The sequence below is a fragment of the Pseudonocardia sp. Ae331_Ps2 genome (genome assembly GCF_001932405.1).
Taxonomy (GTDB): domain Bacteria; phylum Actinomycetota; class Actinomycetes; order Mycobacteriales; family Pseudonocardiaceae; genus Pseudonocardia.
This window is the reverse complement of record NZ_MCIM01000001.1, coordinates 4346680-4462022: the sequence shown is the minus strand read 5'-3', so window position 1 is coordinate 4462022 and position 115343 is coordinate 4346680. Positions and strand designations below refer to the sequence as shown.

Sequence of the window (115343 nt, the reverse complement as noted above, 5' to 3'; positions counted from 1 at the left end):
GGAACGTGCGCCGGGTGCTGTGCCGGCTGATGTCGCGGATCTCCTCGAAGGTCATCCCCGCGGCCCGCAGCAGGTCCGGGTAGTCCCCGGCCCACGACAGCGACATCATCGAGCCCTCCAGCAGCATCCGCAGGGCCGGACGCTGCTCCGGCAGGATCGGCCCCCGCTCGAAGAAGTCGGTGAGGACCAGGCGCCCTCCCGGGCGCAGCACCCGGGCGGCCTCCGCGACCACCTCGGACCGATCCCGCACGTGCATGATCGACTCGAGCGCGACGACGGCGTCGAACGACGCGTCCTCGAACGGGGTCCGGCGCGCGTCGGCCACCCGGAACCGCACGGCGTGGTCGGCGCCCGCGATCCCCGCGGCACGCCGGGCCTCGTCCACCTGGTCCCGGCTCAGCGTCACGCCCTCGACCGCGGCACCGGTCCGTGCGTGCAGCCGCAGGGCCGGGCCGCCGATCCCGCAGCCGAGGTCGAGCACCCGGGAACCGGGCCCGGCCGCCAGCCGCTCGATCACCATGTCGGTCAGCCGCAGCGAGGCCTCGGCGAGACCGAGCTCCTCCTGCGGCGACTCCCAGTACCCGAAGTGGAGCTGGTCGCCGAAGCCGAAGTTGCCGGCGTCGGTGTCGTCGTCGGCGTCGGTGCCGCGCTCGGCGCACTGCTCGCCGAACGCGTCGTAGAGGCGGCCGACCGCCTCGGCGGAATCGTCGTGTCGGCCGGTTCCCGTGTCCGTGTCGGTCATTGTCGCAAAGGTCCTCTCCGGGCGGTCCGGCGACCGGTGACGCTCATCGCACGGATACGTCATTCCATCGGGTGACACTATTCGAGGGGCGTCTAGGGAATTATCCGGAAAATCTCCTCGATACGGTTTCCCGGCGGGTCGGGGCGCAGAATCGGAATATGCGTTCCCCCATCGGCCACATCCATCCCGATCCGGTCGGCTTCGAGGCGGACCGGCTGCGAGGGCGGCGCGCGATCGTGCTCGGCGCCTCCAGCGGCATCGGTGCCGCCGCCGTGCGGCGCTTCGCCCGTGAGGGTGCGTCCGTGGTGGCCGCGGCGCGCCGGCGCGACCGGCTCGAACAGGTTTGCGCCGAGGTCCGCGACGGGCTGCCCGCCTCGGCCGGACCGGTGCTCCCGATGCCCTGCGACGTGCAGGACGAGGAGTCGGTCGCGGCCCTCGTGGACGCCACGGTGGAGCGGCTCGGCGGCCTGGACACGGCGTTCAACGTCCAGGGCGTCGGCAACACCCCCGGCCCGCTGCACGAGGTCCCCACCGAGGAGTTCGACCAGGTCGTGGCGGTCAACCTGCGCGGCACGTTCCTGGCGATGAAGCACGAGATCCGCGCGATGCTGGCGGGCGAGGGCGGCAGCATCGTCAACACCTCCTCGGTCGCCGGCCTGGTCGGCACCCCGCAGCTGCCCGCCTACGGCGCGTCCAAGGCGGGGCTCGACGGGCTGACCCGCACCGCCGCGATCACCTACGCCGACCGGGGCATCCGGGTGAACGGCCTGGCACCCGGGGCGACGATGACCGAGATGCTCACCCCGTGGGTGACCAGCGACGCGATCCGCCAGAAGGTCGCCGAGACCGCGCCGCTGCCGTTCCTCGCCCTGCCCGACGACATGGCCAGGGTCGCGGTGTTCCTGCTGTCGGAGGAGGCGCGCTGGATCACCGGCACGGTGCTGCCGGTGGACGGCGGCGCCTCGGCCGACTGATCCGCGCACGGCCCCGGTGCCGCCGCGGGCCGGGGTGACGCCGGGCAGGGGCGGCACCGGGCAGGTCAGCGGTCGCGGCGCAGGACCGCGTCCAGTGCCGCGGTCACCTCGGCCTCGGGATCGTCCGCGGGACCGGTGGCGCGCCAGGCCACGACCCGGTCCGGGCGGACCAGCACCGCGCCGCCGGGGCCGGTCCCCCGCCGGTCGAGCCAGGCCGTTCCGGGGGCGAGCAGGTCGCCGTCGAGGTGCCCGATCCGGACCGCGTCCAGCCCGACACCCAGCTCGCCGGCCACCTTCGCCGCCGCCTCGGCCCAGGCCTGCCCGTCCTCGCCGGCGATCAGCAGGAACCGACCGGGACGGACCAGGTCCATCACCGGCAGCCGGGCCGTGACGTCGCCGTCGGGGTCGACCCAGGCGTGCGGCAGCAGTGCTCCGGGGCGGGTGCCCGGCCGGTGGATCCGCGGGTCCGGCGGCGGGTCCGCCGGCGAGCCGTCGTCCACCAGCGCGGTCGCCGGGTCGGCCGGGTCCACCTCGTAGCCGTACTCGATGCCGAGCGCGTCGAACTCTCCGGACTGGTCGGCGAAGGCACGGCGCATGCGGCGCCGGAGGTCCTCGTCGGCGGGGTCGTCCCCCCACATCCGGCGCAGCGTCGCCCAGTTCCGGTCCGGGTCGCTGCCCGGGCCGAAGCCGGCCGCCTCCATGCCCCGCAGATGGGTGACGATGTTGGCCACGGCGTGCTGGACGAACTGCACCGTGACCGGTTTGCGCTCGGCCTCGTAGCTGTCGAGCAGGCCGGGTCCGGCCTGGCCCTGCAGCACCGCGGCGACCTTCCAGACCAGGTTGTGCGCGTCCTGGATCGCGGAGTTGAGCCCGAGCCCGCCGGTCGGCGGCAGCCGGCGCACGGCGTCGCCGAGCAGCAGCACCCGGCCGTCGGCGAACCGGTCGGCCACGACGCCCTCCACCAGCCACCGGTTGATCCGGTGGACCTGCATCGGGTGCCGGTCCAGGCCCAGTGCCCGGCGCAGCTCGGCCACGACCGCCTCGTCATCGGGGACGGGGACGTCCATCGGGAAGCTCAGGTGGAACACCCACTCCTCGGAGTCGGTCCCCCAGCGCTGCGGTCCCATCGGCACGATCGCGCAGCTGGTACCGATGTGCGGCAACCAGATCCAGCGGATCAGGACCTCGTCGTCGCGCAGCCAGCGGGTCAGGTCGGTCGTGGCGTGCACCGACACCGACCGGAACAGGTTGCTGACGCCCTCCATGGTCACGCCGCGATCGGGCCCCACGAAGCGGCCGCCGTCGCACCCGAGCACGTACCGCGCCCGGACCCGGGTGACCTCGTCGGTCGCGACGTCGCGCACGGTGGCGGTGACGCCGTCCTCGTCGGGGTCGAGGGCGGTGACCTCCCGGCCGAACCGGACCCGGCCGGGGGCCAGCTCCTCGGCGCGGCGGCGCAGCAGCGGCTCCAGCCGGATCTGCGGGAGGTTGGTGGTGCGGCACGGGCTGGCCGCGACCCAGGCCGGGTCGGTCGCGCCGGCGCCCCAGCACTCGATCCGGGCGATCTCGCGCCCGTAGTCGTCGTGCTCGCCGCGCAGCCCGGCGTACCAGCCGGTGTGGCTCATGTTCGCCGCGGGCGTCCCGGCCGCGTACACCTGCTCGGCCAGGCCCAGCTCGCGCAGGATCTCCATGGTCCGCTGGTTCAGCACGTGCGCCTTGGGCACCGTCGAGGTGTCCGGACGGGCGCTGACCAGCAGCGAGTCGATCCCCAGCCGGGACAGCAGCATGGAGGCGGTCAGGCCGGCCCCGCCGCCGCCGACGACGAGCACGTCGACCTCGCGCACGTCGTCCTCGCGCCGCTCGACCCCGGGCACGTCGACCCCGGGCACGTTGACCCCGAGCACGTCGACATCGGGCAGGCCGCCGGTCATGCGGGCCGCCGCCCGACCACCGCGCCGTTGGCGCCCGCGGCCTCGAACCGGACGACCTCGAGGTCGACGAACCCGGTGTCGGCCAGCCAGCCCAGGTACTCGGTCTCGGAGTAGTTCTCCCCGCCGTCGTGGGCGACGAGCATGTTCATGCCCATCAGCGCCGCGGCGGGAGGCCCGCTGCGCGCGGGGTCGAGCAGGAGCTCGCAGACCACCACCGCACCGCCGGGCGGCAGCGCCTCGAAGCACTTGCGCAGCGTCTCCCGGTTGCGCTCCTCCCCCGCGCAGTGCAGGACCTGGCTGAGCACGATCAGGTCGTGTCCGGACGGCAGGGCGGCGTCGGTGAACAGGTCGCCCGGTGCGGTGCCGATCCGGTCCTCCAGACCGGCCGCGGCGACCTTCTTCGTGGCGACCGGGCAGACGTGCGGCAGGTCGTACACGGTTGCCCTCAGGTGCGGGTGACGCCGGCACAGTTCGATCGGGAACCCGCCGGAGCTGCCGCCGACGTCCAGCAGCGCGGTGTGCCGGCCGACGTCGTAGGCCCCGGCCAGCGCGCCCGCGGTGGTGAGTGCGACGGCGTGCATCGCGTTGCCGAAGAACTCGGTCATCACGAAGTTGTCGACCTCGAAGACGCTGTCGCGCTCCTCCGGCTCGGCGAACACCGGGCTGTCGGTGCGCAGCGCCTCGGTGATGCCCTGCCAGCCGGGGTAGAGCACCCGGTCGTAGAACTGCACGAAGCCGCCGAAGTGGTCCTCGACCCCCTCGACGAGGAACTCCTGGGCGAGCGGGGTGTTGCGGTAGCGGCCGTCGGCGGTGCGCTCGACCAGTTCCAGGGAGGTGAGCGCGGCCAGCAGCACGCGTGCGGGGCGCGGGGCGAGCCCGAGCTCCTCGGCGAGCTCCGCCTCCGTCCGGGCACCTCGGCCGGACAGGGCCGTGAACACGTCCAGCTCGACGGCGGCGGCGAGGGTCTTGAAGGCCATGAACCCGTTCACCAGGTTCAGCAGCGGTATCTGGGACGGCCGTGCGGACTGCTCGGTCACGTCGGTCTCCTCACGGGTCTCGGTCACCAGGTGACGGGAAGGGCGGCGAGCCCGCCGGCCAGGCGGCCGCCCGGGTGCGGCGCGAGCTCGGAGTCGTCGACGGCCAGGCGCAGGGCGGGGAACCGCTCGAACAGGGCCCGGTAGGCCACCCCGAGGATGATCCGCACCAGCGGCGCGCCGGTGCAGTGGCGCAGGCCGTGGCTGAAGGTGAAGTGCGGGTTCGGCACGCGGTCGACGTCGAAGGTGAACGGGTCGTCGAACACGCGCGGGTCGTGGTTGGCCAGCGAGAAGTCCACCATCACCAGGTCGCCGCGGCGGATGGTGACGCCGTCGACCTCGATGTCGGTGTGCGCGTAGCGGGGCAGCACGGGGGCGCCGATCGTCGCGCGGAGCACCTCGTCGACGGCCCGCGACATCACGTCCGGGTCGGCGACGGCGCGTCGGCGCTGCTCGGGGTTGCGCAGCAGCAGCAGCAGGGTGCCGAAGTCGACGTGGCTGGCCAGCCCGGACAGCCCGGTGAACAGCAGCGCGACGATGTGCGTCGCGATCGCGCGGTCGTCCAGCCCGGTCTCGACGAACCGGGACACGACGTTGTCGCCCGGCGCCGCCCGCACCCCGGCGGCCGTCGCGGAGGCCCGCTCGAACAGCGCCTCCATCCCGGCGTGGGAGTCCGCGGCGTCGGTGGTGTCACCGACCCGGTCCATCATGGACAGCAGCGGCTCCCGCTCGTCGTCCGGGATGCCCATCATGTCGCAGAGCGCCTGCTGCGGGAACGGCATCGACCATGCCTCGTGCAGGTCGGCGGGGGCGCCTGCCTCCTCGATCCGGTCCAGGAGCCGCTCGGCGATGGCCTCCACGGAGGCGCGGCGGTCCAGCACCCGGCGGGCGGCGAAGCTCGCGGTGTACATCGCGCGCTTGGTCAGGTGCTCCTGGAGCTCGACCTCCGGGGGTGCGTCGGTGATGAGCATGTCGAGCATCGGGTTGTCGAGGAACTTCGGTGCGTGTGCCGGGTCCTCGTGGGACCGGCCGAGCCGGTTGTCGGTCAGCAGGGTCGCGACCTCGGCGTGCCGGGTGACCAGCCATGCGGGGTCACCGACCGGGGTGCGGATCGGGCACACCCCGGCCTGCTGCTGCAGCCGCAGCCGCAGCGGGCTCAGCGTGAGCACACCGGGCGGGTCGATGCCGACGACCGGCGGCTCGTCGTGTGCCGCGGCGGCACTCGTCGTGGAGGTGGACATGGGTTCTCCCTCGGGTGGACCGGGACGGACGGGTCAGGTGCGTGCCGGCACGCGCTCGGTCAGCCACTCCTCGACGACACCGGCGGTCAGGGCGGAGTCCTCCATCACCATCGCCATGTGCGTGGTGGGGATCTCCCGGACCTCGTCGGCCGGGACGGCGACGCTGATCCCGGACGCGGTGGCCGCGCCGGTGGCCTCGTCGTCGCGCGAGCACCGGACCATGAGCGTCGGCACCGTCGGCTCGTCACCGATGCCGGTCATGCTCACGAACCAGTGCGCCATCGCGGAGAGCCGAGCGCTGTTCATGCTCACCGCGGGCGAGTCCATGGTGGTGAAGTAGTGCTGGGAGGTGGCGTCGAAGTCGATCGCCTCGCCGCCGTCGTAACGCAGGCTCAGCGTGTCGAGCATGATCACCGCCTCCGGGCGGACCCCCCAGGTGCGCTCGAGGATCCCGGCGGCGAAGTAGGCCAACGTGCCCCCCGAGGAGTGTCCGAGCAGGACGAACGGCTCGCCCTCGGAGGCGTGCAGGATGCTCTCCGCGACGACCCGGCCGGCCGCCTCGGTGCTCGCCGGGAGGCTCTCCCCCGGCGCGAAGCCCACCAGCGGCAGCGCCGAGACGTGCCGGCGGCCGCGCAGGTGGGCCGCCATCCGGGCGTAGAGGTGCACGCCGGCGCTCGCTCCGGGCGAGCTGATGCAGATCAGCCGCGGGTCCCGGGACCCCTCGGCCAGGACCACGGGTGCGGGCAGTTCCGCCAGCTCGGCAGGGCTCTCGAAGCTGGGCCGCAGTGCGGCGACCGCGGACAGCATCCGCAGCCCGGCCAGCGACCGCCCGTCCCGGACGGCCTGGCTGAACAGCTCGTGCACGGTCTCCCCGGCGGGCACCGTCCGCGGCCCGGGCCCGCCGGACGTCGCGGCGCCCTCCACCACCTCGGGTGCGGTCGCCAGGTACCGGGCGAGCTCGGCGGGGGTGCGGTGGTCGAACACCACCGAGGTCGGCAGCCGCAGACCGAGCGCCTCGGACAGCGCGTTGCGCATCTCGACCGCGATCAGCGAGTCGAAGCCCAGCTCCAGGAAGTCCCGGTCCGGGTCGATGCCCGCGGGGTCGTCGTGCCCGAGCAGCCGGGCGGCCTGGGCCACGATCTCGGTGCGCAGCAGCTCCACCCGCCCGTCGGCGTCGCGCTCCCGGAGCCGGGTGCCCAGCGTCGCCGGGGCGACACCGGTCCCGGCGACCGGGCGGGTCCGGCGGACCAGGCCGCGCAGCAGCGGCGGCACGGTGCCGGCTGCGGCGCCGCCGCGCCCGGTCCCGAGCTCCAGCACGACCGTGGCCGGGCGGTCCGCGGCGACCGCGGCGTCGAACGCGGCGAGCCCGCGGCGCACGGTCAGCGGCGGGAACCCGGAGCGGGCGATCCGCTCGGCGGCGGCCGGGTCGGCGGTCATGCCGCCGGTCGGCTCCCACGGCCCCCAGGCGATCGACGTCGCGGGCAGGCCGAGCCCGTGCCGGTGTGCGGCGAGCGCGTCGAGGAACGAGTTCGCCGCCGCGTAGACCCCCTGCCCGGCGCCGCCCATGATCCCGGCGACCGAGGAGTAGAGGACGAAGAACCGCAGCGGCAGCGCCCGGGTCGCCTCGTGCAGGTTCCAGGCACCGCCGGCCTTGGGGGCGAGCACCCCGGCCAGCCCGTCGGCGGTGGCCGCCGCGACCAGGCCGTCGTCCAGGACCCCCGCGGCGTGCACGACCCCGGTCAGCGGGTGCGCCTCCGGGACCGACGCGACGAGCGCGGCGACGGCGCCGGGATCGGCGACGTCGCAGGCGGCGAGGGTGACCCGGGCGCCGTGCCCGGCGAGCTCGTCGCGCAGGGCGACCGCACCCGGGGCGTCGGCGCCGCGACGCCCGGCGAGGACGAGGTGGCGCACCCCCGCCTCGGTGACCAGGTGCCGGGCCAGCTCCGCGCCGATCCCGCCGGTGCCGCCGGTGACCAGCACGGTGCCGTCGGGGTCGGGGTCCGGGCTCCCGGACGGCGCGGTGGTGACCGGCGCCAGCCGCGGGACGCGCACGGCGCCGTCGCGGACGACGACCTGCGGCTCGTCCCCGGCGGTCAGGCCGGGCAGCGCCGCCACCGAGTGTTCGGAGACGTCGATGTCGGCGAGCAGGAACCGGCCGGGGTTCTCCGACTGTGCCGAGCGGACCAGCCCGGCGGCGGCGGCCGCGGGCAGGTCGCGCGGCGTCTCCCCCGGCGGTGCCGCGGCACCGCTGGTCACGAACACGACGGTGCAGCCGGCGAGCCGGTCGTCGGACAGCGCCTCCTGCAGCAGTGCCAGCGTGCGTCCGCCCAGCTCGCGGGTCGCGGCCGGGACGTCGTCGGTGTCGGGCGCGGCGAGCGGGACGAGCACGGCGTCCGGGACGCCGGCGGCGGCGTCCGCGACGGCGCCGAGGGTGTCGCCGAACGCGTCGACGGTGTGCCCCGCCGAGTGCACCCCGTAACCCAGGTGCCAGTGGTCGACGCCGACGATCCCCCATCGCAGCCCGCCCGGGTCGGGTGCCTCACCCGCCCGTTCCGGCCAGTCCTGCGTCAGCAGCGGCAGCCGTCCGGTGGCGGGGCCACCGCGCCCCGAGGTGGTGCGCAGCTCCAGCGCCTCCACGGTCAGGACCGGCAGGCCCGCCCGGTCGCTGGCCCGCACGCTCACCGATCCGGGGCCCGCGGCGGTGATCCGCACCCGCAGCGTCGTGGCGCCGGAGGCGTGCAGGACCGCGCCGGACCAGTCGAACGGCAGGCCCGGGGTGTCCTCCTCGAGCAGCACGATCGGGTGCAGCGCGGCGTCGAGCAGAGCCGGGTGCACGCCGTAGCCGCCGGTGTCGCCGGTCGTCCCGGCGGAGATCTCGGCGTACACGGAGCCGTCGTGGCGCCAGGCGCGCGCGACACCGCGGAAGGCCGGGCCGTAGTGCAGCCTGCCGTGCTCGGACAGCCCCTCGTAGAACCCCTCGAGGTCGACCGGTCGGGCCCCGGCGGGTGGCCACTCGGCGTCGTCCGGTGCCGGGACGGCGTCGTCGGCGGTGGTCAGCCGTCCCGACGCGTGCAGGGTCCAGGAACCGTCCGGGTCGCCGGCGGGCCGGGCGTGCACGGTCACCGGGCGGCGGGGGGCCGCCGCCGCGGGGTCCTCGGGGGCGCCGACCCTGACCTGCAGGGCGACGGCGTCGTGCGGGCCGAGCTCGAGCGGCTCGGTCAGGGTCAGACCCTCGACCCGCTCGCAGCCGGTGGCGTCGCCCGCGCGCAGGACGAGCTCGAGGAAGCCGGTGCCGGGGAAGAGCACCCGCTCGCCCACGACGTGGTCGGCCAGCCACGGCTGCTCGGCGAGCGACATCCGTCCGGTCAGTACGGTCTCACCGGACCCGGCGACCGAGACGGTGGCGCCGAGCAACGGGTGGTCCGCCGAGCCGAGACCGAGACCGGACGCGTCGGGGACACCGATCGCGGCGGTGCCCGACGGCCAGTGCCTGCGGTGCTCGAAGGCGTAGGTCGGCAGGTCGACCCGGCGCGCACCGGTCCCGGCGAACCCCGCCGCCCAGTCCACCTGTCCGCCCGCGACGTGCAGCTCGGCCAGCGCACCCAGCACCGAGTCCTGCTCGCTCCGGCCGGTGCGCAGGGCCGGGACCAGCACCGCGCCGTCGGGGGCCGAGGCCGCGGCCAGTGCGGTCAGCGTGGAACCGGGCCCGACCTCGACGAACGCGCCGATGCCCAGCCCGGCCAGGGTGGCGACGCCGTCGCCGAACCGGACGGGGTCGCGCAGCTGGCGGACCCAGTACTCGGGCCGGGCCAGCTCCTCCCGGGTGGCCGGGCGGCCGGTGAGGTCGGAGATCAGCGGGATCGACGGCGCGGCCGCGGTCAGGTCGGCGACGATCTCACGGAAGTCGTCGAGCATCGGGTCGAGCAGGGGCGAGTGGAACGCGTGCGAGACGGCCAGGCGGGTGGTGCGGCGTCCCTCGGCCGACCAGCGGGCCGCCAGCTCCTCGACGACGGCGGTCACCCCGCTGACCACCACCGAGCGGGGCCCGTTGACCGCGGCCAGTGCGACCTCGTCGGTGTGCCCGGCGATCAGCGGCACGACCTCGTCCTCGGTGGCCTCGACGGCGACCATCGCGCCCTCGCCGGCCATGGTCTGCATGAGCCGGGCCCGGCCGGCGACGAGCGCGCAGGCCTCCTCCAGCCCGAACACCCCGGCGACGTGTGCGGCGGCGAGCTCGCCGATGGAGTGGCCGAGCAGCGCGTCCGGGCGCACGCCCCGGGACTCCAGCAGCCGGAACAGCGCGACCTGACCGGCGAACAGTGCGGGCTGGGCCCACCCGGTCTCGGTCAGGGTGTCCGGGTCCTCGCCCCACAGGACCTCGCGCAGCGGGCGCTCCAGCCACGGGTCGAGGTGGCGGAACACCGTCTCGATCGCCTCGGCGAAGACGGGCTCGGTGGCGTACAGCTCGCGGCCGGCCCCGAGACGCTGGCTGCCCTGTCCGGAGAACAGCAGCGCGGTGCTGCGCCGGGTCGCGGTGCCGCGGGCGAGCTCGCGGACACCGTCCGGTCCGGCGGCGAGCACGACGCGGTGTTGATGGGTACCGCGGGTGCTCGCCAGGGACCAGCCGACGTCGAGGGGGCGGGGGGCGTCCGGTCCGGTGGCCAGGGCGGTGATCCGCTCGACCTGGCCGTCCAGCGCACCCGCCGTGCGGGCCGACACCGGCCAAGGCACGGTGCCCGGTGTCGGCGGTGCCGCCGTGGTCCCGCCGGGGGCGGCGCCGGGCTCGGGGGCACCGTCGTCGGGCTCCGGATCCGGGGCCTGTTCCAGGACGAGGTGCGCGTTGGTGCCGCTGATGCCGAACCCGGACACCCCGGCGCGGCGCGGCCGGTCGGTGCGCGGCCACGCCTGCGCGGTGGTGAGCAGCTCGACCTCGCCACCGGACCAGTCGACATGCGTGGTGGGGCGGCTGACGTGCAGGGTGCGCGGGAGGGTGCCGTGCCGCAGCGCCTGCACGGTGGCGATCACCCCGGCGACGCCCGCGGCGGCCTGGGTGTGCCCGAGGCGGGATTTCACCGCGCCGAGGCGCAGCGGGTGCTCGCGGTCGGCTCCGTAGGCCGCGATCAGCGCCTGGGCCTCGATCGGGTCGCCGAGCACGGTGCCGGTGCCGTGCGCCTCGACGGCGTCGACGTCGGCCGGGTCGAGACCGGCGGAGGCGAGTGCGGAGCGGATCACCTGGACCTGCGACGGGCCGTTCGGTGCGGTGAGACCGTTGGAGGCGCCGTCGGAGTTCACCGCGGACCCGCGCAGCACCGCGAGCACCGGGTGCCCGTGCGCGACGGCGTCGGACAGCCGCTCCAGCAGCACCACGCCCGCGCCCTCGGACCAGCCGGTGCCGTCGGCGTCGTCGGAGAACGCCTTGCACCGGCCGTCGGCGGCGAGACCGCCCTGCCGGGTGAACCCGGCGAAGTTGCCGGGGGTGGCCATCACGGTGGCGCCACCGGCGAGCGCGAGACCGCACTCACCGGCCCGCAGCGCCTGCGCCGCCAGGTGCATCGACACCAGCGACGACGAGCACGCGGTGTCCACGGTCACCGCCGGGCCGACGAACCCGAGTGCGTAGGACAGCCTCCCGGAGATGACGCTGGCCGCGGTGCCGGTCCCGGCGTGGCCCTCCACGTCCTCCCCGGACCGCATCAGCACGTGGCCGTAGTCCTGACCGTTGGTCCCGACGAACACACCGGTCCGGCTGCCGCGCAAGGTGTCCGGGTCGATCCCGGCCCGCTCGACCGCCTCCCAGGTGGTCTCCAGCAGCAGCCGCTGCTGCGGGTCGGTCGCGAGTGCCTCGCGCGGAGAGATCCCGAAGAATCCGGCGTCGAAGTCACCGGCGCCGTCGAGGAACCCGCCGCGCAGGGTCGCGCTGTGCCCGCGCTCGCCGCCGGCGAGCAGCGCGAGGTCCCAGCCCCGGTCGGTCGGGAACGGCCCGATCACGTCGTCGTCGGAGCACAGCAGCCGCCAGAGGTCGTCGGGCGAGTCGATCCCGCCGGGGAACCGGCAGGCCATGCCGACCACGGCGATCGGCTCCCGCACACCGGCCTCGGCCTCCTCGAGACGCCGGCGCGTCCGGTGCAGGTCGGCCGTGACCCACTTCAGATAGTCGACGAGCTTCTGGTCGTCCGGCACGGCGGGCACCTTCCTTCTGGGCTGACGGGTCGGCGGTCAGGAGTGGTCGGAGCCGTTGCGGGCCCGGCCCAGCTCGTTGTCGATGAAGGCCAGGACGTCCTCGGCGCTCGCCTCGCGGATCCGGTCCTCCACCCCGGCCCCGCCGGGGCCCCGGTCACGGGCCTCGTGCCGGGCGAGCAGCCGGCGCAGCCGCGTGAGGACGTCGGCGCCGGTGAGGTCGGCCGGATCGGCCGAGGCGAGTGCCGCGTCGAGGCGGTCGAGCTCGGCGGTGAGCGCGGGCACCGGGCCGGTCGCGCCGACCAGCTCGCCGACCAGGTGCCGGGCCACCGCGAGCGGGGTCGGGAAGTCGAACACCAGGGTCGAGGGCAGCGCCAGCCCGGTCGCCGCGGTGAGCCCGTTGCGCAGCTCGACCGCCGCGAGCGAGTCGACGCCGAGCGCCCGGAACTCCTTGTCGACCGTGACCTCGGCGACGTCGTGCCCGAGCACCGCGGCGGCGCTGCGGGTGACGAGGGACAGCACGTGCTCCTCGCGGCGCTCCGGCGCCATCTCCGCCAGGGTCCGGGCCAGGTCCTGCGACGACGTCCGGTCCGATGCGCTGCGTCGGCCGCCGACGACCAGGCCGCGCAGGATCGGCGGTACCGGTCCGGCCGGACGGCCCCCGCCACCGCCGAGGCGGACGGCGACCTGGACCGGGTCGGTGCGGGTCACCGCCTCGTCGAACAGGGCCAGGCCGTCGGCGGTGTCCAGCGGCGGCATCGCGGTGCGGGCGGCCCGTTCCGCGACGGCCTCGCCCATCCCGGCCGCCCAGGGGCCCCAGGCGAGCGACAGCCCGGGCAGGCCGAGGTCGTGCCGGTGTCGGGCCAGGTCGTCGAGGGCGACGTTCGCGGCGGCGTAGTTCGCCTGCCCCGCGGCGCCGAGCACACCGGCGACCGAGGAGTAGAGGACGAACCCGCGCAGCCCGGCGTCGCGGGTGAGGTCGTGCAGGTGCCAGGCGCCGTCGACCTTCGGGGCGAGGACGGTGTCGAGCCGCTCGTCGGTGAGCGAGCCGACGGTGCCGTCGTCGAGCACACCGGCGGTGTGCACCACCGCGGTCAGCGGGTGCTCGGCCGGGACCGCGGCGAGCACGGCGGCCAGGTCGGCCCGCACGGCGGTGTCGGCCGCGGCGACGGTGACCTCCGCGCCGTGCGCGGCGAGCTCGGCCCTCAGCTCCAGGGCGCCGGGGGCGTCCGGGCCGCGGCGCGAGACCAGCAGCAGGTTGCGGTGGCCCCGGCCGGCCAGGTGCCGGGCCAGCTCGGCGCCCAGGCCGCCGGTGCCACCGGTGACGAGCACGGTCCCGTCCGGGTCCCAGCCGGGCACCGGGCCGTCCCCGGTGCCGTCGGTGGGTCCGTCGGCCGGGGCGAGCCGGGGCACCCGGACCGCGCCGTCGCGCAGGACGAACTCGGTCTCCCCCGCCGTGAGCAGGGCGGGGAGGGTGGCGAGCGCGGCGAGCGACCCGGCGTCGGTGTCGGCGACGGCGAAGACGCCGGGGTGCTCGGAACGGGCCGAGCGGGCCAGCCCCCACACGGTGCCGGTGGCCGGGTCGACGAGCCGTTCGTCCGGTGCGGCGGCGACGCCGCCGCGGGTCAGGAACAGCACCGTCAGGTCGGGGCGCTCGGTGGCCAGCCGGTCGGTGACGACGCCGAGCGTGCGGTGGGCCAGCGCGCGGGCCCGGCCGGGGACGGACCCGTCGGTGTTCGCGGGCAGCGGCACCACGAGCATCCCGGTGCCGTCGGGCACCGCGTCGACCGTGGCCACCACGCTGACCTCGCGTCCCGTCCCGGTCAGCGCCTCGGCCACCGTGCGGGCGGCGTCCGGCGCGGCGCCGGCCGGGGTGGGGTCCAGCACCGCCCAGCGCGCCACGTCGACCGGGGCGAGGTCCTCGGCCGGGACCCAGTCGGTGCGCAGCAGCGCCCCGACGCCGCGCGACGGGCGCACGGGTGCCCCGTCGGGGACGGCGAGGGTGGCGGCCACGGTGAGGACCGGGGCGCCCGCGCCGTCGTGGGCCGAGACCCGCACGCCGCCGGTGCCGTCGGGGCGCAGGGCGACCCGCAGCACGGTGGCGCCGGTGGCGTGCAGCCGTGCCCCGTGCCAGGCGGTGGCCCGCAGGGCGGGCTCCCCGGCGTCGGCGGCGGCGATGCGCACGGCCGCGTCGAGCAGCGCGGGGTGCAGTCCCCAGCCGACCGGCCCCCGGCCCGGGGTCTCCACCAGCGCGATCTCGACGAGGACACCGTCGTCGGTCCGCCACACTCTGCGGACCGAGACCGGGCCGTCCGCCGGGAGCGCACCGACCGGGGCGATCTCCTCGGCGGTCCCGGTGGCCTGCGGGAGGACAGCGGGCACCTCCGGACCGTCGGGGCCGGGTCCGGCGAGCACGCCGGTGGCGTGCGCAACCCACGGGGCGTCCCCGGTGCGGGAGTGGACGGTGACCGGGTGGCGCCCGGACCCGTCGTCGTCACCGGCGCGGACCTGCAGCGCGAGCGCACCGGTGGCCGGGACGACGAGCGGGGTGTGCACGGTGAGCTCGGCGACCCGGTCGCAGCCGACCCGGTCGCCGGCCTGCACGGCCAGCTCGACGAGCGTGGCCGACGGCAGCTCGGCCGGGCCGTCGCCGACCGCCCACGGCACTGCGGCCGCGGTGAGCCGCCCGGTGAGGACACAGCCCCCGTCCGCGACGGTGACCGCGGCACCGAGCAGCGGGTGCCCGGCAGGTTCCTGGCCGAGCCCGCCCGCGTCGGCGGGGGCCGCGCCCGTCGCCGGCCAGAACCGGCGGTGCCGGAACGGGTAGGTGGGCAGGTCGACGGTGCGTGCGCCGGTGCCGGCGAGCACCGGGGCCCAGTCGACGTCGACGCCGGCGACGTGCAGCCGGGCGAGCGCGGTGAGCGCGGTCGTCTCCTCGGGCCGGTCGGCGTGCAGCAGCGGGGTGAGCACGGCGCCCTCGCCGGTGAGGTCGGCGGCGAGCGCGGTGAGCACACCGTCCGGGCCGAGCTCCAGGAACGCCGTCGCGCCGCGGTCGGACAGCCGGGCGACGGTGTCGGCGAAGCGGACCGTGTCGCGGACGTGGCGCACCCAGAACCCGGGGTCGGTCACGTCGTCGTCGCCACCGGTGAGCAGGGGGATGCGCGGCGCGTGCAGGGCCAGGCCCTCCACGACCGTCGCGAACTCCGCCAGCACCGGTTCCATCAGGGGTGAGTGGAACGCATGTCCGACCGGCAAACGGCTAGTCCTGTGCCCGGCGCCGGCGAGCGTGGCGGCGATCGCGGTCACCTCGGCGTCGTCGCCGGCGACCACCACCGAGGCCGGGCCGTTCACCGCGGCGATCGCGGTGCGCGGGGTCAGCAACGGTGTGACCGTCTCCTCCGGGGCGGCGACCGCGACCATCGCGCCGCCCGCGGGCAGGGCCTCCATCAGCCGGGCCCGGGCGGCGACGAGGGTGCAGGCGTCGTCGAGGGAGAACACCCCGGCGACGTGTGCGGCCGCGATCTCACCGACCGAGTGCCCGCCGAGCAGGGCGGGGCGGATGCCCCACGACTCGACGAGCCGGTACTGGGCGACCTGCAGCGCGAACAGCGCGGGCTGGGCGATCCCGGTGCGGCGCAGCTCCTCCGGGTCGTCGGGGATGGTGGCGCCGAGCCGGCCCAGCACGTCCTCGAGCGCCTCGGCGAAGACCGGGAAGCGGGCGGACAGCCCGCTCCCCATCCCAGGGCGCTGGGTGCCCTGCCCGGAGAACAGCAGGGCCAGCGTGCGGTGCGTCGCGGTCCCCCGCGCGACCTCGGCGGGGGTCCCGCCCTCGGGCCCGGTGAGCAGGACGGCGCGGTGCTCGAAGCGCGCGCGGCCGCGCACCAGGGAGTACGCGACGTCGACCGGGCGCCGGTCGCGCACCGCGTCCCGCACGTCGTCGAGGGCCGCGTCGAGCACGTCGGGGTGCCGGGTGGGCACCGGCAGCGCCACCACGGCGGGGGTCACCTGCCCGGTCGCGGGCTCCGCGACGGGCGGCGGCTCGGGTGCGGCCTCCAGCACGACGTGGGTGTTGGTGCCGCTGATCCCGAACGAGGACACCGCGGCCCGGCGGGGCCGCCCGGTGTCCGGCCACGGGGTCCGCTCGGTGCGCAGCCGCACCGCCCCGGACGACCAGTCCACGTGGCCGGAGGGCTCGGTGACGTGCAGGGTGCGCGGCAGCTCGCCGTGCCGCAGCGCCTGCACCGTGGCGACCACGCCGACCGCGCCGGCGGCGGCCTGGGTGTGGCCGAGGTTGGACTTGACCGACCCGAGCAGCAGAGGGTGCTCGCGCTCCCCCCGCCCATAGGTCGCCAGCAGCGCCTGGGCCTCGATCGGGTCGCCGAGCACCGTGCCGGTGCCGTGCGCCTCGACCGCGTCCACCTCGGCGGCGGACAGCCCGGCCGCGGCCAGGGCCGCCCGGATGACCCGCTGCTGGGCGGGCCCGTTCGGGGCCGTCAGACCGTTGGAGGCGCCGTCGGAGTTCACCGCGGAGCCGCGCAGCACCGCGAGGACCTCGTGGCCGCGGCGGCGGGCGTCGGACAGCCGCTCCAGCACGATCACGCCGACGCCCTCGGACCAGGCGGTGCCGTCGGCGTCGTCGGAGAAGGGCTTGCACCGGCCGTCCGGGGCGAGGCCGCCCTGCTGGGTGAACTCCATGAAGGCGCCGGGGGTGGACATGAGCTGCACGCCACCGGCGAGGGCGAGCGAGCACTCGCCGGCGCGCAGCGACTGCGCGCCGAGGTGCAGCGCCACCAGCGCCGAGGAGCACGCAGTGTCGACGGTCATCGCGGGGCCCTCCAGGCCCAGGGCGTAGGCCACCCGGCCGGAGGTGACGCTGGCCGAGGTGCCGGTCCCGGAGTAGCCCTCCATGCTCTCCGGCGAGCCGAACAGCAGGTGCGCGTACTCGGCGCCGCCGGTGCCGACGAACACCCCGGTCGGGGTGCCGCGCAGGGCGGTCGGGTCGATCCCGGCGCGCTCGCACGCCTCCCAGGACGCCTCGAGCACCAGCCGCTGCCGCGGGTCCATCGACAGCGCCTCGCGCGGGGAGATCCCGAAGAACTCCGGGTCGAACTCGGCGATCGAGTCGAGGAAGCCGCCGCGGGCCGTCGCACTGGAGCCCGGCCCCTGGCCGGCCAGCGCGGCGAGGTCCCAGCCGCGGTCGGTGGGCAGCGGACCGGTGGCGTCGCGCTCCTCCACGAGGAGCTGCCACAGGTCCTCCGGGGACCGGACACCGCCGGGGAACCGGCAGCTCATCCCGACCACGACGACGGGGTCGTCATCGGTGACGCGGGCCGGTGCGGCGGCCGAGGTGTCCGCGGGGGCGTCCGGGTCGCCGAAGAGCTCGCCGAGCAGGTGCGCGGCGAGCGCGTCGGGTGTCGGGTAGTCGAAGACGAGCGTGGCGGGCAGACTCAGCCCGGTGCCGGCGGTGAGCCGGTTCCGCAGCTCGACCGCGGTCAGCGAGTCGAGTCCGAGCTGGCGGAACTCGGCGGTGCCGTCGAGGCCCTCGGGCGAGGCGTGTCCGAGCACGGCCGCGGTCTCGGCGCGGACCAGGGCGCGGACCGCGTCCGGCCGGTCGTCGGCGGCGAGGCCGGTGAGCCGGTCCCTGGCGCGGCCGTCCCCGCCGCCCGCGGCGGTGCGCCGGGTGCGGACCAGGCCGCGCAGCAGCGGCGGCACGGTCGCGGCGTCCGGTGCCGGTCCGGCACCGCTGCCCGCGGTGACCCGGGCGGGGACGACGACCGGGTCGTCGACCAGGGTGGCCGCGTCGTAGAGGGCGAGGCCCTGCTCGAGCGACAGCGGCGGCATCCCGGACCGTTCCATCCGTTCCAGGGCCGCGGCGTCGAGCGCCGCGGTCATGCCGGTGGTCGGCGCCCAGGCACCCCAGGCCAGGGAGACGGCGGGGAGCCCGAGCCCGCGGCGGTGCTGGGCCAGTGCGTCGAGGTAGCCGTTGGCCGCGGCGTAGTTGCCCTGCCCGGCGCTGCCCATGACCCCCGAGACCGAGGAGTAGAGGACGAACGCGGCGAGGTCGAGCCCGGCGGTCAGCTCGTGCAGGTGCCAGGCGGCGTCGACCTTGGGGGCGAGCACGCGGTCGAGCCGCTCCGGGGTGAGCGAGCCGACGACGCCGTCGTCGAGGATCCCGGCCGCGTGCACCACCGCGGTCAGCGGCCGCTCCAGACCGGCGAGCACCGCGGCGAGAGCGTCGCGGGCGGCGACGTCGCAGGCGTGCACCGCGACCTGCGCCCCGCCCGCCCGCAGGTCGGCGACGAGCTCGGCCGCGCCGGGGGCGTCCGGGCCGCGGCGGCTGACCAGGGTCAGGTGCCGCGCGCCGCCGTCGACGAGGTGCCGGGCCAGCTCGGCGGCCAGCCCGCCGGTGCCGCCGGTGATCAGCACGGTGCCGTCCGGGTCGGGCCCCGCCGGGACGGTGAGGACGATCTTGCCGACGTGCTGGGCCCGGCTCATGAACCGGAACGCCTCGGGAGCCCGGCGCACGTCCCAGGTGCGGGTCGGGAGCGGCTCGATCGCACCGTCGGCGAACAGCACCAGCAGGGCGTCGAGCATCTCCCGGATCCGCTCCGGGTCGACCTGACCGAGGTCGAAGGGCCGGTAGACGATGTCGGCCGGCAGCGAGGCCGGGTCGCGCAGGTCGGTCTTGCCCATCTCCAGGAACCGGCCGCCGGGCCCGAGCAGCCCGAGCGAGGCGTCGACGAACTCGCCGGCGAGCGCGTTGAGGACCACGTCGACGCCGCCGAAGGCGCTCGCGAAGCCGAGGTCGCGGGAGGAGGCGATGTGGTCGTCGGCGACGCCGAGCGAGCGCAGCACGTCCTGCTTGGCCGGGCTCGCGGTGGCGTACACCTCGGCACCCAGGTGGTGGGCCAGCTGGATCGCCGCCATGCCGACGCCACCCGCACCGGCGTGCACCAGGACCCGCTCGCCCGGCCGGACCCCCGCCAGGTCGACCAGGCCGTGGTAGGCGGTGAGGAACACCAGCGGGACCGAGGCGGCACGCTCGAACGACCAGCCGTCCGGGATCCGGGCGAGGTGCCGTTCGTCGGCGGTGCCGAGCGGGCCGAACCCGCCGAACAGCATGCCGGCGACCGCGTCGCCGACCGCCAGCGACGTGACCTCCGGCCCGGTCGCGACGACCACGCCGGCGGCCTCGGCGCCGAACATGCCCGCCTCGCCCGGGTACATGCCCAGCGCGTTGAGGACGTCCCGGAAGTTCAGGCCGGCCGCGCGGACCGCGACCCGGACCTCCCGGGCGCCGAGCGGGCCGTCGGCGTCGGGCGCGGGGGCGAGGGTGAGCGCGGCCAGGCTGCCGCCGCCGGCGGTGTCGAGCCGCCACGGGACGCCCACCGGGGGCAGCAGTCCCGAGGTCTCGGGCCGGGCCCGGTCCAGCCGCGCGGCGAGGATCCCGGTCCCGCGGACGGCGACCTGCTGTTCGTCGGCCCGTGCGAGCGCCGCGGCGAGCACCCGCGGCGCAGCGGCCTCGGCGGCCACGTCGACGGTGTCGGCGGGCAGATCGACGACGAGGAACCGGCCGGGGTTCTCCGCCTGGGCGGACCGGACGAGACCGGTCGCGGCGGCGGCGGCGAGGTCGGTGACCGGATCGCCCGCGCCCGCGGCACCGCGTGTGAGGAAGACCGTGCGCGGTCCGTCCGGGTCGGCGACGGCGCCCTGCAGCACCGCGAGCACGGCGTGGGTGCTCGCGCGGACCGCGTCCGGGGTCGCGCCACCGGCCACACCGGCGACCACGAGCTCCGGCGTCCCCCCGTCGGCGACGGGGGCGCCGAGCGCGGCGGTGAGCGCGTCGGCCACCCCGTGGACGTCCGGGCCGTGCAGGGCCCAGCGCACCGGCTCGGGCATCCCCGGCGGGACGTCCAGCGGTGTCCACCCGGGCCGGAACAGGGACTCGGCGGTGCGCGTGCGTGCCGGGTCGGCCGGGGCGGTGGGCTCGCGCAGGGCCAGCGCGTCGACCGACAGCACGGGGTCCCCTGCCGCGTCGGCTGCCTCGACCCGGACGGCGCCGTCCCCGGCGTGGACGACCCGCACCCGCAGCAGCGGGGCACCGGTGGCGTGCAGGGTCACTCCGGACCAGTCGAACGGCAGCCCGCGGGGTGCGTCCGGGAGCAGTGCCGCGGCGTGCAGCGCGGCGTCGAGCAGCGCCGGGTGCACCCCGTAGAACGCGGCGTCCTCGGTGACGGGGTCGGACTCGATCTCGGCGAGGACGTCCTCGCCGTCCCGCCAGGCGGCGCGGACGCCGCGGAACGCCGGGCCGTAGTCCAGGCCGCCTGCGGCGGCGGTGCCGTCGTAGAACGCGGCGGGGTCGAGCTCCTCGGCCCCGGGCGGCGGCCAGGCCGTGGCGACGGGTGCGGGGACGGTGCCGGTGCGCGGGGTCAGGGTGCCCTCGGCGTGGCCGGTCCAGTCGTCACCGGAGCCCGCCTCGCGGGCCCAGACCGACAGCGGGCGCCGTCCGCCGTCCGGGGCACCGACGCGGACCTGGATCTCGGCCGCCCCGCCGTCCGGGACGACCAGCGGCACGGCGAGGGCCAGCTCACCGACCCGCTCGCAGCCGACGAGGTCCCCGGCCCGCAGCGCCAGCTCGAGGAAGCCGGTGCCGGGGAACAGCACCGACCCACCGACGACGTGGTCGGCCAGCCACGGCAGGGTCGCGGCCGACACCCGTCCGGTGAGCACGACCTCCTCGGAGCCGGCCATCGCGACCGACGCCCCGAGCAGCGGGTGCCCCGGGGACTCCAGACCGAGCCCGGAGACGTCACCGGGCCGGACGGTGGGTGCGGCGGCGGGCCAGTACCGCGCACGGTCGAACGGGTAGGTCGGGAGCTCCACCGGCCGGGTGCCGCACCCGGCGAACCAGGCGGTCCAGTCGACGTCGGCGCCTGCGGTGTGGAGCCGGGCCAGCGCGGTCGCGGCGGTGCGGAGCTCGTCGTGGTCCCGCCGCAGGAGCGGGACGGCGACGGCGTCCGGCACCGTCGCGGGGACCAGCCCGGACAGCGCGGTGTCCGGACCGAGCTCCAGGAACGCGGTGGCTCCCGCGGCGGCCAGCGTGGCCAGTGCGTCGGAGAACCGGACGGTCCCACGGGCGTGCCGGGACCAGTGGTCGGGCGCGCCGAGCTCGTCGGGGCCGGCGGGACCACCGGTCAGGGTGGACACCAGACCGATCTGCGGCTCGGTGAGCTCCAGCCCGGCGGCGACCGCGTCGAGGTCGTCGAGCACCGGGTCCATCCGTGCGGAGTGGAAGGCGTGCCCGACCCGCAGCGGGGTGGTCTCCCCCAGCCCGGCGGCGACCTCCGCCACGGTGTCGGCGTCCCCGGACAGCACTACGGAACCGGGCGCGTTCACCGCGGCCAGCGACACGCCGTCGCGCAGCGCCGCGAGGGCGTCGGCCTCGGTCGCCCGGACGGCGACCATCGTGCCGCCCTCGGGCAGCGCGTCCATCAGCGCGCCGCGGGCGGTGACCAGGCGGGCGGCGTCGGGCAGCGACAGCATCCCGGCGACGTGGGCGGCGGTGATCTCGCCGATCGAGTGCCCCGCGACGTGCCGGGGCCGCACGCCGAGCGCGGTGACCAGCCGGAACGAGGCCACGCCGACGGCGAACAGGGCGGGCTGGGCGTAGCGGGTGCGTTCGAGCAGCGCGGGGTCCTCGCCCCAGAGCACCTCGCGCAGCGGACGGTCGAGGTGGCGGTCCAGTTCGGCGGCACAGGCGTCGAAGGCGTCGGCGAAGACGTCGAAGCGGGCGTGCAGCTCGCGGCCCGCACCGAGCCGGACGCTGCCCTGCCCGGAGAACAGGACCGCGGTGCCCGGCTCCCCGGCGACGCCGCTGGCCAGCTCGGTGAGACCGTCCGGGCCCGCGGCGAACACGGCGCGGTGCTCGTGCACCGCCCGGGTGGCGGCCAGCGCGGCGCCGATGTCGGACCGGGCGCCGGGGCCGGCCGGGTCGAGGGCGTGCAGCTGCGCGACCCGCTCCTGCAGGGAGCGCGCGCTGCGGGCGGAGACCGGCCACGGGACGAGCGCGTCCTCCGGCCCGGGGCGGGCCGGAGCCGGTTCCCCGGGCGGCGGCTCCTCCAGCACCACGTGCGCGTTGGTGCCGCTGATGCCGAACGAGGAGAGCCCGGCGCGGCGGGTGCGTCCGCCGGCTGGCCACGGGAGCGGCTCGGTGAGCAGCGCGATCCGGTCGGCCCAGTCCACCCGGCCGGTGGGTCGCTCGACGTGCAGGGTGCGGGGCAGTTTCCCGTGCCGCATCGCGAGGACGATCTTGAGCAGCCCGGCCATGCCGGCGGCGGCCTGGGTGTGGCCCATGTTCGACTTCACCGAGCCGAGCCGCAACGGCGCGGCGCGGTCGGCGCGGCCGTAGGTGGCCAGCAGTGCCTGCGCCTCGATCGGGTCGCCGAGTGCGGTGCCGGTGCCGTGCGCCTCGACGACGTCGACGTCGGCGGCGTCGAGCCCGGCCGCGGCGAGCGCGGCCCGGATGACCCGCTGCTGGGACGGCCCGTTCGGCGCGGTGAGCCCGTTGGAGGCGCCGTCGGAGTTGACCGCCGAGCCGCGGAGCACCGCGAGCACGGGATGGCCGTGCCGGCGGGCCTCGGAGAGCCGCTCCACGACGACCACGGCCGCGCCCTCGGACCAGGCGGTGCCGTCGGCGTCGTGGGAGAAGGCCTTCACGCGGCCGTCGGCGGCGAGCCCGCCCTGCCGGGAGAACCCGCCGAACGAGGTCGGGGTGGCCATCACGGTGACCCCGCCGACCAGGGCACGGTCGCACTCGCCGGCCCGCAGCGCCTGGGCGGCGAGGTGCAGCGCGACCAGCGCCGAGGAGCACGCGGTGTCGACGGTGACGGCGGGCCCCTCCAGCCCGAGCGCGTAGGACAGGCGCCCGGAGATGACGCTGGCGGCCAGCCCGGTGCCGGCGTGGCCCTCCAGGTCCTCCCGGGAGCCGAGGACGACGCGCTGGTAGTCCTGCCCGTTGGTGCCCACGAACACCCCGGTCCGGGATCCGCGCAGGCTCGTCGGTTCGGTGCCGGAGCGCTCCAGGGACTCCCAGGACGTCTCCAGCAGCAGCCGCTGCTGGGGGTCCATGGCGAGCGCCTCGCGCGGGGAGATGTCGAAGAACGCGGCGTCGAAGTCGGCGACGCCGTCGAGGAACCCGCCCCGGGCGGTCGCGCTGGCGCCGGGACCGTCGCCGGCCAGCGCCGTGAGGTCCCAGCCGCGGTCGGTGGGGAACGGGCCGATCACGTCGCGGCCCTCGGCGAGGACGGTCCAGAGGTCTTCGGGCGAGGCGATGCCGCCGGGGAACCGGCAGGCGGCGCCGACGACGACGACCGGGTCGTTCCGGTCGTCCGGGCCGGCCACGGACGTGGTCGGGGCGGCGGCGTCATCGGCAGCGTCACCGGCCGGGTCGAGCTCGTCGAGCAGGTGCCGGGCCACCGCCCGCGGGGTGGGGTGGTCGAACACCAGCGCGGCGGGCACGGCGAGCCCGGTGACGGCGGCGAGCCGGTCGCGCAGCTCCACCGCGGTGAGCGAGTCGATCCCGAGGTCACGGAACGGGCGCTCGGCGGGGATCCGGTCGGTCCCGGTGTGGCCGAGCACGGCGGCGGCGGTGGCGCGCACCAGGTCCAGGACCGGCTCGATCCGGTCGGTGCCGCGCAGCCCGGACAGCCGGGCGCGCAGCTCCCCGCCGGCCCGCTCGGTGTCCCGGCGGGCCGCGGCGGCCGCGTCCGCGGCGGCCCGGGCGCCGGGCAGCGCCGACAGCAGCGGCGACGGGCGCAGCGACAGCAGCGAGGTGAGCAGCTGGGGGCGGGCCAGCTCGGCGACCACCGGGGCGGCGGCCGGGCCGTCGGCCGAGCGCCACAGCGCGGACAGGGCCAGCGCCGGGTCGAGCGCGGTGGAGCCGGAGCGGCGACGGGCCCGGTCCGCGTCGTCGCCGGCGGCCATGCCGTCGCCGGCCCATGCCCCCCAGGCCACCGACACCGCCGGCAGGCCGTCGGCGCGGCGGGCCGCCGCGAGCGCGTCCAGGGCGGCGTTGGCGGCGGCGTAGTTGCCCTGGCCGGGGTTGCCGACCGCGCCGGCGACCGAGGAGAACAGGACGAACAGCGCGACCGGGTGGTCCCGGGTCAGCTCGTCGAGCAGCCGCGCGGCGGTGACCTTGGTCCGCCACACCGTGTCGAACCGGTCCGGGGTCAGGGAGTCGAGCGCGCCGTCGTCGAGGACACCCGCGGCGTGCACGACGCCGTCGACGGGGTGTGCGTCGAGTACGCGGGCCAGTGCGTCGCGGTCGGTGACGTCGGCGGCGACCAGGACCGGCTCGGCGCCGAGCGCGGTCAGCTCGGCGGACAGCTCGGCCGCTCCGGCGGCGTCGGGGCCGCGGCGGCCAAGCAGCACCAGCCGGCGGGTGCCGCGACGGGCGAGGTCACGGGCCACGTGCGCGCCGAGCGCACCGGTGCCGCCGGTGACCAGGACGCAGCCGGGAGCCGGGGCCTCGGCGGTGGCGCCGACCGGGTAGGTGACCAGCCGCCGCCCCAGCACGCCGTTGTCGCGCACCGCGACCTGGTCCTCTTCACCCGCACCGGTGAGGACGGCGACGAGCCGGCGGGCGGCCCGGCCGTCGAGGTCGGTGGGCAGGTCGGCGAGCCCGGCCCAGCGGGTGGGGTGCTCGAGCGCCGCGACCCGGCCGAGCCCCCAGAGCGCGGCGCGCTCAGGGACCGGAGCGGGGTCGGCGCCACCGGTGCCGACGGCGCCGCGGGTGAGTGTCCACAGCGGCGCGTCGACACCGGCGTCGCCGAGGGCCTGGACGAGGGTGAGGGTGCCGGTGAGCGCGCTGTGGGTGTCGGGGTGCAGTCCGAGCAGGGACACGACGCGGTCCGCGCCGGACCCGGCCGAGCCGACCAGGGCGGCCAGCGCGCCGCGGTCGGCGAGCGCCACGTCGTCGACGGCGACCGGCCCGGCCACCGTCGCACCGGCGTCGCGCAGCGCCGCGGCCACGGCGGCGGTGTCGGGATCGGTGCCGGGGTCGGCGGTCCGGGCGACCAGCAGGACCCGGCCCGGTCGCGCGGGGGCGGCGGGGGTGACCGGCTCCCAGGTCTCGCGGAACCGGACGGCGTCGACGGCGCCCTCGGTGCGGCGGCGCCGCCGCCAGGCCGACAGCGCCGGGACGACCGCGGAGACCGCGTCGTCGTCGAGGTCGAGGGTGGCGGCCAGCGACTCCAGGTCGCCCTGCTCGACGGCGGCCCAGAACGCGGACTCCCCCGGGTCGGCGCCGGTGGCGCGGGCGGCGGGGTCGAGCCAGTACCGGTCCCGGCGGAACGGGTAGACCGGCAGGTCCACCGGCCGGGCCGCGGTCCCGTCGAACCACGGGCCCCACCGCACCGGCACGCCCGCCACGTGGAGCCGGGCGAGCGCGGTGGCGAGCGCGGTCTCCTCGTCCCGGTCGCGGCGCAGCGTCGGGACGATCCCGTCGGCCAACGGTGCCAGCACGGCGTCCGGACCGACCTCCAGCAGCGTGTCCGCCCCGGCGGCGCGCGCGGCGTCGACGACGTCGGCGAACCGCACCGTGGCCCGCACGTGCCTCACCCAGTGGGCGGGGTCGGTGATCTCGTCCCCGGCGAGGGCACCGCCGGTCCCGGACAGCACCGGGATCCGCGGCGCGGACAGGCGCAGCCCGGCGACGACGCCGGCGAACCGCTCCAGCACCGGCTCGACCAGCGGCGAGTGGAACGCGTGCGACACCGGCAGCCGGGTGCCCTCGACGCCGAGCCGGACGCGGACCGCCTCGACGGCGGCGGCCTCGCCGGAGAGCACCACCGAACGGGGTCCGTTCACGGCCGCGACGTCGACGAGTGCGGTGCCCGCGGCCGCCAGCGCGGCCCGGGCGGCGTCCTCGGTGACCCGCAGCGCCACCATCACGCCCCCCGCGGGCAGCTCCGCCATGAGCGTGGCGCGGGCGGTGACCAGGGCGGCGGCGTCGGCGAGCGAGAGCACACCCGCGACGTGGGCCGCGGTGATCTCGCCGACCGAGTGGCCACCGACGGCGACCGGGCGGACCCCGAAGGACTCCAGCAGCCGGTACAGCGCGGTCTCCACCGCGAACAGCGCCGGCTGGGTGACCGCGGTGTCGGCCAGTGCGTCGGCGTCGGTGCCCCACATGACCTCGCGCACCCGTGGGTCGAGGACCGCCAGGGCCTCGTCGAGGGCCGCGGCGAACACCGGGAAGCGGGCGTGGAGCTCGCGACCCATCCCGGGGCGCTGGGCGCCCTGCCCGGAGAACAGCAGCGCCGGGCGCCCGCCGCCCGCGGTGCCGCGGGCGACCTCGACGGGTGCGGCCGCCCCGTCGCGGCCGGCCAGCAGCACGGCGCGCCGGTCCAGGCGGGTGCGGCGGGTGGCGAGGGTCAGGCCGGTGTCCAGCGGGTCGGTGCCCGCGGCGGTCACCCGCGCGGCGAGCGCGTCGAGGGTCTCGTCGTCGGCGGCCGACAGCGGCCACGGCACGACCGCGGGCACCACGTCGGGGGCGGGCGCCGCCTCGGGCGGTGTCTCCGGCAGCGTCTCCGGCGGGGCCTGCTCGACCAGGACGTGCGCGTTGGTCCCGGACAGCCCGAAGGAGGAGACGCCGATCCGGCGCGGACGCCCGGTCGAGGGCCACGGCGTGTGTCCGGTGAGCAGCGACACCGCGCCGTCGGCCCAGTCGACGTGCCCGGTGGGTGCGGCGACGTGCAGGGTGGCGGGCAGCTCGGCGTGCTGCAGCGCCAGCACCGACTTGATCATTCCGGCGACGCCGGCGGCGCCCTGGGTGTGGCCGAGGTTGGACTTCACGGTGCCGAGCAGCAGCGGGTGCTCGCGGTCCCGGCCGTAGGTGGCGATCAGGGCCTGGGCCTCGATCGGGTCGCCGAGCACCGTCCCGGTGCCGTGTGCCTCGACGGCGTCGACCTCGGCCGGGGCGAGCCCGGCGTCGGCCAGGGCGGCGCGGATGACGCGCTGCTGGGCGGGCCCGTTGGGGGCGGTGAGCCCGTTGGAGGCACCGTCGGAGTTGAGGGCGGTCCCGCGCAGCACGGCGAGCACCGGATGTCCGTGCGCGCGGGCGTCGGACAGCCGCTCCAGGACCAGCATGCCCGCCCCCTCGGACCAGCCGGTGCCGGACGCGTCGTCGGAGAAGGCGCGGCAGCGACCGTCCGGGGACAGTCCGCCCTGGGCGTCGAACCCGACGAAGTTCATCGGCGTCGACATCACGGTGACGCCGCCGGCGAGGGCGAGGGAGGTCTCGCCGCTGCGCAGCGACCGGACGGCGAGGTGCAGCGCGACCAGCGCCGACGAGCAGGCCGTGTCGACGGTCAGCGAGGGCCCCTCCAGACCGAAGGTGTACGACAGCCGCCCGGACATGACCGCGGCGGCCAGCCCGGTGCTGGCGTGTCCCTCGACGTCCTGGTCGGACTGCACGACCAGGTGCGTGTAGTCCTGGCCGTTGGTGCCGACCCAGACCCCGGTGGCGCTGCCGCGCAGCGAGGCCGCGTCGATGCCGGCCCGCTCCAGGGACTCCCAGGTGACCTCCAGCAACTGGCGCTGCTGCGGGTCCATCGCGGTCGCCTCGCGCGGGGAGATCCCGAACACCGCCGGGTCGAAGGTGGTGGCGCTGTCGAGGAACCCACCACGGCCCTCGACCCCGGCGAGCGGGCCGTCGGCCCACCCGCGGTCGGTGGGGAACCCGGTGACGACGTCGCGGCCCTGTGCGAGCAGCTCCCACAGCTCCTCGGGCGAACGCACGCCGCCGGGGAAGCGGCAGCCCATCCCGACGACGACGACGGGGTCCGCACCGTCGGCGGTGCGGACGACGGTGGCCGGGGTGGCGGAGGTGGCGCCGAGGATCTCCTCGAGCAGCAGCGCGGCGACCGCACGTGGGGTCGGGTGGTCGAACACCAGCGTCGAGGGCAGGGTCAGCCCGGTCGCGGCGGCGAGGTGGTTGCGCAGCTCCAGCGCGGTGAGCGAGTCGACGCCCAGGCGGCGGAACTCGGCGTCGTCGGTGATCGCGGCGGACGAGTCGTAGCCCAGGACCGCCGCGGCGGCGTCGCGGACCAGCGCGGTGAGCCGGTCGGCCCGGTCCTCGGGATCGAGTCCGGCGAGCCGGTCGGCCCAGTCGTGCGCGGTGCCGCCGCGGCCGTCGGCGGCGCGGCGGCGTCCGGTCCCGGCGAGCACGCGCAGCAGCGCGGGCACCGCCCCGGTCGGTGCCGGCGCGGCGAGGGCGCGCGGCAGGACCGCGAGGACCGGCTCGTCGAGGCGCAGGGCCGCGTCGAACGCGGCGAGGCCCTGCTCGACGCTCAGCATCGGGGCGCCGGCCGCGGTGATCCGGCGGGTGTCGGCGAGGGTGGCGGTCATGCCCGCGTCCTGCGCCCAGGCCCCCCAGGCCAGTGAGACGGCGGGCAGGCCGTGTCCGCGGCGGTGCGCGGCGAGCGCGTCGAGGGCGCTGTTGGCGGCTGCGTAGTTGCCCTGGCCGGGGGCGCCGAGCATGCCCGAGACCGAGGAGTAGAGCACGAACGCGGCCGGGTCGAGGTCGGCGGTGAGCTCGTGCAGGTGCCAGGCGGCGTCGACCTTGGGGGCGAGCACCGCGTCGAGCCGCTCCGGGGTGAGGGCGGCGACGACACCGTCGTCGAGGACGCCCGCGGCGTGCACCACCGCGGTGAGGGGGCGCTCCAGCCCGTCGACGACCGCGGCGAGCGCGGCCCGGTCGGCGACGTCGCACGCGTGCACGACGATCCGCGCGCCCGCCTGCTCCAGCTCGGTGACGAGGTCGGCGGCGCCGGGGGCCCCGTCCCCGCGGCGGCTGAGCAGGGTGAGGTGGCGGGCCCCGCCCGCGACGAGGTGACGGGCGAGTTCGGCGCCGAGCCCGCCGGTGCCGCCGGTGAGCAGGACGGTGCCCTCGGGGTCCCACGGCCGTCCGCTGCCGGAGCCCGCGGGAGCGGGTGCGGGGACCAGCCGCGGGGCGCGGACGGCCCCGTCCCGGACGGCGACGGCCGTCTCCCCCGCCGCGAGCAGCGCGGGCAGCCGGGGCAGCAGCGCGGCGGAGGCGGGGCTGTCGTCGGTGTCGACGAGCAGGATGCGGCCGGGGTTCTCGGTCTGGGCCGAGCGCAGGAGTCCGCAGGCGCCCGCGGCGGCCGGGTCGTCGCCGCCGGTGGCACCGTGGGTGCGGACCAGCAGGGCTCCCCCGCCGGCGCGGGTGTCGTCGCCGTCCGCGGCGAGGTGGGCCTGGACCGCCGCCAGCGCCCGCGCGGTGAGCGCGTGCACCCCGGCGGCGCCGGCAGAGGGGTCGCCGGTGAGGTCGAGCACGGTGGGATCGAGCACCGTGGGATCGGGCACCGTCGGGCCGGCGGCGGGGAGCTCGACCGGCACCCAGTCGGTGCGCAGCAGCAGCCCCGCCTCGTCGTGCGCGGCGGTGGTCGCGGAGTCCGGGCGCGGCGCCGGGCCCAGCGTCACCGGGCCGGTGGTGAGCACCGCCGCGCCGGTGACGTCGGTGGCGGCCAGCAGTACCGCGGTGGCGGCTGTGGCGGTGCCGTCGGTGCCGGCGGTGCGGTCCCGGGTGATGCGGACCCGCAGCACCGACGCGCCCGCGGCGTGCAGCCGCACGTCCCGCCAGGTGACGGGGGCCAGCGCGGTGGGGCCGTCGAGGACGACCGGGTGCAGCGCGGCCTCCAGCAGCGCCGGGTGCAGGCCCCAGGCGTCGCCGTCCTGCTCGGGCAGCGCGATCTCGGCGAACAGGTCGTCGTCGCGGCGCCAGACCGACCGCACACCGGCGAAGACGGGCGCGGCGTGCAGCCCGGCCGCGGCGAGCTCGTCGACGGCCGGGGCGAGGTCGGTGACGACGGCACCGGCCGGAGGCCACGCGGTGTCGGTGGTCGCGGCCGGGCCGGTGGTTCCGGGCGCGGCGAGGGTGCCGGTGGCGTGCCGGGTCCAGGGGCCCTCGGTGCCGTCGTCCGGGCGGGCGTGCAGGTGCAGCGGGCGGTTCCCGTCGGCGTCCGGCGGACCGACGCGCAGCTGCAGCCGCATCGCGGTGCCCGCGGGCAGGTGCAGCGGCGGGTCGACGGTCAGCTCCGCCACGCCGGCGGCCCCGACGGTGTGCGCGGCGTGCAGCGCGAGCTCCAGCACGGCGGTGGCGGGGAGCAGCCCGGGACCGTCGGCCGAGGCCAGCCACGGGTGGGTGGCGGTCGACAGCGACCCGGTGAGCAGCACCTCGTCGGACCCGGCGACGGTGGTGACCGCCCCCAGCAGCGGGTGCCCGGCCGGGGACACGCCGAGGCCGGCGGCGTCGGCGACCCGCACCGACACCTCGGGCCAGAACCGGCTGTGCGCGAACGCGTAGACCGGGAGGTCGACCGGCCGGGCGCCGGTGCCCTCGTGGACCGCCGCCCAGTCGACGGGGACCCCGGCGGTGTGCAGCCGGCCCAGGGCGGCCAGCAGCGCGGGCTCCTCGGCGCCGGTGCGGCGCAGGGTGGGCACCAGCTCGGCGGTGCCCGCGGCGCTCGCGGTGAGCGCACCGCTCGGCCCGGCCTCGACGAACACCCCGGCCCCGGCCGCGGCGAGCGCGGCCAGTCCGTCGGCGAAGCGGACGGTGCCGCGCAGGTGCCGCACCCAGTACTGCGGGTCGCACAGCTCAGCGCCGACGAGGCCACCGGTCAGGTTGGACACCACCGGCAGCGTCGGCCGCCGGTAGGTCAGGCTCTCGGCGACCGACCGGAACCGGTCGAGGACCGGGTCCATCAGGGGCGAGTGGAACGCGTGCGAGACCGGCAGGCGGGTGTGCCGGAACCCGCCCGCGATCGCGACGACCTCGTCCTCCGCGCCGGACAGCACGACCGCGGACGGGCCGTTCACCGCGGCGATCGCCACCCCGGGGGTCAGCAGCGGTCGCACCTGGTCCTCGGTGGCCTCGACCGCGATCATGGCGCCGCCGGGCGGGAGCGCGGCCATCAGCGCGGCGCGGGCGGAGACCAGCCGGCAGGCGTCGGCCAGCGGGAACACCCCCGCGACGTGTGCGGCGGCGATCTCGCCGACCGAGTGCCCACCGACCATGTCCGGGACGACACCGAGCGAGCCCAGCAGCCGGTACAGGGCCACGTGGAAGGCGAACAGCGCGGGCTGCGCCGACCCGGTGTCGTCGGAGACGGTGTCCAGGGCGTCGGCGGGCAGGCCGAGCTCGTCGAGCACCTCGGCGAGGGCGTCGGCGAAGACGGGGAAGCGCCGGGCCAGACCGGAGCCCATTCCGGCACGCTGCGAGCCCTGCCCGGAGAACAGCAGCGCCGTCCTGGGCCTGCCGGTGACCGTGCCGGTGCAGGTCCCGGGGGTGGGGGCGCCGTCCAGCCAGGCGGCGAGGGCGTCGCGGTCGGCGACGGCGAGCCGGTGCTCGAACGCGGTGCGGGTGGTGGCCAGGGCGCAGGCGACGTCGAGCGGGCGGACACCGGGGCGGGCGTCGAGGTGGTCGAGCAGCCGCCGGGCCTGACCGGCCAGCGCCTCGGAGCGGCGCGCGGACAGCAGCCACGGCGGGGTGGCCGCGTCCGGGTGGCGGGGTGCGTCCTGCGCGGGGGGCTCAGGCTCGGGAGCCTGTTCGAGGACGAGGTGGGCGTTGGTGCCGCTCACCCCGAACGAGGAGACGGCGGCGCGCCGGGGCCGCCCGGTCTCCGGCCACGGCCGGGCCCGGTCGAGCAGCTGGATCCCCTCGGTCCACTCCACCCGGGTGCTGGGCCGGGTGACGTGCAGGGTCTGCGGCGCGACGCCGTGCCGGACGGCCTGCACCATCTTGATCACGCCGGCGACCCCGGCCGCGGCCTGGGCGTGGCCGAGGTTCGACTTGACCGAGCCGAGCAGCAGCGGGTGCTCGCGGTCGCGGCCGTAGGTGGCCAACAGCGCGCCGGCCTCGATCGGGTCGCCGAGCACCGTGCCGGTGCCGTGCGCCTCGACGACGTCGACCTCGCCCGGCCCGAGACCGGCCCGCTCCAGCGCCGCGCGGATGACCCGCTGCTGGGCCCGCCCGCTGGGCGCGGTGAAGCCGTTGGAGGCGCCGTCGGAGTTGACCGCGGACCCGCGCAGCACCGCGAGCACCGGGTGCCCGTGCGCGCGTGCGTCGGACAGCCGCTCCAGCAGGACGAGTCCGGCGCCCTCGGCCCAGCCGGTGCCGTCGGCGTCGTCGGAGAAGGAGCGGCAGCGTCCGTCACGGGCCAGCCCGCCCTGGCGGCTGAACTCGACCAGTGAGCCGGGGGTGGCCATCACGTTGACGCCGCCGGCGAGCGCGAGACCGCACTCACCGGCCCGCAGCGCCTGCGCCGCCAGGTGCATCGACACCAGCGACGACGAGCAGGCGGTGTCCACGGTGACCGTGGGGCCCTCAAGGCCGAGCTCGTAGGACAGCCGCCCGGAGACGGCGCCAGCGGCGATGCCGGTACCGATGTCGCCGGTGGCGTCGTCCATCGAGCGGATGAGCAGGTGCGCGTAGTCCTGGCCGTTGGTGCCCACGTAGACGCCGGTGCGGCTGCCGCGCAGCGTGGACGGGTCCAGCCCGGCGCGTTCGAAGGTCTCCCAGGCCAGCTCCAGCAGCAGCCGCTGCTGCGGGTCCATGGTGACCGCCTCGCGCGGGGAGATCCCGAAGAAGCCGGGGTCGAAGTCGGCGACCCCGTCGAGGAACCCGCCCTGCAGGCTGACCTCGGTGCCGCGGTCGTCGACGGTCCCGGCGTGCAGGGCGTCGAGGTCCCAGTTGCGGTCGGTGGGGAACCCGCCCACGGCGTCGCGGCCGGAGTCGACGAGCTGCCAGAGCTCGTCCGGGTCGGTGACACCGCCCGGGAAGCGGCAGCCCATGGCGACGATCGCGACGGGCTCGTTCGACGCCGCCCGCAGGTCCCGGTTCTGCCGGCGGAGCCGCTCGGTCTCCTTGATCGATGCCCGCAGGGCGACGACGACCTTCTCCGAGGGGGTGCTCATCAGGTCAGCTCCATCAGTTCTGCGACGGGTCGGACAGGTCGTCGAGTGCGGCCCGTACCAGGTCGTCCACGGACATCGAGTCGATCTCGGGGTCGGTTCCGGAGCCGTCGGCCCCGGTCGGGGTGTGGCCGTTGCCATCGCCGTTGCCACTGCCGTTGCCATGGCCGTTGCCGTTGCCGTGGCCCCGGGGGTGGCCGTTGCCGTCGCCGTCGCCCCGGGGGTCGGCGTGACCGGGCGTGCCGTCGGCGGCCAGCGCGAGCAGGGCGTCGAGCAGCCCGGCGTCGCGCAACCGCTCCAGCGGGAGCCCGGTGAGGGCGGCCCGCACCGCCGTCTCGGCCACGCCGTCGGCGTCCGGCACCGCGGTGCCGGACGTGTCGCCGGTCAGTCCGGCGAGCACGTGCTCGGCGAGTGCCTGCGGTGTCGGGTGGTCGAACACCAGCGTCGCGGGCAGCGTCAGGCCGGTCGCCGCCGAGAGCCGGTTGCGCATCTCGACGGTGGCCAGCGAGTCGAAGCCGAGGTCCCGGAAGGGCCGGTCGGCGCCGACCCCGTCGGCGTCGTCGCGGCCGAGCACGCCGGCCGCGATCTCGCGGACCGTCCGGAGCACCGTGTCGAGCCGGGCCGCCGCGGGCAGCGCCAGCACCTGCTCGCGCAGCGCGTCCACCGGTGGGGCTCCCGGGTCCGTGCCGCGCCCGGCGGCCGTGTCGGCGCCGGGCATGTCCCGCAGCAGCGCCGTGGCCCGGGGGCCGGGCGCCGCCGGCCCCTCCACCGCGACGACGACCGCGTTGTCGGCGCCCTCGGCGACGAGCTGGCGCAGCACGGTGCAGGCCCGGCCGGGGTCGAGCGCACCGAGCCCGGCCCGGCGGGCGTGCTCGGTCGCGTCGGCGCCCTGCGCCATGCCCCCGCCCGCCCAGGCACCCCAGGCGATCGAGGTGCCCGCGGCGCCGCGGGCCCGCCTGCGGGCGGCGAGCGCGTCGAGCACCGCGTTGGCCGCGGCGTAGTTGGCCTGGCCGGGGTTCCCGACCGCCGAGGACGCCGAGGAGAACAGCACGAAGGCGTCCAGGTCGCCGGTGAGCTCGTCGAGCAGCAGCGCCGGGGCGACCTTGGCGTGGAACACCTCGGTGAACCGGTCGGGGGTGAGCCGGTCGAGGACGCCGTCGTCGAGCACACCGGAGGCGTGGACGACCCCGGTGAGCGGGTGCTCGTCCGGGATCGTGGCGAGCACCGCGGCCAGCCGATCGCGGTCCGCCGCGTCGCCGGCGACGACCTCGGCGTGCGCGCCGAGCCCGGCCAGCTCCGCGGTCAGCTCCGCGGCGCCCGGGGCGTCCGGGCCGCGGCGGCTCAGCAGCACCAGCCGGCGGGCACCGGCCCGGGCCAGGTCGCGGGCCACGTGCCCGCCCAGTGCGCCGGTCCCGCCGGTGACCAGCACGGTCCCCCGCGGCTCCCACGTCGTGGCGGGACGCGGCGCGGGTGCGGGCAGCAGCCGCCGCCCGTACAGGCCGTGCGGGCGGACCGCGAGCTGGTCCTCGCCGTCCCGGCCGGTGAGCGCGGCGGCGAGGCCGCGCACGGTCCGGGCGTCGGTGGCGGGCCCGAGGTCGACCAGGCCGCCCCACCGGTCCGGGTACTCCATGGCCGCGACCCGGCCCAGGCCCCAGACGGCGGCGGCACCGAGGTCGTCCCCGACCGGGTCGTCGGCGGCGACCGAGACCGCGCCGCGGGTCAGCACCCACAGCGGTGCGGTGACCCCGGCGTCGCCCAGCCCCTGCAGCAGCGTCGTGACCCGGGCGGCCGCGGCCGGCCCACCGTGCGGGTCGGCCGGGCCGGGCAGGGCGAGGACACCATGCAGGGTCGCGGCCTCGGTTGCGGCTCCGGTCGCGGCGACCAGACCGGCCACCTCGGTGCGGTCCGCGTCCGCGGTGACCGAGGTCCACACCGGCTCGATCCCGGTGGCCGCGGCCAGGTCCGCGACCAGCCCGGCGTCCGGGCCCGCGGGGTCCCCGACGACGAGCCAGGGCCCGCCGGGGACCGGGTCGCGGCCGGTCACCGGCCGCCAGCCGATCCGGTGCCGAACCGCGTCGAGCGCGTCGGCCTCCCGGCGGCGTTCCCGCCAGCCCAGCAGGCCGGGCAGGACCTCGGCGAGGGCATCGGCGTCGACGTCGAGCTCGTCCGTGGCGTGGTCGCCGGAGAGCAGGTCCCACAGCTCGTCCCCGGCGCCGTCGTCCGGGCCGGGCCGGGCGGCCGATGCGGGGGTCGCCGCGGTGGTGCTCCAGTAGCGCTCGCGCTGGAACGGGTAGGTGGGCAGGTCGACGCGCCGGGCCGGGACCCCGGCGAAGACACCGGCCCAGTCGACGGCGGCGCCGCGCACGTGCAGCCGGGCGAGCGCGCCGAGCAGGGACTCCTCCTCGTCGTGGTCGCGGCGCAGCGCCGGGACCGCGACCGGGTCGGTGGCCGCGCCGGTGCCGAGCTCGCCGATCAGCGACGACAGCGACGCGTCCGGCCCGAGCTCGAGCACGGTGCGGGCACCACGCGCGGCGAGGGTCGCGGCGGCGTCGGCGAACCGGACGGTGTCGCGGACGTGGGCCACCCAGTGGGCGGGGGTGTGCACCGGCCCGGTACCGGTGCCGTCGGCGGTGACGACCGGGATGCGGGGCCGGTTCCAGGTCAGCGACGCGGCGACGGCGCCGAACTCCTCGAGCACCGGGTCCATCAGTGCCGAGTGGAACGCGTGGGACACGACCAGCTCGCGGTGCCGCCAGCGGCCGGCGACGGCGAGGACCGCCTCCCGGGGGCCGGCCAGCACGACCGACTCCGGACCGTTGACCGCGGCGACCGCGACGGTGTCCGCCGGGTCACCGGTGAGGTGCGCGCGCACCTCGTCCTCGCCGGCGCGGACCGCGACCATCGTGCCGCCGCGGGGCAGTGCCTGCATGAGCCGCGCCCGGGCCGAGACCAGGGTGCAGGCGTCGTCGAGGTCGAGCACGCCGGCCACGTGGGCGGCGGCGAGCTCGCCGACCGAGTGCCCGGCCAGCAGGTCCGGGATGACCCCCCAGGACTCGACCAGCCGGTACAGCGCCACCCCGACCGCGAACAGCGCGGGCTGGGCGACGCCGGTCTCGGCGAGCGCGTCCGGGTCGTCGCCCCAGAGGGCGTCGCGGACGCCGTCGGGCATCCGGTCGAGGACCGCGTCGAACGCGTCGGCGAAGACCTCGAACCGGGCGTGCAGCTCGCGTCCGGCGCCGGGGCGCAGCGCGCCCTGGCCGGGGAAGACCATCGCGAGCCGGCCGGTGCGGGTGACCTCGCCGGTCACGACGTGCCGGGCCGGGGACCCGGTGGCCAGCGCGTCGAGGCCGTCGAGCAGTGCCCCGCGGTCGGCGGCGAGCACCACCGCGCGGTGCTCGAACGCGGCCCGCCCGGTCGCGGCGGAGAACGCGATGTCGGCCGGGACGGCGCCGTCGCGGGCGGCGACGGCGCGCAGCGCGGACGCGCGGGCCCGCAGCGCCGCGGGTGTGCGGGCCGAGACCGGCACCGGGAGCAGGGTGCGGGCCACCGGCGCCTCCGGGGCGGGTGCGGGAGGCTGTGGCTCGGCCTGTTCCAGCACGACGTGGGCGTTGGTGCCGCTGGCGCCGAACGAGGAGACCGCGGCCCGGCGGGGGCGGCCGGTCTCCGGCCATGCCTGCGGAGCGGGCACCAGCCGGACCGCGCCGGAGGACCAGTCCACCCGCGAGGTCGGGGTGTCCGCGTGCAGCGAGCCGGGCACGGTGCCGTGCTGCATCGCCATGACCGTCGCGATCACCCCGGCGACGCCGGAGGCCGCCTGGGTGTGGCCCAGGTGGGACTTCACCGCGCCGAGCAGCAGGGGGTGCTCGCGCTCGCGGCCGTAGGTGGCCAGCAGCGCCTGGGCCTCGATCGGGTCACCGAGCCGGGTGCCGGTGCCGTGGGTCTCCACGACGTCGACCTCGTGCGCGGCGAGCCCGGCCGCGGCCAGCGCGCGGGTGATCACGCGCTGCTGGGCGGGTCCGCTGGGGGCGGTGAGCCCGTTCGAGGCGCCGTCGGAGTTGATCGCCGAGCCGCGGACGAGGCCGAGCACACGGTGCCCGAGGCGGCGTGCGTCCGACAGCCGTTCGAGCACCAGCACACCGGCGCCCTCGGCCCAGGCGGTGCCGTCGGCGTCCTCGGCGAAGGGCTTGCAGCGCCCGTCCGGGGACAACGCGCCCTGGGTGCTGAACTCGACGAACCCGACCGGGGTCGACATCACGGTGACACCACCGGCCAGCGCCGCGGTGCACTCGCCGGTCCGCAGGGCCTGTGCCGCGAGGTGCAGCGAGACCAGCGACGACGAGCAGGCGGTGTCCACCGACACCGTCGGACCCTGCAGGCCCAGGGTGTAGGCGACCCGCCCGGACAGCAGGCTCGCCGACTGCGCGGTCTGCCACTCCTGGCCGTAGGTGTCGGCGGAGACGCGGTACTCGCCGCTGCCGCCGCCGATGAACACGCCGGTGTCGGAGCCGCGCAGCACCGACGGGTCGATGCCGGCCCGTTCCAGGGCCTCCCAGCAGGTCTCGAGCACGATCCGCTGCTGCGGGTCCATCACCACGGCCTCGCGCGGGGAGACGGAGAAGAAGTCCGCGTCGAACCCGGCGACGTCGTGCAGGAACCCGCCGCGGCGGGTGACGCTGGCGAGACCGTCCAGGTCCCAGCCGCGGTCGGTGGGCATGTCGCCGGTCGCGTCGACGCCGTCGCGCACGAGCTCCCACAGGTCCTCCGGCGAGGCGACCCCGCCCGGGTACCGGCAGGCCATGCCGACGATCGCGATCGGTTCCCCCGCCGCCGCGGCGGCCGGTGCGGGCGCTGCCACGGCGGCGACGGTCGCACCGCCGAGCTCGGCGAGCAGGTGCCGCGCCAGCTCGGCCGGGGTCGGGTGGTCGAACACGAGCGACGCGGGCAGTGCCAGCCCGGTCGCCGCGCCGAGCCGGTCCCGCAGGTCGACGGCGGTGAGCGAGTCGACGCCCAGGTCCCGGAACGGGACATCACGGTCGACCGCGGCCGGGTCGTCGTGGCCCAGCACGCGGGCGGCGACGGCGCACACCATCTCGGTCAGCTCCGCGGCCCGGGCGCCCTCGGGGAGGTCGGCGAGGCGCGCGCGCAGCGCACCGTCGTCGCCGGTGCCCGGCCGGTCGGCGGGCGCGGCCTCGGGCAGCAGGGCCAGCAGCCCGTCCGGTCCGCCCTGGGCCAGGGTCGGCGCGAGCCGCTCCCAGGCCACGTCGGCGACGACCTCCTCCGGTCCGCCGCCGGCGACGGCGGCCGCCAGCGCGGCGAGCGCGGTGTCCGGCTCCAGCTCGGGCAGCCCGTGCAGCCGCAGGTGCGCGGCCACGTCGGCCGTCGACGAGCCCGTCCACGGCCCGAACGCGACGGCGGTGGCGGGCAGGTCGCGCGCCCGGCGGGCGCGGGCCAGCCCGGCGGCGCGGGCCCCGGCGGCGGCCTCGTCGGCCCGGCCGCGGACGTGCCAGGTGCCGGCGACCGAGCCCAGCATCACGAACGCGGTCAGCTCGTGGTCCGCGACGAGCGCGTCGAGCTCGGCGGGGGTCCAGCGGGCGTCCGGTCCCCCGCCGTGCACGACGGCGGTGACCTCCGCGGGCACACCGTCGCCGTGGCCGAGGACGGCCACCTCGGTCCCGGCGGGGTCGAACCCGGTGTCGGGCGCGTCGGTGAGCAGCAGTGCCCGCGCACCGGCGGCGGCCAGCGCCGTCAGCACCCGGGGGTCGGTCCCGTCGGCGAGGACGGTCGCGCCGGTGACCCACCCGGTGGACCCGCCGGGCGCACCGCCCGGGACGCGGACCAGGCGCCGGGCGTGCACCCGGCCGTCGCGGACCGCGAGCTCGCCGGGGCCCGCCGTGCGCGGCAGGTCCACCGTGGTGGCCGGGTCAGCGCTCCCGGCACTCCCGGCGCTTTCGGCACTCCCGGCGGTCCCGGCGGGGAGGTCGACCCGCACCACGGTGCGTTCCGGGTGCTCCCGGGCCGCGACCGCCGTCCGGGCCCAGCGGTCGGCCTGGTCGGGGTCGCCCTGCTCGCCGTCCAGGGCGACGGCGCCGCGGGTCAGCACCCAGAGCGCGGCCCGGGAGCCGGCCTCGTCCAGCGCGGCGAGCAGCGCGGCGGGGTCCGGGGCGTCCGCCGCGCCGAGGTCGAGGAGGACCCGTCGGGCGGCGGCGAGGGTGTCGGGGTCGGCACCGGCGGGCACCGTCTCCGGCCCGGTGGGTGCCGTCGGGACGTCCACGACCGGCCACTCGACCCGGTAGCGGGTCGCGGCGGCGGCGTCACGGGTCCGGCGGCGGCGTCGCCACGAGCCCAGCGCGGGCAGGACGGCGTCGACGGTGTCGCCGTCGAGGCCCAGCTCCTCGGCCACCCGGTCCCGGTCGGACCGTTCGACGGCCGACCACAGCTCGGTCTCGGCCGGGTCCGCGGCACCGGGTGCCGCGCCGGCGGCGATCGTCGCCGGCCAGTACCGCGTCCGGCGGAACGGGTAGGTCGGCAGGTCGGCGCCGGGACCCTCGCCCAGCGGCCAGCCGCTCCAGTCGACGTCGGTGCCCGCGGTGTGCAGCCGGGCCAGCGCGACCGCGAGGGTGTGCTCCTCGTCGCGGTCGCGGCGCTGCACCGGCACGACGGTGACGTCGTCGGCGACCGCGGCGAGCGCGGCGTCCGGGCCGACCTCGACGAACGTCGTCGTACCCGCGGCGCGCAGCGCGGTGACCGCGTCGGCGAAGCGGACGGTGTCGCGGACGTGGGACACCCAGTACTCGGGGTCGGTGACGTCACCCGCCGCCTCGACCGGGATGAGCGGCGGCGCGAGCTCCAGGCCCGCCACGACGGCCCGGAACTCGTCGAGGACCGGGTCCATGAGCGGGGAGTGGAACGCGTGCGAGACGGTCAGGACACGGTGCCGGAACCCGGCGGCGGCCGCGGTGACGGCGTCGGTGTCCCCGGCCAGCACCACCGAGTCCCGGCCGTTGACCGCGGCGAGCGCGACGACCCGGCCGGGGGTGTCGTCCAGGTGCGGGGCCACCTCGTCCTCCGAGGCGGCGACGGCGACCATGGCGCCCTGCTCGGGCAGGGCGTCCATCAGGCGGGCGCGGGCCGCGACCAGCGCGGCCGCGTGATCGAGGGTCAGCACCCCGGCGACGTGCGCGGCGGTGATCTCGCCGATCGAGTGGCCGGCGACCCGGTCCGGGTGGATCCCGAACGAGCCGAGCAGCCGGTGCAGGGCGACCTCGACCGCGAACAGCGCGGGCTGCGCCCATCCGGTGCGCTGCAGCGTGGCGGCGTCCCCGGACCGGACGACGTCGCCGAGCGGACGGTCGAGGTGGACGTCGAGGTGGGCGCAGACCTCGTCGAACGCGGCGGCGAAGACCGGGAACCGGTCGTACAGCGCGGCGCCCATGCCCGGCCGCTGGCTGCCCTGGCCGGTGAACAGGAACGCGGTGCCACCGCTGCCGCGGGCGACGCCGCGGGCGAGCTCTTCAACGGTCCCGTCGGTCCCGGCGAGCAGCACCGCGCGGTGTGCGAGCGTGGCGCGGCCGTGCACCAGGGTGCGGGCGACGGCGGCCCGTCCGGCGTCGTCGGCGGGTACCGGAGGGAGCCCGGCGAGCTGCTCGTCGAGGGCGTCGGCGGCGGCGGCCGACACCGGCCACGGCACGGCACCGGCCGACGGAGCCGGGGCGGGCACCGGGTCGGGGCCCGCCTCCAGCACGACGTGCGCGTTGGTGCCGGACAGCCCGAAGGCCGAGACCCCGGCCCGCCGCGGGCGACCGGTCTCCGGCCACGCGGTGGTGTCCTGCACCAGCTCCAGCGGCCCGCCCGCCCAGTCCACGTGCGGGGACGGGGTGGCGGCGTGCAGGGTCCGCGGGAGGACGCCGTGCCGCATCGCCAGCACCATCTTGATCACACCGGCCATGCCGGCCGCGGCCTGGGTGTGGCCCAGGTTCGACTTCACCGAGCCGATCAGCAGCGGGTGGTCGCGCCGCCCCGCGAAGGTGCCGGCCAGCGCGCGGGCCTCGATCGGGTCGCCGAGGACGGTGCCGGTGCCGTGCGCCTCGACGGCGTCGACCTCGGCCGGGGCGAGCCCGGCGTCGGCCAGCGCGGCGGCGACGGCCCGCTGCTGCGACGGCCCGTTGGGGGCGGTGAGCCCGTTGGAGGCGCCGTCGGAGTTCACCGCGGAGCCACGGACCAGCCCCCACACGGTGTGCCCGTTGCGGCGGGCGTCGGAGAGCCGCTCCAGCACCAGCATCCCGGCCCCCTCGGACCAGCCGGTGCCGTCGGCGCCGTCGGCGAAGGCCTTGCAGCGCCCGTCCGGTGCCAGCCCGCCCTGCGCGCTGAACTCCACGAAGGCGTCCGGTGTGGACATGACCGAGACGCCGCCGGCGAGTGCGAGCCCGACCTCGCCGGAGCGCAGCGCCCGGGTCGCCCAGTGCAGCGCGACCAGCGACGACGAGCAGGCGGTGTCGACGGTGACGGCCGGTCCCTCGGTGCCGAGCACGTAGGCCAGCCGGCCGGACAGCACCGACGCGGTGGTGCCGGTCGCGGCGTGGCCGAGCACCTCGGCGTCGCCGGCGCGGCGCAGCACCTCCCCGTAGTCCTGGCCGTTGGTGCCGACGAACACACCGGTGCCGGTGCCGCGCAGCGTGGACGGGTCGATGCCGGCCCGCTCCAGCGCGGTCCACGCGGTCTCCAGCACCAGGCGCTGCTGCGGGTCCATCGCCAGCGCCTCGCGCGGGGAGATCCCGAAGAACGCGGCGTCGAAGTCGGCGACCCCGGTCAGGAACCCGGCGCGGGTGGTCGCGGTGTGTCCGGCCAGCGCGTCCAGGTCCCAGCCGCGGTCGGTGGGGAACCCGGTGATGGCGTCGCCGCCGTTCTCCAGCAGCGTCCACAGGTCCTCCGGCGAGGCGACCCCGCCGGGGAAGCGGCAGCCGAGGCCGACGACGGCGATCGGGTCGTCGTCGGCCGCGGCGGTGACGGGCCCGGCCGGGACAGCGCCGTCGGATGCCTCCGGCCCGCCCAGCTCGGCGAGCAGGAACGCGGTGAGCTCACGCGGGGTCGGGAAGTCGAACACCAGCGACGCGGGCAGGGTGAGCCCGGTCGCGGCGGCGAGCCGGTTGCGCAGCTCCAGGGTGGTCAGCGAGTCGAACCCGAGGTCGCGGAACGCGCGGTCGTCGTCCACGGCGGCGGCGTCGGCGTGCCCGAGCACCGCGGCGGCCTCACCGCGGACCAGGGCGGCGAGCGCGGCCCGGTCCCCCGGCCGGGGCCGCACGTCCGGTGCGGGGGCACCCGTCGTGCGGGCCCGGGACTCGGCCAGGTCCGCGAGCAGCGGCAGCGGACGCAGCGCGGTGAAGGCCGGCAGGAACCGGTCCCAGTCGATGTCGGCCAGCACGGTCGTGGTGTCGCCGCGGTCGAGCGCCCGGTCGAGCGCGGCGACCGCGCGTTCCGGTGCCAGCGGGACCAGGCCGCCGCGGCGCACCCGGTCGGCGACCACGCCGCGGTCGGCCATGCCGGCGCCGGCCCACGGTCCCCAGGCGAGTGCGGTCGCGGGGAGACCGGCGGCGCGACGGTGCTCGGCGAGTGCGCCGAGGTAGGCGTTGGCACCGGCGTAGACGCCCTGCCCCGGGGCACCCACGACGCCGGCGGTCGAGGTGAAGAGCACGAAGGCCCGCAGGTCGAGGCCGCGGTCGACGGTGAGCTCGTGCAGGTTGCGGGCCCCGGTGACCTTCGGCCCGAGGACCGCGTCGACCGAGCCGGTGGTCACGGTGTCGAGCACGGCGTCGTCGACGACGCCGGCGGCGTGCACGACGGCGCGCAGCGGGCGGTCGGCGGGCACGGCGTCGAGGACGGCGGCCAGCGCCTCGCGGTCGGTGACGTCGCAGGCGACGGCGTCGGCGCCGGTACCGGCCTCGCGGAGCGCGGCGACCAGCTCGGCGGCCCCGGGCGCGTCCGCGCCGCGACGGCCGAGGAGCAGCACGTGCGCGGCCCCGCGGGCGGCGAGCCAGCGGGCCACGTGCCCTCCGACGCCGCCGGTACCGCCGGTGACCAGCGCGGTCCCGCCGGACAGGTCGACGGGCCCGCCCGCCGAGCCGAGGGCGGCACGGTCGGTGTCGCGCACCAGACGGCGGGCGTACACCCCGGACGCGCGCACGGCGACCTGGTCCTCGTCACCAGCGGCGGCGAGCACGGCGGGCAGCCGGCGCAGTGCCGCCGTGTCGGTGCCCCCCGGGAGGTCGACGAGGCCGCCCCACCGCTGCGGGACCTCCATCGCGGCGACCCGGCCGACGCCCCAGACGACCGCCCCGACCGGGGCGGCGACCGTCTCCGAGCGGCCGATCGCGACGGCGCCGCGGGTCAGGCACCACAGCGGCGCGTCGACGCCGGCGTCACCGAGCGCCCCGACCGCTGCCGCCACCCGGGCGGTCAGGTCGGCGGCGGTGGTGTCGGTGTCGGTGTCGCCGAGCAGCAGGAGGACACCCCGGGGTGGTGTGTCCGTCTCCCCGGTGACCACCCCGGCGACCGCCCCGGCGAGTGCGGCGCGGTCGGCCAGGATGCCGGGGCCGCCCGGTACCGCCGTGGCGGGGGCGCCGAGCGCGTCGAGCACAGCGGTGGTCCAGGTGCCGTCGTCGTGCGGCAGCACCAGCCAGTCCCCGCCCGCCGGGGACGCGTCCGGCACGGGTCCGACCGGCTTCCAGGTGACGGTGTAGCGGCAGCGGTCGACGTCGGCGCGCTCGCGGATGTCGTGGCGGCGGGCGGCCAGCGCCGGGACGAGGTCGGCCACCGCGGCGGGCTCGAGGTCGAGGGCGGCGGCGACGGCGTCGGTGTCGCCGCGCTCGACGGCGTCCCAGAACGCGGCGTCGGCCGGGTCGGCCGAGGCACCGGTGTCGGCGGTCGCGGGGGCGGCCTCCGGCCAGAACCGGGTGCGCCGGAACGGGTAGGTCGGCAGGGCGACCGTGCGCGCACCGGTGCCGTCGAACACCGCGGCGGGGTCCGTCGCGGTGCCGTGCACGGCGAGGGTGGCGAGCGCGACGGCGACGCTCGCGGTCTCCGAGCGGTCCCGGCGCAGCAGCGGGACCAGGACGGAGTCGTCGCCGTCCGGGCCGGGGCAGGCGCGGGCGGCGGCGCACAGCACACCGTCCGGGCCGAGCTCGACGAAGCTGCGGGCGCCGTCGGCGTGCGCCCGGGTCACCGCCGCGGCGAACCGGACCGGCTCGCGGACCTGACGCACCCAGTACTCGGCGGTGAGCGGCTCCGCGGCGGTCAGCGGGGCGCCGGTCAGGGTGGACACGACCGCGATCTCGGGTGCGACGGCCGGGATCCCGGCGGCGACGGCGCGGAACGCCTCGAGCATGCCGTCCATCCGCGGCGAGTGGAAGGCGTGGCTGACCCGCAGCGCGGTGGTGCGGCGCCCCCGCGCGGCCAGTGCCTCGGCGACCGCGCGGACCTCGTCGGCCTCACCGGAGAGCACCAGCGACCGCGGCCCGTTGACGGCGGCGACACCGACCCCGGCGGTGAGCAGCTCGGCGACCTCCTCCTCGGTGGCCTCGACGGCGACCATCGCGCCGCCGTCGGGCAGTGCCTCCATCAGGCCGGCGCGGGCGGCGACCAGGCGGCAGGCGTCGGGCAGGGTCAGCGCGCCGGCGCAGTGCGCTGCGGCGATCTCGCCGACCGAGTGGCCGACGAGCACGTCCGGGCGCAGCCCCCAGGACACGGCGAGCCGGTAGAGGGCGACCTGCAGGGCGAACAGCGCGGGCTGGGCGGCGCCGGTCCGGTCGATCCGCTCGGCGGCGGCCGGTGTCTCGTCGAGCAGCAGCGGACGGACCGGGGCGTCGAGCAGCGTGTCCAGGTGTGCCAGCACCTCGTCGAGGGCCTCGGCGAACACCGGGAAGTGCCGGTAGAGCCCGGCGCCGGCACCCGCCCGCTGGCTGCCCTGGCCACTGAACAGGAACGCCGTCCGTCCGCGGCCACCGGGCCCGGGGCGGACCAGCGCGGGGTCGGGCCGGTCGTCGCGCAGCGCGCCGAGTGCGCGGGTGAGCTCGCCGGTGTCGGCCGCGACGACCGCGGCCCGGTGCTCGAACGACGTGCGGGTCGTGGCGACCGAGTGGGCGAGGTCGGCCGGTCGGACCGACGGCTCGTCGCCGAGCAGCTCCAGCAGCGCGGCGGCCTGGGCGCGCAGCGCACCGGCGTCGCGGGCCGAGAGCACCAGCGGGACCTCGCGCCCGTCGGCCTCGGGTCCGTCGATCTCGGGGCTGTCGGTCTCGGGGGCGCCAGCCTCGGGTCCGTCGAGCGGGGTGGCGGCGAGCAGGCCCGGTCCCTGCTCCAGCACGGTGTGCGCGTTGGTGCCGGACAGCCCGAACGACGAGACCGCGGCCCGGCGCGGGCCGGCGGTCTCCGGCCACTCCTGGGGCCGCTGCGGCAGCGTGATCGTCCCGGACGACCAGTCGACGTGGGTGGTCGGAGTGGCCGCGTGCAGGGTCGGCGGCACGATGCCGTGCTGCATCGCCAGCACCATCTTGATCACGCCGGCGACGCCGGAGGCCATCTGGGTGTGGCCGATGTTGGACTTCACCGAGCCGAGCACCAGCGGGGCCCGCCCGGCGCGCTCGCCGTAGGTGCTCTGCAGGGCCCGCATCTCGATCGGGTCGCCGAGCGCCGTTCCGGTGCCGTGCCCCTCCACGACGTCGACGTCGGCGGGGGTCAGACCCGCCTCGCCCAGCGCGGCGGTGATCACCCGCTGCTGCGCGGGACCGCTGGGGGCGGTGAGCCCGTTGGAGGCACCGTCCTGGTTGATCGCGCTGCCGCGGACCACCGCGAGGATCGGGTGCCCGTGGCGTTCCGCCTCCGAACGGCGGGTCAGCAGCAGCATGCCGACCCCCTCGGCGAGGGTCATGCCGTCGGCGTCGTCGGAGTAGGCCTTGCAGCGGCCGTCGGCGGCGAGTGCGCGCTGCCTGCTGAACCCGACGAACGCGCCGGGGGTGGCCATCACGCTGACACCGCCGGCGAGGGCCATCGTGGACTCGCCGTCGCGCAGCGAGCGGCAGGCCAGGTGCAGCGCCACCAGCGAGGAGGAGCAGGCGGTGTCCAGGGTGACCGCCGGGCCCTCCAGGCCGAGCAGGTAGCTCACCCGCCCGGACAGGATCGACGACAGCGTGCCGGTGACGAGGTGGCCCTCGGCGCCGTCGGACGGGTCGCCGCCGGAGGCACCGGCGCGGACGTTGTCGTAGTCCTGGTAGCTGGCCCCGACGAAGGTGCCGACCCGGGGCCCGCGCAGGCTGGACGGGTCGATCCCGGCGCGTTCGACGGTCTCCCACACGGTCTCCAGGACCAGGCGCTGCTGCGGGTCCATCGCGAGTGCCTCGCGCGGGGAGATCCCGAAGAACGCGGCGTCGAAGTCGGCGACCCCGGAGAGGAACCCGCCCCGCACCGAGTAGGTGCTTCCCGCGGCGTCGGGGTCGTCGTCGAACAGGGCCGCGGCGTCCCAGCCGCGGTCGGCGGGGAAGGTGTCGATGGCGTCGCCGCCGTCCACCATGAGCTGCCAGAGGTCGTCGGGCGAGGTGACCCCGCCCGGATAGCGGCACCCCATCCCGACGACGACGATCGGGTCGTCGGCCAGGTCGGCACGCGCCGCGGGGGGCGGCACGACGGGCCCGGCGGCCCCGGCGCCGCCGCCGAGCTCGCCGTCGAGGAAGCGGGCCAGCGCGACCGGGTCCGGGTGGTCGAACACCATCGTGGTCGGCAGGGTGAGTCCGGTGGCGGCGACGAGCCGGTTGCGCAGGTCGACGGCGGTGAGCGAGTCGAACCCGACGTCGCGGAACGCCCGGCCCTCGGCGAGTTCGTCCGGTCCGCCGAGGCCGAGCACGGCGGCGGCGGTGGTCCGGACCAGGTCCAGCAGGGCGCGGTCGCGGTCGGCGGGGGTGAGCTCGCGCAGCCTGCGGGCCAGCCCGGCGTCGCCGCCCGCGGCGGGGTCGGCGGCGGCCAGCGCGGCGACCTCGGGGACCTCGTCGAACAGCGTCGTCGGCCGCGCCGCGGTGAAGACCGGGTGGTAGCGGCGCCAGTCGATGTCGGCCAGCGTCAGATCGGCCTCGCCGGTCTCGACGGCCCGCTGCATCGCGTCCAACGACAGGCGGGCGTCCATGAACACCAGGCCGCTGCCGGTGATCTGCTCGGGGTCGATCCGGCCGAGTCCGAGGTCGTCGGACCAGATGCCCCAGGACAGCGCCGTCGCGGCGAGGCCGCGGGCCCGGCGGTGGCGGGCGAGCGCGGACAGGTAGGCGTTGGCCCCCACGTAGGCGGCGTGGTGGCCGCTGCCCCAGGCACCGGAGATCGAGGAGAACAGGACCAGCTCGGCGACGTCGTCGCCGAGCAGCCGGTCCAGGTTCACCGCGCCGGTGACCTTGGCGTGCAGCACCCGCTCCACCTGTGCGGGATCGGTCTCGGCGATGCTACCGAGCTCGATGACCGCGGCGGTGTGCAGCACGGTGCGCACGGTGCGCCCGGCCGCGGCCAGGTCGTCGAGGACGGCGGAGAGCGCGTCGAGGTCGGTGATGTCGCAGGACCGGATCTCGACGTCGGCGCCCAGCCCGGTCAGGTCCGCGGCGAGCTCGGCGGCACCGGGGGCGTCGGGTCCGCGCCTGCTGAGCAGCACCAGGTGCTCGGCGCCCTGGTGTGCCGCCCACCGGGCGACGTGCGGGCCGAGCGTGCCGGTGCCGCCGGTGATCACGGTGGTGCCGTCGAACGACCACGGGCGCGGCCGGTCGTCGCGGGCGGCGGCGCGCTCGATCCGGCGGGCCAGCGCCCCGGACGCGCGGATCGCGAGCTGGTCCTCGCCGGTGCCCCCGGCCAGGACCGAGACCAGCCGCTGGGCGGCGCGGCGGTCGAGCTCCGGCGGCAGGTCGACCGTGCCGCCCCAGCTGCGCGGGTGCTCCAGGGCCGCGGTCCAGCCGATCCCGGTCGCGATCGCCCGGACCGGGTGCGAGGGCGGGTCGGCCGGGCCGGTGCCGACCGCGCCCCGGGTGAGGGACCAGACCGGGGCCGTGAGCGGGCCGCCGTCCCGGTCGGGGTCGATCAGCGCCTGGACGAGCGCGAGGGTCCAGGCCGCGCCGAGCGGCAGCGCGGGGTGGCCGGGGGTGGGGGCGTCGACGTCGCCGAGCAGCGACACCACACCCCGGACGCCGGTGCCGTCGGTGGCTTCGGTCGCGTCGGTCGCGGAGTCGTCCCGGATGGGGTCCTGGGCGGACAGGCCGGCCAGCCGGCCGGCGAGCACCCCCCGGTCGGCGCAGGCCGCGTCGAGGGCGATGCGGTGCACCGTGGCGCCGTGCCCGCGCAGCGCGTCGGCGACGGCGTCGGCGTGCGCGGGGTCGGCGTGCTCCGACACCGGGTCCGGTTCGACCAGCACCCAGGTGCCGTGCAGCGCCGCGAGCGGGAGCCGCCCGAGCGGGGTCCAGGTGGTGCGGTAGCGCCAGGAGTCGGTGGTGGAACGGTCCCGGCGCCTGCGCCGCCACTCCCCCAGAGCGGGCAGGACCGGTGCGAGCACGGCCTCGTCGACGCCGAGGTCGGCGGTGAGAGCCGGCAGGTCGGCGGCCTCGACGGCGTCCCAGAACGTGTCGTCGGGTGCCCCGTCCTCCCCGCCCGGGCGGGACGGGAGCACCGGGTCGCTCCAGTACCGCACGTTCTGGAACGGGTAGGTGGGCAGCCCGATGCGGCGGCCCGTGGCGGCACAGCGACCCCAGTCGACCGGCACGCCGCGCACGGCGAGCGCCGCGGCGGAGGTGTAGAGCCGGTCCAGGCCGCCGTCGTCGCGGCGGAGCGTGCCGGTGACCACGGCACGCGCGCCCGCGGCGGCGACGGTGTCCTCCAGCCCGGCGACGAGGACGGGATGCGCACCGACCTCCACCAGGGCCCGGTGGCCCGCGGTGAGCAGGGTCCGGACGGCCTCCTCCAGCCGGACCGTGCCGCGCAGGTTGCGGTACCAGTAGCCGGAGTCGAGCTCGGCGCCGGTGACCCACTCGCCGGTGACGGTGGACAGGAAGGGCACCTGCGGTGCGAGCGGTGTGATCCCGGCCAGCTCGTCGGCGAGCTCGGACCGGATGTCCTCGACGTGCGCCGAGTGCGAGGCGTAGTCCACGGCGATCCGGCGGACCCGGACGCCGTCGGACGCGAGGGCCTCGAGGAGCTCGTCGAGGGCGGCGGAGTCACCGGACACCGCGACCGCGCCGGGCCCATTCACCGCGGCCAGCGAGAGCCGCTCACCCCACGGCTCGATCCGGGCCGCGACCTGCTCGGCGGGCAGCGCGATCGAGGCGATGCCGCCGCGGCCGGACAGCCGCCGCGCGATCGCGAGGCTGCGCCGGGCGACGACCGCGGCGCCGTCGGCCAGGCTCAGCGCCCCGGCCACGCACGCCGCGGCGATCTCGCCCTGGGAGTGTCCGACGACCGCGTCCGGCTCGACGCCGAGGGAGCGCCAGAGGGCCGCCAGCGAGACCATCACCGCCCAGGACGCGGGCTGCACGACGTCGACCCGGTCCAGGGTCGGGGCGCCGTCGACCTCGCGGAGCACGTCGAGCAGCGACCAGTCGACGTGCGGGGCCAGCGCGGCCGCGCACTCGGCGAGGCGCTCGGCGAAGACCGGGGACTGTTCGGCCAGCCGGGCCCCCATGCCGGCCCACTGCGCACCCTGGCCGGGGAAGACGAACGCGACCGGACCCGCCAGGTCCGCGACCCCGGTCACGACGTCCGCGGCCGCCGGGTCCGCCAGGGCCGCGGTCATCGCGGCGGTGTCGCGACCGACCACCACGGCGCGGTGCTCGAAGGCCGTTCGTGTGGTGGCCAGCGAGAACGCGACGTCCGCTGCGGCCGCGGGGACGGCCTCGAGGTGGGCACGCAGCCGCGCCGTCTGGTCGGCGAGCGCCTCCGCGGTCCGCGCCGAGAGGGGCCAGGCGACGACGGGGCCGTCGGCGGCCGGGGGCTCGGTCGCCATGGGTCCGGTCGCGGTGGGCACGGTCGCGGTGGGCCCGGTGGCCGGCTCCTCGGGCGCCTCCTCCAGGACCAGGTGCGCGTTGGTGCCGCTGATGCCGAACGCCGAGACCGCGCAGCGGCGGGGGCGCTCGCCGCGCGGCCAGGGACGCGCCGTGGTGAGCAGCTCCACGGCACCGGCGTCCCAGTCGATGTGCGACGAGGGCGTGCCGGCGTGCAGGGTCCGCGGCAGCAGGCCGGCCCGCAGCGCGAGCACCATCTTCAGCACGCTCGCGACGCCCGCCGCGGACTGGGTGTGCCCGATGTTGGACTTCACCGAGCCCAGCCACAGCGGCCGCTCCGCGTCGCGGTCGCGGCCGTAGGTGGCGAGCAGCGCCTGGGCCTCCACCGGGTCGCCGAGCGCGGTGCTGGTGCCGTGAGCGTCGACCGCGTCGATCTCGTCGGCGGCGAGCCCGGCCGCGGCCAGCGCGGCCCGGATGACCCGCTGCTGCGACGGCCCGTTCGGGGCGGTGAGCCCGTTGGAGGCACCGTCCTGGTTGACCGCGGAGCCACGGACGACCGCGAGCACCTCGTGGCCGTGGCGGCGTGCGTCGGAGAGCCGTTCGACCAGCACGACGCCGACGCCCTCGGACACGGTCATGCCGTCGGCGTCGTCGGAGAACGCCTTGCACCGGCCGTCGCGGGCCAGCGCGCGCTGCCTGCTGAACGCGATCAGCGGCTTCGGGTTCGGCATGACCGTGACACCGGCGGCGACCGCGAGGTCGGACTCGCCCGACCGCAGTGATGCCACGGCCAGGTGCAGCGCGACCAGCGACGACGAGCAGGCCGTGTCCACCGTGACCGCCGGGCCCTCCAGCCCGAGCACGTAGGACAGCCGCCCGGACAGCACGCTGGGCAGGGTGCCGGTGACCTGGTAGCCCTCCGAGCCCTCCTCGCTGCCGCCGTACTCGGCGTAGCTGGCACCGACGAAGGCGCCGGTACGGGTGCCGCGCAACCCGGCCGGGTCGATCCCGGCCCGCTCGATCGACTCCCAGGTCGTCTGCAGCAGCAGCCGCTGCTGCGGGTCCATCCCGAGCGCCTCGCGCGGGCTGATCCCGAAGAATCCGGGATCGAAGTCGCCCGCCTCCGGCAGGAACCCCCCGGCCAGCGAGTAGGTCGCGCCGGGGGCGTCCGGGTCGGCGTCGAGCAGGGCGGCCACGTCCCACCCGCGGTCGGCCGGGAACTCGGTGATGGCGTCGACGCCGTCGTCGAGCAGGGCCCAGAACTCCTCGGGGGTGCCGGCGCCGCCGGGGAACCGGCAGCTCATCCCGACGATCGCGATCGGCTCGTCGGCCGGGCCCGCGGCGTGGACGGGGGTGTGCGGGGGGCCGTCGACCGCGGGGTCGGTCACCCCGCCGAGCTCCCCGTCCAGGAACGCGGCGAGCACGGCCGGGGTGGGGTGGTCGAAGACCAGGGTGGCGGGCAGCTCGAGGCCGGTGGCGTCGCCCACCGCGCGGCGCAGCTCGACCGCGGTCAGCGAGTCGACACCGAGGTCGCGGAACGGCAGGTCGAGGTCGATGCCCTCCGGGGAGTCGTGTCCGAGCACCGCCGCGGCGGCGGCGCGGACCAGCGTGACGATCCTGCGGCGGCGCTCGGCGGGGGCCAGGCCGCGCAGCTCGCCGGCACCGGCACCGGCCGGGGCGGCCGCGGTCACCGGTGCCGTCCGCTCTGCGAGGTCGGCGAGCAGCGGGCTGGGGCGCACCGAGGTGAACACGGGCAGGTAGCGGGCCCAGTCGACGTCGGCGACCGTGACGGTGGTGTCCCCGTCGGCCAGCGCCCGGACGAGCTCGTCGAGGGCCGCGTCCGGCGCGAGCAGGGCCAGCCCGCGACGGGTGAGGTCGTCGGCGGTGTGCTCGGCGGCCATCCCCACCTCGGCCCACGGTCCCCACGCCACCGAGGTGGCGGTCAGGCCGCGGGCCCGGCGGGACTCCGCGAGGGCGTCGAGGTGTGCGTTGGCGGCCGCGTAGGCCGTCTGCCCGCCGCTGCCCCACACTCCGGCGATCGAGCCGACCAGCAGGAACAGGTCGAGGTCGCGGTCATCGAGCAGCTCGTCGAGCAGCTCGGCGCCGGTGGCCTTGGCGGCCAGGACGGCGGCGAGCTCGTCGTCGGAGGTCTCGGCCAGTGCCGTGCGCTGGCCGAGACCGGCGGCGTGCACGACCCCGGTGAGCGGCAGCTCGTCGTCGCCCGCGGAGTCCAGGACGGCGGCGAGCGCATTGCGGTCGGCCGCGTCGCAGGCGGCGAAGCGGACCTCGGCCCCGCGGGCCTCCAGGTCGGCGCGCAGCTCCTCGGCGCCGGGGGCGTCGGGACCGCGGCGCCCGGTGAGCACCAGCCGCCCGGCACCGAGGTCGGCGAGCCGCCCGGCGATGGCGGCACCCAGGCCTCCGGTGCCACCGGTGACCAGGACGGTGCCGTGCACCCGGTACTGCTCGGGCAGCGGACGTCCGGGGCGCCGCGCCAGCCGACGGGCGAGCAGACCGGTGTCGCGGACGGCGAGCTGGTCCTCCCCCAGCCCGGACAGTGCCGACAGCACTCCCGCGGGCACCTCGGTCGGGTCGCCGCCTGCGGGCAGGTCGACGGTGCCGCCCCAGCGGTGCGGCAGTTCCAGGGCGACGGCCCGGCCGAACCCGGCGACGGCCGCCTGGTGCGGCGAGCGGGCCAGGTCCCCGCCGCCGGTGCCCACGGCCCCGCGGGTGATCGCCCACAGCGGTGCGTCGACCGCGCGGACGGCGGCGACGGTGAGTGCGAGCCCGCCCGAGAGCAGCGGGTGCGCCGACCCGTCGGCGGCGAGCAGCGACACCGCGCCGCTCCAGCGGCCCGACGGTGCGGCGCCGACCCGCTCGGCGAGCACGGCGTGGTCGGTGCAGGAGGCGTCGACCTCGACGAGGTGGACCCGGGCGCCGTGCACGCTCATCGCGTCGCGCAGGGCGGCCGGGTCGAGCACGCCGGGGGCCGGCGCGCCGGCGGCCGGGGCGAGCAGCAGCCAGTCGCCGTCGAGCACCGGGCTGTCGGTGACCCGCACCGGGCTCCAGGTGACCCGGTAGCGCCAGCCGTCGAGCTGTGTGCGCCGACGGCTGCCCGAGCGCCACGACGACAGGGCGGGGAGCACCGCGTCGAGCGCGGCGCGGTCGCCGGCGGGCAGCCGCAGCAGGGCGCCGAGGTCCTCGGCGTCGCCGCGGTCGACGGCGTCCCACAGTGCCCCGTCCGCCGCCCCGCCCGCAGTGGTGCCCCGGGCCGGGCCGAGGTCGGCGACCGGCCAGAAGTGGGTGTGCTGGAAGGCGTAGGTGGGCAGTGCGACCCGTCGGGCTCCCGGGTACGGCGCGGCCGGCTCGGTGGCGACGCCGTCGACGTGCAGCCGGGCCAGCGCGGCCAGCGCGCAGAGGTCCTCCTCGCGGCCGGCGCGCAGGACCCCGGTGACGGTGGCCGTGTCGCCGAGCACCGCCCGGACGGCGGGGGCGAGCACGGTGTCCGGTCCCACCTCGACGACGGCGCCGGTGCCGGCGTCGCGCAACGCCGCGACCGCATCGGCGAACCGCACGGTGGAGCGGACGTGGGCGACCCAGTAGTCCGGCGAGGCCAGGTCGCCCGCCACGGCCGGTGCCCCGGTGACGGTGGAGACCATCTCCAGTGCGGGCTCGGCGAACGTCAGACCCTCGACGACCCGGCGGAACCCGTCGAGGACGGGCTCCATCAGGGGCGAGTGGAAGGCGTGGCTGACGTCGAGCCGGGTGGTGCGGCGGCCCTGCGCGGCGAACGTGGCGGCGACCCGCTCGGTGGCGTCGGCGGCACCGGAGAGCACGACCGAGGTCGGCCCGTTGACCGCCGCGACCGCGACGCCGTCGGTGAGCGCGGCGCGTGCCTGCTCCTCCGTGGTCTCGACGGCGATCATGGCCCCGCCGTCGGGCAGGGCGTCCATCAGGCGGCCGCGGGCGGCGACGAGTGCGGCGGCGTCGGCGAGGTCGAGGACCCCGGCGACGTGCGCGGCGGCGATCTCGCCGACCGAGTGCCCGCCGACCCGCGCCGGGCGCACGCCCCAGGAGGTGAGCAGGCGGTAGAGGGCGACCTCGACGGCGAACAGCGCGGGCTGGGCGTAGCGGGTCCGTCCGAGCAGCTCGGCCTCGGCGCTGCCCTCGGCGGCGTGCAGCACCTCGTACAGCGGGCGGTCCAGGTGCGGGTCGAGTGCGGCGACGACCTCGTCGAGGGCGGTGGCGAACGCGGGGAACCGCTCGCGCAGCCGCGCCCCGGCGCCGGCGCGTTGGCTGCCCTGTCCGCCGAACAGCACGGCGACCGGTCCCGCGGCCGCGGCCCGTCCGGTGAGGACGCCGGGATCCGGCTCGCCCGAGGCGAGTGCTGCGAGCCCGCGCAGCACCCCGTCCCGGTCGTCGGCGACGACCGCGGCCCGGTGCTCGAACGCCGACCGGGTGGTGGCCAGCGAGAACGCGACGTCGGCGAGGTCGGCGCCGGGCTGCTGCTCCAGCCGGGCGCGCAGCCGTGCGGCCTGGTCGCGGACGGCGCCCTCGGTGCGCCCGGACACGTGCAGCGCCACGGCGCCGGTGCCGGGGTCGATCACGGTGGGCGCCGCGGCGGGGGTCGGCGGCGCCTGCTCCAGCACGATGTGGGCGTTGGTGCCGCTGATCCCGAAGGAGGACACCGCGGCCCGGCGGAGGCGGCCGGCCTCCGGCCAGTCCGTGGGCTCGGTGACCAGGTCGACGGCGCCGGACTCCCAGTCGACGTGCCGCGACGGCGTGCCGACGTGCAGGGTGCGCGGCACCCGGCCGTGCCGCATCGCCTGCACCATCTTGATCACCCCGGCGACACCGGCCGCGGCCTGCGTGTGCCCCAGGTTCGACTTCACCGAGCCGAGCAGCAGCGGGGTGTCCCGGTCCTGCCCGTAGGTGGCCAGCAGCGCCTGGGCCTCGATCGGGTCACCGAGCACCGTGCCGGTGCCGTGGGCCTCGACCACGTCGACGTCGGCGGTGGTCAGCCCGGCCGAACGCAGGGCCTGCCGGATGACGCGCTGCTGCGCCGGGCCGTTCGGCGCCATCAGGCCGTTGGAGGCGCCGTCGGAGTTGACCGCGCTGCCCCGGACCACGGCGAGCACCTCGTGCCCGTTGCGGCGGGCGTCGGACAACCGCTCCAGGACGACGACGCCGACCCCCTCCGCCCAGCTGACGCCGTCGGCGGCGTCGGAGAACGCCTTGGACCGTCCGTCCGGTGCGAGCCCGCGCTGCCGGGAGAACTCGATCAGCGCGACGGGGGTGGACATGACGGTGACGCCGCCGGCCAGTGCGAGCGAGCACTCCCCCGCCCGCAGTGCCTGCATCGCCCAGTGCATCGCGACCAGCGACGACGAGCAGGCGGTGTCGAGGGTGACGGCCGGGCCCTCCAGCCCGAGGGTGTAGGCGACGCGACCGGAGACGATGCTCGGCGAGGTGCCGCTGCCCTGCATCCCCTCGGACGGGGCCGTGCCCGCGCCGTAGTCGCTGTACATGACCCCGGCGAACACCCCGGTCCGGGTGCCGCGCAGGGTGCCGGGGTCGATGCCGGCGTGCTCGACGGCCTCCCAGGAGGCCTCGAGGAGCAGCCGCTGCTGGGCGTCGGTGGCGAGCGCCTCGCGCGGGCTCATGCCGAAGAACGCGGCGTCGAACTCGCCGGCGTCGTGCAGGAACCCGCCGGAACGGGTGTAGGACGTGCCGGGGTGGTCGGGGTCGGGGTGGTAGAGCGCGTCGAGGTCCCAGCCGCGGTCGACCGGCAGTCCGGACACCGCGTCGCGGCCCTCGTCGACCAGCCGCCACAGCTCGTCCGGGCCGCCGACGCCGCCCGGGTACCGGCAGCCCATGCCGACGACGACGATCGGGTCGTCCGCGGTCCGGGCCGCGGTGGTCGCCGGCGTCGAGGTGTCCGCGGTGACGGCGGCGCCGGCGAGCTCGGTGGTGACGTGTCCGGCCAGCACCCGCGGTGTGGGGTGGTCGAAGACCAGGGTGGCGGGCAGCCGCAGTCCGGTCGCGGCACCCAGGGAGTTGCGCAGGTCGACCGCGGTCAGCGAGTCGAACCCGAGCTCGGAGAACGGGCGGTCGGGGTCGATCTCGTCGCCGCCGGTGTGCCCGAGCACCGCGGCCACCCGGCCGCGGACCAGCTCCAGCACCGCGGCGGCACGCTCGTCGCCGGACAGGGCCGCGAGCCGGCGGGCCAGCGAGCGGGAACGTTCGGTGCCCGCGGCGGAGCGGCGGGCACCGCGGACGAGGCCGCGCAGGAGCGGCGGGACCTCGGGCAGCCCGCGCAGCACCGACAGGTCGAGCGGGAGCGGCAGGACCAGCGGGGCCGGCCCGGGGACGGCGGCGTCGAGCAGGGCCAGCCCCTCCTCGACGGCGACGGCCGGCATCCCGGCCCGGCGCAGCCGCTCGGGCTCGGCTCCGGCGAGCATGCCGGGGCCGTCCCAGGCGCCCCACGCCAGCGATGTCGCGACGAGCCCGGCGGCGCGCCGGTGCGCGGCGAGTCCGTCGAGGAAGGCGTTCGCCGCCGCGTAGCTGGCCTGGCCGGGGGTGCCGAGGACACCGGCGGCCGAGGAGAACAGCACGAACGCGGTGAGCTCCCGGTCGGCGGTGAGCTCGTGCAGGTGCCAGGCGGCGTCGGCCTTCGGGGCGAGCACCCCGCTGACGCGCCCGGCGGTCAGTCCGTCGACGACGCCGTCGTCGAGGACACCCGCGGCGTGCACGACCGCGGTGACCGGGTGCGCGTCGAGCAGCGCGGCGACGGCGTCGCGGTCGGTCACGTCGCAGGCCACGACGGCCACGTCCGCGCCGAGGCCGGTCAGCTCGGCGGTGAGCTCCGCCGCGCCGGGGGCGTCCGGGCCGCGGCGCCCGGCGAGCACGAGGCCACCGACGCCGTGCTCGGTGACCAGGTGCCGGGCGACGAGCGCGCCGAGCCCGCCCGTGCCGCCGGTGACCAGGACGGTGTCGGCCGGACCCCAGCCGGGGGTGTGGTCCTCGGCCGGGGCGGGCAGCCGGACGAGCCTGCGGGCGTGCACCTCGCCGTCGCGGCAGACGATCTCCGGCTCGTCGACGGCGAGCGCGGCGGGCACCAGGTCGGCGCGCCCGTCGGCGGGGCCGGGGTCGAGCAGGGCGAACCGGCCGGGGTGCTCGGCCTGGGCCGAGCGGACGAGGCCGCGCACCGCGTCGGCGGCGGGCCCGTCGCCGTCCGGGACGACGACGAGCCGGGTGTCGGTGACCGCGTCGCAGGCCAGCCAGTCCTGCAGCAGTGCCAGCACCGCGGCGGTGGCGGCGTGCGCCCCGGTGACCGGGTCGTGGACGTCCCCGGTGGCCACCGGGGCGACGACGACCGGCACCCCGGCGGCCTCGGCGGCGGTCGCGACGACCGGGGTCCTCGGGTCCAGTCCGAGCTCCGCGACAGCGGTGGCCGGGCCGAGCAGCGCGGTCTCGGGGACCGGGGTGCCCGCGGCCGGGGTGACGACCGTGCTGCCGATGCCGTACAGCGCGCGGGGGCGGGCACCGGGCTCGGGCACGGCGGCGTCGGCGAGCGGGCGCAGCGCCAGGGACTCGACGGTCGCGACCGGCTCGCCGTCGGGGTCGCGGACGTCGATGGCGACCCCGCCCGCGACGGGCGTGAGCCGGGCCCGGACCGCGGTGGCGCCGGAGGCGTGCAGGCTGACGCCCTGCCAGGAGAACGGCAGACCACCGGTGTGCTCCCCGGGTCCGGCCTCGCCGAGCAGCGCGGTGGCGTGCAGCACGGCGTCGAGCAGCGCAGGGTGGATGCCGAACCCGTCGTGCTCGGTACCGGCCGGCAGCTCCACCGCGACGTCGACGCCGGATCCGGCGCCCGCCGCGGGGTCGACCGGCGTCGCCGTGCGCAGTCCGCGGAAGACCGGGCCGTAGCCGAAGCCGTGCCCGGCCAGGCGTTCGTAGAGCTCGGCGCCGTCGACGACGTCCCCGTCCGCCACGCTCCGGTCGGGTCGCGCACCGGGCCCGGAGGCACCGGTCGCGAGCAGACCGGTGGCGTGGGTGATCCACGGGTGCTCGTCGTCGTCGGCCGGGCGCGAGTGGATCCGCACCTCGCGGACCCCGTCCGGGTCGGCGTCACCGACCCACATCTGCACCTGGACGGCACCACGCTCGGGCAGCACCAGCGGGGTGGAGAGGGTGAGCTCCTCGACGCGGTCGCACCCCGCCTCGTCGGCGGCCCGGACGGCGAGCTCCAGGAACGCGGTGCCCGGCAGCAGGACGGTGCCGTGCACGACGTGGTCGGCGAGCCACGGGTGGCTGTCGACCGACAGCCGCCCGGTGAGCAGGGTCCCGCCGGCGCCGGCGAGCGACACGACGGCGGACAGCAGCGGGTGTCCGCTGGCGCCCTGCCCGGCGGCGCGCAGGTCACCCGCGCCGGACGGACGGCGCGGCCAGTAGCGCCGGCGCCGGAAGGCGTAGGTCGGCAGCGTGGTGCGGCGCGCACCGGTGCCGGCGAACCAGGCGGCCCAGTCGACGCCGACGCCGCGCAGGTGCAGCCCGGCGGCGGCCGCCGCGGCGGTGACGGTCTCGTCGTGCCCGGCGCGGAGCACCGGCAGCGCGGTGACGGCCGCACCGCTGTCGGCGGCGCGGTCACGGACCATGGGGGTGAGCGCGGCGTCCGGGCCGAGCTCGACGACGACGCCGGTGCCGTGCTCGATCAGCCAGCCGACGGTGTCGGCGAACCGCACCGTGTCGCGGACCTGGCGGACCCAGTGCTCCGGCGAGCCGAGCTCGTCGAGGGTGGCCTGGGTGCCGGTCACCGACGACACGACGGGGACGAGCGGCTCCCGGACGGTCAGCCCGGCGACGACCTCGCGGAACTCGGCCAGCACCGGGTCGGCGTGGTGGGAGTGGAAGGCGTGCGAGACGCGCAGCCGGGTCGTGCGGTGGCCGTCGCCGGCGAGCCGCGCGGCGGCCTCGGCGACGGCGTCGGCGTCGCCGGACAGCACGACCGACCGGGTGCCGTTGACCGCGGCCAGCGCCACCTGCTCGCCGAGCAGGCCGGTGACCTCCTCCTCGCCCGCGTCGACGGCGACCATCGCCCCGCCGGCGGGCATGCCCGCCATGAGCCTGCCGCGCGCCGTGACCAGCGCGGCGGCGTCGGGCAGGTCGAGGACACCGGCGACGTGCGCGGCGGCGATCTCGCCGACCGAGTGGCCGGCGACGGCGTCGGGGACGACCCCCCAGGACCGGACCAACCGGTACAGCGCGACCTCGACCGCGAACAGCGCGGGCTGGGCGTAGCCGGTGGCGTCGAGCGCGTCGGGGTCCTCGCCCCACAGCACCTCGGTCAGCGGGCGGTCCAGGTGCCGGTCGAGCTCGGCGACGACCTCGGAGAGCGCCTCGGCGAAGACCGGGAAGCGGGCGGCGAGGCGGCGCCCGGCGCCGATCCGCTGGGCGCCCTGGCCGGTGAACACGAACGCGGTGCGGGTGCGCGGCCCGGCGGTGCCGAGCAGCACCGCGGGGTGCGGCTCGCCCGTCGCGATCGCCCGCAGCCCGGCGCGCAGCCGGTCGGGATCCTCGGCGACGACCGCGGCCCGGTGGTCGAGCGCGGCGCGGGTGGTGGCGGCGGAGAAACCCAGGTCGAGCAGCGGGGCGGGCGCGTCCCCGTCGAGCGTGTCGAGCAGCCGCTGCGCCTGGGCCCGCAGCGCCTCGGCGCCGCGCCCGGACAGCAGCACCGGCACCGCGGCGGCGGTGTCGGCCACGACCGGGGCAGGTGTCTCCGGGGCGGGGGTCCCACCGTCGTCGCCCGCGGGGTCGGTGTCGGTGGCGGGGGCCGGGTCCGGTGCCTGCTCCACGATCACGTGGGCGTTGGTGCCGGAGAGCCCGAACGACGACACCCCGGCCCGCCGCGGTCGTCCCCGGTCCGGCCAGGCGACCTGCTCGCGGACCAGCTCGACGGCGCCGCTCGACCAGTCCACCTTCGTCGACGGCGTCCGCACGTGCAGCGTCGCGTGGACGACGCCGTGCTGCAGGGCCAGCACCATCTTGATGACACCGGCGACGCCCGCGGCGGCCTGGGTGTGCCCGAGGTTGGACTTGACCGAGCCGAGCAGCAGCGGCTGTTCGCGGCCGCGGCCGTAGGTCGCGAGCAGCGCCTGGGCCTCGATCGGGTCGCCGAGCGCGGTGCCGGTGCCGTGGGCGTCGACGACGTCGACGTCGACGTCGTCGACGCCCAGCCGCGACTGCGCCAGCGCCTGCGTCAGCACCCGCTGCTGGGACGGTCCGTTCGGCGCGGTCAGCCCGTTCGAGGCCCCGTCGGAGTTCACCGCCGAGCCGCGCAGCACCGCGAGCACGTCGTGGCCGTGCCGCTGGGCGTCGGAGAGGCGTTCCAGGACCAGCACCCCGACGCCCTCGGACCAGCCGGTGCCGTTCGCGTCGTCGTCGAAGGCGCGGCAGAAACCGTCCGCGGCGAGCCCGCCCTGGCGCCCCATCTCGGCGAAGGTGACCGGCCCCGACATCACGGTGACCCCGCCCGCCAGGGCCAACGAGCACTCCCCCGCCCGCAGTGCCTGCGCCGCGAGGTGCAGCGTGACCAGCGACGACGAGCAGGCGGTGTCCACCGTGACGGTCGGCCCGACCAGGCCGAGGACGTAGGAGACCCGGCCGGACAGCACACTGCTCGCCGTCCCGGTCAGCTGGAAGCCTTCGGCCTCCTCCGGACCGATCGGGTACTGCTGGCCCATCGCGCCGGCGAAGACACCCGTGTCGCTCCCGCGCAGGGTGCCGGGGTCGATCCCGGCCCGCTCCAGCGCCTCCCAGGTCACCTCCAGCAGCAGCCGCTGCTGCGGGTCCGTGGCGACGGCCTCGCGCGGGGAGATGCCGAAGAAGTCGGCGTCGAAGTCGGGGGCGTCGTAGAGGAAGCCGCCCACGTTCGCGTCCGGGTCGGCCCCCAGGGCGGCCAGGTCCCAGCCGCGGTCGTCGGGGAACGGGCCGATCCCGTGCCCGCCGTCGGACAGCATCCGCCACAGCGCCTCGGGACCGTCCACCCCGCCGGGGTAGCGGCAGCCGATGCCGACGACCGCGATCGGCTCGTGCGCGGCCGCCTCGACGTCCTGCAGCCGCTTGCGGGTGCGTCGCAGATCCGCGCTCGCCCGCTTCAGGTAGTCCCGGAGCTTCTGTTCGTTGTCCATCGCGGGGGCACACCCATCTCGAGGTACGGCGGACTCACGCCTGTGCGGCGGTGCCGTGGTCGTCTGTGGACTGCGGGGCGCTCGCCGGCCGCGTTCGGGGGGGGCGGGGGCGGCGGCCGCGGGCCTGCGCGGATCACCAGGACATGGCGGGTACCAGGTCGCCGTAGCTGTCCTCGCGCCGGAGCTGCGCCAGGTCGGAGTCGACCATCATCCGCATCAGCTCGGGGAACGACGTCACGGGCGTCCAGCCGAGCGCCGCCGTCGCGCGGGTGGTGTCCGCGCACAGCACCTCGACCTCGGCCGGACGCACCAGCGCGGGGTCGACCACGACGTGGTCGCGCCAGTCCAGCCCGACGTGCTCGAAGGCGATGCGCACCGCGTCCCGGACCGAGTGCATGACCCCGGTGCCGATCACCCAGTCGCCCGGCTCGTCCTGCTGCAGCATCGCGTGCATGGCCTGCACGTAGTCCCCGGCGAAGCCCCAGTCGCGGACCGCGTCGAGGTTGCCCAGGTGCAGCTTCTCCTGCCGGCCCGAGGCGATCCTGGCCGTCGCGAGCGAGATCTTGCGCGTCACGAACTCCGTGCCGCGGCGCGGGGACTCGTGGTTGAACAGCATCCCGGACACCGCGTACATGCCGAAGGACTCGCGGTAGTTGCGGGTGATGCAGTGGCCGTACACCTTCGCGACGCCGTACGGGCTGCGCGGGTGGAACACCGTCGACTCCGACTGCGGGGTCTCGGCGGCCTTGCCGAACATCTCCGACGACGAGGCCTGGTAGAACCGGATCCCGCCGCCGTCCGAGCCCCGCGAGCCGGACAGGCCGCCCACCATCCGGATGGCCTCGAGCATCCGCAGCACGCCCATGCCGTTCACCTCGGTGACCAGCTCCGCCTGCTGCCAGGACATCGGCACGAACGAGATCGCGCCGAGGTTGTAGACCTCGTCGGGCTGCACCCGGTCGACCACCGACACCAGGCTGGCCTGGTCCAGCAGGTCGCCGTACTCGAAGGACAGGTCGGCGGCGAGACGGCTGATGCGGGACTGGCGCGGGTTCGACTGCCCGCGGACCAGACCCCACACGTCGTAGCCCAGCGACAACAGGTACTCGGCGAGGTAGGAACCGTCCTGCCCGGTGATCCCGGTGATCAACGCGCGCCTCGGCATGGGGTCGTCTCCCTCCGACGTGTGGTGGGTGTCCCCCACTCCGGCGGCGACGGTAGGTTCGCGCCGACTAGTGATTCGTCGAGACATGACCGGTGCGCCGCACCGTGCTCTGGGGATTTCCGGGCCGCCGCCGTGGTCGGGTGCACGCGTCCGTTCCCCGCGACTCGCTCGCCGGGCCCGCCGTGCCGGAGAGGGACACCCGTGGTCCGAGATCTCGTCCTGTTCCTGCGCACCGGCCTGCGGCCGTACCGGCTCACCGTCGCCGGGATCGTGCTGCTGCAGCTGGTGCAGACCGCCGCCGTGCTGACGCTGCCCACCCTGGCCGCCGCGGTCATCGACATCGGCATCGTGCGTGGCGACGTCGGGTTCGTCGGCCGCATCGCGGCCGTGATGGCCGGGGTGGCGGTGCTGCAGGTCGTGGCGTCGGTCGCGGCCCAGTGGCTCGCCGCCCGGGTCGCCGCGCAGCTCGGCTACGACCTGCGCACCGCCGTGGTCTCGCGGGTGCTGTCACTGTCGGTCCAGCAGGTCGGCCGGTTCGGTGTCCCGTCGCTGATCACCCGCTCGGTGAACGACGTCCGGCAGGTGCAGCAGCTGTGTCTGGCCCTGTTCGACGTCGCGGTGACGGCCGTGGTGATGTCCCTGGGCGGGCTGGCGCTGGCGACGGCCCTGGACCCGTGGATCGGGCTGGTGCTGGTCGGACTCTTCGTGGTGGTGGCGGTGACCATCGGGCGGCTGCTGGTGCAGATGTTCCCGCTCTACGACCGGCTGCAGACCGCGACCGACCGGGTCAACCGGATCCTGCGTGAGCAGATCGCCGGGGTGCGGGTGGTCCGGGCGTTCGCGCAGGACCGCCGCGAGCACGCGCGGTTCGCCGGGGCGAACCGCGAGCTCCACGACCCGGGGCTGCGGCTGGGCTACCAGATGGCGACCTTCCCGGCGCTGGTCACCCTGATGATGAACGTGTTCGCGGTCGGCCTGGTGTGGCTGGGGGCGGGCCGGGTCGACGCCGGGCTCATGCCGCTGGGTGTGCTGACGGCGGTCCTGGGCTACCTGGCGCTGATCGTGCTGTCGATGGTCATGACGATCGTCGTCATCACCGGCGCGGCCCGGGCCCGCACCTCGGTCGCCCGGCTGACCGAGGTGCTCGACGCCCCCGTCCCCGAGCAGCCCCGCGTCCCGTCGTTCCCGACGGTCGGGCCGGCCGACGGCGGCCGGGTCGAGCTGCGCGGGGTCGGGCACGTCGCCCCGGGTGCCGAACGTCCGATGCTCGACGGTGTCGACCTGACCGTCGCCCCCGGCGAGACGGTCGCGGTGCTCGGCGGGACCGGCAGCGGGAAGAGCACGCTGTTGTCGCTGGTCGTACGGCTGCTCGATCCGACGTCGGGCAGCGTCCGGGTGGACGACGTCGACGTCCGGGAGATGGATCCCGACGAGCTGGCCCGCCGGGTCGGCCTGGTGCCGCAGACCGCGCAGCTGTTCGCGGGCACCGTCGCCACGAACCTGCGGTTCGGCGCCCCCGCCGCCACCGACGAGCAGCTGTGGGACGCGCTGGCCGCCGTCCGCGCGGACGAGCTGGTGCGCGGCCTCCCGGACGGGCTGGAGTCCGCGGTCTCGCCGGACGGCCGCAACCTCTCCGGTGGACAGCGACAACGGCTCGCGCTGGCCCGCACGCTGCTGCGCAGGCCACGCGTCTACCTGCTCGACGACTGCTTCTCCGCCCTCGACACCACCACCGAACGCGAGGTGCGTGCCGGGCTGGCGGCACGGACCGGCGGCGCGACGGTGCTGCTGGTCACCCAGCGGGTCGCCACCGCGGCCACGGCGGACCGCATCGTCGTCCTCGACGGGGGCCGGATGGTGGCCTGCGGAGACCACGACACGTTGCTGCGCGAGGACCCCGTCTTCGCCGAGATCGTGCGGTCCCAGCAGGCCGTGGCCGAGCCGGTCGTCGGGGGCCTGCGATGAGCGACGGCACGACGGAGATCACCGCGCAGGACACAGCGGAGGACACCGCAAACGGCACCGCGGACGGCACGGCACGGTCCGGGGGGCCGCGCGCGACGGCGAGGCGGGTCGCGGGACTGCTCGCCGCGCACCGCGCCGCGGCCGCACTGATCGTCGGGCTCGGGCTGGTGGCGACGGCGACGAACCTGCTGGGGCCCGTGCTCCTGGGGCGGGCGACCGACCTCGTCGCGGCCGGGCTGATCGGTCGCTCGGTGGGTCCGGACACCACCAAGGAGCAGGTCGTCGCAGGGCTGCGGGCGTCGGGGGACGAGACTCTCGCCCAGGTCGCCGGGACCGTCGACTTCACCCCCGGAGCGGGCGTCGACATGGCCGCCCTCGCCGCGGTCCTGACCGTCGCCGCGGTGCTGTTCGTGGGCTCGGCGCTGCTGGCCCGCTGGCAGGGCCGGGTCGTCGCGCGGGTCGTCCAGCGGATCCTGTTGGACCTGCGCGAACGTCTCGCCCGCAAGATCAGCCGGATGCCGCTGGCCGAGCTCGACCGCACCCCGCGCGGTGACCTGCTCAGCCGGGTCACCAACGACGTCGACAACCTGCAGCAGTCGCTGCAGCTGGCCGTCGGCCAGCTCTTCGTGACGGTGGCGAACGTCGTCGGGGTGGTCGTGGTGATGGCGGTGCTGTCCCCGACGCTGGCCGCGGTGGTCGTGGTCGCGGTGCCGGTCGCCGCGGTGCTGGCCGCACGGGCGGCGCGCCGCGCGCAGCCCCGGTTCGCCGAGCTGTGGCAGGCGACCGGCGCGGTCACCACGCACGTGGAGCAGGCCTACGGCGGGCACGCCCTGGTCAGCTCGATGCGCCGCCAGCAGGCCGTCGCCGAGGAGTTCGACCGCCACAACCGGGCACTGCGGGAGGCGGAGCGACGCGCCCAGGCCGTGACCGGCACGATCGAGCCGAGCACCCGCTTCGTGACCGACCTGGCCTACGTCCTGGTCGTCGTCGTGGGCGCCCTGCAGGTCACCGCGGGTGCGATGACGATCGGCGGCGTCCAGGCGTTCACCCAGCTCGTGATGATCTTCAGCAGGCCGGTGGTGAGCCTGGCCGGGTTCTCCGCGCAGATCCAGTCCGGACTGGCCTCGGCCGAGCGGGTGTTCGCGCTGCTCGACGCCCCCGAGCAGTCCGCCGACCCGGTCGACCCGGCCCGGCCGGCGACGGTGCGGGGGCTGGTCGAGTTCGACCGGGTGGGCTTCCGCTACCGCCCCGACACGCCGCTGATCGAGGACCTGTCCCTGCGGGTGGAGCCCGGCTGCACGGTGGCGGTCGTCGGTGCGACCGGTGCCGGGAAGACGACGCTGGGCAACCTGCTGCTGCGCTTCCACGAACCGCACGCCGGGCGGGTGCTGCTCGACGGCGTCGACGTCGCGACGATGGCCCGTGACGAGCTGCGGCGCATGATCGGCGTCGTGCCGCAGGAGCCGTGGCTGTTCGGCGGCACGATCGCCGAGAACATCGCCTACGGCCGTCCGGACGCGAGCCGCGAGGAGGTCGTGGCGGCGGCGCGGGCCACCTGCGTCGACGAGATGGTGCGCCGGCTCCCCGACGGCTACGACACCGTCGTCGACGTCGACCGGCCCGGGGTCAGCGCCGGTGAGCGCCAGCTGATCACGCTGGCCCGGGCGTACCTGAGCGACCCGGCGGTACTGCTGCTCGACGAGGCGACCAGCTCCATCGACACCCGCACCGAGGTGCTGGTGCAGGAGGCGATGGCGGCGGTGCGGCGCGGCCGTACCGGGTTCGTCATCGCGCACCGGTTGTCCACCGTGCGCGCCGCGGACCTGATCGTCGTCATGGACGCCGGACGGATCCTCGAGCGCGGCTCGCACGCCGAGCTCCTCGCCCGGGGCGGGGCCTACGCCCGGCTGCACGCCGCCGGGACGACCGCCGATGACGCATCTGGGGTTTTGCCCGCTGCTGCCGGGGTTGACTCCGGGCAGGGGGACGGCGCGCAGATCCGGACCCCGTGAGGCGGTACCCGCACCCGCGAAGGGACGAGATGACCACGAGCACCGAGAGCCGACCGGCCGGCGACCCGATCCCGGACGACGGCACGACGCCCTGGATCCGCCGCTACCACCCCACCCGGTCCGCGACCCGGCGGCTCGTGTGCTTCCCGCACGCGGGCGGGTCGGCCAGCTACTTCCACCCGGTCTCCGCCCGGTTTCCCGACGACGACGTGGTCGCGCTGCAGTACCCGGGGCGGCAGGACCGCCGGCACGAGCCGTGTGTCACCGACATCGACGAGCTCGCGGACCTGATCGCCGCCGAGCTGTCGCGGCTCTCGTCGCTGCCCACGGTGTTCTTCGGGCACAGCATGGGGGCGACGCTGGCCTTCGAGACCGCCTGGCGGCTCGAACGCGACGGTGCGGGCCCCGGCGCGGTGGTGGTCTCCGGCCGCCGTGGACCGACCACGAGCCGTGACGAGGCCGTGCACGAGCTCGACGACGACGGCGTCCTCGCCGAGATCACGCTGCTCGACGGCACCGACTCCGCGGTGCTCGCCGACGACGAGGTCCTCCGGATGTCGCTGCCCGCGATCCGGGGCGACTACACGGCGATCGAGGGCTACCGCTGGACCCCCGGCCGGACGCTGTCCTGCCCGCTGGTGTCGCTCACCGGGGACGCCGACCCGCGCACCACCGTCGAGGAGGCCGCGGCGTGGTCGGAGGTGGCCACCGGGGGCTTCCGCTCCCGGGTGTTCCCCGGCGGGCACTTCTTCATCGCCGCGCAGGCGGCCGCGGTCCAGGCCGAGCTCGCCCGCGAGCTGGACGGCGTGGCCCGGTGAGCCGGCCAGCCGCCGTCGCGCTGTGGGTGCTGCAGGTGGTGCTCGCGCTGGTGTTCGTGGGCTCGGCGTTCGGGAAGCTCACCGGCGACCCGGCGATCGTGGCGGTCTTCGACGCGCTAGGTCCCCTGGCCTGGCTCCGCTACCCGGTCGCGGTGGCGGAGATCGTCGGCGCGGTCGGGCTGCTCGTCCCGGCGACGACGGCACTCGCCGCCGCCGCGCTCACCCTGCTGATGCTCGGCGCGGTGTCGGTGCACCTGTTCGTCGCGGGTGGGTCCGTGGTCCCCGCACTGGTCGTGCTGGTGCTGTGCGCGGTGACGCTCGTCGGCCGCCGGAAGGATCTCCTGCGTCCGGTGACCGCCGGGCGGACGGGACCCGCCGGCGAACGGTCCTGACCCGCTTCGCCGGGGCCCGCCCCGAGCCCTTGCCCTCCTCCGCCGCGCCCGGAACCGTCACCGGAGACGACCCCGGAACCGACCTGCAGGAGGAGACCCGATGACCGCCGTCCAGGAGCCGCGCACCAGCGCGAGCCACCCGCTGGCCCCGACCACGGAGGCCGAGGTCACCGCCGTCCGCGAGGTCCTCGTCGCGGCCGGGCTGCTCACCGAGCACGTCCGCTTCGCGTTCTTCGCCCCCGAGGAGCCGCCCAAGTCCGAGGTCCTCGCCCACTCCGACGGCGCCGCCGTCGACCGCAGCTTCCGCGCGGTGCTGCTGGACCTGGGCACCGGCCGCTCCCACGACACGGTCGTCTCGGCCACCCGGCGCGAGCTGGTCTCCTGCCGGGAGCTGGAGCCCGAGCGGGAGGGGCAGCCGCCGATCATCGACTCGGAGTTCGAGTTCATCGAGGACGTCCTGAACGCCTCGCCGGACTGGCTCGCCGCGCTGGAGAAGCGCGGGCTGGAGCCCGCCTCGGTGCGCGCGGTGCCGCTCTCGGCCGGCGTCTACGGCATCCCCGGGGAGGAGGGCCGCCGGCTCGCCCGCGCCTTCGGGTTCCGTCAGGACCACGAGGCCGACCACGCCTGGGCCCACCCCGTCGACGGGCTCGTCGCCTACGTCGACCTGACCGCCCGCACGGTCGACCGGGTGATCGACACCGGCGTCGTGCCGGTGCCCGCGACCAGCGGGAACTTCGACGACCCTGCCGTGCAGGGCGAGCACATGACCTCGCTGCGGCCGATCGAGATCACCCAGCCCGAGGGCCGCTCGTTCACCGTGCAGGACGGTCGCGTCCGCTGGGGCAAGTGGGAACTGCGCGTCGGGTTCAACGAGCGCGAGGGCCTGACCCTGCACCAGATCGCCTTCGACGACCGCCCGATCTGCTACCGCGCCTCGGTCGCGGAGATGGTCGTGCCCTACGCCGACCCGGCGCCGGTGCGGTTCTGGCAGAACTACTTCGACTGCGGCGAGTACATGTTCGCCCGCTACGCCGACTCCCTGCAGCTGGGCTGCGACTGCCTCGGCGACATCCACTACCTCGACGCGGTGGTCGCCGACGACCTCGGCAACCCGCGCACGATCACCAACGCCATCTGCCTGCACGAGGAGGACCACGGCGTCCTCTGGAAGCACACCGACATCTTCACCGGCGCCCGCGAGGTGCGCCGCCAGCGCCGCCTGGTGATCTCCTTCTTCACCCCGATCGGCAACTACGACTACGGCTTCTACTGGTACCTCTACCTCGACGGCACCATCGAGCTGGAGTGCAAGGCGACCGGCATCGTGTTCACCTCGGGCACGCCGGGCGAGTACGCCACCGAGGTCGCCCCGGGCCTGGGTGCGCCGTTCCACCAGCACCTGTTCTCGGCGCGGCTGGACATGACCGTCGACGGCACGGCGAACGCCGTCGAGGAGGTCGAGGCGGTCCGTGTGCCGATGGGCGAGGGCAACCCCCACGGCAACGCGTTCGCCCGGTCGGCGACCCGGCTGACCCGCGAGTCCCACGCCCAGCGGGACGCCGACCCGGGGTCGGGGCGGGTCTGGCACGTCGTCAACACCGAGAAGACCAACACGCTGGGACGCCCGGTCGGCTACGTCCTGCACCCGCACGGGCAGCCCACGCTGCTGGCGGACCCGGCGTCGTCGATCCACGCGCGGGCGACGTTCGCCTCGAAGGCGCTGTGGGTGACCCGCTACCACCCGGCGCAGCGCTACCCGGCCGGTGACTTCGTCAACCAGAACCCGGGTGGGGACGGGCTGCCGTCCTGGGTGGCAGCGGACCGCGACCTCGACGGCCAGGACGTCGTGTTGTGGCACACCTTCGGGCTGACCCACTTCCCGCGCCCGGAGGACTGGCCGGTCATGCCGGTCGACCACACCGGCTTCGTGCTCAAGCCGGCCGGGTTCTTCGACCGCAACCCCACCCTCGACGTCCCGCCGGCGCCGACGAGCTGCCACTGACCGCCCCCTCCCGGCCGGCGCCGCCCAGGTCGTCCCGCCGCCGCACGGGTTCGGGCCCGTGCGGCGGCCCCGGCACCCGTGCGGCGCGCGCGGGTGCCCGACGACGGGCGGGGTGTGACGACGGCGCCGGGCCGGGCGGGGCGCGGCGGTGGCGGACTAGGGTCGGTCCCGACCACTCCACCCCGTCGCACCAGGAGGAACCCCGTGGCTCTCGCCGCCGGTGACCAGATCCCCGACGTCACCCTGATGACCCCGTCCGCCGAGGGGCCGAAGCCCGTGCAGAGTGCCTCGGTGCTCGGCACCGGCACCGTCGTGCTGTTCGGTGTGCCCGGCGCGTTCACCCCGGCCTGCTCCGACACCCACCTGCCCGGCTTCGTCCTGCGCCGCGACGAGCTCAAGGCCAAGGGCGTCGACACCGTGGCCTGCACCTCGGTCAACGACGCGTTCGTCCTGGAGGCCTGGGCCGAGTCCCGCGGCGCCGGCGACGCGGTGCTCATGCTCGCCGACGGCAACGGCGACTTCGCGAAGACCGCCGGCCTGGACATGGACGGCTCGTCGTTCGGGCTCGGCACCCGCTCGAAGCGCTACGCCGCGATCGTCACCGACGGCGTCGTGCGCTGGATCGGTGTCGAGGACGTCCCGTCCTCGGTGGACGTCTCCGGCGTCGAGTCGGTGCTCGCGCAGCTCTGAGGTTCCGGGCCGACCGGCACGCGGGCCTACACTGGCCCGCGTGCCGAAGGTCCTGGGCTCGCTCGCCACGCACCGCGAGCAGGTCCGTGAGCGCGTGTTCGACGCGCTGCGTGTGCAGCTCTACGAGCGCGGCTTCGACACGGTGACCCTGTCCGGGGTCGCCTCGGCCGCCGGTGTGGGGCGTTCGGCGCTCTACAACCACTTCCCCGACCGCCAGGCCCTGCTCGTCGCCTTCGTCGAGCACGAGGCGCAGCGCTACGTCGCCGACCTCGACGCCGCGCTGGCCGATGCGCCGGGCCCGCGTGAACGCCTCGCCACCTTCGCCCGGCTCCAGCTGCGCCGCCTCGCCGAGTTCCACCTCCCGCCCGGCCAGGCACTGGCCGGCGCGCTCGACCCGGCCGCCTACCGCCGGATCGCCGCGCACGCCGACCCCATCGGGGACCGCCTGGTGGCGGTGCTGCGCGAGGGCGCGGCCGCGGGCTGCATGGTCGACGACGACCCCCGGGTGCTCGCCGTCGTCGTCGCCGGGGCGCTGTCGAGCAGGCGGATCGTCGACGTCGACCCGGCCGATCTCGACGCCACGGTGGAGACCGCCGTCGCGGCCGTGCTGCGAGCGGTCTCGACGGTTGCGCGCGACTGAGGCTAGCCTTACTCGCGTTCGCGCCCTAGCATCGTGATCTGACACGGTGTCAGATCCGGCGCCGTGCCGTCGCACCAGACGTCACGTCACGGGAGGGCCGATGGCCGCCACGACCCCCATCGCGGGCACGCTGTCCGCCGATCTCAGCCAGGCCACCTGGGCGGTGCACGAGCGGGCGCACCAGTGCAGCTACTTCGGGGCACTGTTCGACGGCGCCCTCCCCCTGGACGCGTACACGCTGCTCGCCGAGCAGTACATCGCGATCTACACCGCGCTGGAGGCGACCGGGGACGTCCTGGCCGCCGACCCGGTCGCGGCCCCGTTCGTCATCGATGAGCTCCGCCGGGTGCCCGCGCTGCACGCCGATCTCGACGCACTGGGCGGCGGGGTCCCGCGAGTCCTGCCCTCGACGGCGGCCTACGTGGCGCGGCTGCGCGAGACCGCGGCGGACCCGGCGCTGTTCGTGGCGCACCACTACACCCGCTACCTGGGCGACCTGGCCGGCGGCCAGGTCGTCGGGAAGATCCTGCAGCGCACCTACGGCATCGACGGGCCGGGGCGGCTGTTCTACGACTTCACGGCCCTCGGCAATCCCTCGACGTTCCGGGCCCGCTACCGCGCCCTGCTCGACGAGGCCCCCTGGACCCCGGCGCAGCGCGAGCGGCTGCTCGCCGAGGCGGTGCACGCCTTCGAGCTGAACATCGCCGTGCTCACCGAGATGGCGCAGGAGGTCGGGCTCGGGCAGCCGCTGGCGTCCTGAGCCGGAATCGGGGGAACTAGGATCGACGCCCGTCCCCCGACCACGATCCCAGGAGTGTCCCGGTGTCCAGCCCCGGCATCGACCCGGACGAGCTCGCGACCGCGCTGAAGGTACTGGCCCAGGTCGACGAGCTGCCACCCGAACACCCCGACGCCGTGGTCGTCCGGCGGGCGACCGCCGGGATCTGGAAGTCGGTGCGGCTGCGGCGTCGCGCGGAGAAGCGCCAGGCCGAGAAGTCCTCCGACGAGGCCGTCACCGCCGCCACCGCGACCGGCGCGGCCGGGCGCATCGACGACGAGACCGCCGGGATCCCGCTGGTGTCGACCACCCCCGGCGCGACCGCGGGGACGCTGCACCGCGCCCGCGGCTGCTACGTGTGCAAGACGCGCTACACCGTCGTCGACGCCTTCTACCACCAGCTGTGCCAGGACTGCGCCGCCGCGCACCGCGCCCACCGCGAGGCCCGCACCGACCTGACCGGGCGCCGCGCACTGCTCACCGGCGGCCGCGCCAAGATCGGGATGTACATCGCGCTGCGGCTGCTGCGCGACGGCGCGCACCTCACGATCACCACCCGCTTCCCGCGTGACGCCGCCCGCCGCTTCGCCGCGCTGCCCGACTCCGGGCAGTGGCTGCACCGGCTGCGGGTGATCGGGGTGGACCTGCGCGACCCGGCCCAGGTCGTCGCGGTCGCCGACGAGGTCGCTGCCGCCGGCCCGCTCGACATCCTGGTGAACAACGCCGCACAGACGGTGCGCCGCTCCCCCGGCTCGTACTCCGCGCTGGAGGCGGCCGAGCAGGAGGAGCTGCCCGCGGGCGAGCTGCCGGAGATCGTGTCGTTCACCAGCGCCTCGCGCGAGCACCCGGTCCTGCTCGCCGGGGCGGTCCCGGGCGGGCGCGACCTGGCCGCGCTGGCGACGACGGCCCGTTCGGCGTCGCCGGAGCGGATCGCCGACGGCACCGCGGTCGACGCGGGCGGGCTGCTCCCCGACACCGCGGCGGTCAACAGCTGGGTCGACCACGTCCAGCACGTGGACCCGCTCGAGCTGCTCGAGGTGCAGCTGTGCAACCAGACGGCGCCGTTCGTGCTGGTCTCGCGACTGCGCCCGGCGATGGCGGCGTCGAGCGCACGCAACAAGTACGTCGTGAACGTCTCGGCGATGGAGGGCGTGTTCGGCCGCGGCTACAAGGGCCCCGGGCACCCGCACACCAACATGGCCAAGGCCGCGCTGAACATGCTGACCCGCACCAGTGCCGGGGAGATGTTCGCGACCGACCGGATCCTGATGACCGCGGTGGACACCGGCTGGATCACCGACGAGCGGCCGCACCCGATGAAGCTGCGCCTGGCCGAGGAGGGGTTCCACGCCCCGCTCGACCTCGCCGACGGCGCCGCCCGGGTCTACCACCCGATCGTCGCCGGGGAGTCCGGCGAGGACCTGCACGGAGTGTTCCTGAAGAACTACCGCGTGTCGTCCTGGTAGAGGGGTCCGGCCGTCCCTGTCGGGGGTCGCCGCTACCGTGCGGTCCGTGCTGGAGATCCATCGGGCCGAACGCGCCGACACCCTCGTGGAGGCGCTCGCCGACGTGCTGGCGGTCGGCTCGGGTGACCCGTTCGCGGCCGAGACCGTCGCGGTCCCCGAGCGCGGGGTGGAGCGCTGGCTGGCCCAGCGGCTGGCACACCGGCTCGGTGCGGGGCCGGGCAGCGGCGGGGTCTGCGCGAACGTCCGGTTCCCGGCCCCGGCCGCGCTGCTCGGCGGGGTCGTCGCGCACGTCACCGGCACGGACCCGGCGACCGACCCGTGGTCGCCCGGCCGGTCGGTGTGGACGCTGCTGGAGCTGATCGACGACGCCGTCGCCACGTCCGGGGACGACCGGTTCACCGCCCTGGCCGCACACCTGGAGCGTGGTGGGCACGGCCGCCGCTACGCGCTCGCCCGCACACTGGCCGGGCTGTTCGGCTCCTACGCCACCCACCGCCCCGAGCTGCTGCGCCGCTGGCGCGCCGGGGAGGACGCGGTGCCCGCCGACCTGCGGTGGCAGCCCGAGCTGTGGCGGCGCCTGCGCACGGCGCTCGGGGTCCCCGGTCCCGCCGAGCGGCTCGACGAGGCGGTGGCCCTGCTGCGCGGGGGCGCCGACCCGGGACCGGAGGTGGGGCCGCGGCTGTCGTTGTTCGGCCCGACCCGGCTGGCCGCCGAGCACCTGGCCGTCCTGGAGTCCCTCGCGGCGCACCGGGAGGTCCACCTGTGGCTGCCGCACCCGTCGCCGGTGATGTGGGAGGCGGTGCGCGCCGGGCGTTCGCCGGGGGTGCCGTCGCGTGCCACCGACACCAGCGCCGAGGCGGTCCGTCACCCGCTGCTGCACTCGCTCGGCCGCGACACCCGGGAGCTGGCGCTGCGGCTGCCCCCGGCCGGGCCCACGGTGGCCGACACCCACCACCCGGCCCCCGCCGACGCCGGCCCGCCGACGCTGCTGCGCCGCCTGCAGGCCGCGCTGCGCGACGACGCCGTGCCGCCCGCCCCCGCGGACCGTCCGCTGCTCGACCCGGCCGACCGCAGCGTCGCGCTGCACTCCTGCCACGGCCCGGACCGGCAGGTGGAGGTGCTGCGCGAGGTGCTGCTCGGGCTGCTCGCCGCGGACCCGGACCTGGAGCCGCGCGACATCATCGTCATGTGCCCGGACATCGAGGTGTTCGCGCCGCTGATCACCGCCTCCTTCGGTCTCGCCCCGGACGCGGACACCCCGGACGGCGCGGGCCCGTCCCGCGAGGAGCTGCACCCCGGGCACCGGCTGCGGGTGCGCCTGGCCGACCGGGCGCTGCGCCAGGCGAACCCGCTGCTGGGCACCGTGTCGTCGCTGCTGGAGCTCGCCGGGTCCCGGGTCAGTGCCTCCCAGGTGCTCGACCTGGTCGCCTCCGCCCCGGTGCGGCGCCGCTTCCGCTTCGACGACGACGCGCTGGAGCGGCTGTCCGAGCTGGTCACCGCGGCCGGGGTGCGGTGGGGGCTCGACGCCGCGCACCGCCGGCCCTACCGGCTCGAGGGGATCGGGCAGAACACCTGGCGGGCCGGTCTGGACCGGATGCTCGTCGGCGTCGCGATGGCCGAGACACCGGGCGCCCCGGCCTGGCTGGGCACCGCGCTGCCGCTGGACGAGGTCGACTCCTCCGACGTGGACCTGGTCGGGCGGCTCGCCGAGTTCGTCGACCGGCTCGCGACCGTGCTCGGTGCGCTGCGCGGGCCGCAGCCGCTGTCGGCGTGGGTGGACGCGCTGGTCGAGGGGCTGTCGGCGCTGACCGACACCACCCCGACCGACGCCTGGCAGGCCGGGCAGGCGCGCGCGGAGCTGGCCGACGTCGTCGCGTCCGCGGGGCCGCAGGCCGCCACCGTCGACCTCGACCTGCCCGACGTGCGCGGTCTGCTCGCCGAGCGGCTGCGCGGTCGGCCCAGCCGGGCGAACTTCCGGACCGGCACGCTGACCGTCGCGACGCTGGTCCCGATGCGGGCCGTCCCGCACAAGGTGGTGTGCCTGCTGGGCTGCGACGACGGGGTGTTCCCCCGCGCCGGCGCCCCCGACGGGGACGACGTGCTGGCCCGGGACCCCGTCGTCGGCGAGCGCGACCCGCGCGGGGAGGACCGCCAGCTGCTGCTCGACGCGATCTGCTCGGCCACCCGGCACCTGGTCGTGGTGTCCTCCGGCGCCGACGAGCGCACCGGGGCCGACCGACCGCCGTCGGTACCGGTCGGGGAGCTGTGCGACGCGATCGACGCCTGCGTGCGGACCACCTCCGGCACCCCCGCCTCACGGGCGCTGCGGGCCCGGCACCCGCTGCAGCCCTTCGACCGGCGCAACTTCACCCCCGGCGCGCTGCTGGCCGACGGGCCGTTCAGCTTCGACCGGGCCGCGCTGCGCGGCGCCGAGGCCGCGGCCGGGCCGCGCACCGTGAACCCGCTGTTCGGCGCGGACCCGCTGCCCCCGCCGGAGGACCCGCCGGACGGGGTGGTCGAGCTCGACGAGCTGGTCGCGTTCGTCGAGCACCCGGTGCGGGCGTTCCTGCGCCAGCGGGTGCGCGTGCTGCCGCCGGAGGAGAACGTCGAGCCCGACGACGCGCTGCCGGTCGAGCTCGACGGGCTGGCCACCTGGAAGATCGGTGACCGGCTGCTGACCGACCGGCTCGCCGGGGCCGCACCGCAGGCCGTGGCGCGGGCCGAGACGCTGCGCGGGGACCTCCCACCCGGAGGGATCGGCCACCGGGTCCTCACCGAGGTCGGCGGGCAGGTCGAGCCGCTGGTCGCCGTCGCCGCGTCGGTCGCGACCGGCGAGGCGGGCTCGCAGGACCTCGTCGCGCAGCTCACCGGCACCCCCGAGGACGGCCGCGCCGTCGCCGGGACGGTGCCGGGCCTGCACGGCGACGTCGTGGTGCGTGTCGAGTACTCGCGGCTCAAGGCCAAGCACCGGCTGCGGGCCTGGGTGCAGCTGCTCGCGCTCACCGCCGCACACCCCGGCCGGTCCTGGACGGCGGTGACCGTCGGCCGCGGACCCGGCGGCGCCGCCCGCTCGGTGCTCGGCCCGGTCGACCCCGGCCTGGCCCGTCGCACCCTGGCCGACCTGGTCGCGCTGCGCCGCGAGGGGCTGCGGGCGCCGCTGCCGCTGCCGACCGACGCCGCCGCCGTCTACGCCCGCAACCGCGCCCGCGGCGTGGTGCCCGCCAACGCGTTCGCCGCGGCGGAGAGCGAGTGGTCGCGCTTCGAGCACGCCGAGGCCCCGCACGTCTTCGTCCGGGGCGGTGCGGGCGGCCCACTGGTCGTCCGTCCCGAGCCCGGCTCCGGCGGTGAGCCCACCCGGTTCGGGGAGCTCGCCGTCCGGTTGTGGGTACCGCTGCTCGACCACGAGAGGCAGGACGCGCCGTGAGCACCACGAGCCTGCTGTCGGCACCGACCTTCGACGTCGACGGCCCGCTGCCGACCGGCACCGTCGTGCTGGAGGCGAGCGCGGGGACGGGCAAGACCTACACGATCGCCGCGCTCGCGACCCGCTACGTCGCCGAGGGCGTCGCCGACCTGGACCGGCTGATGCTGGTCACCTTCGGCCGCGACGCCACCCAGGAGCTGCGCGAGCGGGTCCGGGAGCGGCTGGTGGGCACCGAGCGTGCGCTGGCCGCGGTGCTCGCCGGCGCCACCCCGCCGACTCCCGACGCCGACCCGGTCGTCGCGCACCTGGCCGCCACCGACCCGGCCGAGCTGGAGCGGCGCCGGGCCCGGCTGGCCGTGGCCTCGGCGGCGTTCGACGCGGCCACGATCGCCACCACCCACCAGTTCTGCATGCAGATGCTGGCGGGGCTGGGCGTGGCCGGGGACAACGACCCGGACGCGGAGTTCGTCGACCACGTCGACGACGTCGTCACCGAGGTCGTCGACGACTTCTACGTGCGCAAGTACGCCGCACCGAACGCGGGCCGCCCGGCGTTCGACCGGGCCGCGGCGCTCGCGCTGGCCCGCCGCGCCGTCGGCGACCCGCAGGCCGAGCTGGAGCCCCGCGACGCCGACCCGACCACCCCGGCCGCCACCCGCTACGGCTTCGCCTCCGCGGTGCGCCGCGAGGTCGACGCCCGCAAGCGGCGCGCCCGCATCTACAGCTACGACGACATGCTCACCCGCCTCGCGACGGCGCTGCGCGACCCGGTCCGCGGCCCCGCCGCCCGGGAACGGCTCCGGTCGCGGTTCTCGGTGGTGCTCGTCGACGAGTTCCAGGACACCGACCCGCTGCAGTGGGAGATCCTCTCCCTGGCCTTCCACTCCGCCCCGGGGACCACCCTGGTGCTGATCGGCGACCCGAAGCAGGCGATCTACGCCTTCCGCGGCGCCGACGTGCACAGCTACCTGCGGGCCGCCGACGCGGCGGCGACGAAGCGCACCCTGTCGACGAACCGCCGCAGCGACGCCGCGCTGCTCACCGCGCTGGACGGGGTGTTCGGCGAGGCCACCCTCGGCGACCCCGGGATCGTCGTCCACCCGGTCCGGGCCCACCACACCGGGCGGCGGCTGACCGCCCGGCACGACGCCCCGCTGCGGCTGCGGCTGGTCGACCGGGACCGGCTCGACCTGACCGGGCGCGGCCTGGCCCGGGCCAAGGGCGCCCGCGCGGTCGTGGCCCGCGACGTCGCCGTCGACCTGTCGCAGCTGCTCGACGGCACCGCCCGCTTCGCGGGGGACCAGCTGCGCCCCGGCCAGGTCGCGGTGCTGGTACGGACCAACGCCCAGGGCCTGCTGGTGCGGGACGCCTGCGCCGAGGCCGGGGTGCCCGCCGTGCTCACCGGCACCAGCAGCGTGTTCACCACGCCGGTCGCCGCGGAGTGGCTGACGCTGCTGGAGGCCGTCGAGCAGCCGCAACGCTCGATGCGGCTGCGCGCCGCCGCGCTGACCCGGTTCGTCGGGCACACCGTCGCCGACCTGTGCGGGCCCGACGCCGAGGGACTGGTCGACCAGCTCGGCGCGGACCTGCGGGCCTGGCACCAGGTCCTCGCCGAGCGCGGGGTCGCGGCGCTGCAGGAGGCGGTGTTCGCCCGCTACGCCCCCGCCGAACGCCTGCTGCGCAGCCCCGACGGCGAGCGCGACCTCACCGACGTGCGCCACGTCGGCCAGGTGCTGCACTCCGCGGCGCTGGAACGACACCTGGGCCCGACGGCCCTCACCGAGTGGCTGCGGCACCGGATCGGCGAGGCCGCCCGCGACACCTCGGCCGAGCGGAGCCGGCGGTTGGAGTCCGACGCCGACGCCGTCCAGATCGTGACGGTGCACCGGTCGAAGGGGCTCGAGTTCCCGGTGGTGTACCTGCCCTTCGCGTGGGACCGCTGGGTCGACGACCGGCCCGAGACGCTGCTCTACCACGACACCCCGCCCGGCTCCGACGGTCCGCGGCGGCTGCTCGACGTCGGCGGGTCCACCGGCCCGGACCGCACCCGGCGCACCGCGCTGCACCAGGCCGAGGAGGCCGGCGAGGACCTCCGCCTGCTGTACGTGGCACTCACCCGCGCCTGCAGCCAGGTCGTCGCCTGGTGGGTCCCCGGGGCCACGACGGCGGCGTCGTCGCTGCACCGGGTGCTGTTCGGGCACGCCGGGCCCGGCACGGATCCGGAGCCGACCGCGAAGGTCCCCGGGGACGCGAACGCGCTGGCGTTCCTGCGGGAACGGCTCGCCCCGGCCGGCGCGTCGGTGGAGACCGTGAGCGACCGCGACCCCGTCGAGCGCACACCGGTCCCGCCGGACGCCGAGCCGGCCGTCGCGACGTTCGCCCGCACCCTGGACACCGCGTGGCGGCGCACCTCCTACACCGCGCTGACCGCGGCGGCGCACGCCGCGCACCACCCGCACCCGGCCGTCGACGCCGAGCCGGAGCCGGTCGCGACCGCACCCGGGGTGCTGACCGAGCCCGAGGACGAGGGCATCGTCGACGAGCCCGACGCGGCTCCGCTCCCCGGTGCCGGCGGGGGCATCGCAACGGGCGCCGCCGATCCGGCCACGTTCCCCTCCCCCATGGCCGACCTGCCCTCGGGCACCGGGTTCGGCACCCTGGTGCACGCCGTGCTGGAGCACCTCGACACCACCACCGCGGCCGGGGGCGACACCGCGCTGCGCGCCGAGGTCGTCGCGCACGTCACCGAGGAGCTGCGCCACCAGCCGGCCGACCTCGATCCCGACGAGCTCGCCGACGCGCTCGTCCCGGTGCTGCGGACCCCGCTCGGGCCGATCGCGTCCGGGCTCGCGCTGGCCGACATCGCCCCGGGCGACCGGCTGTCCGAGCTGGACTTCGAGCTGCCGTTGTGCGGCGGTGACACCCCGACCGGGCGGCTCACCCTGTCCGGGCTGGCCGCCGCGGTACGCAGGCATCTCGGGCCCGACGACCCACTGCACGGCTACGCCGACCTGCTCGACTCCCCCGACCTCGCCGGGCAGCCGCTGCGCGGCTACCTGACCGGCAGCATCGACTCGGTGCTGCGGATCCGCGACGGGGCCGGGCAGCGGTACCTCGTCGTGGACTACAAGACGAACTGGCTGGGCCCGACCGGCCCGTCCGGCCGCGACCCGCTGACCGCGGCGCACTACACCGCCGACCGGCTGGCCACGGCGATGGCCGACGCGCACTACCCGCTGCAGGCGCTGCTGTACGCCGTCGCACTGCACCGCTACCTGCGGTGGCGGCTGCCCGGCTACGACCCGGACACCCACCTCGGCGGGGTCGGCTACCTGTTCCTGCGTGGCATGTGCGGGCCGGACACCCCGGTCACCGGGTCCGGGCCGCTGGCCGCGCCCTGCGGGGTCTTCGCCTGGCGGCCACCCGCCGCCCTGGTCGAGGAGCTGTCGGACCTGCTGGACGGAGGCACCCCGTGACGACGACCGCACACTCCACCCCGGCAGCGACGGCAGCACCGACGGTGCCACCGGCCCCCGAACGGGACCCGTTCGGCCCGCGGGCCGCCCGCACCGCGACGGGGGTGCTCGCCGCGTTCAACGAGGCCGAGATCCTCGCACCGGGAGACATCCACGTCGCCCGGCGGCTCGCCGCCCTCGGCGGGCGCGGCGACCCGACCGCCGCCGCCGATCCGGCCACCGCCGAACCCGAACCCGTGGTGCTGGCCGCCGCGCTCGCCGTCCGCGCGATCCGCAACGGCTCGGTGTGCGTGGACCTGGCGAGCGCCGCGGACACGACCGCCGGCGAGGGCGAGGTCGCCGTCGACGTCTCCGGGCTGCCCTGGCCGGAGCCCGCGGTGTGGCGCGCAGCGTGCGCGGCGAGCCCGCTGGTCGCCGTCGGCGAGGACGGTCCGGCCGGACGGCCGCTGCGCCTGCTCGGGGACCTGCTCTACCTGGAGCGCTACTGGCAGGAGGAGGAGCTGGTCCGGCGCGAGTTCACCGCGCGCGCCGGACCGGTGGCGGCCGTCGACCCCGACCGGCTGTGCGCGGCGCTGGACCGCCTGCTCGGCGACCCCGGCGCCGAACGGCAGCGCCTCGCCGCCGCGGTCGCCGCGCTGCGACCGGTCGCCGTGATCGCCGGTGGCCCCGGCACGGGCAAGACGACGACGGTCGCGGCGCTGCTCGCCGTCCTGCACGACCTGCACCGCGCGACCGCCCCGCCGGGGGCGCCGGCTCTGCGGGTGGCGCTCGCCGCGCCGACCGGGAAGGCCGCGGCCCGGCTGACCCAGTCCGTCGCCGAGGCCCACGGGCGGCTGCCGGAGACCGACCGGGCCGCCGTCGCGGGGGCGACCGCGTCGACGCTGCACCGGCTGCTGGGCTCGCGGGGCACCTCGGGCCGGTTCCGCCACCACCGCGGCAACCGGCTGCCGCACGACGTCGTGGTCGTCGACGAGACGTCGATGGTGTCGCTGACGATGATGGCGCGGCTGCTGGAGGCCGTCCGCCCCGACGCCCGGCTGGTGCTGGTCGGGGACCCGGACCAGCTCGCGTCGGTGGAGGCCGGCGCGGTGCTCGGCGACCTCGCCGCCGCGGGCGGCCGGGCCGAGCCCGCGCTGCAGGACGCACTGGCCGCCTGCGGCGCGTTCCGCGTGGACCGGCCCGTCCCGGCATCCGGTACCGCGGGCACCCCGGCGCCCGCCGAGCCCGGACCACCCGTCGCGGTGCGCAACGGGGTGGTGCGGCTGGAGCGCAACTGGCGCTTCGGTGGCACGATCGCGGACTTCGCGGCCGCCGTGCAGGACGACGACGCCGACACCGCCGTCGCCCTGCTGCGTCGCGGCGCCGCCGACCTGTCCTTCGTCGACGGCGACGCGGCCGAGATCGAGCCGTCCCGGCTGGACACCTTCCGCCAGGACGTGGTCCGGGCCGCGGTGGACGTGATCGGGGCGGCCGATGCCGGGGACTCCGCACGGGTGCTGCGGGTGCTCGACGACCACCGCGTCCTCTGCGCGCACCGCCGCGGCCCGCACGGGGTGGCCCGCTGGACCGCGGAGATCGAGCGGTGGATCGAGACCGAGCGTCCCGGATTCGCCACCGAGGCCCCCTGGTACCCGGGGCGTCCGTTGCTGGTCACCACGAACGACTACGACCTCGGGCTGTTCAACGGCGACACCGGGGTCGTGGTCCGGACCGGGTCCGGGCGCCGCGCGGTGTTCGCCCGGGACAACTCCTCGGTCGCGTTCGAGCCGGCCCGGCTCGGTGGTGTCAGCACCGTCCACGCGATGACGGTGCACCGCAGCCAGGGCAGCCAGTTCCGGCGGATCACCGTCGTGCTGCCGCCCGCGGACTCGCCGCTGATGACCCGTGAGCTGCTCTACACCGCCGTCACCCGGGCGAAGGAGGCCGTGCGGATCATCGGCACCGAGGAGGCGGTGCGCGCCGCGATCGGCCGCCCGGCCGGGCGTGCGAGCGGCCTGCAGCAGCGGCTCGGGACCTGAGGTCCCGGGTCACGCCGGCGCGGGCACGGCTCACGCGGCCGGCGGGGCCTGCTGCTTCTGCTTGCGGCCCGCCTGCACCGAGACGAGCACCACCAGTGCCAGGCTGATCCACAGTGCGTACTTGTCGATGGCGAGCACCACGTCGACGGCGTGCTGCCCGAGCCCGAACCCGAGCCCGGCGACGAGTCCGGTGATCAGTGCGGCACCGATCGCGTCGAACAGCAGAAAGGTCCAGAGCCGCATCTTCCCCAGGCCGGCGACGGCGAACACCGCCGCGGCGGGGATGCCGGGCAGCGCGGACGCGACGACGGCGATCGGCATCGCCCAGCGCGGCCAGCTGCGGATCCGGCCGACGAACCGCTTCGCGAGGTCACCGGGCGCCCACAACGCGACGATCTTCTCGCCCCACCGGCGCCCGGCCAGCCAGAACAACCAGTCGAACTTGATCATCCCGAACACGCCGGCGGCGATCACGGCCCACAGGTCCGCCTCACCGATCCGGGCGAACGCCGCGCCCGCGCCGACCGCGGAGAGGCTGCCGGTGACCGCGGCGAGCCACACCGGGTGCGACGCCAGCAGGAACGGCCGCAGCGGCATCGTCGCCAGCATGAATACGAGCAGGCCGAGGGTGGAGAAGACGAGCACCTTGTCGCCGCGCGACATCGGGTGGTCCCACGGCATCGCGTCGCGCCAGGCCTGCTTGCCCGCCTCGATCTCCTCCGGGCTGTAGTCGCGTCGCCACCACCGTGTCCGTGCGGGGGCCTCGCCGTCCCCGCTGGGGGCCGCTCCGTCCGCGGGGGGCGCGAGCCGCTCCCCGGCGTGCGCGCCCGGCACCGCGGTCGCCACGCCGTCCGTGCCGGCAGTGCCGGCGGTGCCGCCGGTGCCGTCCGTGCGGTCCGTGCCGTCGGTGCCGCCGTCGGTGACCGGCCCGCCCCCGTGCGCGGCCCGCCCGGTGTGGTCGTTCGTCATCGTCGTCCCCTCGTCCGATGGCGTTCCCTCGGCACAGGACCCTAGGCCGGACGGGGTCCTGTCCGAATCCGCAGGGAGGACGACATGCCCACCGCCCCGTCCTCGTCCGGGCGGAGGAGGAAACCGCTCGGCGACCTCCCGCGGCGCGGCTACGCTCCCGCCCTGTGCCGCCGTCCGCCACACCGACCGACGGGCCTCTCCTCGACGCACCCGTCACCCTGCGTCCGCTGGTGCGCGCCGACCTGCCCCTGCTGCAACGCTGGCTGGCCGCGCCGCACGTGCACCGGTGGTGGTTCCACGAGACCACCGACGAGGCCCTCGAACGCGACTTCGGGGCGGGGCTGCGCGGGGAGGAACCGGGCGAGGACCTCGTCGCCGAGCTCGGCGGTGTCCCGGTCGGGCTGGTCCAACGCGCCTGCTGGGCCGACCACCCCGACGACGTCGCACAGGTCCGTGGGTTGATCGACCTCCCGCCGGGCGCGCTCGAGATCGACTACCTCATCGGCCCGGTGGAGCTGACCGGACGCGGGCTGGGCCCGCGGATCATCGCCGCGGCCGTGACCGAGGGCTGGGAGCGCTACCCGGACGCGACGGCGGTGGTCGTCCCGGTCGCCGCGGGCAACCGGACGTCGTGGCGAGCGCTGGAGAAGGCCGGGTTCCGCCGGATCGCGACCGGGGAGCTGCCCCCCGACAACCCGGCCGACCCCCCGCTGTCCCACGTGCTCCGGCTCGACCGGCCCGCCCGGCCGTCCGGGATGATGCCCGGATGACTCCTGTGACCAGCGCCGGCCTCCTGCTGCACCGGACCGGCCCGGACGGCCCGCAGGTACTGCTCGGCCACATGGGCGGACCGTTCTGGGCCCGCAAGGACGACCACGCCTGGTCACTGCCCAAGGGCGAGCACGGTCCCGACGAGAGCCCGCTCGACGCGGCCCGCCGCGAGTTCACAGAGGAGATCGGTGCCCCGCCACCCGACGGCGACCCGGTCCCGCTCGGCACGGTCCGCCAGTCCCGCAAGACCGTCACGGCCTTCGCGCTGGACGGGTCCGGCTTCACCGGCGCCGCCGCCGTCGCCGACCGTCCCGACGACGGCAGCTGGGTCGAGATGGAGTGGCCGCCCCGCTCCGGGCGCACCCTGCGCTTCCCGGAGCTGGACCGCGCCGCGTGGTTCGACCTCGCGACCGCCAGGGAGAAGATCGTGAAGGGGCAGGTGCCGCTGCTGGACAGGTTGGCGGAGCTGCTCGGGGTCGTCACCGATCGACCACGGTCTACTCCGTGACGACCCCGATGGTCTGCCAGTCGCCGTAGGTGATCCCTGAGTCGGAGGCACGCCAGTCCTGGCGACCGTTGGCAGGACGCCCGAGGACCACCGCTGCAGCCGCACTGGGGCTCGCGAAGACGGTGTCGTGCGCGAACTCTCGCCATTCGCCGCCGGCTGCCAGCGGCAGCGTTCCGTCGTCGACGAGCTGACCGTGCAGCTGCTGGTAGCCGTGGCGGGTCGGACCCCACTGCGCGCGGGCCCGGGAACCCGCCAGCACTGTGAACTCGCCGTCCACCTCGCGCGCAGACGCCACCACGCCGTCCTTCTTGGTACGCAGCTGGAACAGCGGCGCGTTCGGGAGATCGGTCCTGACGTCGGAACGATCGGTCGACCGGGCCGGCACCGGACGAAGGGATCGGAAGACGTTGATCCCGAGCACCGGGAGCACGATGCGCACCTGCTCGATGAACTGCTCCATGTCGGAGGCGTCGGCCTCGGGCAGCATCGCCGTCGAGGCAGGCTGCGTCCCGTTCACGAGCTTGGCTCGCTTGGCATCGAGGGCGATCTCGATCAGTCGGCTCTCCAGGTAGCGCACATGAGCCTTCGTGAGGTTCATGTCCTTGCTCGTGAGCAGCACCGCCCGCGACCAGAAGTCCTTCCCGTTCTTCTCCTGCGGCTGGGCGTGCCGTTTGAGACGCTCACCGACGTCGTCGGTCTCCCCGATGTAGACCAGGGTGCCTCCCGGTGAGTCCGGGTCGTCGCCGAGCAGCAGGTAGACGCCGGTGCGGCCGATCTCCGGACGCACCAGCAGCGCCGCGAGTTCCGATCTCGGAGCTGCCAGGACGTGCCCCGTCCAGTTCATGATCTCCGCCGTCAGGAGACCTCCCGGGGTGCCGTCGGCGAGGAACATGCGGACGGACTTGCCCTGGCTCATGCGTCACTCCTAGCAGAAGTCCCGGCAGCCACGCCGGTGCGTCCCGCGGACGGGTTGACGACGGCGGCGTCGGGTACCCCTGGTGCATGGCGAACAGCATCAAGGACGAGGAGATGTACGAGCGCCTCCGCGAGGAGGGCAACTCCAAGGAGAAGTCCGCACGGATCGCGAACGCCGCGGCGGCGCAGGGGCGCGACACCGTCGGGCGGCGCGGCGGCGAGCACGGCGACTACGAGAACCAGACCCGCGACGAGCTCTACGCCCAGGCGCAGAAGGTCGGCATCGAGGGCCGCTCGGACATGACCAAGGACGAGCTGATCGAGGCCCTGCGGAAGCACTGACCGGCGGCCTGGCAGTGTCGCGGGCATGAGCCGCCGCCACGACCACGACGCCGGGGGCGACCCCGAGACCCTCGCCCGCAAGGCGGAGCTGCGCGAGGAGGTCTGGACCGCGCTGACCGAGCAGAAGGTTTCCCGGTTCCCGGGTGCGCGGAACCGGATCTCGAACTTCGTCGGTGCGGAGGCCGCGGCCCGGCGGCTGCGCGAGCTGGACGTCTGGCGTGCCGCGCGCACCGTGAAGTCCAACCCGGACTCCGCACAGCTCCCGGTGCGGCAGTACGCGCTGGAGGACGGCAAGACCGTCTACATGGCCGTCCCCAGGCTGGCCGAGGACGACCCCTTCTTCCTCCTCGACCCCGACCACCTGGCCGACCCGCCGCGCCGGGCCGTGTCGATCAAGAATGCCACCCGGTCGGCCCGCCGCGTCGCCGTCGACGAGCTGGAGCCGGTGGACATCGTGGTCACCGGCTGTGTGGCGGTCGGCGCGGACGGAGCGCGGCTGGGCAAGGGCGGCGGGTTCGCCGACCTCGAGTTCGCGCTGGCCCGCGCGGCCGGGCTGATCTCCGACGACACCCTCGTCGTCACCACCGTGCACGAGCTCCAGCTCCGCGACGCCGGGGTGGTCCCGTGGGCCGACCACGACGCGCCGGTCGACCTCGTCGTCACCCCGGACCGCGTCGTCGACTGCCGGCAGCACCGGCGCCGGCGCCCCGAGGGCGGCATCGTGTGGAGCTCCCTGACCGAGGACAAGATCGCGGCCATTCCGCTGCTGGGACGGCTGCGCGAGGAGGCACGCGCATGAGGATCGTCTGCGAGCGCGGGGACATCACCGAGGCCCGCGTCGACGCCGTCGTCAACGCCGCCAACTCCGGCCTCCGCGGTGGGGGCGGGGTCGACGGCGCCATCCACCGTCGCGGCGGGCCCGCGATCCTGGCCGAGTGCGAGCGGCTGCGCGCCACGGAGCTCCCCGACGGGCTCCCCACCGGCCAGGCCGTCGCGACGACCGCCGGGAACCTGCCCGCCCGCTGGGTGATCCACACCGTCGGCCCGGTGTACGCGAAGCGCGAGGACCGGTCGGCGCTGCTGGCGAGCGCCTACCGCGAGTCGCTGCGGGTCGCCGACGAGCTCGGCGCCCGGACGGTCGCGTTCCCCGCCGTCTCGGCCGGGGTCTACGGGTGGCCGCTCGACGACGCCGCCCGGATCGCCGTCGCCACTGTCCGGGAGGTCGCCGACGCGGGCACCGCGGTGGCCGAGGTCCGGTTCGTCCTGTTCAGCGACGACGTCCTCGCCGCCTTCGAGACCGCCCTAGGCTGACCCCATGATCACCGTGAACGGCCACACCCCGCAGGTCCACGAGCAGGCCTGGGTGGCGCCCGGCGCCGTGCTGGCCGGCGAGGTGAGCGTCGGCGCGGAGACCGGGATCTGGTACACCTGCGTGGTCCGGGCCGACCTCGCCCCGATCACCCTCGGCGCCCGCACGAACGTCCAGGACGGCTCGGTCCTGCACGCCGACCCCGGCTTCCCCACGACCATCGGCGACGGCGTCACCATCGGCCACCGCGCGGTCGTGCACGGCTGCACGGTGGCCGACGACGTGCTGATCGGCATGGGCGCGGTGCTCATGAACGGGGTGCACGTCGGCGCCGGGTCGCTGATCGCCGCGGGGGCGGTGCTCACCCAGGGCACGGTCGTGCCGCCCGGGTCGCTGGTCGCCGGGGTCCCGGGGAAGGTGCGTCGTGAGCTCGGCGAGGCCGAACGGGACTCGATCCCGCTGTCGGCCGCCGCCTACGTCCACCTGCTGGGGCTGCACCGCGACGCGAACACCTGACCCACCGACCGGACCCGGCCGCCGGGACCAGGAACGGGCAGTCAGCCGAGGTCAGCGGCGGGTCAGGCGTCCGGCGAGGGTCGCGACGCCGTCCCCGGTCAGCCGGTCCAGCACGGCAGGGCGCCCGCACACGGCCAGCAGCACGTCGATCGCTCGTCCCCGCACCTGCGCGCCCTGCCCCGCGTCGAACCTGGCGTCGTCGGCGACGAACCGCAGGCCGGCCACCCGGTGCTTCGTGGTGAACCCGGGCGGGACCCTCCCGACCACGAAGTTGAGCGCGACGCACACGTCGGCGGGGTCGGGGTCGAACGGCAGCCCGAGCGGGACCACGACGTCGCCGGTGTGCACGATCGCGTCGGTCATCGGGCCCCGCGTCCCGATGCCCGGCGGGGCGACGGAGCTGTCGGCCCGCTCGCGCAGGACCGCGACCAGCTCCTCGACCGGGCGGGTGGCCTCCCGCCGCGCGGCCCGGTCGACCGCCCGGTCCAGGTTCCCCCGTGCCCACAGCACCTGGGCCAGGAACGACGGGATCGTCGTGGTCAACGCGGACACCAGGTGCCCGGCGACGGTCCGCACGTCCCACCCGGCGCACAGGCTCGGTGCCGCGAGCTGCGTCGCGTCGAGCGAGGACACCAGGTCGGCGAACGCACGACGATGGCGTGCGGAGATCTCGACGACGGCGGCGTCGGACAGGTCGGAGGTGGTCACCGCCGCGAGCGTAGGGCAGGTCAGACCCGGCCGTGGAAGGCGCGGATGTGCGCCTCGATCCGGTCCGCCGCCAGCGTCGGGTCGCCGTCGGCGAGGGCCGCGTGGATCTCCCGGTGCTCGGCCCGCAGCCGCTCGCGCAGTGCGGGCCAGTCCCCCTGGGACTGCATCGCCTCGAGCAACATCCCGCGCACCGACTCCCGGATCGCCCGGGTCAGCTCCCCCACCAGCCGGTTCCCGGCGGCCGCGGCGATGGCGACGTGGAAGGCGATGTCGGCGTCACTGAACGCGACCGGATCGAGATCGGCGTCCATGACGTCCAGCGCGGCCGCCCATTCCAGCAGGTCCGACGCCGAACGCCGGCGCGCGGCGAGCCCGGCGGAGAACCGTTCGAGCATGACCCGGGCCTCGGTGACGTCGTCGACCGGGAACGAGTCCACCGCCAGGTGCAGGGCCAGGACCCGGCCGAGCGCCCGCGCCGGGGCCGGCACGACGACCGTCCCGGAGTCGGCGCCGGTGCCCACCTGCGAGCGGATCACGCCCTGGGCCTGCAGCACCCGCAGCGCCTCGCGGACCGCCTGGCGGGAGGCACCCAGCGTCGCGGCGAGCTCGCGCTCCGGCGGGAGCCGGTCCCCCGGGCGCCACTCGCCGCTCGTCAGGCGCTCCTCGACGTGGGCGAGCACCATCTCGTAGGCGGCGGGAACAGGCACGTCGTCCTCCTGCTTGTGTGTGGTCCGACCATACCGTTACCTTGGTCGGACCACACCCTCCGTCCCACCACGTCACCGGAGGCGCCATGCCGATCCCACCGCCCCGCGTCGGCCTCATGGTCACGTGTCTGAACGACGCCCTGTTCCCGGACACCGGCCGGGCCGTCGTGTCCCTGCTGCGCCGGCTCGGCGTCGACGTCGACTTCCCCGCAGCCCAGACCTGCTGCGGCCAACCGATGGTCAACACCGGCTACCTCGACGAGGCCGTCCCGCTCGTCCGCAACCACCTCGACGCCTTCGCCGGCTACGACGCCGTCCTCGCACCGTCCGGCTCCTGCGCGGGTTCGGTGCGCCACCAGCACGGCCTCGTCGCGCGCCGCTCCGGCGATCCTGGCCTGGTCCGTGGTGTGGAGGCGGCACCGCCGGTCTACGAGCTGAGCGAGTACCTGGTCGACGTGCTCGGCGTCGTCGACGTCGGGGCCTACTTCCCGCACCGCGTCACCTACCACCCGACCTGCCACTCGCTGAGGATGCTCGGGGTCGGCGACCGGCCGACCCGGCTGCTGCGCGCGGTCCGCGGGCTGACCCTGCTCGACCTGCCGGGCGCGGCCGAGTGCTGCGGGTTCGGCGGGACGTTCGCGGTGAAGAACTCCGAGACCTCGATCGCGATGGGCAATGACAAGGCCCGCCACGTCCGGTCGACCGGCGCCGAGGTGCTCGTCGCCGGGGACAACTCCTGTCTGATGCACGTCGGGGGGCTGCTGTCGCGGCAGCGGTCGGGGATGCGGGTCATGCACCTGGCCGAGGTGCTGGCGCAGACCGAGCCAGTGGTCGCCGGGGACGACCGGGCGGGCGACGAGCGCTCCGTCGGCAGCCGTGTCGATGCGCGTTCCGCGGAACTGCGCGCCGGAGGGGTGGCCCGGTGAGCGGCACCTTCCTCGGCACCCCGTCGTTCCCGACCGCGGCGAAGCACGCGCTGGAGGACTCGCAGCTGCGCCGCAACCTCGCGCACGCGACGGGGGTCATCCGCACCAAGCGGGCCGGCGTCGTCGGCGAGGTCGACGACTGGGAGCAGCTGAGGCTGGCCGGTGAGGCGATCAAGAACCGGGTGCTGCGGCACCTGCCCGACTACCTGGAGCAGCTGGAACGCTCACTCACCGCGGCCGGGGCCACCGTACACTGGGCGCGTGACGCCGCCGAGGCCAACGCCGTCGTCGTCGACATCGCGCGGCGCCACGGCACCGACGAGGTCGTGAAGGTCAAGTCGATGGCCACCCAGGAGATCGACCTCAACTCGGCGCTGGAGGCCGCGGGCATCCATGCCTGGGAGACCGACCTGGCCGAGCTGATCGTGCAGCTCGGCGACGACCTGCCCAGCCACATCCTGGTCCCGGCGATCCACCGCAACCGCGCGGAGATCCGGGAGATCTTCCTGCGCGAGATGGGCCGCGCCGGACGCGCCGCGCCCGCGGACCTGACCGACGAGCCGAAGCGCCTCGCCGCCGCCGCCCGGGAGCACCTGCGGGAGAAGTTCCTGCGGGCGAAGGTGGCGGTGTCGGGAGCGAACTTCGCCGTCGCCGAGACCGGGACGCTCACCGTCGTCGAGTCCGAGGGCAACGGCCGGATGTGCCTGACCCTGCCCGAGGTGCTGGTGTCGGTGGTCGGGATCGAGAAGGTCCTGCCCACCTTCCAGGACCTGGACGTGATGCTGGCGCTGCTGCCCCGGTCCTCGACCGGCGAGCGGATGAACCCCTACACCTCCACCTGGACCGGGGTCACTCCCGGCGACGGGCCGCAGGAGGTGCACGTGGTGCTGCTGGACAACGGCCGCACCGACGTGCTCGCCGACCCGACCGGGCGGCAGGCGCTGCGCTGCATCCGCTGCTCGGCCTGCCTGAACGTGTGCCCGGTCTACGAGCGCACCGGCGGGCACGCCTACGGCTCGGTCTACCCGGGCCCGATCGGCGCGATCCTCACCCCGCAGCTACGCGGGGTGGGCAGCGACCCGCAGACCGACTCGCTGCCCTACGCCTCCAGCCTGTGCGGGGCGTGCTTCGAGGTCTGCCCGGTCCGCATCGACATCCCCGAGGTGCTGGTGCACCTGCGCGCCGAGGTCGTCGACGCGCACCAGCGGGCGAGCCGGGTGCCCTCGGTGCAGGACGTCGCGATGCGGGCGGCGTCGTGGACGCTGTCCTCGGCGACGCGGACCGGTGCGGCGGAGAAAGCGGCCGGGCTCGGGGGTCGGCTGGTCGCGCGGCTGGGACGCACCACCCCCGGCGGGCGGACCGTGCTGGGCGCGGTCCCCGGTCCGGCGAGCCCGTGGGCGGACTCGCGCGACGTCCCGGTGCCGGCGGAGGAGTCGTTCCGGGAGTGGTGGAAGCGGACGGACGGCGGTCGGAGCCGGACCATCAACACCGACGGCGGCCGGAGCCGGACCATCGACACCGACGGCGATCGGAGCCGGAGCGACGACACCGACGGCGGCCGGGACGGGGGCGGGACATGAGCGCGCGCGAGGCGATCCTGGCGAAGGCCCGGCGGGCCCTGTCCGACGTCCCCGACGTCGAGCCGGTGCTCGACGTCGAGGTGGTCCGCCCGGTGCCCGACCGGTCACTGTCGCACGCGCAGGTCGTGGACCTGTTCGACGAGCGGGTCGCGGACTACCGCGCCGTCGTCGAGCGGGCGGGCCCGGACACCGCGGCGGCGCGGGTCGCCGGCGCGCTGGCGGGCCGGACCCCGCTCGCGGGCTCCGGTCCGCTGCGGATCCTGGTGCCACCGGGCTTCCCGGCCGGGCTGGTTCCCGCCGACGTCGAGGTCGTCACCGACGGGCCGGGCGTCGCGGTGGCCGAGCTGGACCGGTGTGACGGGGTGCTGTCGACGGCCGCCATCGGCGTCGCCGAGACCGGCACGATCATCCTCGACCACGGACCGGGCCAGGGCCGCCGCGCCGCGACCCTGGTCCCCGACCTGCACGTCTGCGTGATCCGCGCCGACCAGATCGTGGCCGGGGTGCCGGAGGCGGTGGCGGCGCTGGACCCGGTGCGGCCGCACACCTGGATCAGTGGACCGAGCGCGACCAGCGACATCGAGCTGGACCGGGTCGAGGGCGTGCACGGGCCGCGGACACTGCACGTGGTGATCGTCGGGGACTGACCCCTCGTCGGGTCCACCGGCCAGGTGGCCCGGCGTCGGGGTGGGGATCCGGAAACGTGATCGTGACACCGGAAGGGCTATCGCGGCCGTCCGGACGGCCGTACGGTCGCCGGCAATGTATACAACGGTTCGACTCGCGGTGGTGCTGCTCGGCGCCCTGCTGCTGACCGGCTGCATCGCCGTGCAGCCGGTACTGCCGGCACCACCGCGTCCGGTGGTCCCCGGCGCGGCCGTCTCCCCCGGCACCCCGGTCCGCGACGGCGGTGACCTGGTCATGGGGCTGTCCAACGAACCCGACCGCCTGGACCCGACCACGTCGTCCTCGCTCTACACGCGCTACGTCATGAGCTCGATCTGCGAGAAGCTCTACGACATCGACGCCGAGGGCACGGTGCTCCTCCAGCTCGCGACCGCGCTGCCGACGGTCAGCGCCGACGGCCGCTCGGTGGAGATCACCGTGCGGGACGGGGTCCGGTTCGCCGACGGCACCCCGCTCGACGCCGCCGCGGTCGTCACCACGCTGCGCCGCCACCTCACGCTGCCGGACTCGAGCCGCCGTTCCGAGCTCGGCCCCGTCGCGGGCATCGACGCGACCGGACCGCGCACGGTGCGGATCCGCTACGAGCGACCGTTCGCGCCGCTGACGGCGTCGTTGGCCGACCGTGCGGGCATGATCATGTCCCCGACCGCGCTGGCCCGGCCCGGCGTCGAGTTCTCCTCCGACCCGGTCTGCGTCGGACCGTTCCGCTTCGCCGAGCGCATCCCGCAGACCTCGATCACCGTCGTGCGGGACCCGCTCTACTACGCCGCCGACGAGGTCCACCTGGACTCGATCACCTACCGGATCATGAACGACGCCAACATCCGGGCGGCGAACCTGCGCAGCGGAGACGTCGACGTGGCCGACACGATCTCCCCGCAGGACGTCGACGCGCTGTCCCGCGAGACCGACGTGCGTGTCCTGCAGATCCCCTCGCTCGGGTACCAGGCGATGACGGTCAACATCGGCAACACCGCCGGCACCGGGAACCCGCCGGGGCGCATCGACACCCCACTGGCGCGCGACGCGCGCGTGCGACGGGCGCTCGCCCTGTCGGTGGACCGGACCGTGCTGGTCAACGCGGTGTTCAACAACTGGTACGAGCCCGCCTGCTCGCCGATCCCGCCGGGGAGCACCTACGCGAGCCCGGCGAGCGACGCCTGCCCGCCCTACGACCCGGAGGAGTCCCGCAGGCTGTTGGCCAGTGCCGGTGCCCCGGTGCCGTACCCGGTGACGATGAAGGTCTCCAACTCCCCGGACACGCTGCGGCTGGCCCAGGCGCTGCAGGCCGCGGTCGCCCAGGGCGGGTTCGCGATCACCGTGGAGCCGGTCGAGTACTCCACGCTGCTCGACGTCCAGGACCGTGGCGACTTCGACCTGCTGCAGCTGGGCTGGTCGGGCCGGGTGGACCCGCACGGCAACATCGCCTCGTTCCTCACCACCGGGGCGGGCAGCAACTACTCCGGCTACTCCGACGCAGGCGTCGACGAGCTGATCCGCCGGGCCGCGGCGACGATCGACCCGGCCGCCCGGGCGGCCCTCTACGGACAGGTCGTGGAACGGGTGCAGCGCGACAACCCGATCATCTACCTGTACCGCCTGCGGAACCTCACGGCGCACTCCGCGGACGTCGTCGGCGTGCAGACCTTCGCCGACGGCGTCGTGCGGCTGAGCCGGGCCGCGTTCGTCGACGGCGAGGTGGGCTGATGCTGCGCTACCTGGCGGTGCGGGCCGGGCAGGGCCTGGTCACCCTGCTGCTGGCCTCGGTGGTCGTGTTCGCCGGCGTCCGGGCGCTGCCCGGCGACCCGGCGCTGGCGCTGGCCGGGGAGGAGGCGACACCGGAGACCGTCGCCGCGATCCGCGACCGGCTCGGCCTGGACGGGTCGCTGGTCGAGCAGTACCTGCGGTTCCTGGGCAGCGCGCTGACCGGGGACCTGGGCGAGTCGACCCGGACCGGGACGCCGGTGACCGAGCTGATCGCCGCGACACTGCCGGTCACGGCGTGGCTGTCGCTGTACGCGATCGTCGTCGCCGTCGTCGCCGGGATGGCCGCCGGGACGCTGGCCGCGGTGTACCGCGGACGCGGGGTGGACGCGGCCGTCAGCGGGCTGTCGCTGGTCTCGCTGTCGGTGCCGAACTTCTGGCTCGGACTGCTGGCGATCCTCTACCTCGCGGTCGGGCTCGGGCTGTTCCCCGCCTCGGGCTACGTCGCCGTCACCGAGGACCCGCTGCGCGCGCTGTGGCACCTCACCCTGCCCGCGCTGATCCTCGGGACGGGGCTCGCCGCCATCGTGATGCGCCAGACCCGTGCATCCATGGTGGACACCCTGACCGCCGACTTCGTGCGCACCGCGCGGGCGAAGGGAGTGTCCCGTGGCGCCGTGGTGCTGCGGCACGCCCTGCGCAACAGCCTGCTCGTGGTCCTGACGATCGTCGGCCTGCAGCTGGGCGGGCTCGTGTCCGGCGCCGTCGTCACCGAGCGGATCTTCGGGCTGCCCGGCTTCGGGAAGCTCACGCTCGACTCGGTCTTCACCCGGGACTACCCGGTGATCCAGGGAGTGGTGCTCGTCGTGACGCTCGCCTACATCGTCATCAACCTGGCGGTCGACGTCCTCTACTCGGTCGTGGACCCGCGGGTCCGGGTCGAGGGGAGGTCGCGATGACCGCCGTCGAACCCGTCGGGCCCCAGCCGACCGCGCCGTCCGGCGGCCGGGTGCTCGCCGCGTTCCTGCGGAGCCGCTCCGGGCTCGTCGGCGGGGTGCTGCTCGTCCTGGTCGTGCTGGCCGCGCTGCTCGCCCCGGTCCTCGCGCCCCACTCCCCCGGCGCGGTGCACTTCGAGACCCCGTTCCAGCTGCCGCGCACCGTCGGGTTCCCGCTGGGCACCGACGACCTGGGCCGCGACGTGCTGTCCCGGATCCTGTACGGCACCCGGGCGTCGTTGCAGGTGGGACTGCTCGCCGTCGCGCTGGCCGTGCTGGTGGGCACGCCGCTGGGGCTCGCCGCCGGATGGTGGCGGGCGGCCGACGTCGTGGTGTCGAGGCTGACCGACCTGACCCTGGCGTTCCCGTTCCTGATCGTCGCGGTGGGACTGGCCGCGATCCACGGCGCGAGCCTGAGCGGCGCGGCGATCGCGCTCGGTGTGGCACAGGTGCCGACGATGATCCGCGTCGTGCGCGCGGAGACGCTGCGGCTGCGGGAACGGGAGTTCGTGCTGGCGGCGAAGACGATGAACGCCTCGGGCCCGCGGGTCCTGCTGACCCACGTCCTGCCCAACGCGGCGTCCTCGGTGATCGTGCAGGCGACCGTGATCATGCCGGTGGCGGTGATCGGCGAGGCGCTGCTGTCGTTTCTCGGCCTCGGGATCCAGCCACCGGAACCGAGCCTGGGCATCATGCTGTCCGACGCCCAGCAGTACCTCTACCGGGCTCCGTGGTCGGCGGTGTTCCCCGGCCTCGCGATCCTGCTGATCTGCCTGGCGTTCAACCTCGTCGGCGACGCGCTGCGCGACGCCCTGTCCCCGGGGGCACGACAGTGAGCGCGCTGCTGGAGCTGCGCGGTCTGCGGGTGGGTTACGCCGACTCCCGCGGCATCGTCACCGACGTGCTGCACGGGGTCGACCTCGCGGTCGGTCGCGGGGAGAAGGTCGCCGTGGTCGGCGGGTCCGGGTCCGGGAAGTCGACGGCCGCGGCGGCCGCGCTCGGCCTGCTGCCGGGGACCGGGCGGGTGACCGGCGGGCGGATCCTCTTCGACGGCGAGGACCTCACCACCGCCGGGGAGGCCCGGCTGCGGGCACTGCGCGGGGCGCGGATCGGTCTCGTCCCGCAGGACCCCATGTCCAACCTGAACCCGGTGCACCGGGTCGGGGCGCAGATCGCCGAGGCCCTGACGACCCACCGGCTGGCGCGCGGCCGGGCGGCGCGGGACCGGGCCGTGGAGCTGATGGCCGAGGCCGGGATCCCGGATCCCGCGCGCCGGGCGCGGCAGTACCCGCACGAGTTCTCGGGAGGCATGCGGCAGCGGGTGCTGATCGCGATGGCGCTCGCCGCGGAGCCGGACCTGCTGCTGGCCGACGAGCCGACCTCGGCCCTCGACGTCACGGTGCAGCGGCGGATCCTCGACCACCTCGCCGGGCTGACCGACGCCCGCGGCACGGCGATGCTGCTCATCACCCACGACCTCGCGCTGGCCGCCGAGCGCGCCGACCGGGTGGTGGTCATGCACGAGGGCCACGTCGTCGAGACCGGGCCGGCCGAGCGCATCCTGACCCGGCCCGACGACGACTACACCCGCCGTCTGGTCGCCGCGGCACCCGCGATCGGCGGTGGGTCCCGCGCCGCCGAGCCACCCGCGCCGCCGCGACCGGTGCTCGAGGTGACCGGCCTGGTCCGCGAGTTCCGGGTGCGCGGCTCCCGTGAACGGGTCCGCGCCGTCGACGACGTGTCGTTCACCGTCGACGCCGGCACCACCACCGCCCTCGTCGGGGAGTCCGGGTCGGGCAAGACGACGACCGCGCGGATCGTCCTCGGGCTGGACCGGCCGACGGCGGGCACCGTGACCGTGGCGGGGACCGATCCGTTCCGCTCGTCACGACGGGACCGGGCGATGGTGCGCCGCACCATGCAGCCGGTGTTCCAGGACCCCTACGGCTCGCTGGACCCCACGTCCACGGTCGCCCGGATCGTCGACGAGCCCTTGCGGGTGCTGCGGATCGGGGACACCGCGTCGCGGCGCGACCGGGTCGCCGAGCTCCTGGACCAGGTGGCCCTGCCGTCGGGGGTGACAGCACGTCGCCCGGACGAGCTGTCCGGCGGCCAGCGGCAGCGGGTCGCGATCGCCAGGGCGCTGGCCGCCCGGCCGCAGCTCGTCGTGTGCGACGAGGCCGTCTCCGCCCTGGACGTGCTGGTGCAGGAGCAGATCCTGGAGCTGCTGACCGGCCTGCAACGCGACCTGGGGGTCTCGTTGCTGTTCATCACCCACGATCTCGCGGTCGTGCGCCAGGTCGCCCACCGCGTCGTGGTGCTGCGCGCGGGCGCCGTGGTCGAGCAGGGCCCGACCGCACGCGTGGTCGACACCCCCGCGCAGGACTACACCCGCGAGCTGCTCGCCGCGATCCCCGGGCGCGACGTCGGCGCCACCCCCTGACGACCGGACGGGGACGTGCGTCCACACTGCACCGGCGGCGAGGAGGTGGGTCCGGGTGGACGGGCAGGACGGCGGTAACCGGTACGGCTCGGCCGACGGCAAGGCGCGGCGGGTACTCGCGGCGCTGCGGGCGGACATCGTGACCGGGGTGCTCGCCCAGGGCGAGCGGCTGACCGAGGCCCGGCTGTGCGAGCGCTACCGGGTCTCGCGCGTCCCGGTGCGCGAGGCGCTGCGCACGCTCGCCGTCCAGGGTTTCGTCGAGGTCCGTCCGAACCAGGGTGCCACCGTCGCCACGATCGACGACGCCGAGGACCTGTTCGCCGTGCGCGGCACCATCGAGGAGATCGCCGCGGCCCGCTGCGCGGCGCGGGTGGCCGGGGGCGAGGACGCGGTGGTGGACCTGCTGGGGCTGCTCGTCGCCGAGGGCGAGGCCGAGCTGGCGTCCGGCCGGACGGAACGGCTGCCGGAGCTCAACACGCGCTTCCACCTCGCCATCGCCGAGCACAGCGGGTCGGCGTCGCTGCCGTCGCTGCTGCGGCACGTCTCCGACCGGATCGAATGGATCTACGCGATGGGGGTGTCCGTGGCCGGTCCGCGGTCGTGGGCCGAGCACCGGGGCATCCTCGCGGCGATCGCGGCGGGTGATCCGGCGTCGGCGGGGGCCCTGGCCCGGGCACACGTCGAACGCGCCGAGCGCCATCACCGCGGGGTGGGCTGAGCGGGTCGTCGAGCCGTCGGCCTCCCCGGCACCGGACAGTGCCGATCGGCCTCGCCGGCGTGGGCCGGCGTGCGGACCTGCCGCGGACCGTCGGGCCGGGCTGAGGGTCAGTGTTCGTGGGTCCAGGTGTCCGGGGCAGGGTCCAGGTCGACGCCGAGGACGGTGGTGAGCCGGGCGACGGTGAGGTAGTGCCCGACCAGGACGATGACGGTGACCAGGTCGCGGTCGTCGAGGATCCGGCGTACGGCGGCGAGGACGTCGGCGGGGACCGGGAGGCCGGGGACGAGCAGGTCGACCAGGTCGAGCAGGCGGGCGAACCCGGTGGGCAGCACCGACCGGTCGGCCCCCGCGGTGGTCTCGATGACGGCGATCTGCTCGTCCGACCAGTGCTGACGCGCCTGGTCCAGGTGCTGCCACCGTTCGTAGGCACTGCCGGTGAGGGCGGCGACGCGCAGGATGACCCCTTCGCGCCAGGCGGGAGCCAGCGCGGAGGCGCGCAGCGCGTTGGCCGTCTCCGGCAGGGCCTCGGACAGCCGGGAGTCCATGAGGGTCAGGGTCCGGGTGAGGTTCGAGGGGAACCGTTCGTACTGGGCGCGGTGACGGGGGTCCATGTCGGCGGGCTCGGGCAGCGGGATGCGGGCCATCGCGGGTTCCTCAGGCGACCTGGTCGAGGAACCCGACCAGGTGGCGGGTGACGGTGTCGGGCTTCTCCAACGGTGCGAGGTGGGCGGCGGCGGGCACCACGCGCAGCCGGGCGTCCGGGATGGTGTCGCGCAGCTGCCGGGCCACGGAGACCGGCGAGCTGGAGTCGTGCTCCCCGACCACGACCATCGTCGGGCACCCGATCCGGGGGAGGTCGGCCGCGAGCTCGAAGCCGGCGATCATCTCCCACATCGCGGCATGCACCTGCGGGTCCTGGGCGAGCAGCGTGCGGGTGGCGCGCTCGACCAGGTCCGGGCGCCGGGCGCGGGTGTCGGCGGTGAACCAGTGCCCGAACAGCCCCTCCAGCACCGCCGCCATGCCCTCCGTCCGCGCCTGCGCGGCCCGGGCCCGCATCGCCGCGCGGCCGGCGTCGGAGAACGAGGCCGCCGTGTCGATCAACGTCAACGAGGCCGTGATGCCCGGGTCCGCGACGGCGGTGGCCTGGGCGAGCATCCCGCCCAGTGACAGCCCGACCAGGTGGACCCGGTCGGCCTCCAGACTCGCCAGCACTCGGCGCACGAACCCGACCGCGCGATCGAGCTGCCAGTCGCCGGGGCCGCCGGTGGTCCGCCCGTGGCCGGGCAGGTCGACCGCGACGACGTCCCGGTCGGGCGCCAGGGCCGCGATCTGACGATCCCAGTAGGTCAGATCCAGCCCGGCCGAGTGCAGGAGGACCAGCGGGGTGCCGCCGCGGGGGCCGGTGCGGACCAGGTTGACGGTCCGCGTCGAGAAGGTGCTGTCGTCCACGACGACGACTGTCACCTGCGGACACCGATCACGTCCAACGATAGGTTCTCCTGAGACCTATTCATCGGATTCATGGATCGGGGAGCGCCGTGGAGCTGCGCCAGCTCGAGATCTTCCTTGCGGTCGCCGACACCGGGAGCTTCACCGCCGCCGCCGAGTCCGTGCACCTCGTGCAGTCGGCGGTCTCGGTCGCGGTCCGGGCGCTCGAACGTGACCTGGGCGCGGTGCTGTTCGAGCGGACCACCCGCCGGGTCGCGCTCACCGACGCGGGCGCGGCCCTGGTCGCGCCCGCCCGCACCACGCTGGCCGCGGCCGCCTCCGCCCGCGACGCCGTCGAGGAGGTGACCGGGGGGATCCGCGGCACTGTCACCGTCGGGATCATGCACGCCCTGCCCGGTGTCGACCTGGCGGCGCTGCTCCAGCGCTTCCACCAGCAGTGGCCCCGGGTGACGATCCGCCCCGGCACCGCACCCGACGGGACCGCCGGGCTCGTGCGTGGTGTGCGTGAGCACCGCCTCGACCTCGCGCTCGCCGCGGTCGATCCCACGGCGTGCCCACCGGCGATCGAGGCGCACGAGCTGTTCCGGGAACCGATCCGGCTCGCCTGCCCGCCCGGGCACCGGCTCTCCGGTCGTGAGCGTGTGCCCCTCACCGAGCTCCGCGGCGAGTCGTTCATCGACGTCCCTCCCGGCTGGGGCAGCCGGGAGAGCGTCGACCGGGTCCTCGCCGCCCACGGTGTCGCACGCGAGGTGGTCATCGAGGTGGGAGACGTCGCCACCGTCGCCGAACTGGTCCGCGCGGGGCTCGGGCTGGCACTGATCGCGCCGTCCTCGGCGCCCGAGCCGGTCCGCCGTCGGCTCCTCGACCTCTCACCACATCCCGAGTTCGTCGTCTCCCTGATCACCGCACGCGACCGGCCCCCGTCCGTCGCCGCCGGCCGGCTGATCCGTCTGGTCCGGCACGCCGCCGGGGAGGCCGGCGGCACGCCTGCCACGCCGTGACCGGGGCGGGACGACCTCCCACGAGCTCACACCCCGTCGTCGCCGAGCGTCCGCACCACCACGGTCGCGATGTCCTCCGCCGAGCGCGACGCCGGGCCCGCGGGGAGCACCAGGTGGCTGACCGTGAGCCGGGCGGCGGTCTCCGCGGCGAGCCGCACGTCGTGCTCGCGGGCCCCGGGCCGGACCCGGCGCAGGTATCCGGCGGACCGCTCGGCCGCGGCCGCGATGATCGGGCCGGAGTCGGTGCCGAACGCGGACGGGACCGCCGCGTCGCCGCTGAGCAGGGCCTTGAGCAGCGGGTTCTCGGCCCCCTCGGTGAGCGCGGCGCCGACGGCGGCGACCCAGGCCGCGTGCAGGTCGGTCTCGCCGTCGAGGGCGGCCTCGATCCGGTCGAGGAACCGGTCGGTGGCCCGCAGCACCAGGGCGGCGGCGAGCCCGTCGCGGTCGCCGAACTCGCTGTAGAGGGTCTGCCGGCTGACCCCGACCCGGCGGGCGAGCTCGGGCATCGACGGGCGTTCCCCCGCGACCGCGAGGCGTTCGGCGACGTCGAGCACCTCGCCGCGCAGCTCGTCGCGGGCTCGCCGCGCCATCGTCCGCCGCTCGCTCATGGCCGACATCATCGCACGGCCCGTCCATCGTCTGGACAGTTTCGTCAGAAGTGTCTAACTTCGGCCGGGACACCGCCGTCGACGTCCGAGGAGCAAGCCCGTGAAGCTGGTGCAGCAGGCGCGTGAGCGCTGGTCGTCCGTCCTCACCCTGCCCGCGCCCGAGGCGGTCGACCGGTCGCTGCTGACCGGTGCGGTGCGAGGCCGGCGCCCCGCGGCGTTCGGCCCGGCACCCGAGGGGCTGCGCGAGGTGCCCGGCGACGACGGGCTGCCCGTCCTCGGCCACGCCCTGACCTACGTCCGGTTCGGGCACCGCTTCACCCGGGCCCGCTCCGAGGCGCTCGGCCCGGTCTGGTGGATGCGCACCCCCAACGGCCGGGCGATCGTCGTGACCGGCCCGGCCGCGACCCGGGAGGTGCTCACCAACCGGGACAAGGCGTTCTCCCAGGAGGGGTGGCGCGCGACGGTCGACGCGTTCTTCCACCGCGGCCTGATGCTGCTCGACTTCGACGAGCACCGCGCGCACCGGCGGATCATGCAGGAGGCGTTCACCGCGGACCGGATCTCCCGCTACGTCGCCGCGACCACCCCGGTCGTGCGCGAGGTGCTGCCGACCTGGCCGGAGCGGCTGCGGCTCTACCCGGCGCTCAAGCGGCTCACCCTGGACGTCGCGCAGGCGGTGTTCATGGACGCCCGCTCGGGAGCCGCCGAGAGCAGCGCAGGCGGAACGAGCATGCACACTGCGGAGGCGGTGAACCGGGCGTTCGTCGACTGCGTCCGGGCGGCGAACTCCTTCGTCCGCAAGGACCTGCCCGGGACCCGCTGGCGGCGCGGGCTGCGCGGACGGGTCGTGCTGGAGAACTGGTTCCGGGAGAACCTGGCGGCCAAGCGCGCGGGCGAGGGCACCGACCTGTTCTCGGCGCTGTGCCACGCCCGCACCGACGACGGCGAGGCGTTCTCCGACGACGACGTCGTCAACCACATGATCTTCCTGATGATGGCCGCCCACGACACCTCCACCACCACCACGACCTCGGCGGCGCACCACCTCGCCCGCAACCCGGTCTGGCAGGAACGCTGCCGCGCCGAGTCCGACGCGCTCGCCGAGCGGATCGGGGACCGCGTCCCGACCGTGGCCGAGCTGCGCGAGCTGACGTCGCTGGACCTGGTGATCCGGGAGGCGCTGCGGCTCGACGCACCGGTCCCGGTGGTCATGCGGACGGCGGTGAAGGACACCGCGGTGGCCGGGCACCACGTCCCGGCCGGGACGCGGGTCGTCGTCGCGCAGGCGGTGAACCACTACGACCGCTCCTGCTGGACCGACCCGGAGCACTTCGACCCCGAGCGGTTCGGGCCCGACCGGCGCGAGGACCGCTCCGACCGCGACGCGTGGATCCCGTTCGGCGGCGGGGTGCACAAGTGCATCGGACTGCACTTCGGGACCCTCGAGGTCACCGCCATCCTGCACGAGATGCTGCGCCGGTACCGGTGGACCGTCGAGCCGTCCTACCGGTTGCGCTGGGACAACACCTCGCTGCCGGTGCCGGTGGGCGGGATCCCGGTGCGGCTCACCCCGCGCTGACGGCCCACTCGTCGCGGGCGATCCGCACGGCCAGCTCCAGCAGCGCGACGGCCGCGGCGTGCAGCCGCTCCCCCACCGCGCGGTCCGCCTCGCCCGCGGCGACCCGTGCCCAGGTGCCCTCCAGCACGACGCCCAGCTTGAACGCGGCCAGCCCCGCGTACCAGGTGATGTCGGTGGTGTCGCGGCCGCCCGCGTCGGTGTAGGCGGCGACGAGCTCGGCCCGGGTGGGGAGACCGCCGTGCCCGGCGAGCGCGGTCCCCGCGCCGAACCCGACCGGGTCGACCGGCCAGGTGACCAGCAGCCAGCCGAGGTCGAGCAGCGGGTCGCCGACGGTGCACATCTCCCAGTCGACGAGTGCGGCCACCCGCGGCCGGGTGCGGTCCAGCAGCACGTTGTTCAGGTGCAGGTCCCCGTGTGCGACGCCCGGTTCCGGCTCGGGCGGGCGGTGGCGGGTCAGCCAGTCCGCGGCGACGGCCACGTCGGGCAGGTCGCCGGGGTCGTAGCCGGGCACCTCGGAGTAGGACGCGAGCTGCGCGGTCCAGCGCGGCACCTGCCGTTCCAGGAACGGACCGGGGCGGCGCAGCCCGTCCAGCCCGACCGCGGCCGGGTCGAGGCGGCCGAGCCTGGCCGCGGCCCGGGCCACGTCGAGCACCGCGACGTGCCGCAGCGCCGGGGTCGCGGCCTGCTCGGGCGAGACCCGCTCGCCGGGGTTGACGCCGTCCACGTCGGTCATCAGGTAGAACGGCCTGCCGAGCACGTCGGTGTCGGTGCAGGCGGCGACGAGCTCCGGGTGCGGCACGTCGGTGCCGCGCAGCGCGCCGAGCACGGTGATCTCGCGGGCGATGGTGCGGGCCGACCCCGGCCGCGGGTGCACCGGCGACGAGCGCAGGACCAGCGGTCTGCCGTCGACGACGGTGCGCAGCACCACGTTCTGGGTGCCGCCGCCGACCGGTTCCAGCTCGCCGGACCAGTCGCCGAACCCCTGTCCGCGCAGCCAGGCCGCGAGCGCGGTCCGGTCGACCACACCCGACGGGTCCGCGGGGCTCACGTCGACCACGCCATGCCGCCGTCGACCTTGATCGTCGCGCCGGTGGTGTACCCGGCGTCCGGGCCGGTCAGGTACAGGATCGCGCCGACGACCTCGGCCGCCTCCCCGACCCGTCCGGCGGGCACGGTGCCGGCGACGTGGGCACGGAACTCCTCGGTCCAGTGCTCGGCGATGTCGGTCCGGACCGGACCGGGCATCACCGTGTTGACCCGCACCGACGGCGCGTACGCGCGGGCCAGCCCGACGGTCAGCGCGTTGAGCCCGGCCTTGGCCAGCGCGTAGGGCAGCTCCCCGGGGCCGGGCATCACCGCCGCGACCGAGGAGACGTTCACGATCGCGCCGCCGCCCGCCGCGGCCATGAGCTCCCCGCAGCGGGCCCCGAGCCGGTAGGCGCCGCGCAGGTTCACCGCGAGGACCTTGTCGAACAGCTCCTCGGTGACCTCGGTGAGCGACCCGTAGAGCGGGGACATGCCGGCGTTGTTCACCAGCACGTCGACCCGGCCGTACTCGGCGAGCACCCGGTCCACCAGGTCGTCGCAGTCCGCCCAGCGGCCCACGTGGCAGCCGACGCCGAGCGCCGGGACGCCGTGCAGCGCGGTCAGCTCCGCGGCCAGTGCGGTGCACGCCTCGGCCCGTCGGCTGGCGACGACGACCGTGTCCCCGCGGGCCGCGTACGCCGCGCAGGCCGCCCGTCCGATCCCCCGGCTCCCGCCGGTGACGACGACGACCCGGCCGCCCTCCGTCGTGCCGCTCATGTCAGGACGCCCCGGAGCTCCCGGCGTTCCACTCCCGGTCCTTGCGGTCCTCGGACTCGGTGCGCTCCCTGGCGATCTCCAGCGCGCGGGCCGCGGTGGCCCGGTCCGGGTACGGGCCGAGCCGGTCGGCGGACCGGCAGCCGTCGGCGGTCTCCACGGTGCCGTGCTTGAGGCAGTAGAACCATTGCTCGTCGCTCATGGGACCACCCTGGCACCGATCCGCCCCGCCTGTCTCCCGCCGCGCCGCGCCGACGATGGCAGGCTGGGGCCCATGGCACTGGTGCTCGGGGTGGACTCGTCCACCCAGTCCTGCAAGGTCGTCGTCCGCGACGCCGACACCGGCGAGCTCGTCCGGTCCGGGCGCGCCGCGCACCCGGACGGCACGGAGATCGCGCCCCGGCTCTGGTGGGAGGCGCTGCAGGCCGCGATCGACGACGCGGGCGGCCTCGACGGCGTCGCCGCGGTGTCGGTCGCGGGCCAGCAGCACGGCATGGTCTGCCTCGACGAGCGCGGCGAGGTCGTGCGCGACGCGCTGCTGTGGAACGACACCCGCTCGGCGGCGGCCGCCGGCGAGCTCGTCGAGGAGTTCGGCGCGCAGCAGTGGGCGGAGACGACCGGCGTCGTCCCGGTCGCCTCGATCACCCTGGCCAAGCTGCGCTGGCTCGCCGGCCACGAGCCCGAGAACGCCGCCCGGACCGCGGCGGTGTGCCTGCCCCACGACTGGCTGACCTGGCGGCTCCGCGGTGGCGGCGTCCCCGGCGGCGCGGGGCTCGACGAGCTGGTCACCGACCGGTCCGACGCCTCGGGCACCGGCTGGTTCGACGGCGTCGACTACCGCCCCGAACTGCTCGAACGGTTCTTCGGGTCGACACCGACGCTGCCGCGGCTGCTCGGCCCGGCCGAGTCCGTCGACGGGCCGGGCGGGATCCGGGTCGCCGCCGGGGCGGGCGACAACGCGGCCGCCGGGCTGGGGGTCGACGCCGGTGGGGACGTCGTCGTCTCGCTGGGCACCTCCGGCACGGTGTTCGCCCGCTCGGAGCGCCGCGCCCAGGACCCGTCCGGGATCGTGGCCGGGTTCTCCGACGCCACCGGCGCCTACCTCCCGCTGGTGTGCACGCTCAACGCCTCCCGGGTGCTGGATGCGACCCGGCGGTTCCTCGGGGTGGACCACGACGAGCTGGGCCGCCTCGCGCTCGCCGCCGAGCCGGGCGCGGGCGGGCTGGTCGTGGTGCCCTACCTGGAGGGCGAGCGGACCCCGAACCTGCCCGACGCGACCGGCGCGCTGCACGGCTGGACGCTGGCGTCGGGGACCCGGGAGAACCTGGCCCGGGCCGCGATCGAGGGCATGCTGTCCGCGCAGCGGGTCGGGCTGGAGGCGCTGCGCGAGCAGGGCGTAACCGTGTCCGGGGTGACGCTGGTCGGCGGGGCGGCCCGCTCCGAGGCGGTCTGCCGGATCGCCGCGCAGGTGTTCGAGGTGCCGGTCCGGGTGCCCGAACCCGGCGAGTACGTGGCCGACGGCGCCGCCCGGCAGGCCGCGTGGGCACTGCGCGGCGGGGCGACCCCGCCGTCGTGGAGCGCCGGGGCCGAACCGGCGCGCTACGAGGCCGAGCCCGCTCCGGCGGCGTGGGAGCGCTACCGCGAGGCGGCGGGGGCGTTCCTGGACCGGGTCGCGGCATGACCACCGAGGGCCCGAAGCGGCTCCTGGTCCTCGGCAAGATCACCGACATCCTGGACGCGTTCACCCTGCAGCGCCCGGTGCTCGGGCTGGGCGAGATCCAGCAGGCGACCGGCATCCCGACCTCGACGGTGCAGCGCCTGGTGTCCAACATGGTCGCCGAGGGCCTGCTGGACCGGGTCGGGGACCGGGTCCGGATCGGGATCCGGATGGCCTACTGGGCCGGAGCCGCGGCCCGCGGGGTCGACCTGCTCGAGCTCGCCGGGCCACTGCTGCGCGAGCTGCGCGACACCACCGGGGAGACGGCGGCGCTGTTCCGGGCCGAGGGCGGGCACCGAGTGTGCGTCGCCGTCGCCGAGACGCGGCACGCGCTGCGCCGGGAGATGCACGTCGGGCGGATCGTGCCGCTGCACACCGGCTCGGCCGGGCGGGTGCTGCTGGCCTGGGCCCCCGAGCTGGCCGAGCAGGTGCTCGCCGGTCCCCTGGAGCCCCTCACCGACCACACCGTGACCAGCCCGCAGCGGCTGCGCGAGCTGCTCGCCGACACCCGTCGCGACGGGTTCGCGATCACCGTCGCCGAGCGCGACGACGGCGGCTCCGGGCTCTCCGCTCCCGTCTTCGACCACGCAGGCGAGGTCGCGGCGGCGCTCACGATCAGCGGACCGACCATCCGGTTCGGCCGCTCGGAGTGCGAGAAGTGCGTGGACCTGCTGGTCGGCGCCGCCGAGCGGCTCACCCGGACCCTCGGCGGGCGCCCGCCGGGCTGACCCGGTGCGCGCCGGGGGCTCAGCCGCGGGGCCCCGCCGTCCAGGGGAACGCCAGGGCGTTCGAGCGGACGCCGCGCGCGGTCGCCGAGCGCATCGGCTCCCCCAGCTCGGCGAGCAGGTCCTCCGACCACGTCACGAGCCCGGCCAGCACGGCGGGGGTCAGCCAGTCCGGGCGCAGCGCGAACAGCAGGTCCTCGCTGGCGGTGTTGCCACTGGCCCCGGGCGCGAACGGGCAGCCACCGAGGCCGCCCAGCGCGCCGTCGAGGACGGTCGCGCCGTTCTGCACGGCGGCGAGGGCGTTCGCGACGCCCTGGCCCCAGGTGTCGTGGCCGTGGAAGGCGACGCGGCGGCCGTCGGCGACCGCCGCGACGCGCCCGACCAGCGACCCGACCTCGGCCGGGTTCGCCTGCCCGAGCGTGTCGCAGACGACGACGTCGCAGGAGCCCGCGGTGCGCGGGTCGGCGACGATCCCGAGCACCCGGTCCGGGTCGACGGGCCCGTCGAACGGGCAGGTGAACGCGGTCGCCAGGCACAGCTGGATGCGTCCGCCCGCGGCGCGCGCGTACTCGACGGCCTGCGGCATCGCGTCGAGGGAGACGGCGGTGTCACGGCCGACGTTGGCGTTGTTGTGCGCGTCGGACACGGAGAAGCAGTACTGGACGTTGCGCGCGCCGGCCGCCACCGCCTTCTGCACGTGCCGCGGCGTCGCCACCCACACCCAGCAGCGCTCCAGCTCCTCCGGCGTGAGCGCGGCGACGACGTCGAGGGTGTCGGCCAGCGGCGGCACCAGGTCACCGCGGGCCAGCGACCCGATCTCCAGCTCCGGCACGCCCGCCCCGAGCAGCGCGCGGACCAGCTCGACCTTGCGGTCGGTGGGCAGCGGTTTGCCGGTGAGCTGTAGCCCGTCGCGCAGCGTGACGTCCCGCAGGACGATCCCGTCGGTGCTCATGCGTCCTCCCCCGATGCGGCCCGGATCGTGTCCGGGGTGTACCCGAGCAGACCCCCGAGCACGTCGTGCGTGTCGGCGCCCAGGTCGGGCCCGACCGAGCGGACCGGCACCGAGCGGTCGCCCAGCACCGGCACGATGCCGGGGAACCCGACGCGGGCGGGCGCGTCGCCGCCGGTGTCGACGTCGAAGTACTGGACCATGTCGCGGGCGCGGAACTGCTCGTCGGCGACGATGTCGGCGGCGGAGTGGATCGGCCCGGCCGGGACCCCGGCCTCCTCCAGCTTCGCGAGGACCTCGTCGCGGGGCAGCGAGCGGGTCCAGGCCTCGATGGCGCCGTCGAGCTCGTCGCGGCGCGTCCAGCGGCCGGCGTTGGTGGCCAGCTCCGGGTCCGTCCCGAGGTCGGCGCGGCCGATGACGGTCATGAGCCGGCCGAAGATGGAGTCGCCGTTGCCGGCGACGACGACGCTTCCACCGCAGGCGCAGACGTAGGCGTTGGACGGCGCGATGCCCTCCATCCGCCCGCCGACCCGACGCCGCTCGACGCCGTAGGCGAGGTGGTCGGGGACGAGCGACTCCATCATCGAGAACACGGCCTCGTTGAGCGCGACGTCCATGCAGCGCCGGTCCAGCGCGGGCCGGTCGGCGCGGCTCTCGCGCTGGTAGAGGCCCATCATCGCGGAGAACGCACCGTAGAGCCCGGCGATCGAGTCCCCGATCGACACCCCCGTCCGCGACGGCGGCCGGTCGGCCTCCCCGACCAGCGCGCGCAGCCCGCCCATCGCCTCGGCGACCGCGGCGAACCCCGGCCGCGACGACAGCGGCCCGGTCTGCCCGAACGCGGAGATCCGCACGAGCACGACGTCGGGGTTGACGGCGTCGAGCTCGGCCGGGCCCAGTCCCCAGCGCTCCAGCGTGCCGGGCCGGAAGTTCTCCAGCACCACGTCGGAGCGGGCGGCCAGGTCCAGTACCGCCTGCTTCCCCGCGGCCGAGCGCATGTCGAGGGTGACCGAGCGCTTGTTGCGGTTCAGCGTCCGGTACAGCATCGAGGTGTCCCCGGCGTAGAGCCGCCAGTTGCGGACCTCGTCGCCCGTCCCGGGGCGCTCGACCTTGATCACCTCGGCGCCGAAGTCGGCGAGCAGGCGTCCGGCGGTGGGGGCGGCGATGTAGTTGCCGAGCTCGAGCACCCGGACCCCGGACAGCGGAAGTTGCGACACGACTCTCCCTAGACGACGAGCGACAGCGGCAGGATCACGATGATCGCCACGACCGAGGCGATCGAGACCCCGACCGAGCAGGTCTTGAGCGTCCCCCGCACGGACTGCCCGAGCAGCGACTGCAGCAGCCAGAACGTGTTCGACGTGACGTGCACGGCGAACAACGCGCCGGCTCCGGCCGCGAGCGCGATCAACACGGGGGCCAGGCCGATCACCGGGGCGACCGGGGCGAGCACGCCGGCCGCGGTGATCGCCGAGATCGTCACCGACCCGATCGCGACGTGCAGCACGGCGGCGATCAGCCACACCATCAGCAGCGGGGCGGCGGTGCTCGCGGAGAAGAAGCGGCCGAGGATCTCGCCCAGCCCGGCGTCGCCGATCGTGGTGGCGAGCGAGCCGCCGACCCCGGTGAGGATGAGGATCTGCCCGCTCTCGCGGAACCCGTCGGTCACGGCGGACTCCACCATCTCGCGCCCGTGGGCGACCCCGACGACGGCGGTGGTCCCGATCAGCGCCAGCAGCAGCGCGATCACCGGCTCACCCAGGAACGCGAGCACCGGGTGGGTCACCCCGGCGGCGTCGAGGACGGCGCCCGCGGCGATGAGCAGCAGGCCCACCAGCAGCGGCCCGAACAGCAGGGCCAGCGGGAGCTCGCGACGCGCGGTGCCGGACACCGCGGTGCCGGCGGCCGCCCCGCCCGCCCGACCGGCGCCGCCGGCACCACCACCCGGAGCCCCCTGCCCGGCCCCGGGGCCCGGAACAGCTCCCCCCGACGGCGGGAGGTCCCCGCCGGGACCGTCACCGGGTGGGGCGGCGTCGGCCGGAGAGGGGACGGCCGCGGCGGCGTCGGTCGCGGCGGCGTGCGGGGCGCCGGCCCCCGGTCCGCCGGGTACGCCCGCTGCGACCGGCTCCTGCTCGTCGCGCGCCGGGTCCCACCAGCCGCGACGCAGCAGCACGGACATGATCGCGGTGGCGATGAGCACCGTCGGCACGACGACGACCAGGCCCAGGATCAGCATCTGGCCCAGCGGCACCCCGAGCACACCGGCGAGCGCGACCGCGCCGACCCCGGGGACCATGAACACGATCCCGCACTCCAGGCCGATCGCGAGCGCGGTCGCCATCCGCGGCAGTCCCCGGTCCCCGATGCGCGGGGCGATCCGGCGGGCCAGCGGCGCGGAGATGACCAGCAGCACGTCGACGAAGATCGACTGGAGTGCGGTGGAGACGGTGACGGCCGTGGCGTAGGGCATCCCGCGCGGACCGCAGGCCGCCAGCAGCGCCGAGACCAGCCGTTCGATGGCGCCCGCGTGGTGCAGCATCGCCCCGGTCAGGACGCCGAAGGCGATGAGCAGCCCGACGTCGGCCAGGATGTCGCCGAACCCGCCGGTGACCGCGTCGACCGTCCCCCTCACCCCCAGGCCGGCGGTCAGCCCCAGGTAGACGGCGCCGATCACGAGCGAGATCACCGGGTTGAGCCGGAACCTCACGATCAGCACGACGACGGCGAGCACGGCGACAGCCGTGTTCACCACGATGACGGTGTCCGACACGATGGTCCCCCTGGGCGTCGACGACGATGTCGTACCCACATCATGAACACAGACCCACCATGCGAGCAAGCCTGGCGGTCAGGTCACGGCCAGCGCCCCGCCGAACCCGATCAACGCGGCGCCGGCGACGACGTCACCGGCGCGGCGCACGCGGCGCCGGGTGAAGAAGCCCCGCGCCCGGTGCACGGCGAGGACCAGGCCGACCCCGTAGACGCCGCCGAGCACCGCCACCGACAGCGCCAGCAGCAGCGCGTCGGCGATGGTCGTCACGCCGGGGACGAGGAACTGCGGCAGCACCGACAGGTACATGACCAGCACCTTCGGGTTGGTGATGTTCGAGCCGAAGCCGACCAGGAACGATCGCCGCACCGGCACCCGCGGACCGCCGTCGTCGACGGCGGGGTAGTCCCCGCGGCGGGCGGCCCGCAGCGCCTGCACACCGAGCACACAGAGGTAGACCACGCCGGCCCAGCGGATCACGGTGAACGCGGTGTGCGAGCCAGCGACGAGCACGCCGAGCCCGAACGCCGCGGCGCAGCCCTGCAGGGCGTTGCCGGTGAACACCCCGGCCAGCGTCGCCAGCCCGCCCGCGCGCCCGCCGACCAGCGAGGCGCGCAGCATCACGAAGGTGTCCGGGCCGGGCATCAGCACCAGCCCGACGACGATCAACAGATAGGCACCGTAGGACGTCCAGCTCACGAGAGGCCATCGTAGGCTGCTGCCCCGTGAGATCCCGCCGGCGCCGCACCTCCCGGGAGGCGTCCCCGCTCCCGACGGTCGACGGCCTCGCGCCGGCCCGCGTCCGGACCCCGGCGACCCAGGGGTGGGCGACGATGCGCGACCACCTCGTCGACCGGTTCCCGCACGTCGCGGACCGGATCGACGCGCGCCTGGCCGCCGGGGAGATCGTGACCGCGGCCGGTCCGGTCACCCCGGCCACGCCGTACACGCCCTCGACGACGCTGTGGCTCTACCGCGACGAGCCCGACGAGGTGCCGGTGCCGTTCGGCCTGCCGGTGCTGCACGCCGACGACGACGTGGTCGTCGTCGACAAGCCGCACCTGCTCGCGACGATCCCGCGCGGCAGCCACGTCCGCCAGACCGTGCTGGTGCGGCTGCGTCACGAGCTCGGGCTGCCCGCGCTCAGCCCGGCGCACCGGCTCGACCGCGCCACCGCGGGGGTGCTGCTGCTGGTGGTGCGGCCCGAGCTGCGCGGTGCCTACCAGACGTTGTTCGCCCGCGGCCGCGTCACCAAGACCTACGAGGCCCTCGCCCGGTTCGACCCGGACCTGGAGCTGCCGCGCACCGAGGTGTCGCGGATCGTGAAACGCCCCGGGGTGTTCGCCGCCGTCACCGAGGACGGCGAGCCGAACGCCGAGACCCGCATCGAGCTCGACGGGCGGCGCGAGGACCTGGCCCGCTACCGGCTGACCCCGCGCACCGGGCGGACCCACCAGCTGCGGGTGCACCTGAACGGGCTGGGCGTGCCGATCCTCGGCGACGACGTCTATCCCGAGCTGCGCCGGCGGGCGCCCGAGGACTTCACCCGCCCGCTCCAGCTGCTCTCCCGCGCGCTGGAGTTCGACGACCCGCTGACCGGGGTGCGGCGGCGCTTCGTGAGCGGCCGCACGTTGCAGGCGTGGGACGACCCGGACGGCTGGGCCGCCGGGACGCCGCACGAGTGGTGATCAGCCGACGCTGCGGTCGCCGTCGTCGTCGAGGTGGTGGCCGTTGTGGTGGCCGCCGGGGACCGGCACCCCGTTGGCGGCGCCGTTGGCAGCGCCGTTGACCGCACCGTTGGCAGCCCCGTCGGCCGGTCCGTGCGGACCGTGGTCCTCCGCTGCACGGTGGCGGCCCTCGCGCAGCCCCCGCTGGTAGCTGGACAGCCGGTTGCGCACGCGGTCGGGCTGGCGCTCGCGGGACCCGGCCGGCGCGACGCCGTTCGGGGTGTCCCGCCACGACGGCGGCACCATCGCCTGCCCGGGCAGCCGCTGCGGCAGACCCTGCGCCGTGGTCGGCAGGTCGACGACCCGGTCGGCCCGGATGCGGGCGGCGTCGAACTCGGCGTCACCCGCGGTGCGCCAGTTGTTCCCGGTGACCGGGAGCGCCGTCGTCTCGGTCGATCCCGGCTCACGGAACCAGGCCGAGGCGACCGCCGCGAAGATCGGCGTGTCGTCCGCGTCGTCCACGGGCACCGGAACCTCCGAGTCGAACGGTCCGAACAGCTCCACCGGCGGGGTCGTCCCCGGGGCGCCGGTGACGGGCAGTGCCTCGGTGGCCGGGGCCTCCTGCGGCGCGGGCGGCGGGCCCCCGTTGCGCGACGGCCCCGCGCCCGGCGACGGCGGCCCGTACGGCGGACGGGACCCTGGTCCGGGCCCACCGGGACCGGAGCCGGCCGGACCGGGCCCGGTCGAGCCGAATCCGTTCGGGCCGACGCCGTTCGAGCCGGAGCCGTTCGGGCCGACGCCGTTCGGACCGGAGCCGTACGGGCCGTTGCCGTTCGGGCTGTTGCCGTTCGGGCTGTTGCCGTTCGGGCCGGAGCCGGCGAAGGGGGCCGCGGCCGCGATGCCGCCGGCCGGACGGGGCGCACGGCGGGGCAGCCCGGCGGATGCCGCCGGCTCGTCCCGCTCGGGCGCGACCGGCGGCCAGCTCCGCTCGGGCTCCGCCGCCGGGGCGTCCCGCGGGGGCCAGGGCACGTCCGCCGCCGCAGCGGGGTCGGGGGTGCCGGCCGCGTCGGGGGCACCGTCCGGCGCCGGGCGGCGCAGCGATGCCGTCGTCCCGGTGCCGACCTGCTCGTCCGGCTGCGGCTCCGCGGTGGGGCCGGCGGGCGCGGCCGGCTCGGAGCGGCCACCGCCGACGACCGACGACGGCAGGTGCAGCACGGCGATCGGGGCGACCGCGGAGTTCCCGGCGGGGCCACGGACGCCGAGCCGGGCGCCGATGGCGCGGGCCAGCCGCGCGGCCACGTGCAGACCGATCTCCTGCGGGGCGACCGGACCGCCGGGCGTCGCCGAGCCCAGCGCCCGGTCCAGCTCCTCGACCGGGGTGCGGTGCCGCGGCGGCTGGGTCCCCTGGAGCTCGACGACGATCCCACCCTCGGGACCCCAGCGGGTGAGCAGCTCGATTCGCTCCCCCGCCGGCGTGACGCTCGCGGCGTGGGCCAGCAGCTCCGCCAGGATCTGGCCCAGCACGGGCTCGGCGACCGCGTCGACCGAGACGCTCGGCGTTGGCGGGACGATCGTGCGCGAGGCCGCCTCGCTCGCCGAGACGACGGTGTTGAGCGCCTGGCCGAGCGGGGTCGGCGGGGCGGCGAGCCGGGGACCGCGGGGGGCACCGGCGAGGACGAGGATGTGGTCGCCGTCGCGGGCGCCGCGGCGGGCGGCCGCGGCCAGCTCGGCGAGGTCGGCCAGCGCACCCGGGCGCAGCTCGCCGGCACGCAGCCGCTCGGTCAGCAGCTGCTGACGCTCCGAACGGGCCCGCAGCCGGTGCGCGATCGCGGCCAGCACGGCGTCCCCGGCCGAGGCCCCCGCCGGGCCGGACGGGTGGGGCGGCGGGTCGTCTCGCGCCACGCGATCGTCCTCCGAACCGTTCGGACGGCGCCCGGGTCGGACGCCACGTCAGTACCCGCTCGGGTAGCGGGCGGGACGGTTGCGAAGCCTACTCGTCGGTCCGCCCAGCGCTTGTTCTGATGCGGTGGGCGGTGGATCGTGGACGGGCGGGCGGCGCAACTCCGCCGACGGGTCGCCGGGAGTGCCCGGACGGGCACGACGGGCGGCCGGGCGGCCGCGCCGGAGGGGTCTCACTCGAACCGCGACGGGTCCCCCGCACCGTGCCGCACGATCTCCGGCTCGTCGCCGGACAGGTCGACGACGGTGGTCGGCTCGGTGCCGCAGTCCCCGGAGTCGATGACCGCGTCGACCTGGTTCTCCAGCTCCTCCTTGATCTCCCAGCCCTGCGTCATCGGCTCGTCGTGGCCCGGCAGCAGCAGCGTCGAGGACAGCAGCGGCTCCCCCAGCTCGGCCAGCAGCGCCTGGGTGGTGGCGTGGTCGGGGATGCGCACGCCGACGGTCTTCTTCTTCGGGTGCAGCAGCTGCTTGGGCACCTCCTTGGTGGCCGGGAGGATGAAGGTGTAGCTGCCCGGGGTGGACGCCTTCACCGCGCGGAACACGGCGTTGGAGATCTGGACGAACTGCCCGAGCTGCGCGAACTCCGCGCACACGAGGGTGAAGTGGTGTCGGTCGTCGAGCTTGCGGATCTGCCGGATCCGGTCCAGGCCGTCGCGGTTGCCCAGCGAGCAGCCCAGCGCGAAGCACGAGTCGGTCGGATAGGCGATCAGGCCGCCGGAGCGCACGAGGTCCACGACCTGTCCGATGCTGCGCGGCTGCGGGTTCTGCGGGTGCACGTCGAAGTACCGGGCCATCGCGCGAACGTACCGGCTCGGCGGCCCACCCGGGGACCTCGACGACCGGCCGGTCGCGGTGCGGCCGGGAAACCGTTGCCCGCGACGCGCGGAGGGGACCAGGATGCGATCCATGCACGTCGTGGAATACCGGCCGGAACGGCACGAGTTCGCCTGGACCTTCGGGGGCGTGCCGCCGGTGCGCCGGGTCGCGCCCGGGACCTGCCTGCGGCTGTGGACCGAGGACGCGTTCTCCGGGCGGCTCACGTCCATCTCGGACCGTCCGAGCGCGGTGCTCGACATGAGCGAGGTGAACCCGCAGACCGGGCCGTTCCACGTGGAGGGCGCCGAGCCCGGCGACACCCTGGCCGTCCACCTCGTGGAGCTGACCCCGGCCCGGGACTGGGGCGCCTCCACGCTGATCCC

General features: G+C 76.3%; 56 protein-coding genes and 1 pseudogene (2 of these 57 only partly in view). 33 read left to right on the top strand and 24 right to left on the bottom strand.

All coding sequences use genetic code 11. The annotated features are described in order from the left end of the window. Positions 1–742, bottom strand: the 5' portion of a protein-coding gene (locus Ae331Ps2_RS21275; protein ID WP_075306867.1) for a methyltransferase domain-containing protein. It extends 137 nt beyond the left edge of the window; 742 of the gene's 879 nt are visible here — the first part of the coding sequence; its start codon is at positions 740–742; its stop codon lies off the left edge, out of view. Positions 743–900: 158 nt separating this feature from the next. On the opposite strand from Ae331Ps2_RS21275, the gene Ae331Ps2_RS21270 reads away from it, so the two are divergent. After that, positions 901–1716 carry an SDR family NAD(P)-dependent oxidoreductase gene (locus Ae331Ps2_RS21270; protein ID WP_020623668.1) on the top strand — a complete coding sequence of 272 codons (816 nt, stop codon included), beginning with the start codon at positions 901–903 and terminating at the stop codon, positions 1714–1716. Positions 1717–1781: 65 nt separating this feature from the next. Here Ae331Ps2_RS21270 and Ae331Ps2_RS21265 read toward each other — a convergent pair whose 3' ends face one another. The 7 genes and pseudogenes from Ae331Ps2_RS21265 to Ae331Ps2_RS21135 all read right to left on the bottom strand — a co-directional run bounded on the left by Ae331Ps2_RS21265 (position 1782) and on the right by Ae331Ps2_RS21135 (position 62441). Further along, positions 1782–3647 carry an FAD-dependent monooxygenase gene (locus tag Ae331Ps2_RS21265; protein ID WP_083695837.1) on the bottom strand — a complete coding sequence of 622 codons (1866 nt, stop codon included), beginning with the start codon at positions 3645–3647 and terminating at the stop codon, positions 1782–1784. Next, complete coding sequence (locus Ae331Ps2_RS21260; protein ID WP_198932188.1) at positions 3644–4711, bottom strand: methyltransferase; 1068 nt, start codon at positions 4709–4711, stop codon at positions 3644–3646. The genes Ae331Ps2_RS21265 and Ae331Ps2_RS21260 overlap by 4 nt, the downstream gene beginning before the upstream one ends. After that, positions 4708–5922 (bottom strand): cytochrome P450, encoded by a 1215-nt coding sequence (locus Ae331Ps2_RS21255; protein WP_083695836.1) that lies wholly within the window; start codon positions 5920–5922, stop codon positions 4708–4710. Before Ae331Ps2_RS21255 ends, Ae331Ps2_RS21260 begins: the two co-directional genes overlap by 4 nt. A 33-nt stretch (positions 5923–5955) precedes the next feature. Further along, the gene (locus Ae331Ps2_RS21250) at positions 5956–12111 is read right to left on the bottom strand and encodes a type I polyketide synthase (protein WP_371336401.1); all 6156 of its coding nucleotides are present in this window, start codon (positions 12109–12111) and stop codon (positions 5956–5958) included. Between the two features lie 27 nt (positions 12112–12138). Then, positions 12139–33060, bottom strand: a pseudogene (locus Ae331Ps2_RS33450) (type I polyketide synthase); the annotation flags it as partial. A 46-nt stretch (positions 33061–33106) separates the two neighbouring features. Continuing rightward, a complete protein-coding gene (locus Ae331Ps2_RS21140) occupies positions 33107–61276 on the bottom strand; it encodes a type I polyketide synthase (RefSeq protein ID WP_075329779.1) in 28170 nt (9389 codons plus the stop codon). Positions 61277–61409: 133 nt separating this feature from the next. Continuing rightward, positions 61410–62441, bottom strand: coding sequence for a GDP-mannose 4,6-dehydratase (locus tag Ae331Ps2_RS21135; RefSeq protein WP_020627527.1), 1032 nt, complete (start codon positions 62439–62441; stop codon positions 61410–61412). Positions 62442–62642: 201 nt separating this feature from the next. Between Ae331Ps2_RS21135 and Ae331Ps2_RS21130 the strand changes: the two genes are divergently transcribed. The 12 genes from Ae331Ps2_RS21130 to recD all read left to right on the top strand — a co-directional run bounded on the left by Ae331Ps2_RS21130 (position 62643) and on the right by recD (position 82122). Next, on the top strand, positions 62643–64406 hold the full coding sequence (locus Ae331Ps2_RS21130; protein WP_075306871.1) for an ABC transporter ATP-binding protein: 1764 nt from the start codon (positions 62643–62645) through the stop codon (positions 64404–64406). Next, a complete protein-coding gene (locus Ae331Ps2_RS21125; protein ID WP_075306873.1) occupies positions 64403–66418 on the top strand; it encodes an ABC transporter ATP-binding protein in 2016 nt (671 codons plus the stop codon). The genes Ae331Ps2_RS21130 and Ae331Ps2_RS21125 overlap by 4 nt, the downstream gene beginning before the upstream one ends. Before the next feature lie 29 nt (positions 66419–66447). Next, on the top strand, positions 66448–67236 hold the full coding sequence (locus tag Ae331Ps2_RS21120) for a thioesterase II family protein (protein ID WP_083695834.1): 789 nt from the start codon (positions 66448–66450) through the stop codon (positions 67234–67236). Beyond that, on the top strand, positions 67233–67628 hold the full coding sequence (locus Ae331Ps2_RS21115; RefSeq protein WP_075306875.1) for a DoxX family protein: 396 nt from the start codon (positions 67233–67235) through the stop codon (positions 67626–67628). Before Ae331Ps2_RS21120 ends, Ae331Ps2_RS21115 begins: the two co-directional genes overlap by 4 nt. Positions 67629–67728: 100 nt before the next feature. Then, positions 67729–69630, top strand: a complete 1902-nt coding sequence (locus Ae331Ps2_RS21110) for a primary-amine oxidase (RefSeq protein ID WP_075306877.1) — start codon at positions 67729–67731, stop codon at positions 69628–69630. A gap of 204 nt (positions 69631–69834) precedes the next feature. Continuing rightward, on the top strand, positions 69835–70320 hold the full coding sequence (locus Ae331Ps2_RS21105; RefSeq protein ID WP_060712110.1) for a peroxiredoxin: 486 nt from the start codon (positions 69835–69837) through the stop codon (positions 70318–70320). A 40-nt stretch (positions 70321–70360) separates the two neighbouring features. After that, positions 70361–70960, top strand: coding sequence for a TetR/AcrR family transcriptional regulator (locus Ae331Ps2_RS21100; protein WP_075306879.1), 600 nt, complete (start codon positions 70361–70363; stop codon positions 70958–70960). Between the two features lie 100 nt (positions 70961–71060). Beyond that, positions 71061–71720 (top strand): heme oxygenase (biliverdin-producing), encoded by a 660-nt coding sequence (locus Ae331Ps2_RS21095; protein WP_075306881.1) that lies wholly within the window; start codon positions 71061–71063, stop codon positions 71718–71720. Between the two features lie 62 nt (positions 71721–71782). Continuing rightward, positions 71783–73204, top strand: a complete 1422-nt coding sequence (locus tag Ae331Ps2_RS21090) for an SDR family NAD(P)-dependent oxidoreductase (protein WP_170917053.1) — start codon at positions 71783–71785, stop codon at positions 73202–73204. A gap of 46 nt (positions 73205–73250) precedes the next feature. Next, positions 73251–76628: an exodeoxyribonuclease V subunit gamma gene (gene recC / locus Ae331Ps2_RS21085; RefSeq protein WP_075311928.1), complete on the top strand. Its 3378-nt coding sequence runs from the start codon at positions 73251–73253 to the stop codon at positions 76626–76628. Then, positions 76625–80104: a UvrD-helicase domain-containing protein gene (locus tag Ae331Ps2_RS21080; RefSeq protein ID WP_212611726.1), complete on the top strand. Its 3480-nt coding sequence runs from the start codon at positions 76625–76627 to the stop codon at positions 80102–80104. Before recC ends, Ae331Ps2_RS21080 begins: the two co-directional genes overlap by 4 nt. Beyond that, positions 80101–82122, top strand: a complete 2022-nt coding sequence (recD, locus tag Ae331Ps2_RS21075; RefSeq protein WP_212567644.1) for an exodeoxyribonuclease V subunit alpha — start codon at positions 80101–80103, stop codon at positions 82120–82122. Before Ae331Ps2_RS21080 ends, recD begins: the two co-directional genes overlap by 4 nt. A 30-nt stretch (positions 82123–82152) precedes the next feature. Here the strand turns inward: recD and Ae331Ps2_RS21070 are convergent, their stop codons facing one another. Then, the gene (locus Ae331Ps2_RS21070) at positions 82153–83091 is read right to left on the bottom strand and encodes a DedA family protein (protein ID WP_233147573.1); all 939 of its coding nucleotides are present in this window, start codon (positions 83089–83091) and stop codon (positions 82153–82155) included. A gap of 164 nt (positions 83092–83255) precedes the next feature. Here Ae331Ps2_RS21070 and Ae331Ps2_RS21065 point away from each other — a divergent pair, with 164 nt between their 5' ends. Both Ae331Ps2_RS21065 and Ae331Ps2_RS21060 read left to right on the top strand, forming a co-directional pair. Then, positions 83256–83861, top strand: coding sequence for a GNAT family N-acetyltransferase (locus Ae331Ps2_RS21065; protein ID WP_075306883.1), 606 nt, complete (start codon positions 83256–83258; stop codon positions 83859–83861). Beyond that, positions 83858–84370 (top strand): NUDIX domain-containing protein, encoded by a 513-nt coding sequence (locus Ae331Ps2_RS21060; protein WP_075306885.1) that lies wholly within the window; start codon positions 83858–83860, stop codon positions 84368–84370. Before Ae331Ps2_RS21065 ends, Ae331Ps2_RS21060 begins: the two co-directional genes overlap by 4 nt. On the opposite strand, the gene Ae331Ps2_RS21055 is transcribed toward Ae331Ps2_RS21060, so the two are convergent. Continuing rightward, positions 84360–85286, bottom strand: coding sequence for a GIY-YIG nuclease family protein (locus tag Ae331Ps2_RS21055; protein ID WP_075306887.1), 927 nt, complete (start codon positions 85284–85286; stop codon positions 84360–84362). The two genes, Ae331Ps2_RS21060 and Ae331Ps2_RS21055, sit on opposite strands and share 11 nt — an antisense overlap. Positions 85287–85372: 86 nt before the next feature. Between Ae331Ps2_RS21055 and Ae331Ps2_RS21050 the strand changes: the two genes are divergently transcribed. Genes Ae331Ps2_RS21050 through Ae331Ps2_RS21035 form a run of 4 tightly spaced genes read left to right on the top strand, consistent with a single transcriptional unit; the run spans position 85373 to position 87452 of the window. Further along, positions 85373–85627, top strand: a complete 255-nt coding sequence (locus Ae331Ps2_RS21050) for a Rho termination factor N-terminal domain-containing protein (protein WP_075306889.1) — start codon at positions 85373–85375, stop codon at positions 85625–85627. A gap of 25 nt (positions 85628–85652) precedes the next feature. Next, positions 85653–86426 (top strand): 5-formyltetrahydrofolate cyclo-ligase, encoded by a 774-nt coding sequence (locus Ae331Ps2_RS21045; protein WP_083695830.1) that lies wholly within the window; start codon positions 85653–85655, stop codon positions 86424–86426. Continuing rightward, the gene (locus tag Ae331Ps2_RS21040; protein ID WP_075306891.1) at positions 86423–86938 is read left to right on the top strand and encodes an O-acetyl-ADP-ribose deacetylase; all 516 of its coding nucleotides are present in this window, start codon (positions 86423–86425) and stop codon (positions 86936–86938) included. The genes Ae331Ps2_RS21045 and Ae331Ps2_RS21040 overlap by 4 nt, the downstream gene beginning before the upstream one ends. Positions 86939–86942: 4 nt before the next feature. Next, positions 86943–87452 (top strand): gamma carbonic anhydrase family protein, encoded by a 510-nt coding sequence (locus Ae331Ps2_RS21035; protein WP_075306893.1) that lies wholly within the window; start codon positions 86943–86945, stop codon positions 87450–87452. A gap of 51 nt (positions 87453–87503) precedes the next feature. Here the strand turns inward: Ae331Ps2_RS21035 and Ae331Ps2_RS21030 are convergent, their stop codons facing one another. Both Ae331Ps2_RS21030 and Ae331Ps2_RS21025 read right to left on the bottom strand, forming a co-directional pair. Further along, positions 87504–88160, bottom strand: a complete 657-nt coding sequence (locus Ae331Ps2_RS21030; protein ID WP_212567643.1) for a maleylpyruvate isomerase family mycothiol-dependent enzyme — start codon at positions 88158–88160, stop codon at positions 87504–87506. A gap of 20 nt (positions 88161–88180) precedes the next feature. Then, complete coding sequence (locus tag Ae331Ps2_RS21025; RefSeq protein ID WP_075306895.1) at positions 88181–88867, bottom strand: FadR/GntR family transcriptional regulator; 687 nt, start codon at positions 88865–88867, stop codon at positions 88181–88183. Between the two features lie 86 nt (positions 88868–88953). Here Ae331Ps2_RS21025 and Ae331Ps2_RS21020 point away from each other — a divergent pair, with 86 nt between their 5' ends. From Ae331Ps2_RS21020 to Ae331Ps2_RS20985, 8 genes are all read left to right on the top strand, one after another. Then, complete coding sequence (locus Ae331Ps2_RS21020) at positions 88954–89793, top strand: (Fe-S)-binding protein (RefSeq protein ID WP_020627885.1); 840 nt, start codon at positions 88954–88956, stop codon at positions 89791–89793. Further along, positions 89790–91373, top strand: coding sequence for a lactate utilization protein B (locus Ae331Ps2_RS21015; RefSeq protein WP_170917052.1), 1584 nt, complete (start codon positions 89790–89792; stop codon positions 91371–91373). The genes Ae331Ps2_RS21020 and Ae331Ps2_RS21015 overlap by 4 nt, the downstream gene beginning before the upstream one ends. Beyond that, entirely contained in the window at positions 91370–92020 is a 651-nt protein-coding gene (locus Ae331Ps2_RS21010) for an LUD domain-containing protein (RefSeq protein WP_020627887.1), read from the top strand. The genes Ae331Ps2_RS21015 and Ae331Ps2_RS21010 overlap by 4 nt, the downstream gene beginning before the upstream one ends. 115 nt (positions 92021–92135) lie before the next feature. Then, positions 92136–93767, top strand: a complete 1632-nt coding sequence (locus tag Ae331Ps2_RS21005; protein ID WP_075306897.1) for an ABC transporter substrate-binding protein — start codon at positions 92136–92138, stop codon at positions 93765–93767. After that, entirely contained in the window at positions 93767–94723 is a 957-nt protein-coding gene (locus Ae331Ps2_RS21000; protein WP_020627889.1) for an ABC transporter permease, read from the top strand. The genes Ae331Ps2_RS21005 and Ae331Ps2_RS21000 overlap by 1 nt, the downstream gene beginning before the upstream one ends. Continuing rightward, positions 94720–95595 (top strand): ABC transporter permease, encoded by an 876-nt coding sequence (locus Ae331Ps2_RS32635; protein ID WP_075306899.1) that lies wholly within the window; start codon positions 94720–94722, stop codon positions 95593–95595. Before Ae331Ps2_RS21000 ends, Ae331Ps2_RS32635 begins: the two co-directional genes overlap by 4 nt. Next, positions 95592–97202: an ABC transporter ATP-binding protein gene (locus Ae331Ps2_RS20990; RefSeq protein ID WP_075306901.1), complete on the top strand. Its 1611-nt coding sequence runs from the start codon at positions 95592–95594 to the stop codon at positions 97200–97202. Before Ae331Ps2_RS32635 ends, Ae331Ps2_RS20990 begins: the two co-directional genes overlap by 4 nt. Before the next feature lie 55 nt (positions 97203–97257). Next, a complete protein-coding gene (locus Ae331Ps2_RS20985) occupies positions 97258–97920 on the top strand; it encodes a GntR family transcriptional regulator (protein WP_075329778.1) in 663 nt (220 codons plus the stop codon). A gap of 107 nt (positions 97921–98027) precedes the next feature. Here the strand turns inward: Ae331Ps2_RS20985 and Ae331Ps2_RS20980 are convergent, their stop codons facing one another. Both Ae331Ps2_RS20980 and Ae331Ps2_RS20975 read right to left on the bottom strand, forming a co-directional pair. Beyond that, the gene (locus tag Ae331Ps2_RS20980; protein ID WP_075306905.1) at positions 98028–98564 is read right to left on the bottom strand and encodes a hypothetical protein; all 537 of its coding nucleotides are present in this window, start codon (positions 98562–98564) and stop codon (positions 98028–98030) included. A 10-nt stretch (positions 98565–98574) separates the two neighbouring features. Then, the gene (locus Ae331Ps2_RS20975) at positions 98575–99369 is read right to left on the bottom strand and encodes an alpha/beta fold hydrolase (protein ID WP_075311937.1); all 795 of its coding nucleotides are present in this window, start codon (positions 99367–99369) and stop codon (positions 98575–98577) included. 89 nt (positions 99370–99458) lie between these two features. Between Ae331Ps2_RS20975 and Ae331Ps2_RS20970 the strand changes: the two genes are divergently transcribed. Further along, positions 99459–100370, top strand: a complete 912-nt coding sequence (locus Ae331Ps2_RS20970; RefSeq protein ID WP_075306907.1) for a LysR family transcriptional regulator — start codon at positions 99459–99461, stop codon at positions 100368–100370. 26 nt (positions 100371–100396) lie between these two features. Here the strand turns inward: Ae331Ps2_RS20970 and Ae331Ps2_RS20965 are convergent, their stop codons facing one another. Then, the gene (locus tag Ae331Ps2_RS20965) at positions 100397–100978 is read right to left on the bottom strand and encodes a TetR family transcriptional regulator (RefSeq protein ID WP_158071502.1); all 582 of its coding nucleotides are present in this window, start codon (positions 100976–100978) and stop codon (positions 100397–100399) included. Between the two features lie 100 nt (positions 100979–101078). Between Ae331Ps2_RS20965 and Ae331Ps2_RS20960 the strand changes: the two genes are divergently transcribed. Next, positions 101079–102557 carry a cytochrome P450 gene (locus Ae331Ps2_RS20960; RefSeq protein WP_075306909.1) on the top strand — a complete coding sequence of 493 codons (1479 nt, stop codon included), beginning with the start codon at positions 101079–101081 and terminating at the stop codon, positions 102555–102557. Here the strand turns inward: Ae331Ps2_RS20960 and Ae331Ps2_RS20955 are convergent. The 3 genes from Ae331Ps2_RS20955 to Ae331Ps2_RS20945 are packed head-to-tail and all read right to left on the bottom strand — an operon-like array spanning position 102544 to position 104559. After that, the gene (locus Ae331Ps2_RS20955) at positions 102544–103605 is read right to left on the bottom strand and encodes a phosphotransferase family protein (RefSeq protein WP_249265575.1); all 1062 of its coding nucleotides are present in this window, start codon (positions 103603–103605) and stop codon (positions 102544–102546) included. The genes Ae331Ps2_RS20960 and Ae331Ps2_RS20955 overlap by 14 nt on opposite strands. Next, positions 103602–104360: an SDR family NAD(P)-dependent oxidoreductase gene (locus tag Ae331Ps2_RS20950; RefSeq protein WP_075306913.1), complete on the bottom strand. Its 759-nt coding sequence runs from the start codon at positions 104358–104360 to the stop codon at positions 103602–103604. The genes Ae331Ps2_RS20955 and Ae331Ps2_RS20950 overlap by 4 nt, the downstream gene beginning before the upstream one ends. A gap of 1 nt (position 104361) precedes the next feature. After that, a complete protein-coding gene (locus tag Ae331Ps2_RS20945) occupies positions 104362–104559 on the bottom strand; it encodes a hypothetical protein (RefSeq protein WP_020627900.1) in 198 nt (65 codons plus the stop codon). A 72-nt stretch (positions 104560–104631) separates the two neighbouring features. Here Ae331Ps2_RS20945 and xylB point away from each other — a divergent pair, with 72 nt between their 5' ends. Together xylB and Ae331Ps2_RS20935 are read left to right on the top strand one after the other, a co-directional pair. After that, on the top strand, positions 104632–106038 hold the full coding sequence (gene xylB, locus Ae331Ps2_RS20940) for a xylulokinase (protein WP_020627901.1): 1407 nt from the start codon (positions 104632–104634) through the stop codon (positions 106036–106038). Continuing rightward, positions 106035–106802, top strand: a complete 768-nt coding sequence (locus Ae331Ps2_RS20935; RefSeq protein WP_020627902.1) for an IclR family transcriptional regulator — start codon at positions 106035–106037, stop codon at positions 106800–106802. The genes xylB and Ae331Ps2_RS20935 overlap by 4 nt, the downstream gene beginning before the upstream one ends. Positions 106803–106821: 19 nt before the next feature. Here the strand turns inward: Ae331Ps2_RS20935 and Ae331Ps2_RS20930 are convergent, their stop codons facing one another. From Ae331Ps2_RS20930 to Ae331Ps2_RS20915, 4 genes are all read right to left on the bottom strand, one after another. Then, positions 106822–107751 carry a hydroxymethylglutaryl-CoA lyase gene (locus Ae331Ps2_RS20930; RefSeq protein WP_170917051.1) on the bottom strand — a complete coding sequence of 310 codons (930 nt, stop codon included), beginning with the start codon at positions 107749–107751 and terminating at the stop codon, positions 106822–106824. Continuing rightward, positions 107748–108965: a CaiB/BaiF CoA-transferase family protein gene (locus Ae331Ps2_RS20925; RefSeq protein WP_075306915.1), complete on the bottom strand. Its 1218-nt coding sequence runs from the start codon at positions 108963–108965 to the stop codon at positions 107748–107750. The genes Ae331Ps2_RS20930 and Ae331Ps2_RS20925 overlap by 4 nt, the downstream gene beginning before the upstream one ends. Positions 108966–108973: 8 nt before the next feature. After that, the gene (locus tag Ae331Ps2_RS20920) at positions 108974–110497 is read right to left on the bottom strand and encodes a GntP family permease (protein WP_233147575.1); all 1524 of its coding nucleotides are present in this window, start codon (positions 110495–110497) and stop codon (positions 108974–108976) included. A gap of 99 nt (positions 110498–110596) precedes the next feature. After that, complete coding sequence (locus tag Ae331Ps2_RS20915) at positions 110597–111217, bottom strand: LysE family translocator (RefSeq protein ID WP_075306919.1); 621 nt, start codon at positions 111215–111217, stop codon at positions 110597–110599. Positions 111218–111243: 26 nt separating this feature from the next. On the opposite strand from Ae331Ps2_RS20915, the gene Ae331Ps2_RS20910 reads away from it, so the two are divergent. Continuing rightward, positions 111244–112206: a pseudouridine synthase gene (locus Ae331Ps2_RS20910; protein WP_075306921.1), complete on the top strand. Its 963-nt coding sequence runs from the start codon at positions 111244–111246 to the stop codon at positions 112204–112206. Here the strand turns inward: Ae331Ps2_RS20910 and Ae331Ps2_RS20905 are convergent, their stop codons facing one another. Next, a complete protein-coding gene (locus tag Ae331Ps2_RS20905) occupies positions 112207–114087 on the bottom strand; it encodes a hypothetical protein (RefSeq protein ID WP_075306923.1) in 1881 nt (626 codons plus the stop codon). It lies immediately after the preceding gene. 230 nt (positions 114088–114317) lie between these two features. Continuing rightward, positions 114318–114938: an L-threonylcarbamoyladenylate synthase gene (locus tag Ae331Ps2_RS20900; protein ID WP_020623429.1), complete on the bottom strand. Its 621-nt coding sequence runs from the start codon at positions 114936–114938 to the stop codon at positions 114318–114320. A 112-nt stretch (positions 114939–115050) separates the two neighbouring features. Between Ae331Ps2_RS20900 and Ae331Ps2_RS20895 the strand changes: the two genes are divergently transcribed. Next, positions 115051–115343, top strand: partial view of an acetamidase/formamidase family protein gene (locus Ae331Ps2_RS20895; RefSeq protein ID WP_075306925.1) — the start only. 709 nt of this gene lie beyond the right edge of the window; 293 of the gene's 1002 nt are visible here — the first part of the coding sequence; it begins with the start codon at positions 115051–115053; its stop codon lies off the right edge, out of view.

Excerpts from the sequence above, each read along its gene's own strand:
- Ae331Ps2_RS21270 (WP_020623668.1), top strand. The coding sequence starts at position 901 with ATGCGTTCCCCCATCGGCCACATCCATCCCGATCCGGTCGGCTTCGAG.
- Ae331Ps2_RS21265 (WP_083695837.1), bottom strand. The coding sequence starts at position 3,647 with ATGACCGGCGGCCTGCCCGATGTCGACGTGCTCGGGGTCAACGTGCCC.
- Ae331Ps2_RS21255 (WP_083695836.1), bottom strand. The coding sequence starts at position 5,922 with ATGTCCACCTCCACGACGAGTGCCGCCGCGGCACACGACGAGCCGCCG.
- Ae331Ps2_RS21140 (WP_075329779.1), bottom strand. The coding sequence starts at position 61,276 with ATGGACAACGAACAGAAGCTCCGGGACTACCTGAAGCGGGCGAGCGCG.
- Ae331Ps2_RS21135 (WP_020627527.1), bottom strand. The coding sequence starts at position 62,441 with ATGCCGAGGCGCGCGTTGATCACCGGGATCACCGGGCAGGACGGTTCC.
- Ae331Ps2_RS21125 (WP_075306873.1), top strand. The coding sequence starts at position 64,403 with ATGAGCGACGGCACGACGGAGATCACCGCGCAGGACACAGCGGAGGAC.
- Ae331Ps2_RS21120 (WP_083695834.1), top strand. The coding sequence starts at position 66,448 with ATGACCACGAGCACCGAGAGCCGACCGGCCGGCGACCCGATCCCGGAC.
- Ae331Ps2_RS21110 (WP_075306877.1), top strand. The coding sequence starts at position 67,729 with ATGACCGCCGTCCAGGAGCCGCGCACCAGCGCGAGCCACCCGCTGGCC.
- Ae331Ps2_RS21095 (WP_075306881.1), top strand. The coding sequence starts at position 71,061 with ATGGCCGCCACGACCCCCATCGCGGGCACGCTGTCCGCCGATCTCAGC.
- Ae331Ps2_RS21070 (WP_233147573.1), bottom strand. The coding sequence starts at position 83,091 with ATGACGAACGACCACACCGGGCGGGCCGCGCACGGGGGCGGGCCGGTC.
- Ae331Ps2_RS21060 (WP_075306885.1), top strand. The coding sequence starts at position 83,858 with ATGACTCCTGTGACCAGCGCCGGCCTCCTGCTGCACCGGACCGGCCCG.
- Ae331Ps2_RS21055 (WP_075306887.1), bottom strand. The coding sequence starts at position 85,286 with ATGAGCCAGGGCAAGTCCGTCCGCATGTTCCTCGCCGACGGCACCCCG.
- Ae331Ps2_RS21050 (WP_075306889.1), top strand. The coding sequence starts at position 85,373 with ATGGCGAACAGCATCAAGGACGAGGAGATGTACGAGCGCCTCCGCGAG.
- Ae331Ps2_RS21045 (WP_083695830.1), top strand. The coding sequence starts at position 85,653 with ATGAGCCGCCGCCACGACCACGACGCCGGGGGCGACCCCGAGACCCTC.
- Ae331Ps2_RS21040 (WP_075306891.1), top strand. The coding sequence starts at position 86,423 with ATGAGGATCGTCTGCGAGCGCGGGGACATCACCGAGGCCCGCGTCGAC.
- Ae331Ps2_RS21035 (WP_075306893.1), top strand. The coding sequence starts at position 86,943 with ATGATCACCGTGAACGGCCACACCCCGCAGGTCCACGAGCAGGCCTGG.
- Ae331Ps2_RS21020 (WP_020627885.1), top strand. The coding sequence starts at position 88,954 with ATGCCGATCCCACCGCCCCGCGTCGGCCTCATGGTCACGTGTCTGAAC.
- Ae331Ps2_RS21010 (WP_020627887.1), top strand. The coding sequence starts at position 91,370 with ATGAGCGCGCGCGAGGCGATCCTGGCGAAGGCCCGGCGGGCCCTGTCC.
- Ae331Ps2_RS21005 (WP_075306897.1), top strand. The coding sequence starts at position 92,136 with ATGTATACAACGGTTCGACTCGCGGTGGTGCTGCTCGGCGCCCTGCTG.
- Ae331Ps2_RS21000 (WP_020627889.1), top strand. The coding sequence starts at position 93,767 with ATGCTGCGCTACCTGGCGGTGCGGGCCGGGCAGGGCCTGGTCACCCTG.
- Ae331Ps2_RS32635 (WP_075306899.1), top strand. The coding sequence starts at position 94,720 with ATGACCGCCGTCGAACCCGTCGGGCCCCAGCCGACCGCGCCGTCCGGC.
- Ae331Ps2_RS20980 (WP_075306905.1), bottom strand. The coding sequence starts at position 98,564 with ATGGCCCGCATCCCGCTGCCCGAGCCCGCCGACATGGACCCCCGTCAC.
- Ae331Ps2_RS20965 (WP_158071502.1), bottom strand. The coding sequence starts at position 100,978 with ATGAGCGAGCGGCGGACGATGGCGCGGCGAGCCCGCGACGAGCTGCGC.
- Ae331Ps2_RS20950 (WP_075306913.1), bottom strand. The coding sequence starts at position 104,360 with ATGAGCGGCACGACGGAGGGCGGCCGGGTCGTCGTCGTCACCGGCGGG.
- Ae331Ps2_RS20945 (WP_020627900.1), bottom strand. The coding sequence starts at position 104,559 with ATGAGCGACGAGCAATGGTTCTACTGCCTCAAGCACGGCACCGTGGAG.
- xylB (WP_020627901.1), top strand. The coding sequence starts at position 104,632 with ATGGCACTGGTGCTCGGGGTGGACTCGTCCACCCAGTCCTGCAAGGTC.
- Ae331Ps2_RS20935 (WP_020627902.1), top strand. The coding sequence starts at position 106,035 with ATGACCACCGAGGGCCCGAAGCGGCTCCTGGTCCTCGGCAAGATCACC.
- Ae331Ps2_RS20930 (WP_170917051.1), bottom strand. The coding sequence starts at position 107,751 with ATGAGCACCGACGGGATCGTCCTGCGGGACGTCACGCTGCGCGACGGG.
- Ae331Ps2_RS20900 (WP_020623429.1), bottom strand. The coding sequence starts at position 114,938 with ATGGCCCGGTACTTCGACGTGCACCCGCAGAACCCGCAGCCGCGCAGC.